Origin of the sequence: Pseudomonas sp. 6D_7.1_Bac1, from assembly GCF_025465945.1 — a bacterium.
Taxonomy (GTDB): domain Bacteria; phylum Pseudomonadota; class Gammaproteobacteria; order Pseudomonadales; family Pseudomonadaceae; genus Aquipseudomonas.
In genome coordinates this window covers 1-114,782 of record NZ_JANLNW010000050.1, presented here as the reverse complement: position 1 = coordinate 114,782, position 114,782 = coordinate 1, and the positions used below count along the sequence as shown (strand labels likewise).

At 58.7% G+C, this 114,782-nt stretch carries 105 protein-coding genes, 4 tRNA genes, 1 pseudogene and 1 riboswitch (1 of these 111 running past the window's edge); of the genes and pseudogenes, 70 read left to right on the top strand and 40 right to left on the bottom strand.

All coding sequences use genetic code 11. The annotated features are described in order from the left end of the window. Window positions 1-243, top strand: the 3' portion of a protein-coding gene (locus tag NTD87_RS11415; protein ID WP_262114023.1) for a hypothetical protein. It extends 255 nt beyond the left edge of the window; 243 of the gene's 498 nt are visible here — the last part of the coding sequence; its start codon lies off the left edge, out of view; it ends in the stop codon at window positions 241-243. Here the strand turns inward: NTD87_RS11415 and NTD87_RS11410 are convergent. Further along, on the bottom strand, window positions 240-1,451 hold the full coding sequence (locus NTD87_RS11410) for a site-specific integrase (RefSeq protein WP_262114070.1): 1,212 nt from the start codon (window positions 1,449-1,451) through the stop codon (window positions 240-242). The two genes, NTD87_RS11415 and NTD87_RS11410, sit on opposite strands and share 4 nt — an antisense overlap. A 545-nt stretch (window positions 1,452-1,996) precedes the next feature. On the opposite strand from NTD87_RS11410, the gene NTD87_RS11405 reads away from it, so the two are divergent. Continuing rightward, entirely contained in the window at window positions 1,997-2,233 is a 237-nt protein-coding gene (locus NTD87_RS11405; RefSeq protein WP_123426791.1) for a hypothetical protein, read from the top strand. A gap of 37 nt (window positions 2,234-2,270) precedes the next feature. Here the strand turns inward: NTD87_RS11405 and NTD87_RS11400 are convergent, their stop codons facing one another. Beyond that, window positions 2,271-3,062 carry a hypothetical protein gene (locus NTD87_RS11400; RefSeq protein ID WP_262114020.1) on the bottom strand — a complete coding sequence of 264 codons (792 nt, stop codon included), beginning with the start codon at window positions 3,060-3,062 and terminating at the stop codon, window positions 2,271-2,273. Between the two features lie 334 nt (window positions 3,063-3,396). On the opposite strand from NTD87_RS11400, the gene NTD87_RS11395 reads away from it, so the two are divergent. From NTD87_RS11395 to NTD87_RS11380, 4 genes are all read left to right on the top strand, one after another. After that, a complete protein-coding gene (locus NTD87_RS11395) occupies window positions 3,397-5,001 on the top strand; it encodes a tetratricopeptide repeat-containing response regulator (RefSeq protein WP_262114018.1) in 1,605 nt (534 codons plus the stop codon). Continuing rightward, window positions 4,998-5,690, top strand: coding sequence for a sensor histidine kinase (locus tag NTD87_RS11390; protein WP_262114016.1), 693 nt, complete (start codon window positions 4,998-5,000; stop codon window positions 5,688-5,690). The genes NTD87_RS11395 and NTD87_RS11390 overlap by 4 nt, the downstream gene beginning before the upstream one ends. A 228-nt stretch (window positions 5,691-5,918) precedes the next feature. Continuing rightward, window positions 5,919-7,160, top strand: a complete 1,242-nt coding sequence (locus NTD87_RS11385) for a glutamine synthetase family protein (RefSeq protein WP_262114069.1) — start codon at window positions 5,919-5,921, stop codon at window positions 7,158-7,160. A 71-nt stretch (window positions 7,161-7,231) separates the two neighbouring features. Continuing rightward, window positions 7,232-8,608, top strand: a complete 1,377-nt coding sequence (locus NTD87_RS11380; RefSeq protein WP_262114014.1) for an MFS transporter — start codon at window positions 7,232-7,234, stop codon at window positions 8,606-8,608. A 57-nt stretch (window positions 8,609-8,665) separates the two neighbouring features. Here the strand turns inward: NTD87_RS11380 and NTD87_RS11375 are convergent, their stop codons facing one another. The 4 genes from NTD87_RS11375 to flgA form a co-directional block, all read right to left on the bottom strand. Next, complete coding sequence (locus tag NTD87_RS11375; protein ID WP_262114013.1) at window positions 8,666-9,412, bottom strand: flagellar brake protein; 747 nt, start codon at window positions 9,410-9,412, stop codon at window positions 8,666-8,668. Between the two features lie 95 nt (window positions 9,413-9,507). Beyond that, window positions 9,508-9,975, bottom strand: coding sequence for a flagella synthesis protein FlgN (locus NTD87_RS11370; RefSeq protein ID WP_262114012.1), 468 nt, complete (start codon window positions 9,973-9,975; stop codon window positions 9,508-9,510). A gap of 48 nt (window positions 9,976-10,023) precedes the next feature. Then, window positions 10,024-10,350, bottom strand: a complete 327-nt coding sequence (flgM, locus tag NTD87_RS11365; RefSeq protein ID WP_262114011.1) for a flagellar biosynthesis anti-sigma factor FlgM — start codon at window positions 10,348-10,350, stop codon at window positions 10,024-10,026. Between the two features lie 150 nt (window positions 10,351-10,500). After that, entirely contained in the window at window positions 10,501-11,262 is a 762-nt protein-coding gene (flgA, locus tag NTD87_RS11360) for a flagellar basal body P-ring formation chaperone FlgA (RefSeq protein ID WP_262114068.1), read from the bottom strand. 80 nt (window positions 11,263-11,342) lie between these two features. Between flgA and NTD87_RS11355 the strand changes: the two genes are divergently transcribed. From NTD87_RS11355 to flgE, 6 genes are all read left to right on the top strand, one after another. Next, a complete protein-coding gene (locus NTD87_RS11355) occupies window positions 11,343-12,275 on the top strand; it encodes a chemotaxis protein CheV (protein ID WP_262114009.1) in 933 nt (310 codons plus the stop codon). Window positions 12,276-12,320: 45 nt separating this feature from the next. After that, a complete protein-coding gene (cheR, locus tag NTD87_RS11350) occupies window positions 12,321-13,148 on the top strand; it encodes a protein-glutamate O-methyltransferase CheR (protein WP_262114008.1) in 828 nt (275 codons plus the stop codon). Window positions 13,149-13,524: 376 nt separating this feature from the next. Next, on the top strand, window positions 13,525-13,932 hold the full coding sequence (gene flgB / locus NTD87_RS11345) for a flagellar basal body rod protein FlgB (RefSeq protein WP_262114007.1): 408 nt from the start codon (window positions 13,525-13,527) through the stop codon (window positions 13,930-13,932). Window positions 13,933-13,935: 3 nt separating this feature from the next. Further along, on the top strand, window positions 13,936-14,379 hold the full coding sequence (gene flgC, locus NTD87_RS11340) for a flagellar basal body rod protein FlgC (protein WP_262114005.1): 444 nt from the start codon (window positions 13,936-13,938) through the stop codon (window positions 14,377-14,379). Window positions 14,380-14,394: 15 nt separating this feature from the next. Beyond that, window positions 14,395-15,123: a flagellar hook assembly protein FlgD gene (gene flgD / locus NTD87_RS11335; protein WP_262114003.1), complete on the top strand. Its 729-nt coding sequence runs from the start codon at window positions 14,395-14,397 to the stop codon at window positions 15,121-15,123. 31 nt (window positions 15,124-15,154) lie between these two features. Then, window positions 15,155-16,486: a flagellar hook protein FlgE gene (flgE, locus tag NTD87_RS11330; protein ID WP_262114001.1), complete on the top strand. Its 1,332-nt coding sequence runs from the start codon at window positions 15,155-15,157 to the stop codon at window positions 16,484-16,486. A 280-nt stretch (window positions 16,487-16,766) separates the two neighbouring features. Here the strand turns inward: flgE and NTD87_RS11325 are convergent, their stop codons facing one another. Then, entirely contained in the window at window positions 16,767-19,661 is a 2,895-nt protein-coding gene (locus NTD87_RS11325; protein WP_262113999.1) for a ribonucleoside-diphosphate reductase subunit alpha, read from the bottom strand. A gap of 732 nt (window positions 19,662-20,393) precedes the next feature. On the opposite strand from NTD87_RS11325, the gene NTD87_RS11320 reads away from it, so the two are divergent. Both NTD87_RS11320 and NTD87_RS11315 read left to right on the top strand, forming a co-directional pair. Further along, a complete protein-coding gene (locus tag NTD87_RS11320; protein ID WP_262113997.1) occupies window positions 20,394-21,119 on the top strand; it encodes a response regulator in 726 nt (241 codons plus the stop codon). After that, on the top strand, window positions 21,116-22,726 hold the full coding sequence (locus NTD87_RS11315) for an ATP-binding protein (protein ID WP_262113996.1): 1,611 nt from the start codon (window positions 21,116-21,118) through the stop codon (window positions 22,724-22,726). The genes NTD87_RS11320 and NTD87_RS11315 overlap by 4 nt, the downstream gene beginning before the upstream one ends. Window positions 22,727-22,870: 144 nt before the next feature. Here NTD87_RS11315 and NTD87_RS11310 read toward each other — a convergent pair whose 3' ends face one another. Continuing rightward, a complete protein-coding gene (locus NTD87_RS11310; RefSeq protein WP_262113995.1) occupies window positions 22,871-23,596 on the bottom strand; it encodes a 4'-phosphopantetheinyl transferase in 726 nt (241 codons plus the stop codon). Between the two features lie 210 nt (window positions 23,597-23,806). Beyond that, window positions 23,807-24,598, bottom strand: coding sequence for a dienelactone hydrolase family protein (locus NTD87_RS11305; RefSeq protein ID WP_262113994.1), 792 nt, complete (start codon window positions 24,596-24,598; stop codon window positions 23,807-23,809). 259 nt (window positions 24,599-24,857) lie between these two features. On the opposite strand from NTD87_RS11305, the gene NTD87_RS11300 reads away from it, so the two are divergent. Further along, window positions 24,858-25,535, top strand: a complete 678-nt coding sequence (locus tag NTD87_RS11300) for a response regulator (RefSeq protein WP_262113993.1) — start codon at window positions 24,858-24,860, stop codon at window positions 25,533-25,535. Further along, window positions 25,532-26,878 carry an ATP-binding protein gene (locus NTD87_RS11295; RefSeq protein ID WP_262113992.1) on the top strand — a complete coding sequence of 449 codons (1,347 nt, stop codon included), beginning with the start codon at window positions 25,532-25,534 and terminating at the stop codon, window positions 26,876-26,878. Before NTD87_RS11300 ends, NTD87_RS11295 begins: the two co-directional genes overlap by 4 nt. A 156-nt stretch (window positions 26,879-27,034) precedes the next feature. On the opposite strand, the gene NTD87_RS11290 is transcribed toward NTD87_RS11295, so the two are convergent. Then, on the bottom strand, window positions 27,035-28,033 hold the full coding sequence (locus NTD87_RS11290) for an AraC family transcriptional regulator (protein ID WP_262113990.1): 999 nt from the start codon (window positions 28,031-28,033) through the stop codon (window positions 27,035-27,037). Window positions 28,034-28,351: 318 nt separating this feature from the next. Between NTD87_RS11290 and NTD87_RS11285 the strand changes: the two genes are divergently transcribed. Together NTD87_RS11285 and NTD87_RS11280 are read left to right on the top strand one after the other, a co-directional pair. Further along, window positions 28,352-29,686 (top strand): dicarboxylate/amino acid:cation symporter, encoded by a 1,335-nt coding sequence (locus NTD87_RS11285; RefSeq protein WP_262113988.1) that lies wholly within the window; start codon window positions 28,352-28,354, stop codon window positions 29,684-29,686. Between the two features lie 144 nt (window positions 29,687-29,830). Then, on the top strand, window positions 29,831-31,012 hold the full coding sequence (locus NTD87_RS11280; protein WP_262113986.1) for a CaiB/BaiF CoA transferase family protein: 1,182 nt from the start codon (window positions 29,831-29,833) through the stop codon (window positions 31,010-31,012). A 119-nt stretch (window positions 31,013-31,131) separates the two neighbouring features. Here NTD87_RS11280 and NTD87_RS11275 read toward each other — a convergent pair whose 3' ends face one another. Together NTD87_RS11275 and NTD87_RS11270 are read right to left on the bottom strand one after the other, a co-directional pair. Further along, a complete protein-coding gene (locus NTD87_RS11275; protein ID WP_262113984.1) occupies window positions 31,132-31,626 on the bottom strand; it encodes a SprT family zinc-dependent metalloprotease in 495 nt (164 codons plus the stop codon). Window positions 31,627-31,817: 191 nt separating this feature from the next. Next, entirely contained in the window at window positions 31,818-32,420 is a 603-nt protein-coding gene (locus NTD87_RS11270; RefSeq protein WP_054593582.1) for a Yip1 family protein, read from the bottom strand. A 267-nt stretch (window positions 32,421-32,687) separates the two neighbouring features. Here NTD87_RS11270 and ttcA point away from each other — a divergent pair, with 267 nt between their 5' ends. Both ttcA and NTD87_RS11260 read left to right on the top strand, forming a co-directional pair. Beyond that, window positions 32,688-33,512, top strand: a complete 825-nt coding sequence (gene ttcA, locus NTD87_RS11265) for a tRNA 2-thiocytidine(32) synthetase TtcA (protein WP_262113983.1) — start codon at window positions 32,688-32,690, stop codon at window positions 33,510-33,512. 68 nt (window positions 33,513-33,580) lie between these two features. Continuing rightward, a complete protein-coding gene (locus NTD87_RS11260) occupies window positions 33,581-34,252 on the top strand; it encodes a DNA-3-methyladenine glycosylase I (protein ID WP_262113981.1) in 672 nt (223 codons plus the stop codon). Window positions 34,253-34,351: 99 nt separating this feature from the next. On the opposite strand, the gene NTD87_RS11255 is transcribed toward NTD87_RS11260, so the two are convergent. Genes NTD87_RS11255 through arsC form a run of 3 tightly spaced genes read right to left on the bottom strand, consistent with a single transcriptional unit; the run spans window position 34,352 to window position 35,743 of the window. Beyond that, window positions 34,352-34,777 (bottom strand): DUF2069 domain-containing protein, encoded by a 426-nt coding sequence (locus NTD87_RS11255; protein ID WP_262113979.1) that lies wholly within the window; start codon window positions 34,775-34,777, stop codon window positions 34,352-34,354. Further along, window positions 34,770-35,393 (bottom strand): NAD(P)H:quinone oxidoreductase, encoded by a 624-nt coding sequence (gene wrbA / locus NTD87_RS11250; RefSeq protein WP_262113977.1) that lies wholly within the window; start codon window positions 35,391-35,393, stop codon window positions 34,770-34,772. Before wrbA ends, NTD87_RS11255 begins: the two co-directional genes overlap by 8 nt. Further along, window positions 35,390-35,743: an arsenate reductase (glutaredoxin) gene (arsC, locus tag NTD87_RS11245; protein ID WP_262113975.1), complete on the bottom strand. Its 354-nt coding sequence runs from the start codon at window positions 35,741-35,743 to the stop codon at window positions 35,390-35,392. Before arsC ends, wrbA begins: the two co-directional genes overlap by 4 nt. 117 nt (window positions 35,744-35,860) lie before the next feature. On the opposite strand from arsC, the gene NTD87_RS11240 reads away from it, so the two are divergent. Beyond that, window positions 35,861-36,328: a TlpA family protein disulfide reductase gene (locus tag NTD87_RS11240; protein ID WP_262113973.1), complete on the top strand. Its 468-nt coding sequence runs from the start codon at window positions 35,861-35,863 to the stop codon at window positions 36,326-36,328. 199 nt (window positions 36,329-36,527) lie between these two features. Here the strand turns inward: NTD87_RS11240 and NTD87_RS11235 are convergent, their stop codons facing one another. The 4 genes from NTD87_RS11235 to NTD87_RS11220 form a co-directional block, all read right to left on the bottom strand. Further along, window positions 36,528-36,932: an META domain-containing protein gene (locus tag NTD87_RS11235; RefSeq protein WP_262113971.1), complete on the bottom strand. Its 405-nt coding sequence runs from the start codon at window positions 36,930-36,932 to the stop codon at window positions 36,528-36,530. Further along, window positions 36,932-37,366, bottom strand: coding sequence for a hypothetical protein (locus NTD87_RS11230; protein ID WP_262113969.1), 435 nt, complete (start codon window positions 37,364-37,366; stop codon window positions 36,932-36,934). The genes NTD87_RS11235 and NTD87_RS11230 overlap by 1 nt, the downstream gene beginning before the upstream one ends. Before the next feature lie 81 nt (window positions 37,367-37,447). After that, entirely contained in the window at window positions 37,448-38,437 is a 990-nt protein-coding gene (locus NTD87_RS11225) for a 2-hydroxyacid dehydrogenase (protein WP_262113968.1), read from the bottom strand. 203 nt (window positions 38,438-38,640) lie between these two features. Next, on the bottom strand, window positions 38,641-41,391 hold the full coding sequence (locus NTD87_RS11220; protein ID WP_262113967.1) for a response regulator: 2,751 nt from the start codon (window positions 41,389-41,391) through the stop codon (window positions 38,641-38,643). Window positions 41,392-41,609: 218 nt separating this feature from the next. Here NTD87_RS11220 and NTD87_RS11215 point away from each other — a divergent pair, with 218 nt between their 5' ends. The 7 genes and pseudogenes from NTD87_RS11215 to NTD87_RS11185 all read left to right on the top strand — a co-directional run bounded on the left by NTD87_RS11215 (window position 41,610) and on the right by NTD87_RS11185 (window position 49,498). Next, window positions 41,610-42,332, top strand: a complete 723-nt coding sequence (locus NTD87_RS11215; protein ID WP_262113965.1) for a response regulator transcription factor — start codon at window positions 41,610-41,612, stop codon at window positions 42,330-42,332. 1 nt (window position 42,333) lies between these two features. After that, window positions 42,334-43,134: pseudogene (locus NTD87_RS11210) on the top strand (sensor histidine kinase); the annotation flags it as partial. 166 nt (window positions 43,135-43,300) lie between these two features. After that, window positions 43,301-44,203, top strand: coding sequence for a cysteine synthase CysM (gene cysM, locus NTD87_RS11205; protein WP_262113963.1), 903 nt, complete (start codon window positions 43,301-43,303; stop codon window positions 44,201-44,203). Then, window positions 44,203-45,555 (top strand): 23S rRNA (uracil(1939)-C(5))-methyltransferase RlmD, encoded by a 1,353-nt coding sequence (gene rlmD / locus NTD87_RS11200; RefSeq protein ID WP_262113961.1) that lies wholly within the window; start codon window positions 44,203-44,205, stop codon window positions 45,553-45,555. Before cysM ends, rlmD begins: the two co-directional genes overlap by 1 nt. 123 nt (window positions 45,556-45,678) lie before the next feature. Then, entirely contained in the window at window positions 45,679-47,922 is a 2,244-nt protein-coding gene (gene relA / locus NTD87_RS11195; RefSeq protein WP_262113960.1) for a GTP diphosphokinase, read from the top strand. Between the two features lie 177 nt (window positions 47,923-48,099). After that, window positions 48,100-48,933 (top strand): nucleoside triphosphate pyrophosphohydrolase, encoded by an 834-nt coding sequence (gene mazG, locus NTD87_RS11190; RefSeq protein WP_262113957.1) that lies wholly within the window; start codon window positions 48,100-48,102, stop codon window positions 48,931-48,933. A 25-nt stretch (window positions 48,934-48,958) separates the two neighbouring features. Next, complete coding sequence (locus tag NTD87_RS11185) at window positions 48,959-49,498, top strand: DUF2058 domain-containing protein (RefSeq protein WP_262113956.1); 540 nt, start codon at window positions 48,959-48,961, stop codon at window positions 49,496-49,498. Window positions 49,499-49,575: 77 nt separating this feature from the next. On the opposite strand, the gene NTD87_RS11180 is transcribed toward NTD87_RS11185, so the two are convergent. The 4 genes from NTD87_RS11180 to purM all read right to left on the bottom strand — a co-directional run bounded on the left by NTD87_RS11180 (window position 49,576) and on the right by purM (window position 52,448). Then, the gene (locus tag NTD87_RS11180; RefSeq protein WP_262113955.1) at window positions 49,576-49,755 is read right to left on the bottom strand and encodes a hypothetical protein; all 180 of its coding nucleotides are present in this window, start codon (window positions 49,753-49,755) and stop codon (window positions 49,576-49,578) included. Window positions 49,756-50,017: 262 nt separating this feature from the next. After that, window positions 50,018-50,731 carry a DUF3108 domain-containing protein gene (locus NTD87_RS11175; RefSeq protein WP_262113953.1) on the bottom strand — a complete coding sequence of 238 codons (714 nt, stop codon included), beginning with the start codon at window positions 50,729-50,731 and terminating at the stop codon, window positions 50,018-50,020. Between the two features lie 8 nt (window positions 50,732-50,739). Then, on the bottom strand, window positions 50,740-51,390 hold the full coding sequence (gene purN / locus NTD87_RS11170) for a phosphoribosylglycinamide formyltransferase (RefSeq protein ID WP_262113952.1): 651 nt from the start codon (window positions 51,388-51,390) through the stop codon (window positions 50,740-50,742). Next, on the bottom strand, window positions 51,390-52,448 hold the full coding sequence (gene purM / locus NTD87_RS11165) for a phosphoribosylformylglycinamidine cyclo-ligase (protein WP_262113951.1): 1,059 nt from the start codon (window positions 52,446-52,448) through the stop codon (window positions 51,390-51,392). Before purM ends, purN begins: the two co-directional genes overlap by 1 nt. 385 nt (window positions 52,449-52,833) lie before the next feature. On the opposite strand from purM, the gene NTD87_RS11160 reads away from it, so the two are divergent. The 14 genes from NTD87_RS11160 (at window position 52,834) to NTD87_RS11095 (ending at window position 67,117) form a co-directional block, all read left to right on the top strand. Then, window positions 52,834-53,886: a DUF2066 domain-containing protein gene (locus tag NTD87_RS11160; RefSeq protein WP_262113949.1), complete on the top strand. Its 1,053-nt coding sequence runs from the start codon at window positions 52,834-52,836 to the stop codon at window positions 53,884-53,886. 35 nt (window positions 53,887-53,921) lie between these two features. Further along, window positions 53,922-54,992 (top strand): AI-2E family transporter, encoded by a 1,071-nt coding sequence (locus NTD87_RS11155; protein WP_262113946.1) that lies wholly within the window; start codon window positions 53,922-53,924, stop codon window positions 54,990-54,992. 233 nt (window positions 54,993-55,225) lie between these two features. Next, window positions 55,226-55,930 (top strand): DnaA regulatory inactivator Hda, encoded by a 705-nt coding sequence (hda, locus tag NTD87_RS11150; RefSeq protein WP_054049492.1) that lies wholly within the window; start codon window positions 55,226-55,228, stop codon window positions 55,928-55,930. A gap of 213 nt (window positions 55,931-56,143) precedes the next feature. Next, window positions 56,144-56,764: a C40 family peptidase gene (locus NTD87_RS11145; protein WP_262113943.1), complete on the top strand. Its 621-nt coding sequence runs from the start codon at window positions 56,144-56,146 to the stop codon at window positions 56,762-56,764. Window positions 56,765-57,007: 243 nt separating this feature from the next. After that, window positions 57,008-57,541 (top strand): C40 family peptidase, encoded by a 534-nt coding sequence (locus tag NTD87_RS11140; RefSeq protein WP_262113941.1) that lies wholly within the window; start codon window positions 57,008-57,010, stop codon window positions 57,539-57,541. 17 nt (window positions 57,542-57,558) lie between these two features. Beyond that, window positions 57,559-58,221 (top strand): class I SAM-dependent methyltransferase, encoded by a 663-nt coding sequence (locus NTD87_RS11135; RefSeq protein WP_262113939.1) that lies wholly within the window; start codon window positions 57,559-57,561, stop codon window positions 58,219-58,221. Between the two features lie 447 nt (window positions 58,222-58,668). After that, window positions 58,669-59,154 carry an Lrp/AsnC family transcriptional regulator gene (locus tag NTD87_RS11130; RefSeq protein ID WP_262113937.1) on the top strand — a complete coding sequence of 162 codons (486 nt, stop codon included), beginning with the start codon at window positions 58,669-58,671 and terminating at the stop codon, window positions 59,152-59,154. 512 nt (window positions 59,155-59,666) lie between these two features. Then, the gene (locus tag NTD87_RS11125) at window positions 59,667-60,680 is read left to right on the top strand and encodes an iron-containing redox enzyme family protein (protein ID WP_262113936.1); all 1,014 of its coding nucleotides are present in this window, start codon (window positions 59,667-59,669) and stop codon (window positions 60,678-60,680) included. Next, window positions 60,664-61,653 (top strand): iron-containing redox enzyme family protein, encoded by a 990-nt coding sequence (locus NTD87_RS11120; protein WP_262113934.1) that lies wholly within the window; start codon window positions 60,664-60,666, stop codon window positions 61,651-61,653. The genes NTD87_RS11125 and NTD87_RS11120 overlap by 17 nt, the downstream gene beginning before the upstream one ends. A gap of 14 nt (window positions 61,654-61,667) precedes the next feature. Then, complete coding sequence (locus tag NTD87_RS11115; RefSeq protein WP_262113933.1) at window positions 61,668-63,074, top strand: hypothetical protein; 1,407 nt, start codon at window positions 61,668-61,670, stop codon at window positions 63,072-63,074. Next, complete coding sequence (locus tag NTD87_RS11110; RefSeq protein WP_262113931.1) at window positions 63,071-64,306, top strand: aminotransferase class III-fold pyridoxal phosphate-dependent enzyme; 1,236 nt, start codon at window positions 63,071-63,073, stop codon at window positions 64,304-64,306. Before NTD87_RS11115 ends, NTD87_RS11110 begins: the two co-directional genes overlap by 4 nt. Further along, the gene (locus NTD87_RS11105) at window positions 64,307-65,464 is read left to right on the top strand and encodes an ATP-grasp domain-containing protein (RefSeq protein ID WP_262113929.1); all 1,158 of its coding nucleotides are present in this window, start codon (window positions 64,307-64,309) and stop codon (window positions 65,462-65,464) included. Continuing rightward, window positions 65,461-66,681, top strand: a complete 1,221-nt coding sequence (locus NTD87_RS11100) for an MFS transporter (RefSeq protein ID WP_262113927.1) — start codon at window positions 65,461-65,463, stop codon at window positions 66,679-66,681. Before NTD87_RS11105 ends, NTD87_RS11100 begins: the two co-directional genes overlap by 4 nt. After that, entirely contained in the window at window positions 66,668-67,117 is a 450-nt protein-coding gene (locus NTD87_RS11095) for a GNAT family N-acetyltransferase (RefSeq protein WP_262113925.1), read from the top strand. The genes NTD87_RS11100 and NTD87_RS11095 overlap by 14 nt, the downstream gene beginning before the upstream one ends. Window positions 67,118-67,250: 133 nt before the next feature. On the opposite strand, the gene NTD87_RS11090 is transcribed toward NTD87_RS11095, so the two are convergent. Continuing rightward, window positions 67,251-67,835: a hypothetical protein gene (locus NTD87_RS11090; protein ID WP_262114066.1), complete on the bottom strand. Its 585-nt coding sequence runs from the start codon at window positions 67,833-67,835 to the stop codon at window positions 67,251-67,253. Window positions 67,836-67,991: 156 nt separating this feature from the next. Next, window positions 67,992-68,227: riboswitch (cobalamin riboswitch) on the top strand. A gap of 80 nt (window positions 68,228-68,307) precedes the next feature. Here NTD87_RS11090 and cobO point away from each other — a divergent pair. The 12 genes from cobO (at window position 68,308) to NTD87_RS11030 (ending at window position 79,031) form a co-directional block, all read left to right on the top strand. After that, window positions 68,308-68,919, top strand: coding sequence for a cob(I)yrinic acid a,c-diamide adenosyltransferase (cobO, locus tag NTD87_RS11085; RefSeq protein WP_262113924.1), 612 nt, complete (start codon window positions 68,308-68,310; stop codon window positions 68,917-68,919). Then, window positions 68,916-70,253, top strand: coding sequence for a cobyrinate a,c-diamide synthase (locus NTD87_RS11080; protein WP_262113922.1), 1,338 nt, complete (start codon window positions 68,916-68,918; stop codon window positions 70,251-70,253). Before cobO ends, NTD87_RS11080 begins: the two co-directional genes overlap by 4 nt. Continuing rightward, window positions 70,250-70,900, top strand: a complete 651-nt coding sequence (gene bluB / locus NTD87_RS11075) for a 5,6-dimethylbenzimidazole synthase (RefSeq protein WP_262113921.1) — start codon at window positions 70,250-70,252, stop codon at window positions 70,898-70,900. The genes NTD87_RS11080 and bluB overlap by 4 nt, the downstream gene beginning before the upstream one ends. Beyond that, on the top strand, window positions 70,897-71,805 hold the full coding sequence (gene cbiB, locus NTD87_RS11070) for an adenosylcobinamide-phosphate synthase CbiB (protein ID WP_262113919.1): 909 nt from the start codon (window positions 70,897-70,899) through the stop codon (window positions 71,803-71,805). The genes bluB and cbiB overlap by 4 nt, the downstream gene beginning before the upstream one ends. Then, window positions 71,798-72,790 (top strand): threonine-phosphate decarboxylase CobD, encoded by a 993-nt coding sequence (cobD, locus tag NTD87_RS11065; RefSeq protein ID WP_262113918.1) that lies wholly within the window; start codon window positions 71,798-71,800, stop codon window positions 72,788-72,790. The genes cbiB and cobD overlap by 8 nt, the downstream gene beginning before the upstream one ends. Beyond that, the gene (locus tag NTD87_RS11060; RefSeq protein ID WP_262113916.1) at window positions 72,787-74,238 is read left to right on the top strand and encodes a cobyric acid synthase; all 1,452 of its coding nucleotides are present in this window, start codon (window positions 72,787-72,789) and stop codon (window positions 74,236-74,238) included. The genes cobD and NTD87_RS11060 overlap by 4 nt, the downstream gene beginning before the upstream one ends. Window positions 74,239-74,376: 138 nt before the next feature. Then, a complete protein-coding gene (gene cobU / locus NTD87_RS11055; RefSeq protein ID WP_262113915.1) occupies window positions 74,377-74,898 on the top strand; it encodes a bifunctional adenosylcobinamide kinase/adenosylcobinamide-phosphate guanylyltransferase in 522 nt (173 codons plus the stop codon). Beyond that, window positions 74,895-75,950 carry a nicotinate-nucleotide--dimethylbenzimidazole phosphoribosyltransferase gene (gene cobT, locus NTD87_RS11050; RefSeq protein ID WP_262113913.1) on the top strand — a complete coding sequence of 352 codons (1,056 nt, stop codon included), beginning with the start codon at window positions 74,895-74,897 and terminating at the stop codon, window positions 75,948-75,950. Before cobU ends, cobT begins: the two co-directional genes overlap by 4 nt. Continuing rightward, window positions 75,947-76,522, top strand: a complete 576-nt coding sequence (gene cobC / locus NTD87_RS11045; protein WP_262113911.1) for an alpha-ribazole phosphatase family protein — start codon at window positions 75,947-75,949, stop codon at window positions 76,520-76,522. The genes cobT and cobC overlap by 4 nt, the downstream gene beginning before the upstream one ends. A 2-nt stretch (window positions 76,523-76,524) precedes the next feature. Further along, window positions 76,525-77,256: an adenosylcobinamide-GDP ribazoletransferase gene (locus tag NTD87_RS11040; protein ID WP_262113910.1), complete on the top strand. Its 732-nt coding sequence runs from the start codon at window positions 76,525-76,527 to the stop codon at window positions 77,254-77,256. Between the two features lie 82 nt (window positions 77,257-77,338). Further along, window positions 77,339-77,743: a MarR family winged helix-turn-helix transcriptional regulator gene (locus NTD87_RS11035; RefSeq protein WP_262113909.1), complete on the top strand. Its 405-nt coding sequence runs from the start codon at window positions 77,339-77,341 to the stop codon at window positions 77,741-77,743. Between the two features lie 79 nt (window positions 77,744-77,822). Next, a complete protein-coding gene (locus NTD87_RS11030) occupies window positions 77,823-79,031 on the top strand; it encodes an MFS transporter (protein ID WP_410017483.1) in 1,209 nt (402 codons plus the stop codon). Between the two features lie 206 nt (window positions 79,032-79,237). On the opposite strand, the gene NTD87_RS11025 is transcribed toward NTD87_RS11030, so the two are convergent. The 3 genes from NTD87_RS11025 to NTD87_RS11015 form a co-directional block, all read right to left on the bottom strand. After that, a complete protein-coding gene (locus NTD87_RS11025) occupies window positions 79,238-80,509 on the bottom strand; it encodes an OmpP1/FadL family transporter (RefSeq protein WP_262113906.1) in 1,272 nt (423 codons plus the stop codon). Window positions 80,510-80,654: 145 nt separating this feature from the next. After that, window positions 80,655-81,137, bottom strand: a complete 483-nt coding sequence (locus NTD87_RS11020; RefSeq protein WP_262113905.1) for a hypothetical protein — start codon at window positions 81,135-81,137, stop codon at window positions 80,655-80,657. Window positions 81,138-81,413: 276 nt separating this feature from the next. Continuing rightward, on the bottom strand, window positions 81,414-81,638 hold the full coding sequence (locus NTD87_RS11015) for a hypothetical protein (RefSeq protein ID WP_007898912.1): 225 nt from the start codon (window positions 81,636-81,638) through the stop codon (window positions 81,414-81,416). 1,020 nt (window positions 81,639-82,658) lie between these two features. On the opposite strand from NTD87_RS11015, the gene NTD87_RS11010 reads away from it, so the two are divergent. After that, complete coding sequence (locus NTD87_RS11010) at window positions 82,659-82,982, top strand: sel1 repeat family protein (RefSeq protein WP_262113904.1); 324 nt, start codon at window positions 82,659-82,661, stop codon at window positions 82,980-82,982. A 175-nt stretch (window positions 82,983-83,157) separates the two neighbouring features. Beyond that, the gene (rmuC, locus tag NTD87_RS11005; RefSeq protein WP_262114064.1) at window positions 83,158-84,522 is read left to right on the top strand and encodes a DNA recombination protein RmuC; all 1,365 of its coding nucleotides are present in this window, start codon (window positions 83,158-83,160) and stop codon (window positions 84,520-84,522) included. A gap of 85 nt (window positions 84,523-84,607) precedes the next feature. Here rmuC and NTD87_RS11000 read toward each other — a convergent pair whose 3' ends face one another. Both NTD87_RS11000 and NTD87_RS10995 read right to left on the bottom strand, forming a co-directional pair. Continuing rightward, entirely contained in the window at window positions 84,608-88,078 is a 3,471-nt protein-coding gene (locus NTD87_RS11000) for a hybrid sensor histidine kinase/response regulator (protein ID WP_262113903.1), read from the bottom strand. Between the two features lie 263 nt (window positions 88,079-88,341). Beyond that, a complete protein-coding gene (locus NTD87_RS10995) occupies window positions 88,342-88,881 on the bottom strand; it encodes a TetR/AcrR family transcriptional regulator (protein ID WP_262113902.1) in 540 nt (179 codons plus the stop codon). Window positions 88,882-88,972: 91 nt separating this feature from the next. Here NTD87_RS10995 and NTD87_RS10990 point away from each other — a divergent pair, with 91 nt between their 5' ends. From NTD87_RS10990 to NTD87_RS10975, 4 genes are all read left to right on the top strand, one after another. Continuing rightward, window positions 88,973-90,157, top strand: coding sequence for an MFS transporter (locus NTD87_RS10990; RefSeq protein ID WP_262113899.1), 1,185 nt, complete (start codon window positions 88,973-88,975; stop codon window positions 90,155-90,157). 84 nt (window positions 90,158-90,241) lie between these two features. Continuing rightward, window positions 90,242-90,553, top strand: a complete 312-nt coding sequence (locus NTD87_RS10985; RefSeq protein WP_262113897.1) for a cupin — start codon at window positions 90,242-90,244, stop codon at window positions 90,551-90,553. 106 nt (window positions 90,554-90,659) lie between these two features. Further along, window positions 90,660-91,811 (top strand): TDT family transporter, encoded by a 1,152-nt coding sequence (locus NTD87_RS10980; protein ID WP_262113896.1) that lies wholly within the window; start codon window positions 90,660-90,662, stop codon window positions 91,809-91,811. An 84-nt stretch (window positions 91,812-91,895) separates the two neighbouring features. Further along, window positions 91,896-93,770, top strand: coding sequence for an MFS transporter (locus NTD87_RS10975; RefSeq protein ID WP_262113895.1), 1,875 nt, complete (start codon window positions 91,896-91,898; stop codon window positions 93,768-93,770). Window positions 93,771-93,877: 107 nt separating this feature from the next. Here the strand turns inward: NTD87_RS10975 and sugE are convergent, their stop codons facing one another. The 3 genes from sugE to rdgC form a co-directional block, all read right to left on the bottom strand. Beyond that, window positions 93,878-94,192, bottom strand: a complete 315-nt coding sequence (gene sugE, locus NTD87_RS10970; protein ID WP_123426861.1) for a quaternary ammonium compound efflux SMR transporter SugE — start codon at window positions 94,190-94,192, stop codon at window positions 93,878-93,880. 118 nt (window positions 94,193-94,310) lie between these two features. Then, window positions 94,311-95,276: a bile acid:sodium symporter family protein gene (locus NTD87_RS10965; protein WP_262113892.1), complete on the bottom strand. Its 966-nt coding sequence runs from the start codon at window positions 95,274-95,276 to the stop codon at window positions 94,311-94,313. 146 nt (window positions 95,277-95,422) lie between these two features. Then, window positions 95,423-96,343, bottom strand: coding sequence for a recombination-associated protein RdgC (rdgC, locus tag NTD87_RS10960; RefSeq protein ID WP_262113890.1), 921 nt, complete (start codon window positions 96,341-96,343; stop codon window positions 95,423-95,425). Between the two features lie 160 nt (window positions 96,344-96,503). Between rdgC and NTD87_RS10955 the strand changes: the two genes are divergently transcribed. From NTD87_RS10955 to NTD87_RS10940, 4 genes are all read left to right on the top strand, one after another. Then, window positions 96,504-96,579 (top strand) — tRNA-Val (locus tag NTD87_RS10955). A gap of 19 nt (window positions 96,580-96,598) precedes the next feature. Continuing rightward, window positions 96,599-96,675 (top strand) — tRNA-Asp (locus tag NTD87_RS10950). Between the two features lie 187 nt (window positions 96,676-96,862). Beyond that, window positions 96,863-96,938 (top strand) — tRNA-Val (locus NTD87_RS10945). An 18-nt stretch (window positions 96,939-96,956) separates the two neighbouring features. Further along, window positions 96,957-97,033: transfer RNA gene (locus tag NTD87_RS10940), tRNA-Asp, on the top strand. Window positions 97,034-97,151: 118 nt separating this feature from the next. On the opposite strand, the gene NTD87_RS10935 is transcribed toward NTD87_RS10940, so the two are convergent. The 8 genes from NTD87_RS10935 to NTD87_RS10900 all read right to left on the bottom strand — a co-directional run bounded on the left by NTD87_RS10935 (window position 97,152) and on the right by NTD87_RS10900 (window position 108,761). Continuing rightward, window positions 97,152-97,844, bottom strand: a complete 693-nt coding sequence (locus tag NTD87_RS10935; RefSeq protein WP_262113889.1) for a response regulator — start codon at window positions 97,842-97,844, stop codon at window positions 97,152-97,154. Then, window positions 97,841-100,534, bottom strand: coding sequence for a sensor histidine kinase (locus NTD87_RS10930; RefSeq protein ID WP_262113887.1), 2,694 nt, complete (start codon window positions 100,532-100,534; stop codon window positions 97,841-97,843). The genes NTD87_RS10935 and NTD87_RS10930 overlap by 4 nt, the downstream gene beginning before the upstream one ends. Before the next feature lie 115 nt (window positions 100,535-100,649). Further along, window positions 100,650-102,722 carry a potassium-transporting ATPase subunit KdpB gene (gene kdpB, locus NTD87_RS10925; RefSeq protein WP_262113886.1) on the bottom strand — a complete coding sequence of 691 codons (2,073 nt, stop codon included), beginning with the start codon at window positions 102,720-102,722 and terminating at the stop codon, window positions 100,650-100,652. A gap of 12 nt (window positions 102,723-102,734) precedes the next feature. Then, window positions 102,735-103,394 carry a potassium-transporting ATPase subunit KdpC gene (kdpC, locus tag NTD87_RS10920; protein WP_262113884.1) on the bottom strand — a complete coding sequence of 220 codons (660 nt, stop codon included), beginning with the start codon at window positions 103,392-103,394 and terminating at the stop codon, window positions 102,735-102,737. Window positions 103,395-103,404: 10 nt separating this feature from the next. Continuing rightward, window positions 103,405-105,111, bottom strand: a complete 1,707-nt coding sequence (gene kdpA / locus NTD87_RS10915; protein ID WP_262113882.1) for a potassium-transporting ATPase subunit KdpA — start codon at window positions 105,109-105,111, stop codon at window positions 103,405-103,407. A 107-nt stretch (window positions 105,112-105,218) separates the two neighbouring features. Next, a complete protein-coding gene (gene kdpF, locus NTD87_RS10910; protein ID WP_262113881.1) occupies window positions 105,219-105,317 on the bottom strand; it encodes a K(+)-transporting ATPase subunit F in 99 nt (32 codons plus the stop codon). Between the two features lie 470 nt (window positions 105,318-105,787). Next, window positions 105,788-106,924 (bottom strand): catalase family protein, encoded by a 1,137-nt coding sequence (locus NTD87_RS10905; RefSeq protein WP_262113879.1) that lies wholly within the window; start codon window positions 106,922-106,924, stop codon window positions 105,788-105,790. Between the two features lie 28 nt (window positions 106,925-106,952). Continuing rightward, entirely contained in the window at window positions 106,953-108,761 is a 1,809-nt protein-coding gene (locus tag NTD87_RS10900; protein ID WP_262113878.1) for a cytochrome c, read from the bottom strand. Window positions 108,762-109,031: 270 nt separating this feature from the next. Here NTD87_RS10900 and NTD87_RS10895 point away from each other — a divergent pair, with 270 nt between their 5' ends. From NTD87_RS10895 to NTD87_RS10870, 6 genes are all read left to right on the top strand, one after another. After that, on the top strand, window positions 109,032-109,745 hold the full coding sequence (locus tag NTD87_RS10895; RefSeq protein ID WP_262113875.1) for an FKBP-type peptidyl-prolyl cis-trans isomerase: 714 nt from the start codon (window positions 109,032-109,034) through the stop codon (window positions 109,743-109,745). 293 nt (window positions 109,746-110,038) lie between these two features. Further along, window positions 110,039-110,494: a YkvA family protein gene (locus NTD87_RS10890; protein ID WP_262113874.1), complete on the top strand. Its 456-nt coding sequence runs from the start codon at window positions 110,039-110,041 to the stop codon at window positions 110,492-110,494. 115 nt (window positions 110,495-110,609) lie between these two features. After that, complete coding sequence (locus NTD87_RS10885; RefSeq protein ID WP_262113872.1) at window positions 110,610-110,951, top strand: helix-turn-helix domain-containing protein; 342 nt, start codon at window positions 110,610-110,612, stop codon at window positions 110,949-110,951. Continuing rightward, on the top strand, window positions 110,948-111,319 hold the full coding sequence (locus tag NTD87_RS10880) for a hypothetical protein (RefSeq protein WP_019693066.1): 372 nt from the start codon (window positions 110,948-110,950) through the stop codon (window positions 111,317-111,319). The genes NTD87_RS10885 and NTD87_RS10880 overlap by 4 nt, the downstream gene beginning before the upstream one ends. Then, entirely contained in the window at window positions 111,320-111,721 is a 402-nt protein-coding gene (locus NTD87_RS10875; RefSeq protein ID WP_262113869.1) for a sel1 repeat family protein, read from the top strand. A gap of 295 nt (window positions 111,722-112,016) precedes the next feature. After that, the coding region (locus tag NTD87_RS10870; protein WP_262113868.1) for a DUF6531 domain-containing protein at window positions 112,017-114,782 on the top strand (2,766 nt) is incomplete at its 3' end.

The following is a 114,782-nucleotide window of genomic DNA, read 5'->3' as shown; positions in this document are numbered from 1 at the left end:
ATAAATATGTGCTTTCACCTGCCGAGCTTGCTGACTTATGAAGAGCAGCGAATCTGGGAGACTATTAAGGCTTCGCCGTTCTTTTTTGCGACGGAAGAGTCGACAGTTGCAACTTTATTCACGGTAGAAGGCAAGGGCCGTCTAGATCGAGTCACTATCCGTCGCTGGTGGAGCGATCTACTTGGGCATGTAGATGAGTTTCGGGATAGTCGTACGATCGTTCCTTTTGAGCCCAAAGGCTAGATCAGTTCTACTGCCGCAGCCTTCGTACCTGGCGCCAAGTGGGCATAGCGCAGAGTCATCTTGATATCCGCGTGCCCCAGCAGATCCCGTACCGTGTTGAGCGGTACGCCAGCCATCACAAGGCGTGAGGCGAAGTCGTGGCGCATATCGTGCCAGCGAAAGCCCTCAATCTTGGCTCGCTCCAGTAGCTTGAGCCAGGCGCTTTTTACGTCCTCAAGGCGGTCGCCTTCTTGGCTCGGGAAAACGTACCGAGATTTACCGGCCTGCTTTTTCCAGTTCTCCAAAACGCTCACGGCCTCCTTATTCATCGGGATGTGTCGCGTGTCGCTCGTCTTGGTTGTGTCGCCGGCGGCGGTAATCGTCTTCGTGTCGAAATTCACCGCTGACCATTTCAGATCGAACAGCTCCCCGCGCCTCATGCCGGTATTCAGTGACACGAGAACCATCGGCTTCAGGTGATCGGTGAATGACAGATCCCGAAGGCTTGGGAGCTGCTTTTTGTTTCGGTCAAATCGCCATTTGTTCGCGCTCTCGCGTTCGGCCCGCATCTCGTCCTGCCTGGCATCCAGCGCTTCGCGCAGACGCTTTGTCTCGTCTGCGTCCAAGTAGCGGACCAGCCCCATTGAGTCGACCTTGAGCTGTTTCAGCTTGGCCAGCGGGTGTGTACCGATGTACTCCCATTCAACAGCTCGACTGAAAACGCCGCTGATCGAGCCCATCTTTCGGTTGACCGTCGACGCCTTGTTGCCGGCCTGCATCCAGGTGGTGCGGATCTGCTCCAGGTCGCGGCCGGTGATCGCATCGAGGCGCAGAGCCATGATCGCGTCGAAGTTGTTGCTCAGGGTGTGTTGCGTCTTCTCGTGGCCTTTGTGGTGCGTCTTGAACCACGGCATATAGGTGTCGTCGATGAACTCGCGCAAGGAGGGCAGGGTGGCGCCTCTCCGGCCTTGGGTAACAGCCAGCGGCTCGCCAAGCGTTCGCGCCTCTGCGAGATATTGGGTTGCCTCGGCTCGGGCCTGGTCCAGCGTGAGGATGCCAACACGCCCTAATGTCTTCTTGCGGCCGCGAGCCCAGGACACGACATATGACTTTGCGCCGGCGGGTGTCACTCGCACGAATAGACCGCCGACGGTGGTATCGTGGACTTCGTATCCGTTGCCAGTGACCTGCAGTGATGCCAGCAGTTTGGCCGTAAGCTTCTCTTTCAATTTGTCCACGTGGGTGCATGGTGGGTGCAAAAAGAACTATACGGGGTCGTTTTTACGGACGCAACCGGACTTAAAGCCCAATGAACACGGGGTTTGGTCAATGGCTGCTGGAGTTGAGATGACCATCCTAAGGGGAAGGTTGGCAGTTCGAACCTGCCCTGGGACACCAATATAAATCGGGCCTCTTCAACCACTTTCCTGGCAGATCATTTTCTCCGTGGCAGCAGGGTGGCAGCAGAAGGTCAAAAAAGCCCCGCCGGGCGATAACCGGGCGGGGCTTTTTTATTCTATTGAAGGGGCTGACAGATACAGCTCGCCATCATCATCCTGGGCGTTCGCGCCAAGTCGACTCGCGATTGGCTGATACGTATCAGTTACGTCGCCCGATACTGGCCGTATCCGGGCTGTTACCTTCCCGGGCGTGTTGTCACTTCTGCAACGTTCTACAGGCCAATAAAGTAGTGCCATCAGTGTGTTTTGCAGGGACGCGAGTGCTTGTGGGCCCTGTTGTCCACTGATCCCCCAATCACGGAAGAGGTGACACCATGAGTTTCGTAACCGTTGAAAAAAACCAGAGCAGTGCCCCGTCGGAAGCCGACCTGAAAAAAGCCATGGTCGAGTCCGGCGGCACACCGGGCGTGGTGACTGGAAACAACGCCAGCCGAACCCTGACCTATACCGGCACGGTCAATCACACGGTGTATGAGAACAAGTTGATCCAGATCGCCAAAGGCAAGCGAACCAGCTGGAACTTCGTCTGGGCTGATGTCCTGGTGAGTTGAGGTCACGGCGGGGCAATCTTGCGGTTGCCCCTTCTGCTCAGGAATCGTCACTGCCACCTTGGGCGAAGTAGCCTGTCAGCGACCGACAGATGGATTCGGCCAGATCTTCCTGGGTGGCGATGCCATAGGGTCTATTGCGATCGAACTGCGCCGACCAGCGGATACGGCCATGAGCGGCATCGATCAGGCGTACCGAGGCCCGAACACGAGCCGCTTCCACCCGCACGCTGCCCTCCAGGGAATAACTGCCTCGCTGGGGTGGGGCTGTTACGCTACTTCGTGGCACCTTCATCAACACATGGTTCGCACGTGGCCGCATCTGTTCAAACGACTCGAACAGCCTGCAGCTCAGCTCTTCGTACAAGCCCCGGGTAAAGTCGTCGCCATGGCGGGTGATGCAGGTAAACGGCAGGATCTGCAGGACAGGATGGCGTGTGACGGTCCTCCTGGGCCTGAGTCGCTCGTACGCCAACCGGTAACAACCGGGCGGCACGCTCAGGCGTACCGGGTCCTGCTGGCCAAGGGTGGCGTAATGACTGGTGAGCTTGCGCCGCAATCGGCCTACTTGCACCCGCACCACCGGATCGTCGCTGGTGCAGTAGACCGCCGGGTCGCGGCGAAACACCGCGATGCCTATGGCGTGCTCGGTGAGAGGGATGTCCGAGCATTGGAGGTCGTGCTCGACCAGGAACCGCAGCAGGCTGCCCATTCGGCTCGACTTGGCAAACAACGGACTGGTCAGTAGACGCGTCAGCACCTGCTCCACCTCTTCCCGGCCGAGTGGCTCGGGAACAGTCTCCAAACTCGAATTGCCAATGCGCTTGATCACATTCGGCCTGCCTCCCTGCAGGTTGCAGTCTGTCGCTCGCCATGCTCAACGGCCGCCCGTGGATCGGCTTGAGCGCTGCCAATTCGTAGCTTAGCAGTTGCAACAGGGTGGGGAAGAGATTGAAGCGGGTGAGCCATACCCAGAGCTTTTTGAGGTTTTTTTGAAGGACACCCACGTAAACCCACAATTGTTTGCTGGCACCTATAAGGGAACGCCACAACTGGCCGATAACCCGTTGGGCCGTTGTCCTGCGCGACGCCATACTGGGCAGCGGAGTTGAGCGGGTCCCTGCATTTGTCTTTGGGTTCATCTTCTTAATTGCCTGGAATCTTCGATGCTGGCGTACCACCAAAAGAGCTTTTTGATCGTCGATGATTTCTCGGATTTCCGGAGTTCAGTCAGGTCGATGTTGCGTGAGCTGGGTGTCAAGGATGTCGACACGGCCGACACGGGCGAGGTGGCGCTGCGCATGTGTGCGCAGAAGCGCTACGACTTCATCCTGCAGGACTACCATCTCGGCGATGGCAAGAAGAACGGTCAGCAGGTGCTCGAAGACCTGATGGTCGAGAAGCTGATCAGCCATGAAAGTGTGTTTCTGATGGTCACTGCCGAGAGCAGTCAGGCGATGGTGCTCAGTGCGCTAGAGCATGAGCCGGATGCTTACTTGACCAAGCCTTTCAACCGCGCCGGTCTGGCTCAGCGGCTGGAGCGGCTGGAGCAGCGCAAGACGTTGCTCAAGCCGATCCTGCAGGCGCTGGATCGGGGCAAGCCGGTTGAAGTCCTCAATGCCTGTATTGCGCTGTGCAAGCAGGACCCCCGGTATTCGCCGCTCTGCCTACGCTACCGTGCCGATGCGCTGCGCGATATGAATCAGAATGAGGCGCTGGAGCGCTTGTACAACAGCATTCTGGCGGATCGGCCGTTGCCGTGGGCTTACGTCGGTCTGGGGCGATTGCTGTTCAAGCGTGGACAGGCCGGTCAGGCAAAAGCGGTGTACGAGAAGGCGCTGAAGGCCTTCCCGCTGATGCCGGCGCTGTATGACGGCCTGGCCGATGTGCTGGTCGCTGAAGGCGACACCAAAAACGCACAAAATGTGCTGGAAGAGGCCGTTCGCCTGTCGCCATTGGCGGTGCGCAGGCAGTCGTTGTTGGGCAAGTTGGCGATGACCAACGAAGACTTCGAAGGCGCCGCGAAAGCCTATCGCCAGGCGGTTTCGCAAGGGGCGCAGTCACGCTTCAAGGACCCGGAAAGCAATCTGGGCCTGGCTCATGCGCTCATCAGCAAAGGCAGTGAAAAGGGGCTCGATACCCGCACTCGGCTGGAGATCAACCAGACCCTGAGCGCCGTTGCCAAGGAAAACGCCAACGATCCGGGGCTGCAGATTCGGGCGCGTTTGATGAAAGCCACCAGCCTGCTGCTCAACGATGCCGAAACTGCCGAGAAACTGACGGAGCAGGCACTGACCCGTCTGGATGGCATGGAGCAGTTCATGAGTGCCGAAGCGGCGCTGCTGGTCGCCAAGCAATTGAAGATGCTGGGGCAGGCAGACGCTGGCAATTCGATGTTGAAAAACTGCGCGGAGATTTACGGTGATGACCCGGTGGTGATGCAGGGGATCGCCAAGCAGACCGACGATCCGGCGATTCTCAATTCCGGCAATGCCGCGGCCGATCTCAACCGCCAGGGCGTACGCAGTTACAAAGCGGGGGCACTGCCCGAGGCGCGGGAGCTTTTCCGTGGCGCACTGTTGTTGCAGCCGAAGAACATCAGTATTGCGCTCAATATGGCGCAGTCGCTGTTGCATGGGGCCGATGCCAATCTCGACGCAGCGCTGCTGGAAGAGTGCCGCACGTGCCTGAAAATGGTGGGCATGATGCCCGAGAGCGATGCGCGTTATCCGCGTTATCAGAAGCTGCGAAGCAAGGCGTTTGGCGAATGAATGATACAGACGAGGGGCTCGACTTTTCCACGGTGATTGCCTCCACCGTTCACGACATGAAGAACTCTCTGGCCATGCTGATGCAGGCTCATGGGCAGTGGCTGGCACGCTTGCCTGAGACTCAGCAGCAAACGGCCGAGCAAGGCGTGATCGACTACGAGTTCGCGCATCTCAACGGCATGCTGGTGCAGTTGCTGGGGCTCTACAAACTCGGTGTCAACCAGTTGCCGTTGCGCCCGGACTATCACGAGCTGGACGATTTCATCGAAGCGCAGTTGGCGGCTCATCAGGACGTGTTCAAGAGTCGCGGTATTCTGGTGACTTACGAGGTTGATCCCTTGAGCCCTCTCGGGTTCTTCGACCGGGAGTTGATTGGAACGGTGCTGGCCAACGCGATTAACAACGCCATTCGTCACGCCCGGCATTCGCTGTTGATCACCGTAGGCGAAGAAACCGGGCAGTTGCTGATGTCGATCAATGATGACGGCGAGGGTTTCCCGGCCCAGATGATCGAACGTCAGGCGGATTACGTGCAGGGCATTAATCCGGCCAGTGGCAGTACCGGTCTTGGTCTGTACTTCGCCGCGCGCATTGCGCAACTGCACCAGCGCAACGGCGAGCACGGGCGCACCGAAATTCGCAATGGTGGTCCCTTGGGTGGCGGGGTGTTCAACCTTTACCTGCCCTGATATCTGCCTCGTCGCGCACAGCTTTTTGTAGGACATTTTTGCGCGTCAGTGCTTGATATTCCGAACGGCTGATGCCTATTTTGTACACGTCGCCGTTCGCGGCTTGCGCACTACAAGGATAGAGTCATGACGACCGATGGCCACCGTTCTCTCGCGCAGCGATTGACGGGCATTGATGAGATTGAATGTGTCACTCCGGATCTCAATGGCGTGCCACGCGGCAAGGTAATGACTGCTGAGGGATTCCTCGAAGGGCGGCGTTTGCAGATGGCCCGTGGCGTACTGCTGCAATGCATCATGGGCGGTTATCCGCCTGCGCGTTTTTACGGCAGTGACGACGGCGACCTGGCGCTCAATGCCGATCCGAAACACATTCACCGTCTGCCCTGGAGCAAGCAGCCTCGCGCGTTGGCCATTTGTGATGCCGATGAGTTGACCGGGGAAAGCTCGCGTCTCTCGACTCGTGGCCAGTTGAAAGCAGTCATCGCCCGTTATGCGGCGCGCGGTTTGGCGCCGGTCGTGGCGACCGAGATGGAGTTCTTCGTTTTTGCGCCGAACACCGACCCGACCCAGCCATTTCAGCCGCCGGTAGGGCTGGATGGACGTCGCGAGGAAGGTCATTCGGCATTCAGCGTCAGTTCCAACAACGGCTTGCGCCCGTTCTTCAGTGAAGTCTACGAATGCATGGCGGCCCTGGGTTTGCCGCGCGATACCTTCATGCACGAGATGGGCATCAGCCAGTTCGAGATCAACCTGCTGCACGGTGATCCGTTGTTGCTGGCTGACCAGACATTCCTGTTCAAGCACTTGCTCAAGGAAGTCGCACTCAAGCACGGTCTGTCCGTGGTGTGCATGGCCAAGCCGCTGGCGCATACGCCGGGCAGCTCGATGCACATTCACCAGAGCATCGTCGAGATCGGCACGGGTCGGAATGTGTTCAGCGATGAGGCTGGACAGCCGACCGCACTCTTTCGTCATTTCATCGGTGGTCAGCAGGCCGGTATGGCGGATTTCACGGCGTTGTTTGCGCCGAACGTGAACTCTTATCAGCGTCTGTGCCATCCTTATGCGTCGCCGAACAACGCCTGCTGGTCTCACGACAATCGGGCGGCGGGATTGCGAATTCCAGCCAGTTCAGCGGCGGCGCGGCGGGTCGAGAACCGTCTGCCCGGTGCCGACGCCAACCCGTATCTGGCGATTGCCGCCAGTCTGGCGGCCGGGCTGCATGGCATCGAAAACGAACTGGAGCCGACGCCGGCCATTCAGGGGGAGTTTGAAGTGCCGGAAAGTTTGTCGTTGCCGTGTACCTTGCATGCTGCTCTTGAGCGTCTGAAACGTAGCCAATTGGCGAAGGAACTGTTCGGCAAGGAGTTCATCGAAGGCTACATCGCTTCGAAGACCATGGAGTTGAGCAGTTTCCATGATGAAATCACTCCCTGGGAGCGGCGAGTTTTAGCCGCCCAGGCCTAACCGATTCGTCGCTGTCGGGCTATCGTTGACGGTAGCCCGGTACTCACTGCAAGGAGCCGCTCGGAACGCCGATGCGCCAAATCTGGAAATCCTTTCGAGCGCTTTATTTCGCCTCGCTGATGATGTTGATCGGTTCGGGCCTCCTCAGTACTTACCTGGGCTTGCGCCTGGCAGCGGACCATGTCGACAGTCTGTGGGTCGGTGCGCTGATGGCGGCCAACTATTTCGGCCTGGTGCTGGGCGGGAAAATCGGCCACCGGTTGATCGCCCGGGTCGGTCATATCCGGGCCTACTCGGCCTGTGCCGGAATCGTTGGCGCGGCGGTGCTGGGGCATGGATTGATCGACTGGCTGCCGGCCTGGCTGGTGCTGCGGATGATCGTCGGCCTGGGCATGATGTGCCAGTACATGGTCATCGAGAGCTGGCTGAACGAGCAGGCCGATGCCAACCAGCGTGGGCTGGTGTTCAGCGGCTACATGATCGCTTCATACCTTGGGCTGGTGCTGGGTCAGTTGATTCTGGTCATGCACCCGTCTCTGGGGCTGGAACTGCTGATGTTGGTGGCGCTGTGTTTTGCGCTGTGCCTGGTGCCGGTCGCGCTGACGCGGCGCATTCACCCGGCCCCTTTGCACCCGGCGCCGATGGAGCCGCGCTTCTTCATGAAGCGGGTCCCGCAGTCCCTCAGTACGGTGCTCGGCTCTGGACTGATCGTCGGTTCGTTTTATGGTCTGGCGCCGTTGTACGCATCCCAGCAAGGGCTTTCCACTGAGCAGGTCGGTCTGTTCATGGGGTGCTGCATCTTTGCGGGGTTGCTGGTGCAGTGGCCGTTGGGCTGGTTGTCGGATCGTTATGATCGGGCGCTGCTGATTCGCAGTTTTGCTTTTTGCCTGGCGTTGGCGGCGTTGCCGTTGGCGATCATGCCGCAGGTGCCGCTTGAGGTGCTGTTTATCGCCGGTTTCGCGTGCTCATTGGTGCAGTTCTGTCTGTACCCGTTGGCGGTGGCGTTTTCCAATGACCACGTCGAGGGGGATCGGCGGGTATCGCTGACCGCCATGCTGCTGGTGACTTACGGTGTGGGCGCGAGCATCGGGCCGTTGGTGGCCGGCGTACTGATGAAGTTGTTCGGCAGTCAGATGCTGTATGCGTTCTTCAGCTTCTTCGCATTGGTGCTGGTATGGCGCATCCGGCCGAAAGCGGTGACCAACCTGCATCAGGTTGATGACGCGCCGCTGCATCACGTGGCCATGCCAGACAGCATGTCGAGCTCGCCACTGGTGGCGGCTCTCGATCCGCGGGTTGATGAGCAGGTTGTGCATGACCAGATGCAAAATGGCGCGAGCGCTCATCCTGATCCCGATCGGAATGCAAAGGCCGAGGACGCCAGCAAATCTGACGAAGAGCCTCCTGGGCCGGAGCACCCGCAAAGTTTTACCGGGGCCAGACCGTAGAGGCAAAAAAAACGGGCAGTCACCGAAAGGGACTGCCCGTTTTTTCACGCGTGTGGATCAGAAATCGTCTTTGTCGAAGCGGCGTGCTTCGCGTTGCAACTGATAGACGAACCGCTCGACCTGACGCTGCACCAGTCCGCTCATGTTGTGAAAGCGTACGCCGGCAAAGGTGGTGTCGATTCTCTCTTCGTGGTGCAGGTAACGCAGCTCGACCGGTGCCGTCATGCTGCCGAAGGGCAGGGCGGCGATGAAGCGTTCATAGACCTGACCCAGCTGAAGCCCGCTGGTGATGTCGCCCGCAAAGCGCAGCTTGCAACCTGTCGCCGAGATGTCCAGCAGTTTGCCACTGATGGGCGTCTTGAGCTTTTCGCCACCGAGTTCGATGTTTACCAGTTGTGCCAGTTTCAAGGCTGCGCGAAACGCGTTGCGACGCTGGTGATAAACCACTTCATCCGGCAGCGTGCCACGGTAGCAGCGGCCGCCATTGGATTCGTCGATGGTCAGCGTGCCGTTGCTGTCCCAGGCAATGCGTACGCCATCATGAAAGCCTTCAACCCGAAAAGCTTCGCCGGCAAGCAGGTAGCGTTCGCCATCGCGAGGGATCATTTCGTCCAGAGCGATCATGTTGCTGTCGCGATCAAGATCGACCAGATAGCTCTGAAAGCGCTGGCTGCGTTCATGGAACGTGATGATCAGGGGATCATGGCTCTCTTGCAGCATTCGCAGATTGCCGGTGATTTCCAACGGGGTGCTGAGCACCTTGGGTGGCTGCGGAGCATCTTCCGCGCTTAAGGCGTTGAACACGGTTTATCAATCTCCAGACAGAATACGGTCACACGCAAGAGCCAGCATTCTGCCAGCATGTTTCGCGCCTTGATAGAGCGCGCTTATTTATGAGTTCAAGCCTGACTGAGCGGGCGGGGCTTCACAAGCATGGCGGTTGATCCGCGAGCGTCATAAAGGGTTGGAGACTCGCCACCGTTGAGGATTTTCAGCTGATTGGCGGTGGTGGCTTGTTGCACCTGGATCGAACGGCCATTGAGCTCGTTGGCGGCTTGGCAATCTGCGAGCAGTTGGGTCAGCGCGTCGCTTTGACTCAGTAACTGATCGCCAATGCTTGACTGAGCGGCGAATTGTTCCAGGCCTGCGCGGTTGGCAGGAAGGTTCAGGTTCGCGAGAAGTTCGCTGCGTTTGCGGCCATGCTGTTCCAGCAGAATGATCAGCCCCTGTTTCTGGGCCAGAATGTCTTCGAGCAGCGGCATGTCGCGGCCGTGCAGGGCGAGGGATTCGGTCTTCAGCAGCTCCAGCAGCTGTTGAGCTGGAGCAAAGTCATCGGTGATCAGTTGCAGTAAATTAGTGTCGTGCATGGCTGGCCTTGGGTTTTAAGCGTCCAAAAGCCTGGCGCAGGCCTTTGGCTAGCGCTGGGCTTCGAAGTTGAGCAGTTTGCTGGCTACACGGTTGCTGTCGACTTTATAGCTGCCATCGGCAATCGCTGCTTTCAACTCGGCCACGCGGGCGTTGTCGACGGCAGGCTGATCGCGCAGCTTGTCAGTGATCTTCTGCAACTGTTGAGCCTCATTGCTGAGGTGTACCGATTCCCCGCTTGTGCTGGCACTGACCTGTTCGGTCGAGGTACCCAGCGGCGCGGATTTACCGGTATCGCCGGTTTCCTTGTTGGCGCTGGTACGCGTGCTGCTGGTGAGCGTGGGGGAGCTGTTTAAACGGCTGAAATCGATGACCATGATAAAAAACCTCTGGGAATTTGGACGCTTGCCATGTTTTCGGCCATACCCGGAAAAACTTTAGGCTCAATAATCGATGAGCTCGGGCGCGTCGGTATTTGCCCTGCGTGAGGCACAGTTTAGGGAACAGGGCGGTTGCGCGCCAGTTATCTACATGGAGACTTCAACCTGGCCAGGGGCCATTACTTGCGCCTTGATGACCCGCTGGGAGTTGAGGTTTTTGACCCGGATCTGCTCGTTCAGGCCGCCATTGGACAGCGCTTCACCCGGCATCCGCACGCTGAGCGTGCCGCTGCGGGCGGTGATGACTACCTGATCGCCCTTGCGCACCACTTCTGCCTGCTCCAGATGAACGAGGGTAATCACCTGGTCGGCGACCATTGGTCGGACAAGTTTTTGTCCGATGGCTTCATCCACGGTTGTCAGATATCCCTGATTGATCAGGCTGATATCGCGCTCGCGCAGCATCACGTCTGAAGGCTCGATGATCCCGGCTCGCTTGAGGGGGCGAGTGGTGGTGACGACCTCGCGAAACAGGCGGACTTGAGCGGGTACGAAGACCGTCCAGGGGGAGGCGCCGTCGCAACGGACTTTCACCGTGACCCGGCCTATGGGCTTGGCCGGGCTCTCCAGTGTTGCTGTCAATTCCTTGTCGCACGCCGGCATATACATGCGCGGGTCGAGTTTGTTGACCTCGATTTCGTAGCGCCCTTCGGTTTGACTGGTGGCCAAATAGTCTTCTACGGTGAATTCAAGAAAGCCCTGAGTGACGCCGATAAGTAGATCAGGCAAGGTAACCGGATCAGCAAGGGCAGGGCTGCCAACGTTGAGCAGGCATACGGCTGACATAGCGCCCAAAAATTTGCGGCACATTGATGTCAGGCGTCGGGAAAATGTCGTTTTTGCGTTCATAAGAGTTAAAAAGCAAGCGCCGTGCCGTTTAGTGATGAATGTGCGTCGCAACACATTAGCGTTGGTGTAGGAGTCTGGGCATGGCTGGTGTAATGGATTCGGTAAACCAGCGCACGCAACTGGTAGGGCAGAATCGCCTGGAGCTGTTGTTGTTCCGTCTCGACGGTCAGCAGCTTTACGGGATCAACGTGTTCAAGGTTCGGGAGGTGCTGCAATGCCCCAAACTGACCCTGATGCCAAAATCCAGTCCTGTCGTGTGCGGTGTGGCGAATATTCGGGGGGCAACCATTCCGATTCTGGATCTGGCGATGGCGACCGGCTCTGGCGGGTTGCAGGATCAAAGCAATCCCTTCGTCATCATCACGGAGTACAACACCAAGACCCAGGGGTTTCTGGTGAGGTCGGTCGAGCGGATCGTCAACATGAACTGGGAGGAGATCCATCCACCGCCCAAGGGCACGGGGCGCGATCATTACCTGACCGCTGTGACTCGAGTCGACAATCAGTTAGTCGAAATCATCGACGTGGAAAAGGTCCTGGCGGAAGTTGCGCCAACCTCGGAAACCATTTCGGTTGGCGTGGTGGATATCGAAACCCAGCACAAGGCGATTTCCTTGCGAGTGCTGACGGTCGATGACTCGTCGGTGGCGCGCAAGCAGGTCACGCGTTGCTTGCAGACGGTGGGGGTTGAAGTCGTTGCGTTGAACGACGGTCGGCAAGCGCTGGATTACCTGCGCAAACTGGTCGATGAGGGCAAGAAGCCGGAAGAAGAATTCTTGATGATGATTTCCGACATCGAAATGCCCGAAATGGACGGTTACACCCTTACGAGCGAGATCCGCAGCGACCCTCGCATGCAAAAGCTCCATATCATCCTGCATACTTCGTTGTCAGGTGTGTTCAATCAGGCGATGGTGAAGAAGGTCGGTGCCGATGACTTCCTTGCCAAATTCCGTCCTGATGATCTGGCATCCCGGGTAGTAGACCGGATCAAAGCAGCAGACAACAGCTAGTGGCCTTCGCTCCTGGCGGTCAATACGATTTAAGAGGCGGCATCATTGTCTACGGGTAATTTGGATTTCGAACAGTTCCGGGTCTTCCTGGAAAAAGCCTGTGGCATTTTGCTCGGTGAAAACAAGCAGTATCTGGTGTCGAGCCGTCTCAACAAACTGATGGAACAGCAAGGCATCAAGTCCTTGGGAGAGTTGGTTCAGCGCATTCAGACCCAGCCGCGCAGCGGTTTGCGCGAGATGGTGGTGGACGCGATGACGACGAACGAAACCCTCTGGTTTCGCGACACCTATCCGTTTGAAGTCCTGAAGAACAAAGTGCTGCCTGAGTCCATCAAGGCCAGTCCCGGGCAGCGTCTGCGGATATGGTCGGCGGCTTGCTCGTCCGGACAGGAACCGTATTCGCTGTCGATGTCGATCGATGAGTTCGAGCGGGTCAATATGGGTCAGTTGAAGATGGGGGTGCAGATCGTTGCCACCGACCTGTCCGGGACCATGCTGACCAACTGCAAGACCGGCGAGTACGACAGCCTGGCGATCGGTCGCGGTCTTTCGCCGGAACGCTTGCAACGTTACTTCGATCCGAAAGGGCCGGGACGTTGGGCGATCAAGGCGCCGATCAAGAGTCGGGTAGAGTTCCGCTCGTTCAACCTGCTGGACAGCTATGCCAGTCTCGGCAAGTTCGACATCGTGTTTTGCCGCAATGTGTTGATCTACTTCTCTGCTGAAGTGAAGAAAGACATCCTGCTGCGCATTCACAGCACGCTGAAGCCGGGCGGTTATCTGTTCCTGGGGGCTTCCGAAGCACTGAACGGTTTGCCGGATCACTACCAGATGGTCCAGTGCAGCCCGGGGATCATCTACCAGGCGAAGTGATTGGCCGGTAGTGGGTACTGCATGAAAAACGGGAGTCCTCAGGGGCTCCCGTTTTTTTTGCCTGCCAATTGCACCATCCCCTGTGGGAGCGAGCCTGCTCGCGATGGCGTGGTGTCAGTCGACATCAATGCAACCTGCCACACCGTTATCGTCGGAACGCCGCCCGGAGCAGGCTCGCTCCCACAGGGTTCGGTGTTGTTCTCCCAAGTCGTTACAAGCGGCAGAAAAGCGGCAGGCGCCGGAAATCCGTTGCCGCTTTTCTGGCATTGCCGCGTTGCCGCTGCCCGCAAAGCCCCGGTTTATGGGGGTTGAGAAGCTGGCACGGGGCTTGCTATATCCCTGTTACGAAAAATCAGGTCACCCAAAGGTTTCCGACATGAGCATCAGCTTCGATAAAGCGCTCGGTATCCACGAACAAGCCCTGGGCTTCCGCGCTCAGCGTGCCGAAGTCCTGGCCAACAACATTGCCAACGCCGATACCCCGAACTACAAGGCTCGGGATCTGGACTTCTCGTCGGTTCTGGCTGCCCAGAGCGACAAGAACAAAAACGGCACTTTCGCTTTGAACATGACCAATAGCCGTCATATCGAAGCCCAAGGTCTGAGCAGTGCTGACGAGTCGTTGCTGTATCGCACGCCGATGCAACCGTCGATTGACCAAAACACCGTGGACGCCCAACTGGAACAGTCGAACTACGCGGAAAACGCGGTCAACTTCCAGGCCAGCTTCACGCTGCTCAACAGCAAATTCAAAGGGCTGGTATCAGCCCTGCGCGGGGAGTAATTCATGTCTCTGTCCAGTGTTTTCAACATTGCCGGTAGCGGCATGAGTGCTCAAACCACTCGCTTGAACACCGTCGCCAGTAACATCGCCAACGCCGAGACCGTCTCTTCGAGCATCGATCAGACCTACCGTGCCCGTCACCCGGTGTTCGCCACCATGTTTCAGGGCGGTCAGTCCGGTGGCAGCGATTCGCTGTTCCAGAACCAGGATGCCGCGGGCAAGGGCGTGCAGGTACTCGGCGTGGTCGAAGATCAAAGCAACCTCGAGGCACGCTACGAGCCGAACCATCCGGCGGCTGACGCCAAGGGTTACGTCTATTACCCCAACGTCAATGTGGTTGAGGAAATGGCCGACATGATTTCCGCCAGTCGTTCGTTCCAGACCAACGCGGAAATGATGAACACCGCCAAAACCATGATGCAGAAGGTCCTGACCCTCGGTCAGTGATAAGGGGCTACTACGATGAGTGTTACCGATACCACCAGCACCCTGAGCATGACCGACCTCCTGGCGAACTCTTCAGTCAAGAGCACCAGTTCGACCGCTTCCGGCCTTGCCGCAGCCACGAAAAGTGCGACCGGCAGCCAGACGTTGGGCAAGGATGCATTCCTGCAATTGCTGGTGACCCAGCTGAAAAACCAGAACCCGCTTTCGCCGCAGGACAACGGCGCATTCGTCGCTCAACTGGCGCAGTTCAGCAGCCTTGAAGGGATCACCTCCCTCAACACGACCGTGAGTTCCCTCGCCAGTAATTTCAGCTCTTCCCAGGCCTTGCAGGCTTCTTCGCTGGTGGGGCGTTCGGTGATTGCGCAATCCAGCACCGCTCAGATCAGCGACTCGAGCAAGGGGCTGACTGGTACGGTAAACCTGACATCGTCGATCTCCGACGGTACGGTGAAGATCAGCGACTCAAGCGGAAATGTCGTGAGAACCCTCAATCTGGGCAGCCAGCCTGCGGGCAGTGCCAGCTTCAGTTGGGACGGCAAGGACAGCAGCGGCGCCTTGGTCCCGGCGGGCACCTACACCTTCAAGGCCAATGCTCCGGTCAACGGCACCGCGACCGATCTGGCCACCTACCTGCCAGCAACGGTCAACAGCGTGACGCTGAGTCAAACCGGCGGCGAGTTGATGCTCAATCTTGCAGGCCTGGGCCCCATCGCCCTGTCCAAAGTTCAAACCATTGGTATATAGAGCCGGCTAACGCGGCACAAAGGAGTGGAATATGTCTTTCAATATCGGCCTTAGCGGTCTCTATGCAGCCAACAAGCAACTGGACGTGACCGGCAACAACATCGCCAACGTCGCGACCGCTGGTTTCAAGTCTTCGCGCGCAGAATTCTCGGATGTCTACTCGGCAACCAAGCTGGGTAACGGCTCTAAAGTCGTCGGCAGCGGCGTACGCCTGGCCAACGTTTCCCAGCAGTTTACCCAGGGTGACATCAGCAACACCGGTAACGTGCTGGACATGGGCATCAATGGCTCGGGCTTCTTTACCCTGAGCAATAACGGTTCGACGTCTTACACCCGTGCCGGTACGTTCAAGGTCGACAAGAGTGGTTTCGTTACCAACACCGACTACACCTCTCGCTTGCAGGGTTACGCTGCGGACTCCAATGGCAAGATCATCAATGGTGTGTTGACCGACCTGAAAATCGACACTTCGAACCTGGCACCAAAGCCGACTTCGACCGTGTCCTCGACGATCAACCTGAACTCGACCGCTCCGGTGATCGACGACACGGCGGCCACCGGTATTCCATTCGATCCGACCAATACCGCGTCTTACACCAAGTCGTTCAGTACGCCGATCTATGACAGCCAGGGCAACTCGCACGTCCTGGATCAATACATGGTGAAGACCGGCGCCAACACCTGGAAGGCCTACACCCTGGTGGAGGGCCGCAACCCTGATGCTACCGGCAGCGACCCTAAAGTCACCGCCCCGATCGCTTCGACCATAACGTTCGATACGAGCGGCAAACTGGTCTCGGTGGCGACACCACCTGCAACACCGGCAGCGCCTAACGTCGGTAACAACCTGACATTGGCTGGCTGGGTACCCGGCACAGTGACCAATGGTGTGTGGAAGGCTAACGGTGCAACTGCCAGCGCGACGGGCATGTCCATTTCGATGACCAACACCACACAGTTCAATGCCGACTCCGCGCGTTCGATTCCGGCTCAGGATGGTTATGCCACTGGCGAGATCACTAACCTGACCATCGACGGCACCGGCACCCTGTTCGCCAACTTCAGCAATAACCAGAACAAGGCGATCGGCCAGGTTGCCTTGGCCAGCTTCACCAACGAGCAGGGTCTGCAAGCGGTCGGCGGCACCAGCTGGAAAGAAACCTACGCTTCGGGTATCCCGGGTTATGACGCACCGACCACCGGTACGCTGGGGTCCATCTCGTCCAACTCCCTGGAAGGGTCCAACGTCAACCTGACCAACGAACTGGTCAACCTGATTCAGGCGCAAGGCAACTACCAGGCGAACGCCAAGACCATCTCGACCCAAAGCACCATCATGCAGACCATCATTCAGATGACCTGATGCCGGTTGGCAGATAGCGCTTGGCAAAGAGCCCCTCGTAAGAGGGGCTTTTTTGCGGCCGGGATTTTTATCAGGAGCAGGGGTTCTGGTTGTCAGTGGTGGCCTCATCGCGAGCAGGCTCGCTCCCACAGGGGGAATGTATTCAAATGTGGGAGCGAGCCTGCTCGCGATGGCGTCAGTACGGCCATAGTTTTCCTTCAGGCAAAAGAAAACCCCCGATCAATCCAGAGGATTCATCGGGGGTTTCAGGTCAGCGCCTTGCAGCGCTCACCGGCTCAGCTTATTGGCAAGCTTCGCAATCCGGCTCGTCGATGGCGCATGCCTTCGGCACTGGAGCAGGACCGGCTGGAGCGGCCAGGACCGAGTCGTCACCGTGGTTGCCGCCGCTGGAAACAGCGTTCAGCTTACCGGTGTTGATGGTCGACTTCTCGGTGCTGGTCGCGGCCAGGGCACGGAGGTAGTAAGTGGTTTTCAGGCCACGGTACCAGGCCATGCGGTAGGTCACGTCCAGCTTCTTGCCCGATGCGCCAGCGATGTACAGGTTCAGCGATTGAGCCTGGTCGATCCACTTCTGACGACGACTGGCCGCGTCAACGATCCACTTGGTGTCCACTTCGAACGCGGTCGCGTAGAGCTCTTTGAGTTCTTGCGGGATGCGTTCGATCTGCTGCACGGAACCGTCGTAGTACTTCAGGTCGTTGATCATGACCGAGTCCCACAGACCGCGAGCCTTCAGGTCGCGAACCAGGTACGGGTTGATCACGGTGAATTCGCCCGACAGGTTCGATTTCACATAGAGGTTCTGGTAGGTCGGTTCGATCGATTGCGAGACGCCGGTGATGTTGGCGATGGTCGCGGTCGGTGCGATGGCCATGATGTTGGAGTTACGAATGCCTTTCTGCACACGGGCACGCACCGGTGCCCAGTCCAGGGATTCGTTCAGGTCGACATCGATGTACTTCTGGCCGCGCTGTTCGATCAGGATCTGTTGCGAATCCAGCGGCAGGATGCCTTTGGACCACAGCGAACCCTGGAACGTCTCGTAAGCGCCACGCTCGTCAGCCAGGTCGCAGGAAGCCTGGATCGCGTAGTAGCTGACCGCTTCCATCGACTTGTCGGCGAACTCGACGGCTGCAATGGAACCGTAAGGGATGTGCTGCAGGTACAACGCGTCCTGGAAGCCCATGATGCCCAGGCCGACCGGACGGTGCTTGAAGTTGGAGTTCTTCGCTTGTGGCACCGAGTAGTAGTTGATGTCGATAACGTTATCGAGCATGCGAACGGCGGTGTTCACGGTGCGTGCAAGCTTCACGGTGTCCAGCTTGCCGTTGACGATGTGGTTCGGCAGGTTGATCGAGCCCAGGTTGCAAACGGCGATCTCGTCCTTGTTGGTGTTCAAGGTGATCTCGGTGCACAGGTTCGAGCTGTGAACCACGCCAACGTGCTGCTGTGGGCTACGCAGGTTGCATGGGTCTTTGAACGTCAGCCATGGGTGGCCGGTTTCAAACAGCATGGAGAGCATTTTGCGCCACAGGTCTTTGGCCTGGATGGTCTTGAACAGCTTGACCTTGCCTGGGTACTCGGTCAGGGCTTCGTAGTACTCGTAACGCTCTTCGAAGGCCTTGCCGGTCAGGTCGTGCAGGTCTGGAACTTCGGACGGCGAGAACAGGGTCCACTTGCCGTCATCGAAGACGCGCTTCATGAACAGGTCGGGGATCCAGTTGGCGGTGTTCATGTCGTGGGTACGACGACGGTCATCACCGGTGTTCTTGCGCAGCTCGATGAACTCCTCGATGTCCATGTGCCAGGTTTCCAGGTAGGCGCAGACAGCGCCTTTGCGCTTGCCACCCTGGTTAACGGCGACAGCGGTGTCGTTCACCACTTTCAGGAACGGTACGACGCCCTGGGATTTGCCGTTGGTGCCCTTGATGTACGAGCCCAATGCGCGAACCGGCGTCCAGTCGTTGCCCAGGCCACCCGCGAATTTCGACAACATGGCGTTGTCGTGGATCGCGTGGTAAATGCCCGACAGGTCATCCGGCACGGTGGTCAGGTAGCAGCTCGACAGCTGTGGACGCAGGGTGCCGGCGTTGAACAGGGTTGGGGTCGAGGACATGTAGTCGAAGGACGACAACAGGTTGTAGAACTCGATCGCACGGTCTTCTTTGTTCTTCTCTTCGATGGCCAGGCCCATGGCCACGCGCATGAAGAAGATCTGTGGCAGTTCGAAACGCACGCCATCCTTGTGGATGAAGTAACGGTCGTACAGGGTTTGCAGACCCAGGTAGGTGAACTGCTGGTCGCGCTCGTGGTTGATCGCCTTGCCAAGTTTTTCCAGGTCGAAGGATGCCAGAACCGGGTTCAGCAATTCGAATTCGATACCCTTGGCGATGTAGGCAGGCAGGGCCTTGGCGTACAGGTCGACCATTTCGTGGTGGGTCGCGCTTTCAGCGACTTCCAGGAAGCTCAGGCCTTCGGCACGCAGGGTGTCCATCAGCAGGCGCGCGGTCACGAACGAGTAGTTCGGCTCACGCTCAACCAGCGTACGGGCGGTCATCACCAGCGCGGTGTTGACGTCGGTCAGGGCCACGCCGTCGTAGAGGTTCTTCAGGGTTTCGCGCTGGATCAGGTCGCCGTCGACTTCTTCCAGGCCTTCGCAGGCCTCGGTGACGATGGTGTTCAGGCGGCCCATGTCCAGTGGAGCAAAGGTGCCGTCGGCGCGGGTGATGCGAATCGACGGGTGAGCCTGTACCGCTTCCTCGGCAGGCGCGCGGGTGGCGCGTTCCTTGGAGCGGCCGTCACGGTAGATCACGTAGTCGCGAGCCACTTTCTGCTCGCCGGCACGCATCAGGGCCAGTTCGACCTGGTCCTGGATTTCTTCGATGTGGATGGTGCCGCCCGATGGCATGCGACGCTTGAAGGTCGCGGTGACTTGTTCGGTCAGGCGGGCAACGGTGTCGTGGATTCGCGACGAGGCAGCAGCAGTGCCGCCCTCAACTGCGAGAAACGCTTTGGTGATGGCGACGGTGATTTTGTCATCGGTGTAAGGAACGACAGTGCCGTTACGCTTGATCACGCGCAGTTGGCCTGGCGCGGTGGCGGACAGATCCGAATTCGAATCAGCGGCCAGCGGCGCGGTGCCCTGCGGGTTCTCGCGAGTTGTGTCGGTTTGCATGGGTGTCTCCACGTTCTCTATGTTTGTTTGGGCACCATGAAGGTGCCCACCGTTCCGTCCTGAAGCACTACAACCGGCGATTGCCGGGCATAACAACTTCGGGACAGTAGGAAGGGGCTGTTGGGCGCCGCTTCCATGCCGAAGTCTTTGGTCTCAAGCCAGGGGCTGAAAACCGAATTCCGTTTGGGTGACCGTTAATATTGACTGCAACACCCGTACCGTTTTCGCCGTTGGAGGCTGAAAAACAGTCGCCATCCGCAGGTGCGGTTTGGGCTTCTGAAAATGCGTTTGGTTCAACCAAAAACATGCAAGAAAAGCACTTGAGTTTCTTGTCTGATTTGTGTTTGGTTTTCCGTGTAAAACCCTACATGTAGGGTTTTTTTGAGCGCGAGCTACAAGATAATGCGTTTTGGGGGGTGATTGCAACGTACTACCTGTGGATAAAGCTGTGCGTAAAATGTGGATGAAACTGCCAATCATCGTGTAGGCCGCGACCCTGCTGGGGTGGACCGTTTGTCATAGAATTTCGCCCTGAAAAATAGCCTGGGGCGGATTTTTGCGGGCGCGAACCCTATCACAAAAAAACACAGTTACCGAGCGCATTTGCCAGCTTGTGTTCTCAAGGGGAGGCATTGCTACAATCGGCTGCTGTGTACGCAGTCTTATCCACTCAAATCATTACAAAAAGACGAGTGGACCCTTCCTTGATAGTGTTCGGTAAAGAGGTCACCCGTGGAGCAAGAAGCGTGGCAGGTATTGATAGTCGAGGATGACCAGCGCTTGGCTGAGTTGACCCGTGAGTACCTGGAAAGCAACGGCCTGCGGGTGACTATCGAAGGCAACGGTGCACTGGCGGCGGCGCGGATTATCGCCGAGCAACCGGACCTGGTGATCCTTGACCTGATGCTCCCCGGTGAAGACGGCCTGACGATTTGCCGCAAGGTCCGCGATCGCTACGACGGGCCGATCCTGATGCTCACTGCGCGCACTGACGACATGGACCAGATCCAGGGCCTGGACATGGGCGCCGACGATTATGTGTGCAAGCCGGTACGTCCGCGTTTGCTGCTGGCGCGGGTCCAGGCCTTGCTGCGACGTAGCGAAGCCCCTGAGCCTGCGGCCCCGGAAAAACTCCGTCGTTTGCAGTTCGGTCCGCTGGTCGTCGACAACGCCTTGCGTGAGGCGTGGCTGCATGACAATGGGATCGAGTTGACCAGTGCCGAGTTTGATTTGCTCTGGCTGCTGGTGGCCAACGCCGGGCGGATCCTGTCCCGCGAGGAGATTTTCACGGCGCTGCGCGGCATTGGCTACGACGGCCAGGATCGCTCGATTGATGTGCGCATTTCGCGAATCCGGCCGAAGATCGGTGATGACCCGATCCACCCGCGACTGATCAAGACCATTCGCAGCAAGGGGTATTTGTTCGTTCCTGAAGCCTGCGTAGACCAGCCCCTGTGAACTCGATCTTCCTGCGCATTTATGGCGGCATGTGCGCCGCGCTGATTCTGGTGGCGGTACTTGGGGTATTGGCCTTGCACCTGCTCAATCAGGTGCGCGGGGAGCAATACCGCGAGCGCCTGGCTCACGGCACGTTTTCCTTGATGGCCGACAACCTGCAACCGATGAACGAGACCGAACGTCATCGTGCGGTGCTGGTGTGGGAGCGTTTGCTGGGCATCCCCTTGAGCTTGCAGACGTTCGCCCAGACCGACCTCGACCTGAGCCAGCGCACGCGGGTACTGCGGGGTCAGGCCTTGGTGGAACAGACCGGGCCGCACGCGGCGAAGGTCTACCGGTTGGTCAGCGATAAAGAACAGCTTGTGCTGACGGGGGAAGTACAGCAGATCAGCGAGCAACTGGCGCGGGCGACGATTTATCTGTTGGCTGATGAGTTGGTGCGCTATCCGGTGGCCGAGCAGCCCCAGCGTCTTGAGGCACTGAAGAAGGACAAGGGCTTTGGCTTCGACCTGCAACTGATCACGGTCGACCAGGCAGACATGGACGAGGACCAGAGCCGTCGGGTCTCTGAAGGCGACACGGTAATGGCGTTGGGCAAGGGCGGCGATTCGATCCGGGTGTTTGCCGGGATGGTCGGTACGCCTTGGGTACTGGAAATCGGCCCGCTGTATCAGATGAGTCCGTACCCGTCGGAGTGGCTGGTGTTGATTGCGGCACTGGGTCTGAGCCTGATCGGGTTGATCGTCTATTTGCTGGTGCGCCAGTTGGAACGTCGCTTGAGGGGGCTGGAGTCGGCCGCCACGCGGATCGCCAAAGGCAGCCTGGAAACCCGTGTGTCGGCACGTGGTGCGGACTCGGTGGGACGGTTGGCCGCGGCGTTCAATGGGATGGCCGAGCACTTGCAGCAACTGCTGGCGATACAGCGTGAACTGGTGCGTGCGGTGTCCCATGAGCTGCGTACGCCTGTCGCGCGGTTGCGCTTTGGTCTGGAAATGATCAGCACGGCGAACACACCGCAAGCACGGGATAAATACCTGGAGGGCATGGACCACGATATTCAGGACCTCGACGGCCTGGTGGACGAGATGCTCACGTATGCGCGGCTGGAGCAGGGTTCGCCAGCGCTGAACTTCCAGCGGGTCGATCTGGACGCCTTGGTCAATCAGGTGATCAGCGAACTGGCGCCATTACGCGCCAACGTGACGGTTCAGCGCGGCCTGTGTCTGTCGGCTGCCGATTGCGATGACGCCTGGGTCGACGCTGAACCGCGCTACCTGCATCGGGCGTTACAGAATCTGGTGAGCAACGCCATGCGTCATGCCCAGTCCCAGGTGTCGATCAGTTATCAGGTGGGGCAGCAGCGTTGTCGCATCGATGTTGAAGACGATGGGCCGGGTGTGCCGGAAAATGCCTGGGAAAAAATCTTCACACCGTTTTTGCGTCTGGATGACAGCCGCACCCGGGCGTCCGGTGGGCACGGTCTGGGGCTGTCTATCGTGCGCCGGATCGTTCACTGGCATGGCGGCCGGGCGTTGATCGGCAAGAGTAAAAACCTTGGCGGAGCGTGTTTCAGTCTGAGCTGGCCACGCAATCAGGAAAAGCCCTGAGATCTTTGTTTACTGTAAGGGCCTCATCGCGAGCAGGCTCGCTCCCACATTTGATCTGTGTTGTTCACAAATATTGTGTTCACCGAGAATCCAGTGTGGGAGCGAGCCTGCTCGCGATGACGGTCGAACAGGCACTGAAACTCTTCAGGCCTTGATGCTGACCAGGCTCAACAACTGCCCATCGTGCAACCCAAACTGCGCGTCCAGTTCCGTGCCGTAGTGCCATTCGCTGGAGAGGTCGGTCAACAAGCGCAGGCGAACATGGCCGCTGTTGGTCCACTCCAGCATCTCGGCATGCTCGAAATAAAAGCGTTTCTGCACGATGGGGTAGAGCGCCTTGAACAGGCTTTCCTTGACCGAGAAGGTCAGGGTCACCCACAGCGCCAACTGATCACGAGGGCCAGCGGCCATGCGCTTGAGCTCGGGCGGGGTCAGGATCTCGCCGGCCAGACGCTCGGCGCGTTCGGTGTCGAGCAGGTTTTCCTGGTCCATGCCCAAGCCGCGCCAATGCGTCTTGCGTGCAACGATGGCCGCGGCCCGGCCGGTGCTGTGGGTGATCGAGCCACAGATATGCGCTGGCCACACGGGCGCACGGTCCTCGCCAATCGCCGGAATGCAGTCCAGACCTTCCAGTTGATGCAAGGCGGCCCGGGCGCACACCCGCCCTGCGAGGAACTCGGCCTGACGTTTGGCGACCGAGCGTTGAATGCTGGGGGGCGGCTCGATCGTGCTGCGCTGGAAGTCGTTGAATGCCAGCAATGACGGATCGAAACGGGTGCTCAGCAGCACCGTGTCGGACAGCATGTCAGGCAACGGCCAGTGGGCGTCGAGCGGCGTGCAGCAGGCGGGAAGAACGAGGGGTGGGTTCATTCCGGCATTTTGCCGGGTTGCCTGGGTGCTGGGTAGTGTTGGTGGCGCAATCATGTGGCGCGCAGTGCTGTTGTGGCGAGGGAGCTTGCTCCCGCTCGACGGCGTAGCCGTCGCAATGTCAGCAACACTGTCTGATCACGAGGACATTGGGGGCGCTTCGCGACCCAGCGGGAGCAAGCTCCCTCGCCACAAGGATGGTGTCGGTACCCATCAGCCAAAGATTTTTTTGAAGAACGCCTTCATATCCGCCCACGAGCGTTCATCGGCGGCTTTGTTGTAGCCGATGTCCGGGCCGCCGTGATCGCCGTGGCTCAGGCGATCAGCGTCCGGGTTGCTGAAGCCATGCTTGGCACCTGCCAGGCTGACGAACTTATAGTCGGCACCGGCCTTGTCCATCTCGGTTTTGAACGCCGCCACCTGGTCCGCGGTGACCATGCTGTCCAAGGCACCGTGCTCCACCAGTAGTTTGGCCTTGACGCTGCCGGGTGTCGCCGGGGTGCTGGTTGCCAATGCGCCATGGAAACTCACCACGCCGGCCAACGGTGTTCCCTGGCGTGCCGCATCAAGGACGATCTTGCCGCCGAAGCAGTAGCCGATGGCCGCCAGTTTGTTCGGGTCGGTCTGAGGTTGTTGCTTGAGCAGATCAAGCCCGGCATTGAAGCGAGCGCTGGCTGTCGCGCTGTTTTTAAGCGCCGCTTCCATGAACGCCATGGCGTCTTTCGGGTGCTCGGTGTTTTTGCCTTCGCCATACATATCGATCGCCAGTGCGCTGTAGCCCAGCCCGGCGAGGTCACGAGCCCGGCGCTTGGCGTAGTCGTTGAGCCCCCAGAACTCATGCACCACCACCACGCCCGGGCGCTTGCCTTGAATGCTGTCGTCGTAGGCGTAGTAACCGATCATTTCGGTGCCGTCGGCACTCTTGTAAGGGATCTCTTGTGTCTTGATCGCCGCTTGGTTGAGGCCGCTCAAGGCCAGTAATACGAGTGCGATAAATACGCGCATGGTGGGGCTCCTTTAAAAGACGTTCAGACAGCCTAGTCGATCCTTCTCGGGCCGAGATCGGAATGTGTTCAGGGGGAGTTCAGCGGTTTGTGGTTAACCTACAGATACCGCTGTGGTATCGATTGCTCCGGCGAGGGCTCGCGGATGTTCTGCCACAGGTTTAGCAAACGCTTGGGTTGAACTGAGTTACCGTTACTGTCGTATAAGTCGTCGAGGTGCGAGGCACCCGTGGAGACGTTGATTTGCCTGGGAGAGCGTTATGAAACTGCTGGTCGTCGAAGACGAAGCGCTGCTGCGTCATCACCTGCAAACCCGTCTGAGCGACAATGGTCACGTCGTCGAGTCCGTGGCCAACGCCGAAGAAGCCTTGTACCAGACCGAGCAATTCAACCATGACCTGGCGGTGATCGACCTCGGTCTGCCGGGCATGGGCGGGCTGGACCTGATTCGCCAACTGCGTGCGCAAGGCAAGACTTTTCCGATCCTGATCCTGACCGCGCGTGGCAACTGGCAGGACAAGGTCGAAGGCCTGGCTGCCGGTGCCGACGACTACGTGGTCAAGCCGTTTCAGTTCGAAGAACTGGACGCGCGCCTGAATGCGTTGCTGCGCCGCTCCAGCGGTTTTACCCAGTCGACCATCACTGCCGGGCCTTTGCTGCTGGACCTCAACCGCAAGCAAGCGACCCTTGACGAGCAGCCGCTGTCGTTGACCGCCTACGAATACCGGATCCTCGAATACTTGATGCGCCATCACCAGCAAGTAGTCGCCAAGGACCGTTTGATGGAGCAGCTCTACCCGGATGACGACGAGCGCGATCCAAATGTGATCGAAGTGCTGGTCGGCCGTCTGCGGCGCAAGCTTGAAGGCAAGGCCGGTTTCAAACCGATCGATACCGTGCGTGGTCTGGGCTACCTGTTCAATGAGCGCTGCCGGTGATTCGTTCGCTGCGCTTGCGCTTGATGCTCGCCGCCACGACGCTGGCGGTGCTGTTCATGCTGGCCTTGTTGCCGGCTATGCAGGGCGCGTTCAGCCTGGCGCTGCAAGACTCGATCGAGCAGCGCCTGGCGTCGGATGTCACCACGCTGATTTCTGCAGCGCGGGTTGAAAACAACCGTTTGGTGATGCCCACGCAGATGCCGGATGAGCGCTTCAACCTCACCGACAGTCGCTTGCTGGGCTACATCTATGATCGCGACGGTCATCTGGTCTGGCGCTCGCGGGCGACTCAGGAAGAGGACATCAACTACAAGCCGCGTTACGACGGGCACGGCAATCAGTTCGCACGGATTCGTGAGGCCAACGGTCAGGAATTTTTCGTCTATGACGTCGAGGTCAAACTGCTCGGCGGTAAAAGTGCAGCGTTCAGTATCGTTGCACTGCAGCCGGTGCGTGAGTACCAACTGACACTCGAAGGCCTGCGCGAAAAGCTCTATCTGGGGTTTGGCGCCGCATTGGTGGTGTTGCTGTCGCTGCTGTGGATCGGCTTGACCTGGGGCTTGCAGGCACTCAAGCGCTTGAGTCAGGAACTGGACCAGATCGAGAGCGGCGCCCTTGAAAGCCTCAGCGAAGAACACCCCCGCGAACTGTTGCGCCTGACCGGCTCCCTGAACCGTTTGCTGCGTAGCGAGCGTGAACAGCGCAGTCGCTACCGCGACTCTCTGGATGACCTGGCCCACAGTCTGAAAACCCCGTTGGCGGTTCTGCAAGGGGTCAGTGAAGACATGGCCAAGCGCCCGGAAAGTCGGGAGCAGGCGTGGGTACTGCAATCGCAGATCGAGCGCATGAGTCAGCAGATCAGCTATCAGTTGCAGCGCGCGAGCTTGCGTAAAAGCGGTCTGGTACGCCACCAGGTGCGATTGCGGCCGGTGCTGCAAAGCCTTTGCGATACGCTGGACAAGGTCTACCGCGACAAGCAGGTACGAACCTCCTTCGATCTGCCGGACCCATGCTACGTGCCGATCGAGCAGGGCGCCTTACTGGAAATGCTCGGCAACTTGCTGGAAAACGCCTATCGCCTGTGCCTGGGTGAAGTGCGCATCAGCCTGCGGCAGACCATGAGTGGCGTTGAGCTGTGTGTCGAAGATGACGGCCCGGGCGTGCCACCGGATCAGCGTGCGCGGATTCTCCAGCGCGGCGAGCGACTGGACCGCCAGCACCCGGGGCAGGGCATTGGCCTGGCGGTGGTCAAGGACATCATCGAGAGCTACGGCGCACAGTTGACCCTGGGGGATTCAGCCTTGGGTGGTGCGGCGTTCCGGATTCATTTTCCGGCTGTGTGAGGTGATGGGGGCTCTTTTGGGCCTCATCGCGAGCAAGCTCGCTCCCACATTTGATCTCAAGTGCTCACAAAAAATGTGCTCACAGCAGATCCCCTGTGGGAGCGAGCCTGCTCGCGAAGGGGCCAGTGGCTTCATCAAAAAAATCAGCCTTGAAACTCATTTTTCCTGGGCGCGATAAGCACCAGGCGTCAGTCCAGTCCACTTTTTGAACGCCCGGTGAAACGCCGAGGGTTCGGAAAACCCCAGCTGTTCAGCGATCTGTTGCAATGATAGATCGGCGCGGCTCAGGTGATAAATCGCAATGTCGCGGCGCAGTTGATCTTTCAACGCCTGAAAACTCGAACCCTCTTCACGCAAGTGCCGACGCAATGTCTGCGGGCTGATGTGCAGGTGCGCGGCGACCGCTTCCAGGTCTGGCCAGCGCGCACTGTCGCGGCTGAGCAGACGCCGTAGCTGGCTGCTGAGGCTGTCGCCGTCGTCCGGACGCGACAGCAGGTCGGCGGGTGAGCGTTCGAGAAAATGCTTGAGGGTTCGTTCGTCCTGCAGCAGCGGCATGTGCAGGTAACGGCTGTGAAACAGCAGGCTGCTATGCTCGGCCGAGAACACCATAGGGCAGGGGAACAACAGGTCGTATTCGGCGCCGTGCTCGGGTTTCGGGTAGCTGAAGCTGGTCTGTTCCAAACGAATGCGCTGACCGATTAGCCAACTGCCCAGTCGATGCCAGATCACTAACTGGCATTCGCTGAAAAAGTGATCCGGGTCCCACAGCTGCGAATCGTCCAGGCTCAAACGGACCATTTCGCCCTCGCGGGTCAGGGTCAGGCGCGGAGCATCGGGGAATAGGCTATAAAACAATAAGCCGCGACTGAGTGCTTTCTCAAGCGTACGGCAGTGGATCAAGGCATGGCACATCATGGCGAAGGTGCCGCGTTTGCTTGGGCCGCGGGCAAAGCCCAGGTATTCGTCGTCCAGCGCCTGCCAGAGCCCTTGCAACAGACCGGTGAACTGTTCCGGCGCGATCCTTGCGCGGGGCTCGTCGAGCAATTCGGCGCTGATCCCCAACTGTTGCAGCAGGCCCGAATAGTCATAGCCACGTCGGCGCGCGCCACTGAGGGCCGCACGGGCAAAATGACTGGCGATGGTACGTTCGCGCATGGGGTCTGGTCCGTCCATTGAGTGGCGGATCTTAGCCACGGCCTCAGGGCTGGACAAGGCGGATATCCGCCAAATTGCAGGACGAGTACCGGTCGATGGGCGGGAATCCGCCACTTCGATCAGGTAATCGAGGCAAGAAGGAATCCTGCAGCCCTGATGGCAAAAGGCTTTTGGGTGATTTGGGCAAGGTGGCACGGGCTTTGCGATAAGGGCGATAGCTCGACAAAACAAATCCCTCCAGCGCAGGAGGGTTCGCACTTTAGGTGTCGTCTGCGTCAGATGGATGATTGCAGCGCGGTGCTCTTGAGGAACTTTGCAATGACGACTCGTCAGCCACTGTACAAATCCCTGTATCTCCAGGTGATCGTTGCCATCGCTATCGGCATTCTGCTCGGTCACTTCTACCCGCAGACCGCCGTGGCACTCAAGCCACTGGGTGACGGGTTCATCAAACTGATCAAAATGGTCATCGCGCCCATCATCTTCTGCACCGTCGTCAGCGGTATCGCAGGCATGCAGAACATGAAATCGGTCGGCAAGACCGGCGGTTATGCGCTGCTGTACTTCGAAATCGTTTCGACCATCGCGTTGCTGGTGGGTCTGGTGGTGGTCAACATCGTGCAGCCAGGTAGCGGCATGCACATTGATGCCAGTACCCTGGATGCCTCCAAGGTTGCGGCCTATGTAGCCGCCGGTGCTGACCAAAGCGTCGTTGGCTTCATCCTGAACATTATCCCGGCCACCATCGTCGGTGCGTTCGCCAACGGCGATATCCTGCAAGTGCTGATGTTCTCGGTGATCTTCGGTTTCGCCCTGCATCGCCTGGGTGCCTATGGCAAGCCGATCCTGGACTTCATCGATCGCTTCGCCCACGTGATGTTCAACATCATCAACATGATCATGAAGCTCGCGCCAATCGGTGCCTTGGGCGCCATGGCCTTCACCATCGGTGCCTACGGCGTCGGCTCGCTGGTGCAACTGGGTCAGTTGATGGCCTGCTTCTACATCACTTGCCTGTTGTTCATTCTGGTCGTGCTGGGCAGCATCGCTCGCGCTCACGGTTTCAGCGTGCTGAAAGTGATCCGCTACATCCGTGAAGAGTTGCTGATCGTACTGGGTACTTCTTCTTCGGAGTCGGTACTGCCACGCATGTTGATCAAGATGGAGCGTCTGGGCGCGAAGAAATCCGTAGTGGGTCTGGTGATCCCGACCGGTTACTCGTTCAACCTGGACGGTACCGCCATCTACCTGACCATGGCTGCGGTGTTCATCGCTCAGGCGACCGACACCCATATGGACATCACGCACCAGATCACCTTGCTGGTCGTGTTGCTGCTGTCCTCCAAAGGCGCCGCCGGTGTGACCGGTAGCGGCTTCATCGTGTTGGCCGCCACGCTGTCGGCGGTCGGTCATCTGCCGGTTGCCGGCCTGGCGCTGATCCTGGGGATCGACCGCTTCATGTCTGAAGCCCGCGCCTTGACCAACCTGGTGGGTAACGCGGTGGCCACTCTGGTCGTGGCCAAGTGGGTCAAGGAACTGGATGTCGACCAGATGCACACGGAACTGGCTTCCGGTGGTCGCGCAATCACCAACACCCATGGCGAAGACGATCAGCATGTGGCTGAAGGCCAAACCCCGACGTCGGTGAAGTAATTCATCGAGTTGATGAAAAACCCGCTTCGGCGGGTTTTTTTTGCCGCAGGTTTGAGCGCAAAGGTCAGTCCGGCTGATGCTTAAGGTGATTGCTGCAAGGTCTTCGGCTGCCTAGGCTTGAGTCATCGCTGAAGGAGAACGCTTATGCACGGGCCACTGGCATCACTCAAGGTTCTGGATTTTTCGACGTTGTTGCCGGGGCCGTTCGCCTCGCTGTTGCTGGCGGACATGGGCGCTGAGGTGTTGCGCATCGAATCGCCGACCCGCATGGACCTGCTGCGGGTCCTGCCGCCGCATGATCAGGGCACCTCGGCCAGCCATGCCTACCTCAATCGCAACAAGCGCAGTCTGGCTCTGGACCTCAAGCAGCCCGCGGCACTGGAAGTGGTCAAACAACTGCTACAGGACCATGACATCCTCCTGGAGCAGTTTCGTCCGGGAGTGATGGAACGTCTGGGGTTGGGCTATGAAGCCCTGAAGGCGATCAATCCGCGGCTGATTTACGTGTCGATCACCGGTTACGGCCAGTCCGGCCCCTACAAGGACCGCGCCGGTCACGACATCAATTACCTGGCGCTGACCGGTCTGGCCAGTTACACCGGGCGCCAGGACAGCGGGCCGTTGCCATTGGGGATTCAGGCGGCAGACATTGCCGGTGGTTCGCTGCATGGGGTGATCGGCCTGTTGGCGGCGGTGATTGCCCGTCAGCACAGCGGCCAGGGCCAACACCTGGACGTGAGCATGACCGACTGCGCATTCAGCCTGAACGCCATGGCCGGAGCGGGTTATCTGGCCTGCGGTGTGACGCCGGGGCGCGAAGATCAAATGCTCAATGGCGGCAGCTTCTACGACTATTACCGCACCCGCGATGGCCGCTGGATGTCAGTGGGCAGTCTGGAGCCCGATTTCATGCAGCAGCTGTGCACGGCGCTGGGTCGACCCGAGTTGGCAGCGCAGGGTTTATCACCCAGACCCGAACAGCAAAAGGCGCTCAAGCTGGCGTTGCAGATCGAGTTCGAAAAACATGATTTTGCCGAGCTTTGCCAGCTGTTTGCCGGGCTCGATGCTTGCGTTGAACCGGTGCTGAGTCTGGCCGAGGCGGTCGATCACCCGCAGCTCAAGGCACGGGAACTGGTGACCCAGGTGCCGCGCAACGACGGCACCACGCAGGCGCAAATGGCCTGTCCGTTGAAGTTTTCGGAGGGGTTGCCCGAGCCAAGATATATCGGTGCGGCGTTGGGTGAACATACCGATCAGGTGTTGGGTGGGCTGGGGTACAGTGCTCAGCGCATCGAGGAATTGCGGCGTAACAAGGTGGTTTTGTAGGGTTTTCGAGGGCCTCATCGCGAGCAGGCTCGCTCCCACACGGGATTTGTGAACGACGCAGATCCAATGTGGGAGCGAGCCTGCTCGCGATGGCGTCGGTATGGACACCACAAATCCTGCTACTCGACCCGCGACTCACCGGTAAACACCAGCGTCTGCCGGCAACGCCGACACAAATACCGCCGTCCCTGTCGCACCAGGCTATGGCGCTGGGCCGAGAACGGGAAATTGCTGTTCGCGCAGGGGCAGCGGTAGATGTAGCGGGTCACGCTGCGGCGTTTGATTGCGTAGGTGTGGCAACGGTTGGGCGGCAGCTCATAAACCCCGCGCATGATCAATTGCCATTCTTCGCCGTGCGGCGCAATGCGGTCGCCGAAGAGTTGATGGGCGATCAGGTGCGCGACTTCGTGGGCCACGGTCTGCTTGAGGAAGTCTTCGGTATTTTCCCGGTACAGCTGCGGATTGAAGCGCAGCAGGTTTTCATGCAGGTGCGCAACGCCGGCCTTCTGGCCGCGCAACTTGAGGCTGACTACCGGACGTTTGAAGGATCGTTTAAAAAAGGATTCGGCTTGTTGGAAACAGTCTTCGACACGGGTGTTGAGTTGCTCGGGCATGCTTAACGGATCTCCAGAGGCGTCGAGTATGCTGCAAACCATGCTCATTGCGAATCGCTCAGGCGCCGAATGGTCGTCGCACTATTTAGAAGTTAGAAGGCCGCCTTGCGGCGGCCTGTGTTGGCAGATCCTTGTTTGTTTTGTTGGCGGCGTCCTTTGCTCGCTTCAATGACTCGCTTCAATTGCCCGTTTTAGTTGGTATAGACCGGACCGACGCCCAGGCCCCAGACAATAACGGTGAATGCCATGATCGCAACCAGCACCACCAGCCCTACGGCGAGCACTGAACTTGAGAACAGAAAACCCTCGTCAGACGGAATGTTCATGAACGTCGGCAGCCCCACATACAGCAGGTACACGGTGTAGCAGATGGCTGCCGTGCCGACGACCATGCCCAGCCACATGTGTGGATACAGCGCCGCCAGACCGCCGATAAACAGAGGCGTGGCGGTGTAGGTGGCAAACGCGACACAGCGTGCCAGGCTCGGGCTGGCGTCATAGGTGCGGGCCATCCAGTGGATGAACGCCCCCATCACTGCGACCCCGCCGAGCATCGCCAGGTACGACATGATGGTCATCCAGAGCGCGCTTTCCTGGGTCAGCATGACCGGCGCACGACTACCGATGACCCAACCGACCTTGGTGGTGCCGATAAACGCCGAAATAGCCGGTATCGCCGCCAGAATCAGCGTATGGGTGAGGTACATGTGGCTGATGCTTTCCTCTTGGTCGCCACGGATTTCTTTCCATTCTTGATCAGGGTGGGTGAACAGCCCCACGACGTGATGGATCATAGTCAGTCACTCCTGCGTGATTGCTATCGCCCCCCAGCGGAGCGCCTACGGGCCAGCGGCCAAGTAAGTAGAGGTCTGAAATGTGTGCGACCTTATGTCGCAGTATAGAAAGGACTTGCTGTTGCAGGTGGGGGGCTTTAGAGCAAATCGCGCTGTAAACCCGGGTCTTAATTGCGGTTGTGTCTTGCGATCTTTTCAGCTCTTCGCCCGGTCAGCGTTTTTGCGTAAAATGCCGCCTTTCGTCACACCTCGCGGATTTCAAGCGCCATGGGCACTCTTACGGTCAACCAGAACAAACTGCAGAAACGTCTACGTCGGCTGGCCGGTGAAGCCGTCGCCGATTACAACATGATCGAAGAGGGCGACAAGGTCATGGTCTGCCTGTCCGGCGGCAAGGACAGCTACACCATGCTTGATGTACTGATGCACTTGCAGAAGGTGGCGCCGATCAAGTTCGAGATCGTCGCGGTGAACATGGATCAAAAGCAACCGGGTTTCCCTGAGCATGTGCTGCCGGCCTACTTGAAAGAGCTGGGTGTGGAATACCACATCGTCGAAAAAGACACCTATTCGGTGGTCAAGGAGCTGATTCCAGAGGGCAAGACCACCTGCTCGCTGTGTTCACGTCTTCGTCGCGGCACGCTTTACACCTTCGCCGACGAAATCGGCGCGACCAAAATGGCCCTCGGTCATCACCGCGACGACATCGTCGAGACGTTCTTCCTGAACATGTTCTACAACGGCTCGCTCAAGGCCATGCCGCCGAAATTGCGCGCCGACGACGGACGCAACGTGGTGATTCGCCCGCTGGCCTACTGCAACGAGAAAGACATTCAGGCTTACTCGGACCTCAAGCAATTCCCGATCATTCCTTGCAACCTCTGTGGCTCCCAGGAAAACCTGCAACGCCAGGTGGTCAAGGAAATGCTTCAGGAATGGGAGCGTAAGACGCCGGGCCGCACCGAAAGCATTTTCCGTGGCTTGCAGAACGTCATACCGTCGCAGCTGGCGGACCGTAACCTGTTCGACTTCACCAACCTGCGCATCGACGAAACCGCTGCGTCGCGTTTCGTGAATGTGGTGAACCTCTGATTGCTTGAACCGTTCTGACTTAACGGCGCTCGCGGGCGCCGTTTTTATTTCTTTGCTCAGGAGAGGGCATGCGCGATTACAAGTGGCTGCACGAATACTGCCTGAACCGTTTTGGTTCGGCAGCCGAACTGGAAGCCCATCTGCCCGTGCCCAAGACCCCGGCACAACTGCGCAAGATCAGCGATGATCGTTACCTGTCGACCCTGGCGTTGCGGGTGTTTCGCGCAGGCCTCAAGCACAGCCTGGTGGACGCCAAATGGCCGGCGTTCGAGGAAGTGTTCTTCAGGTTCGATCCGGAAAAGGTCGTGCTGATGGGGGCCGAGCACCTTGAGCGGCTGATGCAGGACGCGCGGATCATCCGCCACCTGGGCAAGCTCAAGAGCGTGCCGCGCAATGCGCAGTTCATTCTGGACGTGGCGAAAGAGAAGGGCAGCTTTGGTGAGTTGATTGCCGAGTGGCCGGTGACCGACATCGTTGGCCTGTGGAAGTACCTGGCCAAGCACGGGCATCAACTGGGCGGGTTATCGGCGCCACGGTTTCTGCGGATGGTCGGCAAGGACACCTTCGTGCCGACCTATGACGTGGTGGCGGCGTTGAATGCGCAGCAGATCATCGACAAGGTGCCGACCAGCCTGCGGGATCTGGCGACGGTGCAGAACGCCTTCAACCAGTGGCACGCCGAGAGCGGCCGGCCGATGTGCCAGATATCGATGATGCTGGCGTATACTGTCAATCATTGAGACCGAGGCGCCTTCATCGCGAGCAGGCTCGCTCCCACAGGGAATTTGTGAACGACGCAGATCCAATGTGGGAGCGAGCCTGCTCGCGATGGCGGTCGGTCAGGCGACAGAGATCTCGCCTTCACCCGCCAGTTTGCGATTGAGCTGAAACCGCCAGCGCACATACAGCAGCGCCGAACAGAACACTGCCAGGCTCGCGGCCATCTCCAGCAGACCAAACACCTGTCGATTCGGGTCGAACGCGGCAATCGCGCCCTTGATGAAATACAGGTTCACCACAAAACACATCCATGAATGCCCGCGTGCGCTGCCGCTGATCATGCCCGGCGCCAGCAACAACAAGGGCACCAGTTCAATCAGCAGAATCACCCATGGCCGTGCACCATGCAGGTCGGCGATCACCAGGTAGTAGGCGCAGAGCAACCCCACCAGAGCGAAAAAACACAGCAGGCTGACGGCCCGGCTGATCCGCACACGCGGCTCCAGCCACGCGATGGCGGGCAGGATCTTTGGCTTTTTAGCCACGGTTGCTCTCCATTGGCTGAGCACTTTCCAGTTTCAGGGCAGTTTTCGCCAGGCGCTGGCCCAATGCTCGGCACAGCGCGACTTCATGTTCGTTCAAACCGCTTTTGCCGTCAGCGCCGGCGTGATGGCTGGCGCCGTAAGGCGTGCCGCCGCCGCGGGTTTCCAGCAATGCCGATTCGCTGTAGGGCAGGCCGGTGATCAGCATGCCGTGGTGCAGCAATGGCAGCATCATCGACAGCAAGGTGGTTTCCTGGCCGCCGTGCAGGCTGGCTGTCGAGGTGAAGACCCCGGCCGGTTTGCCCACCAGCGCGCCGGTCAGCCACAGGTTGCTGGTGCCGTCGAGGAAGTACTTCAGCGGCGCCGCCATGTTGCCGAAACGGGTCGGGCTGCCGAGGGCCAGGCCCGCGCAGTTTTTCAGGTCATCAAGGCTGGCGTACAGCGCGCCTTCGTCGGGAATGTCCGGCGACACCGCCTCGCACTCGGTGGAGATCGCCGGCACCGTGCGCAGGCGCGCTTCCATCCCGGCCTGCTCAACACCGCGGGCAATCTGCCGGGCCATTTCATTGGTCGAGCCGCTGCGGCTGTAATACAGAACCAGAACGTACGGCGCGCTCACGGCAGAATCTCCAGCACGTTCTCTGGCGGACGGCCGACGATGGCTTTGTCGCCGACTTCAAGAATCGGTCGTTCCATGAGCTTCGGATGTTCAGCGATGGCCGCGATCAATTGCGCCTCGCTCAGGCTGCTGTCGGCCAGGTTCAGGATTTTGTATTCGTCTTCGCCAGTACGCAGCAGTTGGCGGGCGCTGATGCCGAGTTTGCCCAGCAGGCTTTGCAACTGCGCGGCGTTCAGCGGGGTTTCCAGGTAGCGGACCACGGTTGGCGTCAGGCCACGGGCCTCCAGCAGTTCCAGCGCACCGCGGGATTTCGAGCAGCGCGGGTTGTGATAAAGCGTCAGATCGGTCATGTGCGGGTCGCATCTTGCGTAAGGTGGCGGCTATTCTACCTGTGCGGCGGGCAGTCCTGAACCTTGGAAGGCGATGGGTTGCAGCAGAACCTATTTTTTGAGTAAGGATCATTACCCATGACAAGGCGACTGACAGCAGCATTGGCCCTCTTCGCAACCTTGCTGCTTGGCGGCTGTGGCTATGACTACGGCACTGATCAACTGGGACAGAAAGTGGCGTCCGGGCGCCTGGACGGTCAATGGTTTGTGCTCAATTACTGGGCCGAGTGGTGTAGCCCGTGTCGTACCGAGATTCCTGAGCTCAATACCTTGGCCGACCAACTCAAGGGGCAGAAAATCAACGTGTTCGGGGTGAACTTCGACAACGTGCAGGGCGATGACCTCAAGAGTGCCAGTGAAAAACTCGGGATCAAGTTCACTGTGCTGGCCCAGGATCCGGCCGACCACTTCGACTTGCCGCGCAGCGAGGCGTTGCCGGTGACCTACATCATCGATGACAAAGGCAAGGTGCGTGAGCAGTTGATGGGAGAGCAGACGGCGGGTGGGGTGATGGCGAAGCTTAAGGCGTTGCAGACTAACAATTGACGGCGGGCTGAGCGCCCACCTGTGGCGAGGGGGCAAGCCCCAATGCCAGTCAGTTAAGGGCAATCCCTGTGGGAGCGAGCCTGCTCGCGATAGCGGTGGGTCAGTCAACATTGATGTTGAATGTAATGCCGTCATCGTCGGAACGCCGCCCGGAGCCGGCTCGCTCCCACAGGTACGGTGTTCGCCTCAAATCAGGGGTTTAACCCTCTTCAAGCCACCAGCGCAGCGGCTTGCCTTCGGCAGGCCAGAAGCGCATTTGCTCGATCGGCGAGATGTCCCAGCGCTGCACGGTTTCCAGTGCTTGCAGGAAGCGTTTTTCCTGTTCCATCAAGGCCGGGGCGCATATTTTGCGAGTGCTGCCGACTTTGCCGAAACTCAGCTTGTCGCCGTCCAGGGTGTAGGGCGCGAACCAGTGGTTGCAGCCACCATTGCCATAGGCGCGACCGTCTTCACCCAGGGTGATGGTCAGGTGACTGCTGTCGATCAGCGGACGCTCGCCGATCCACTCCAGAATGTAGCTGCGGTCCTGTTGCAACTGCACCGGCTCAGCGGCGCAACCCAACAGGCCAGTACTGGCCATCCCGGCCAGAACGAGGTGTTTCATTACGCCGGCTCCTGGCATTTCGGGCACAGGTGCTTTTCGCCGGCCGTGGTCCAGCCCAGTTCGCTGATCCGCGTAGTGGCGGCCGGTTTTTCTGCCTTGTTGCCCAGCTTGGCATCGACCGCGAACTCGAACTTCAACTCCTTGGCGCAGCTGTCGCAGTTCACTTGCCAGTTGTGGATCGCCAACTCACCAAACACCGGACCACTGGCCACTGCCACCCATTGGCCCATGGGCTTGAGCAGGTGGCGAACGTTTTCAACGGTCAGGCGCATGGACAAGTCCTTGCTGCCTTTGAGGGTGACCAGTAGCACGTCATCGGCGCGGATCGAGCCGCCGTTGCCGGTGACTTGATAACGCCCCGGCGTCAGAGCGCGGCATTCGGTCAGGGTGTGTTGCGGGTTCATCAGGCTGTAGCGGAAATCGTGTTCGACCATGGGTCCTCCAAATATGCGCGATATGCTAGCACGCGAATGAATCAGGCATGGCCCATGGTTGCGACCTTCGATCAGACCAAATCAGCCTTCGACCTGATTGTGTGGGGTGCCGGCAGCCCAATCGGTGATGTTCTGCAATGTGGTGGTGGCGATCGCGGCCAATGCTTCGCGGGTCAGGAAGGCCTGGTGCGCGGTGACGATCACGTTGGGGAAGGTCAACAACCGCGCCAACACATCATCCTGCAACGGCAGGTCGGAGCGATCCTCGAAGAACAGCTGCGCTTCTTCTTCATAAACGTCCAGCCCCAGATAGCCCAGTTGACCGTTTTTCAGTGCTTCGATCAGCGCCGGCGTGTCCACCAGAGCGCCACGCCCAGTGTTGATCAGCATGGCGCCGGGTTGCAGATGCGCCAGTGACTGGCTATTGATCAGGTGTTTGCTTTCGGCGGTCAGCGGGCAATGCAGGCTGATGATCTGCGCTTCGGCCAACAGTTCCGGCAACGGCAGGTAACGGGCGCCAAGGGCCTGGACGGCAGGATTGGGGAAGGGGTCGCAGGCCAGCAACTGGCAGCCAAACCCGGCCATTATTTTCGCGAACGTGGCGCCGATCTGCCCGGTGCCGACCACGCCGACGGTCTTGCCGAACAGATCGAAACCGGTCAAACCGTGCAGGCTGAAGTCGCCTTCGCGGGTGCGGTTATAGGCGCGGTGCAGGCGTCGGTTGAGCGCCAGGATCAAGGCCACCGCATGTTCGGCCACGGCGTGGGGCGAGTAGGCCGGTACGCGCACGATGCTCAAGCCCAAGCGTTTGGCCGCAGCCAGGTCAACGTGGTTATAACCGGCCGAGCGCAGGGCGATCAGTCGCGTGCCACCGGCGGCCAGTTGTTCAAGCACCGGCGCGCTGAGGTCGTCATTGATAAAGGCGCAGACCACCTCATGTCGCTCGGCCAGCGCCGCTGTGTCCAGGCTCAGTCGCGTGGACTGGAAGTGCAATTCGATACCGGCGGGCAGCCTGGCTGCGAGGAAGCTGTCGCGGTCGTAGGTCTGGCTGCTGAAGAGAATCGTGCGCATCGTGTCCTCCTGGAAATATCACGTCTTCACGCCTTTGTAGCAGCTGGCGAAGCCTGCGTTCGGCGGCGTAGCCGTCGTAAACCCGGCATACGCGGTTTACCTGAAAGACCGAAGTAGCTGATTTCACGACGGCTGCGCCGCCGAACGCAGCCTTCGGCAGCTGCTACATTAGCCTTTGTGGCGCCCAGCGCTATTGATCTGGGTCAGGCGCCGATACGCGCTTGCGAGGCCAGACGGTTGATCGCCCGCTCAAGTTCTTCCAGCGCCACCAGGGCTTTGGGGTCTTGTTGCTTGAGCAGGGTTTCACTGCGTTGACAAGCGGCGCGCAGTTGCGGAACACCGCAGTAGCGCGTTGCGCCGTGCAGGCGGTGGACGCGTTCGATCAGGGCATTCTGGTCATTGCTTTCACGGGCGACGCGAATCGCCTCGCGGTCGGCTTCCAGCGAGGCCAGCAACATCGCCAGCATGTCGGCCGCCAGATCGGCTTTACCGGCCGCCAGGCGCAGGCCTTCATCCGGGTCGAGCACCAGCAGGTCGCTGGTGTTGCCATAGGCGTCGGCCCGCTCCGGACCGTGATTACGCAGGGCCAGCCCGGTCCACTTCAACACCACCTGCGCCAATTGGCGTTCGCTGATGGGCTTGGTCAGGTAATCGTCCATGCCGCTTTGCAACAAGGCGCGTTTTTCGTTGGCCATGGCGTGCGCGGTGAGGGCGACGATCGGCAGCGGTGTGCAATGCCGTTCGCTTTCCCATTGGCGAATCGCTTCGGTGCTCTGACGTCCGTCCATGCCAGGCATCTGCACGTCCATCAGCACCAGGTCGAAGGCTTCGGTTTGCACGGACTTGATCGCCGCATAACCGCTTTCGACCGCCAGCACCTTGGCGCCCATGTCTTCGAGCAGCGTTTGCACCAGCAGCAGGTTGGCCGGGTTGTCGTCGACGCAGAGTACTTTGGGCGCGCGACTGGAAACCGGCTCACCCGGATCGTTACGCAACTGACGCGGGTTGACCAGATCCGACAGCGCGCGGCGCAACTTGCGGGTGCAGGCCGGTTTGGCCTGCAATTGGCTGTGGGGGTTGGGCACCGAGAGATGGAACAGCGTCTGTTCAGTGGTCGGGCACAGCACCAGCACTTTGCAGCCCAGGTGTTCGAGGTCCCAGATATGCTGATTGAGCCGCTCCGGCGGCATGTCGTTGGAGGTGATGCCTAGCACTGCAAGGTCGATCGCCTGGTCGGTCTGATGCGCGCCGGTGACGCCATTGGTCAGGCTTTCCAGGGTGTTGAACGGTGTCACTTCCAGGCCGCAGTCTTCCAGCTGATGCTGCAAGGCCTGGCGTGCCAGTTCGTGGTTCTCCAGCACTGCAACGCGCCGTCCGAGCAACGGTGGTGCCGGCAGGTCTTCGGCATCGTCGCGGGTTTTCGGCAGGCTCAGGCTGATCCAGAATTCCGAGCCTTCACCCGGCGTGCTGTCGACGCCAATCTCGCCGCCCATCTGCTCGATCAAACGTTTGGAAATCACCAGCCCCAGACCTGTGCCGCCCGGTTGCCGGGACAACGAATTGTCGGCCTGGCTGAAGGCCTGAAACAACGCACGCACGTCCTGATTTGACAGGCCGATGCCGGTGTCCTGAATGCTGATGCGCAACTGCACGCTGTCTTCGTGTTCTTCTTCAAGCATGGCGCGGGCGACGATGGTGCCTTCGCGGGTGAACTTGATCGCGTTACTCACAAGGTTAGTGAGGATCTGCTTGAGCCGCAGCGGGTCGCCGACCAGAGAAAGCGGGGTGTCGCGGTAAACCAGACTGACCAGCTCAAGCTGTTTGGCGTGGGCGGCGGGGGCGAGGATGGTCAGTGTGTCCTGAAGCAGATCGCGCAGGTTGAACGGAATGCTGTCGAGCACCAGTTTGCCGGCTTCGATTTTCGAGAAGTCGAGAATCTCGTTGATGATCCCCAGCAGGCTGTCGGCGGACTTTTCGATGGTGCCCAGATAGTCGAGCTGACGCGGCGTCAGTTCACTTTTTTGCAGCAAGTGGGTAAAACCGAGGATGCCGTTGAGCGGTGTGCGGATCTCGTGGCTCATGTTGGCGAGGAACTCGGACTTGATCCGGCTTGCCTCCAGGGCTTCCTTGCGCGCCAGATCCAACTCGATGTTCTGGATCTCGATGGTTTCCAGGTTCTGCCGGACGTCTTCTGTGGCCTGGTCGATGCTGTGCTGCAATTCTTCCTGGGCATTTTGCAGGGTGCTGGCCATGCGGTTGATACCCGAAGCCAACTCGTCCAGCTCTTGACTGCCGAGCGGTGGCAGGCGGGTTTCGAGTTGGCCGTCCTTGAGTTGCGCCACGGCCTGTTTGATCAGGTTCAGCGGTGTATTGATGGTGCGGCCCATACGCAACGCCAACAGCGCGGTGCCGACCAGACCTGCGGTGATCAACAGCACGCTGGCGAACAGGCTGCGGTAACCGCGCAGCAACATGCCGTTGTGGGAGAGTTCCAGTTCGACCCAACCCAGCAAGCGATCGGACTCATCAGGGATCAGTTCGCCGGCCAGGTTGCGATGCTTGCCAAACACCGGCAACAGGTAACGAGTGGCGTCGCTGCCAGTGCGTTGCAGCATGTGCTTGCTGTCGCCGGTGGGCGCCTGATTGAGCATCAGCGGGCCGGCGTGTGCCAGTTGCGTGCGGTCCGGTGCAAGGAACGACACCGCGCGCACATCCGGTTGCTCCAGCGACTGGGTAGCGATGCGTTCCAGCAGGTCGTCGTTCTTGTGGCCCATGGCCGGGGCGACCAGAGGTGCCAGTTGTTCGGCGATCATTTCGCCGCGTTGCAGAAGTTGGGTTTGCAGGTCGGACTGCTGCATCCAGGTGAAGTAGCCGCCCAGAACCAGAGCCATCAGGCTGGTCGGCAACAAGGTCAGTAACAAAACGCGACCTTTGATCCCCAGTTTCTTCAGCACGTCACTCTCCTGCTATCACGCTGTTTATAGATGACCTATGCGTGCATCCGGCACGCGCTACCCGCGCAGTGTAGCGATTTGCTTGCGGGCAATCTCGGCAAATTATCCAGCGCTTTGTGACGGTTTAAGCGTCATGGGGGCTTGCTGCGAAAGTCGCGGGTTGCTCACGGCCGGGCAATCTTGAATAATCAGTGATTGAGAATGACTTGCAGAAGCTAATGACTCCCGTATCAGTTGGGCCCCCGCGTATCCTGGCCATTGAAGACGACCTCGTACTCGGCGCCTATGTTCATGAGCATCTGGGGCGCTGTGGTTTTCAGGTGACCTGGTGCCAGAACGGCAAGGACGGGTTGGCGATGGCTCGCAAGCGAGCCTTCGATGTCGTACTGATGGATATTTTGCTGCCGGGAATGGATGGGTTGGCGGTATTGACCAATTTGCGGGCCAGCGACTCCACCCCGGTGCTACTGATGTCGGCGTTGGGTGCTGAAGCGGATCGCATCAGCGGCTTTCGTCTGGGCGCCGACGACTACCTGCCCAAGCCTTTCAGCATGGCCGAATTGCGGGTGCGCATCGAAGCCATCCTGCGGCGGGTGGCCCTGGACCGTCGGCATATGCCGCCATTGGTCAGCGGTGACACTCACAGCCTGCGTTTCGACGATGAGCTGTGTGATGTTCACTATGGTGCGCAGTGGGCCGGGCTGACCCGCAGCGAATACCGGCTGCTGGAAACCCTGAACCGCAATGGTGATGAAGTGCTCAGCAAGGCCTTCCTTTACCAGCAGGTGTTGCAACGCGGCTACGCTCCCCACGACCGCAGCCTGGACATGCACATCAGCCAGATCCGCCGCAAACTCAAGGCCATCGGCTACAGCGAGCGCGAAGTGCGCACGGTCTGGGGCAAGGGCTATGTGTTGAGTGCGCTTGATGAAGTGGCCTGACCTGGTGGTGCCTTTGAACAACGTGAGTGAACAGACCCGCACCTTCGATCAAATATCCGAATGCCTGCAAAGCACCGTGGCCTTGCAGCAACAATTGCTGCGCGACTTGTCCCACGAGCTGCGCACACCGTTGAGCCGTCTGCGGGTGGCCAGCGAAAGCGAGCAGGACCTGCTGCAACTGCGCGAGCGGATCGGCCGGGAAGTCGATGGCATGCAACGGCTGGTAGAGGACACTCTGCAACTGGCCTGGCTCGACACCGAACGCGCACCCTTACCGGATGAGGCAATCCAGATTCAGGCCCTTTGGGAAATGCTCACGGAAAATGCCTGCTACGAAAGCGGTTGGCCCGCCGAGCAACTGCACTGCGCGGTGGATGCTTCGTGCTGGGTTCGTGGCCACTTGAATACCTTGGCCCAGGCGCTGGAAAACATCCTGCGCAACGCCATCCGCCATTCTCCGGCCGGTGGCATCGTGCGCCTCGATGGCCTGCGCGATGGCGATGACTGGCATCTGTGGCTTGAAGACCAGGGCGGCGGCGTCGCCGAACACGACCTGCAACGGATCTTCGACCCGTTCACCCGACTCGACGGCTCACGCCCCGGCAATGGCGGGTTTGGCTTGGGCCTGAGCATCGCGCGCAACGCGGTGCAGCGCCAGGGCGGACGTTTGTGGGCGGAGAATGCGGGGCAGGGGTTGCGGCTCAATATGCGCTTGTTGGCTGATCTTGATGGCGTCAGTGACGACGCCTTCGCGAGCAAGCTCGCTCCCACATTGGAACGGTTACACACAAAGAAAGTGTGAACAGCGCGGACCCTGTGGGAGCGGGCTTGCCCGCGAAGAGGCCCTCCCATCCAGCACAAGGCGTGGCTTATTCCCATAAACCATAAGCCCCATACTTTGCGTGATATGGCCTGCGCGCGTTTGCCGGTATGATGGGCGCCCCCGCAGTCTGGATTGCGAATACGCCATGACCTTGCAGTACCCAACCATCGCCGATTGCGTCGGCAACACTCCGCTGGTTCGTTTGCAGCGCCTGCCTGGCGCCACCAGCAACACCCTGCTGCTCAAGCTCGAGGGTAATAACCCGGCGGGTTCGGTCAAGGACCGTCCGGCGCTGTCGATGATTACCCGTGCCGAGCTGCGTGGGCAGATCCACGCCGGCGATACGCTGATCGAGGCGACCTCCGGTAATACCGGGATTGCCTTGGCCATGGCCGCGGCGATCAAGGGTTACAAGATGATCCTGATCATGCCCGACAACTCCAGTGCCGAGCGCAAGGCTGCGATGACTGCCTATGGCGCCGAGCTGATTCTGGTGACTCAGGAAGAGGGCATGGAAGGTGCTCGCGACCTCGCCGAACGGATGCAGGCTGAGGGCCGTGGCAAGGTGCTCGATCAGTTCGCCAACGGCGACAATCCTGAAGCGCACTACACCGGCACTGGCCCGGAAATCTGGCGCCAGACCCAGGGCACCATCACCCATTTCATCAGCTCCATGGGGACCACGGGCACCATCATGGGTGTTTCGCGTTACCTCAAGGAGCAGAGCTCCACGGTGCAGATCGTCGGTCTGCAACCCATGGAAGGTTCGGCGATTCCGGGTATCCGTCGCTGGCCGCAGGAATACCTGCCGAAGATCTATCAAGCCGAACGGGTTGACCGGATTGTCGACATGGCCCAAAGCGAAGCCGAAGACGTGACCCGTCGTCTGGCGCGTGAAGAAGGCATTTTCTGTGGTGTGTCCTCGGGCGGTGCGGTGGCAGCGATGTTGCGCCTGTCCAAAGAAGTCGAAAACGCGGTGATGGTCGCGATCATTTGTGACCGAGGCGACCGTTACTTGTCGACCGGCATTTTCGACGCGCCCAACTGATGGCCAAGCAAGAGAGAGGCCTGCGCTTCCAGCCCACTGGCGGCAGCAAGGCCCCGCAAGTCCCGACCGGCAAAAAGCAGCGCTTGACCATTGAGCGCCTGGCCAACGACGGTCGCGGTATCGCGTTTTTCGAAGGTCGTACCTGGTTCGTCATCGGTGCTTTGGCCGGTGAAGACGTCGAGGCGCGAGTGCTGGGCGCTCACGGCAAAGTCGTCGAGGCGCGCACCGAGCGCGTCTTCGTGGCCAATGAATTGCGTCGCCCGGCACCGTGCGCCCATGCCGGGCGCTGCGGTGGTTGCAGCGTGCAGCATCTGCCCCACAACGAACAACTCGCCCTGAAACAGCGCATGCTCGCCGAGCAGTTGTCGCGGGTGGCCGGTGTCGAGCCCGAGCAGTGGGCCGCACCGTTAAGCGGTCCTGAGTTCGCCTACCGACGTCGCGCCCGAGTGGCGGTGCGCTGGGACGTGAAGGCGAAAAAACTCGAAGTCGGATTTCGCGCCGCAGGAAGTCAGGACATCGTCGGCATCAACGATTGCCCGGTGCTGGTACAGCCCTTGCAACCGATCATGAGCCGCTTGCCGGAAATGCTTCGGCGTTTGAGCAAGCCTCAGGCGTTGGGTCATGTGGAATTGTTCGCCGGTTCATCCCTGGCAGTGTTGCTGCGGCACATGGCGCCATTGTCTGAAAGTGACCTGAGCATCCTCAAGGAATTCTGCGCATTCCATAACGCCCAATTGTGGCTGCATGGCGAAGGCGAGCCGCAACCGGTCGACGCCGATCAGGCGTTGGGTTACCGACTCGAGCCGTGGAATCTTGAACTGGCGTATCGTCCGGGTGACTTCATTCAGGTGAACGCCGGGGTCAACGAAGCGATGGTCGCCCAGGCGCTGGAATGGCTGAAACCTGCAGCTGACGAGCGCGTGCTCGATCTGTTCTGCGGCTTGGGTAACTTTGCCTTGCCGCTGGCGCAGAAAGTCCGTGAAGTGGTGGCGGTGGAGGGCGTGCAGACCATGGTCGAGCGCGCCGCTGCGAATGCCGCTAGCAACAATCTGCATAACGCGAAGTTTTTTCAGGCCGATTTATCCCAGCCATTGGCTGATGCCGAATGGGCCAGCGAGGGCTTTTCTGCGGTACTCTTGGACCCACCGCGTGACGGTGCTTTCGAGGTGGTGCGCACGCTCGCATCCCTGGGCGCCAAGCGGTTGGTTTATGTGTCGTGCAACCCGGCAACTTTGGCGCGCGACACAGTCGAATTGATCAAGCAGGGCTACCGGTTAAAACGTGCCGGGATCCTCGATATGTTTCCTCAGACGGCACATGTCGAGGCCATGGCGTTATTTGAAGCGAGCTAGGATGGCTCGTCTGATCCGACTAGACCGCCCATGCATCAACCGCGTCAGCCCAGCGGGGGCGCATGGGTAACGAAGGTCAGCGATTTGACGCATTGAATCTGCGTCGTAGGGAAGGTAAGCAAGATGGTACAGGTGAGAGCACACCAGCCGATCAATACCGACGGCAGTATCAATCTCGAGGCTTGGCTCGATCATGCGGTCAGTGTCGATCCGGCACTGGATCGCGAAGCCTTGAAAGAAGCCTGCGAGTTCGCTCGCCAGGCCGAACAGCAAGACAATGCGGCGAAGAATCTCTGGTCCGAAGGTACGTCGTGTTTTCGTACGGGCCTTGAGATCGCGGAAATTCTCGCCGACCTCAAGCTCGATCAGGATTCGCTGGTCGCGGCGATTCTTTACCGTGGCGTACGCGAAGGTCATATCCAGCTGCCGGCCGTCAGCCAGCGCTTCGGTCCGGTGGTCGCCAAACTGATCGATGGCGTGCAGCGCATGGCCGCGATCAGCGCCAGTCTGAGCCCGCGCCAGTCGTTGGTGCTCGGTACCCAGGGCCAGGTGGAAAACCTGCGCAAGATGCTGGTGGCCATGGTCGACGACGTGCGCGTCGCGCTGATCAAACTGGCCGAGCGCACCTGTGCGATTCGTGCGGTCAAAACCGCCGATGACGAGAAGCGCAACCGGGTCGCCCGGGAAGTCTTCGACATCTACGCACCGCTGGCTCACCGCTTGGGCATCGGCCACATCAAGTGGGAACTGGAAGACTTGTCTTTCCGTTACCTGGAGCCGGATCAGTACAAGCAAATCGCCAAGTTGCTGCACGAGCGGCGTCTTGATCGCGAGCGGTTCATCAGCGATGTGATGAACCAGTTGCAGAACGAATTGCAGGCCACCGGCGTCGACGCCGACATCAGCGGCCGGGCCAAACACATCTATTCGATCTGGCGCAAAATGCAGCGCAAGGGTCTGGAGTTCAGCCAGATCTACGACGTGCGCGCGGTGCGCGTGCTGGTGCCGGAAATGCGCGATTGCTACACCGCGCTGGGCATCGTCCACACCTTGTGGCGGCACATCCCGAAAGAGTTCGACGACTACATCGCCAACCCGAAAGAGAACGGCTACCGCTCGTTGCACACCGCGGTGATCGGCCCTGAAGGCAAGGTACTGGAAGTGCAGATCCGCACCCACGCCATGCACGAAGAGGCTGAACTGGGCGTTTGCGCGCACTGGCGCTACAAGGGCACCGACGTCAAATCCGGGTCCAATCACTACGAAGAGAAAATCTCCTGGCTGCGTCAGGTGCTCGAGTGGCACGAAGAGCTGGGCGATATCGGTGGTCTGGCGGAACAGCTGCGGGTCGATATCGAGCCGGATCGGGTGTACATCTTCACCCCCGACGGTCACGCCATCGACTTGCCCAAGGGTGCAACGCCGCTGGACTTCGCCTACCGCGTGCACACCGAAATCGGTCACAACTGCCGGGGTGCGAAGATCAATGGGCGGATCGTTCCGCTCAACTACAGCCTGCAAACCGGTGAGCAGGTCGAGATCATTACCAGCAAGCACGGCACCCCGAGCCGCGACTGGTTGAACCCGAACCTGGGGTACATCACTACCTCGCGGGCGCGGGCGAAGATCGTTCACTGGTTCAAGTTGCAGGCGCGCGACCAGAACGTTGCCGCCGGTAAAACCCTGCTCGAGCGCGAACTCAATCGCCTCGGTCTGCCGCAGGTGGATTTCGAAAAGCTGGCCGACAAGGCCAACATGAAAACCGCCGAGGACATGTTTGCAGCGTTAGGTGCCGGCGATTTGCGCCTGGCGCAACTGGTCAACCTGGCACAGCAACTGGTCGAGCCGGAACGCGGCAACGAACAGCTGGAGCTGATTCCGCGCAAAGCCACCGGCTACAAGCCCGGCAAGCGCGGCGACATACAGATCCAGGGCGTCGGCAACCTGATGACCCAAATGGCCGGCTGCTGCCAGCCGTTGCCAGGGGATGCGATCGTCGGTTACATCACCCAGGGCCGTGGCGTCAGCATTCACCGTCAGGACTGCGCGTCGGTGCTGCAACTGGCCGGGCGCGAGCCTGAGCGGATCATCCAGGTCAGTTGGGGCCCGGTGCCGGTGCTCACCTATCCGGTGGACATCATCATTCGTGCCTACGACCGTTCCGGTCTGCTGCGTGACGTTTCGCAAGTGCTGCTCAACGAGCGGATCAACGTGCTGGCGGTCAACACCCGCTCGAACAAAGAGGACAACACCGCGTTGATGTCCCTGACCATCGAGATCCCGGGTCTGGACGCATTGGGGCGGTTGTTGGGGCGTATTTCCCAGTTGCCGAACATCATTGAAACCCGGCGTAACCGCACGCCGTGATCCACCTTATCCCTGTAGCAGCTGCCGAGCTCGCGAGGCTGCGTTCGAGGCCGAAGGACTCGCCCATCAGGCGACGCGATCTGGCGGATGCACCGCGTTGTCAGGTTTTACGACCGCTGCGCGGCCGAACGCAGGCTTCGCCAGCTGCTACAGAGTTTTCGAACACGAGTGGTGTTGATGTATAACCTTCAAGACTTGCTGCATTTGATGAACCGCCTGCGCGATCCGCAGTTCGGCTGCCCGTGGGATATCAAGCAAACCTACCAGACCATCGTCCCGCACACCCTGGAAGAAGCGTACGAGGTGGCCGACGCTATCGAGCGCGGTGACTTCGATCATTTGCAGGGTGAGTTGGGCGATCTGCTGTTCCAGGTGGTGTATTACAGCCAGCTGGCGCGGGAGGAGGGGCGTTTCGAGTTCATGGGGGTGGTCGACAGCATCACCCGTAAACTGATTCGTCGTCATCCCCACGTATTCCCGACTGGTGATCTGTACGCGCCGCTGGATATCCCGCGGCTCAACGAAGAGCAGGTCAAGCAGCGCTGGGAAGAGATCAAGGCCGAGGAGCGGGCCGAGAAGTCCCTGGCACCGGAACAGTTGTCCTTGCTCGACGATGTGCCGGCGACTCTGCCGGCGCTCTCCCGTTCAGCCAAGTTGCAAAAACGTGCGGGGCAAGTGGGTTTTGACTGGCCGGACGCGTTGCCGGTGCTCGATAAAGTCCGCGAAGAGCTCGATGAAGTGCTCGAAGCCATGGCGGATAACGACGCGGCGGCCATCAGTGACGAGGTCGGCGATCTGTTGTTTTCCGTGGTCAACCTGGCGCGTCACCTCAAGGTCGATCCGGAAACCGCATTGCGCGGTGCCAACAGCAAATTTGAAAGACGTTTCCGATTTATCGAACAGGCATTGCGCGACACCCGTCGTCCCATAGAAGATTGCACCCTCGAAGAGTTGGACGCCTTGTGGGGCGAAGCCAAACGTCAGGAAAAGAATTTGCCCAGCTGCGGCTGAGCTGTTGCCTAAGTGAGTAAGCACCATGAGCCTTTCCCTTCGCGACCAGTTGCTCAAAGCAGGACTGGTCAACCAAAAGCAGGCCAAACAGGTCGGCAAAGACAAACAGAAGCAGCAACGTCTGGTCCATAAAGGTCAGATCGAACTCGATGACTCCCAGCAGCGCGCGGCCCAGGAGGCCATGGCCGAGAAGGTCAAGCGCGATCAGGAGCTCAATCGCCAGCAGCAGGAGAAGGCCGAGCAAAAGGCCCGTGCCGCGCAGGTCAAGCAATTGATCGAAGTCTCGCGCCTGCCGAAGCTGACCACCGAGGACTACTACAACTTCGTTGACGACAAGAAGGTCAAGCGTATCTGCGTCAACACCCTGATGCGCAACAAACTCAGCAGTGGCTCCCTGGCGATCGTGCATCACGCTGGCGGCTACGAAGTGATCCCTCGTGAAGCGGCCCTGAAGATTCAGGAGCGCGATCCACAGCGCATCGTGCAGATGAACACCCAGACCGAAGAAGTCGATGCGGACGATCCGTACGCGGCCTATCAGATCCCTGATGATCTGATGTGGTAAGCCTTTAGGCGCTGGAACAACGACAAACCCCGCTGATTGGCGGGGTTTGTCGTTTTCCAAGTCTGTAATTGCGGTGTTCAGGCTTCGCGTTTCTGCTCTAGATTTTCCAGTTCGGCCTTATAGCTGTGGGCGTCACTCTCGGAGTGAAACATCCCCACCAGCATGTCTTGTTGATGTACGTCCCAGATCCGGATACCGGTGGCTACGCCTTCATGGGACATATGTGAATCGTCGCGTTCAGTTACTTTTACAGTCATCTGCTGGCTCCAATCTCAATTGATCTGCAGCAAGGCGTGTGCAGGCCTTTGTTATATATTTTGTTAGCTTGCTAAGTAAATCCTTTAAACCGGTAACGATCTTTTGCAGAAATTGAGAAAGTCCCGCAGCCCTTGCAGGCCGTGACATTCGGTCGCAGGGCTTAGGGTTTCATGACAGAAGTTTCATGTTTCCAAGGGCTTGGACGCAAATCAACAGACGAAAAAAAGCCCCGCGATTGCGAGGCTTTTCATTTCTAGCGGATCAGCTGCCTTTGACAGCCTTGCCGTCGACCGTACCGTCCAGGAGCATGATGTTGTACTCCTTGCCGTCGGTCTCGACCTGGCGCAGGGCTACCAGAATGTAGCCCCAGTCCTTGGCGAACCACATTTCGGTGATGCGCTTGTTCTGTGTCGGGTCGCGGACGCGTTCGACCTTGATTGCATCGACCGAGCCGGCCTTGGTCTGGACTTTCTCAGAGCCGATCACGCGGAAATCGTAGGTGTCCATGTCTTCACCTTCGACCACCTGATAGCTCATGCTTTTCTTGCCGGCTGCCACATCACGCTGCAGGGCCAATTGATAGGTGGACTTGTCCAGCATGCCGCTGTTGAGTGGCACTTTGACCGGATCACCGCGATCAGTACCGGTGACCATCTTGGTGGACCAATCGAAATCCAGGTCAATTTTCTTGGCTTTGCCCAGACCGCCCCGTTCGAAGTGGTAGGTCTGTGGCAGCAGCGTGTCCTTGTCGAGGCGTAGGGTGCTTTCCTCGGTCAGGCTGGCGACCAGCATGGAGGCCTTGAAATTCAAGGTCCAGGAGCCGTTGGCATTTTTCGACAGGCTGCGTTCGGCCGAACCGCTCATCGGGAGCTGCTTCCAGTCGGCGGTGTAGCTGGCGGAGAACGGTTGAAGGTCTGCCGCCTGCGCAAGGGGCAGGGCGAACAAAGCACAAGCGAAGAGCAGGGCGCGACGCATAAAATCTCCTAGTTTCGAATCAAGTGACCGCTGGCAGCGAGTAACTGACCATCCAGTAAAGCACCCTGTTCGCCAAGGCTCAGTCGGCCCTCGGCAAACCAGCGTACGGCCATCGGGTAAATCTGGTGCTCCCGGGTGTGAACCCGTTGCGCCAGACTCTGCGGCGAATCGTGCAACTCTACCGGTATTACTGCCTGTACGACCAGTGGTCCGCCATCGAGTTCCTCGGTGACGAAGTGCACGCTGCAGCCGTGTTCGGTGTCGCCGGCCTCCAGCGCTCGCTGATGAGTGTGTAACCCTTTGTATTTGGGTAGCAGCGAAGGATGGATATTGAGCAGGCGGCCCTGATAGTGACGGACGAAATCAGCGCTGAGAATACGCATGAATCCGGCCAGTACAACGAGCTTGGGTTGGAAGGCGTCGATCAGTTCGATCAAGGCGGCATCGAAGGCCTCGCGACCTTCGAAAGCCTTGTGATCCAGAGAGCGGGTGTCGATACCCGCGTCCCTGGCGCGCTGAAGGCCGTAGGCATCAGCGCGGTTCGAGATCACGGCGCGAATGCGCACAGGGTTGTCCGCGTTCTGCGCGTCGTCGATCAAGGCCTGCAAGTTACTGCCGGTGCCGGACAACAGCACCACAACATCACAGGTGGCGGACATCAGTGCGCCTTGAGGTTCTTCAGTTCAACCTGGGCAGCACCTTCGGCAGCGGTAGCGATCTGACCGATGACCCAAGGCTGCTCGCCGGCTTCACGCAGTACGTTCAGCGCGGTTTCAACGTGCTCCTGGCCAACACAGATAACCATGCCGACGCCGCAGTTCAGTACGCGGTGCATTTCGGTTTCGTCAACGTTGCCTTTTTCCTGCAACCAGTCGAAGACGGCGGGGCGCTGCCAGCTGGCAACGTCAACCACGGCCTGGGCACCTTTTGGCAGGACGCGCGGGATGTTGTCGAGCAGGCCGCCACCGGTGATGTGGGCCATGGCTTTGACGGCGCCGGTGTCTTTGATCAGCTTGAGCAGCGGCTTGACGTAGATACGGGTTGGCGCCATCAGCAGGTCAGTCAGCGGTTTGCCGTCGAGCTGGATGTTTTCGATGTCTGCACCGGACACTTCGATGATCTTGCGGATCAGCGAGTAGCCGTTGGAGTGCGGGCCGGAAGACGGCAGGGCTAGCAGGGCATCGCCAGCTGCGACTTTCGAGCCGTCGATGATTTCCGATTTCTCGACCACGCCTACGCAGAAGCCGGCCAGGTCGTAGTCTTCGCCTTCGTACATGCCGGGCATTTCAGCGGTTTCGCCGCCAACCAGCGAGCAGCCGGACAGTTCGCAGCCAGCACCGATGCCGGTGACGACTTGAGCGGCGGTGTCGACGTTCAGTTTGCCGGTGGCGTAGTAGTCGAGGAAGAACAGCGGCTCGGCGCCGCAAACCACCAGATCGTTGACGCACATGGCAACCAGGTCAATGCCGATGGTGTCGTGCTTGTTCAGGTTCAGAGCCAGACGCAGCTTGGTGCCGACGCCGTCGGTGCCGGAAACCAGCACGGGCTGCTTGTAGCCAGCCGGGATTTCGCAGAGGGCGCCGAAACCGCCCAGGCCGCCCATGACTTCCGGGCGCGCAGTGCGCTTGGCGACGCTCTTGATGCGTTCGACCAATGCTTCACCGGCGTCGATGTCTACACCGGCGTCCTTGTAGCTCAGGGAGGGTTGCTTGCTCATGATCCAGGCCTTTAGGGGGGATTCAGGGGTAACGACCGAGCCCGGTGAGCGCGCTGAAATAATTGTGGCGCGTTTGCCGCGCAAGCATTTCAGAGTACCCAGCCGTTGCCGGTCTACGAAGGCGCGCGATTTTATCAGGCTTGAGGGGCAGCGGCCATCCTCGGGCCGACGGGCAGGGGCATATCGCGTTAAAAAAACCGAAAATGCCCGTGCTGGTGAGCTCGCTCGTGGCTGTATAAGGTATAGCCGTTAACCGGCTATCGTTATGACAGAGTGAAAACTTCCATCGATCACGTGAATGTTTTGCGCAAGCCAGTGGTCACAGCCTTGCTCAAGTCTGTTCACTCGGTCTGTTCCAGCCGCTTTTTGTCGTCGGGAATCCTCTATGCGTCTGTGTAAATTTCTTTTTGCGGGTTGTTTGTCATTGGTCAGCCTGGCGAGTCACGCCCAAACCGTTAACGGTCTTTATCAAGTTCGCGAGCCGGTCAGCAGTCAGGCCCCGGAAGAGCGCGATCAGGCTACCCAGCGTGCGCTGGAAACCCTGGTACTGCGCCTGACCGGTGACGACAAGGCTGCTCAGAACCCGGGCCTGGCGGCGATTCGCAAGGACCCGCAGCAGATCATCAGCCGATATGGCTACGACGCCGGACCGCCGGAAAGTCTGCAAGTTGACTTCGATCCGGTGAGTACCGAACGAGCGCTGCGTCAGGCCGGGCTGGCCTTGTGGGGCGCCAATCGGCCGTCGATCCTCGGTTGGTGGCTGAACGATTCGACCGAAGGTTCAAGCCTGGTGGGCGACGGTCAGGCCAGTGCCGCGCCGTTGCGGCGTGCGGCCCAGCATCGCGGTCTGCCGTTGCGTCTGCCACTGGGTGACCTGAATGAGCAGATCGTCGCCACCGCGCCGAATCTTGAAGGCAATGACCCGGCGCCGCTGCATGGGATCTCTGAGCGCTATGGCGCGGATGCTTTGCTGGCAGTGCATGCGCATCAAGAGGGCGGGCAGTGGCAGGCCAAGTGGCATTTGTGGCTGGGCAACCAGCGTGAGCAGGGCAGTGCTCAGGGCGCCGACAGTGCTGCCGTCGCCGATGCGGTATTGCTGGCAGTGAGTCAGCGTCTGGCGCCGCGTTTTGTTGCCAGGCCAGGAGCGTCCACTGAGCAGTTGCTTGAGGTACAGGGTATGAATCTGGAGCGCTACGCGGTGCTGGGGCGCTTGCTTGAGCCATTTGGTGCGCGCCTGCAAAGCGTCGACGGTGACCGGATTGTCTATCGAGTCAACGGCAGTGCTGACCAATTGCGTGCACAATTGAGTCTGGCGAAGTTGCAAGAGGTGCCGGCGAGCGCTACACCAGCACCGGTTCAGCCAGTGGTCGGCGGTTCGGCACCTGCTGCGGCCGCCCCGGCACCTGCGCCAAAAGCGCAGCTGAGTTTCCGCTGGTAGGTTTTTCTTTCCTTATATAGAAGCTGGAGTGGTTCATGGCCGATACGCGGCGTTGGATTTGGCTTGGTGGGGTGGTCCTGCTGTGCGCATTTGTGTACCTGTTGCATCCGATCCTCACGCCGTTCCTGGTGGCGCTGTTGCTGGCCTATCTGTTCGACCCGCTGGTGGATCGCCTGGAGAAGCTCGGTCTGTCGCGGACCTGGGGCGTGGTCACGGTGTTTACGCTGTTCACCTTGATTGTCATGACACTGTTGCTGGTGTTGGTGCCAATGCTGGCCAAGCAACTGTTTCGCCTGTACGAACTGACACCGCAGATGCTCGACTGGTTGCAGCACACCGCGATGCCCTGGGCGCAGTCGAAACTCGGGTTGGCGAATGGTTTCTGGAAGTTCGACAAGGTCAAGGCCGCGATCAGCGAACACATGGGGCAGACCACTGACATCCTGGGTGTTGTGTTGAGTCAGGCCACGGCATCGGGTCTGGCGTTGATCGGCTGGCTGGCCAATCTGGTGTTGATCCCGGTGGTGAGTTTTTACTTGCTGCGCGATTGGAACCTGATGACGGCGAAGATCCGCAGCCTGCTGCCGCGTAATCGTGAAGAGCGTGTGGTTGCACTGGCGGGCGAGTGTCACGAGGTGCTCGGCGCATTTGTTCGCGGGCAGTTGCTGGTAATGCTGGCGCTGGGCGTGATCTACGCGGCAGGCCTGATGCTGGTCGGGCTGGAGCTGGGGCTGTTGATCGGTCTGATTGCCGGTCTGGCAGCGATCGTGCCGTACATGGGCTTTGTGATCGGGATCGGCGCGGCATTGATCGCCGGATTGTTTCAGTTCGGTGGGGAGCTGTATCCGATGATCGGGATCGTCGCGGTGTTCATGGTCGGTCAGGCGTTGGAAGGCATGGTGCTGACACCGTTGTTGGTGGGGGACCGGATTGGTCTGCATCCGGTGGCAGTGATCTTTGCGATCCTGGCGGGCGGTGAACTGTTCGGCTTCACCGGGATTCTGCTGGCGTTGCCGGTGGCGGCGGTGATCATGGTGCTGGTGCGCCATGTGCATGATTTGTATAAAGATTCGGGTATGTACAGCGGTGTGGAAGATTCGGAATGATCAGCACTGTCGATTAAGCGCAAAAGGTTGCCCGGCGCATTGCCGGGCAGGCCTGTAGAGCACTCCTGGCTGTCACATACGCCGTCAAACAAACCCCGCCGATACCCGCAAGTTCACGCAAACCTTTGATTTTGCTTATGGTCTGCTGCATTGTGCGGCCGGCGTCACGGGTATAAACTTTGCAAACTTTACACAGAGGCCACTAACGGTTCGTTTGGAACTGTTCAGTCAGCATGAAACCGATTCAGCTGCCCCTAGGTGTGCGTCTGCGTGATGACGCTACCTTTATCAACTACTACCCCGGCGCCAATGCCGCTGCACTCGGCTATGTCGAGCGGCTGTGCGAAGCCGACGCCGGTTGGACCGAAAGCCTGATCTATCTCTGGGGCAAGGATGGCGTAGGGCGTACGCACTTGTTGCAAGCGGCTTGCTTGCGCTTCGAGCAGATGGGGGAGCCGGCGGTGTACCTGCCGTTGGCTGAGTTGCTGGATCGCGGCATCGAAATTCTCGACAACCTTGAGCAGTATGAACTGGTCTGCCTGGATGACTTGCAGGCGGTAGCGGGACGGGCTGATTGGGAAGAGGCGTTGTTCCATCTGTTCAATCGCCTGCGTGACAGTGGTCGGCGTCTGCTGATCGCCGCTTCAACTTCGCCACGCGAGTTGCCGGTAAAACTGGCTGACCTCAAATCCCGCTTGACCCTGGCGCTGATTTTTCAGATGCGGCCCCTGTCCGATGAGGACAAATTGCGCGCGCTGCAATTGCGCGCTTCGCGTCGCGGGCTGCACCTGACCGACGAAGTCGGGCATTTTATTTTGACTCGCGGTACTCGCAGCATGAGTGCCTTGTTCGAGCTCCTTGAGCGCCTCGATCAGGCCTCTCTGCAGGCTCAGCGCAAGCTGACGATCCCCTTCCTCAAAGAAACCCTGGGCTGGTAAAACTGCGGCCTGTAGCGCGTTTCGGCATATTCCAGGCGTCAGAAAACCCGCTTGTGGAAAGACTTTCGCTGCGCGTGCAGATTTAAAATGGGCTTAAGCGCTTAGATGTTAACGAGAAACCGATAAGTCACATTTGAATCGATTGAATTTGCAAATGAGGGCGATAGAAGGCATAGTCTCGCCTTCTTTACAACTTCAGCCACGGTCGTGCCCATGCTAAATCGCTTCGCACCCCTCGTGCCTCTCGCACTTGTCACCCTGCTTTTTGGTTGCGCGGTTCATTCCCCGGTCTCGCAACAAAACGATCAGCAGGTTAAAAATTCAGCGACTGCCCAGTCTTCCGTTATTTATCAGGAAGAACTGGCTACCGAAAAAGAACTGGCTGATTTCGCTGGGCGCAAGCCTTACCAGCTTCCAGTTCTGGCCGACAGCATCCTCGAACGTGGTCTGTCCCTGGTCGGTACCCGTTACCGTATGGGTGGTACCTCTGAAGCCGGATTCGATTGCAGCGGTTTCATCGGTTATCTGTTTCGTGAAGAGGCTGGCATGAACTTGCCGCGCTCCACTCGCGAAATGATCAACGTGGATGCCCCGCTGGTCTCTCGCAATAACCTTAAGCCTGGCGACTTGCTGTTTTTCGCCACTAATGGTCGTCGCGGTCGCGTCAGTCACGCCGGGATCTACCTGGGCGATGACCAGTTCATCCACTCCAGCAGCCGCCGCAGCGGTGGTGTCCGGGTCGATAGCCTGGGCGACAGCTACTGGAGCAAGACCTTCATTGAAGCCAAGCGAGCACTCGCCATGGCGCCAACGACGGTCACGGCGCGCAAATAAGCGGAAGCCGCAGCAACGGCGCCCAGGGTGCAATACCCGGGCGTCGGTTACCGAAAAAATCGCTGACACCTGCAATAACCCTCCAATTTGTAATCCCAACTTAAAGTCTTACTTGAAGTTTGGCGCGTAGCCGCTAGAATCCTGATCTATTGTTGACTAACTAACCGCGTAAGCCCTGCTTACGCGGTTTTGTTTTCAGTCTCTCGGCAGAGAAAGCCGCAGCCAGATCAGGATGCTCTGTATATGACGATGTCGGCCCGCCTCGCACTTATCTTCTTCGCAGCGCTGCTCAGCGCCTGCGCCAGCCGTACTCCGCCGCCTGTTCAAGTCGTGCGTGCTCCGGTTTTTGCTCCCGCTCAATCTTTCTCGCCTGCCGCTGAAGACGTGTTGATTCGCGCACTGGGTCTGGTCGGTACGCCTTATCGTTGGGGCGGCAATACACCGGACTCGGGTTTTGATTGCAGCGGCCTGATCGGCTACGTCTACCGCGATGCAGCGGGTATTTCCCTGCCGCGTTCGACTCGCGAGATGATCGGCATGCAAGCGCCGGAAATCGGCCAAGAGGCGCTGCAGACCGGTGACCTGATCTTCTTCGCCACCAATGGCGGCTCGCACGTCAGCCACGCCGGAATCTACGTCGGTGAAGGTCGCTTCGTGCATGCACCGGCCACGGGTGGTACGGTGAAGCTGGACAGCTTGTCCAAGGCCTATTGGCAGAGAGCCTACCTGAGCGCCAAGCGTGTCATTCAGCCTGAACATCTGGCGCACAATCCCTAGGGGCTGTTGAGGTTGTCATGACCGCTCGCACACTCAATCTCGACGATTCCCTCTACAACTACCTGCTCGACGTATCCTTGCGTGAAACGCCGCTATTGCACCGTTTGCGTGACGAAACCCAGGCGCTGCCGATGGCGCGTTGGCAGGTAGCCCCCGAGCAAGGGCAGTTCCTCGCTTTGCTGGTCAAGCTTACGGGGGCCAGACGCTTGCTTGAAGTGGGCACTTTCACCGGCTACAGCGCCTTGTGCATGGCCGCAGCCTTGCCGGATGACGGTACGCTGATCTGCTGCGACATTCCCGGAGAGTACAACGCCACGGCACGCCGTTACTGGCAGGAGGCTGGCCTTGCCGAGCGCATCGATTTGCGTTTGGCGCCCGCGTTGCAAACATTGGCTGAACTTGAGCGGCAAGGGCAAAGTGGTTGCTTCGATCTGATCTTCATCGATGCCGACAAGGCTAACTACCCGGCTTATCTGGAAAGCGCTTTGCGTTTGCTGCGAAGCGGCGGGCTGGCAGTTTTCGATAACACGCTGTGGAGCGGGCGGGTGCTCGAGGTGAATCCCGAGAGTGAAGACACCCGCGCCATTCAGGCGTTGAACCGCGCCTTGAAGGATGACTCGCGTGTCGATTTGTCGCTGTTGCCGTTAGGCGATGGATTGACGTTATGCCGCAAGGTGTAGCAGCAAGCTTTATGGCTTGCACGTCTATCAGGTCATTGCCGACCAGGGTCATGCCGAACGGCGAGTTGGTCTCGGCCACCAACACGTCACCGTTGGGCGGTAGGTAAAGCCGGCGCGGATGATCAAGCTTTTCGGAAAACGCCATCACTTGAGTGTCAGGTGATGCGCTCTCTTCTCGTGCAGTGAATCCCGCCAAGGTGCACGGCACCCTGTCTGATCGGTGCGTGATGCGGCTGTCTTTGGCGGGGTATCAGTGCCTCTGTTACATCTTGATAAGATTAATAATGCGCGTATCGTAAGCAGTGATTAGCCGCAAAAACGTGTGCACTTTCGATGCAGGGAAACTGTCCGGCGGCAGATAGTCGGTGATTTAAGAGCGGTACGTTCTATGCATAACGGAAAAGGGATTTCCCCGTATAAAATAAAACTAACGCTGAGGGAACGGTGTTGAAAAAAGCTACGCTTGCGCTCGATTCTGTTGATATGAAAATTCTGAATGTGATTCAAGCGGATTGTCGGATTACAATCTCGAAGCTTGCCGAAATCATGTCCATGAGCGAAACGCCGTGTTGGCGGAGAATCAAGCGCCTTGAGGAGGAGGGCTTTATAACGGCGTATCAGGCGGTCCTGAATAAAGAGGCGCTAGGCTTTCAGGTCACCGCTTTCGTTCATGTATCAGTCGACTCCCATACCGAAGAGGTGACGCGGAGTTTAGAACAAAAAATTATTTCATGTTCGGAAGTTGTCGGTTTGTATAACGTGACCGGCGACTATGATTTTCTGATACAGCTAGTATGCAAAAATATCCAGGAATATACTGTTTTTATTGAAAAGACGTTGCGTGCGATTGTCTGCGTAAAACAAATAAAAACCTCTATTACATTAAGGGAGGTCTACAAGACTAATCTACTGCCCTTGGCTGCTTGTAGCTGAAGCTGTGGCTTTTGGTGAGCTGCGATCAGCGGTTCATTGGTGCGCTTGCATGCTCTTTTGCCTTGGCACTGCCCCTGTGCGATCACAAGTCCTTGTTTCAATGGGGAAAGAGTATCAAGCGAGAGAAATATTTCAGATGCCGGGGTGCTGCGGAATGTTTTTGCAAATGCGTTGGATTTGGCGTTGAAATTAGCAATTTTATTTTGCCCGGCTTATGAAAATATTTGTGTGAGCCGGGAATCTGCTATTGCGGGTTGAAATGAGAGTTTCAGTTCTGCAGATGGTTTTCCGTTGAAGGTGGCTCGCCCATAATCTATCTGATGAGGAATACCCAATGTCCAAAACTACAGAAGTTCAGCGCACTCAAGAACAAGCAGCAAGCACGCCGAAGAAGATTGTGATCAAGGCAAAAAGCAATCGTCCGATTTTGATGGCTGCCCACCTGTAAGTATGAATCGTGCCGGGCAACTTCATGTTGCCCGGTTTATTTATGATGGATAGGGTGAGCAGCCATGGGCGATATGTATGTGACCTACGGACGGTTTTCAAAGAGTGATGATGCTGCTGTAAAATTATATGTTGTTTCAGGCGCTGAGCATGAAATACAAAATCTGGAAGGCGACTATCTGGAATGGAATAAGGTACTTTCCATGCTCAATGGTCGGCATACTATTTCAGCTGTGTGCGAAAAAAACAAGCAGCTGAGTGCCAATGATATCCATGAGCTGATAACGGCATTGGAAGATTCCAATCTGGCCTTTAAAGTCAACTCAGGTGCTGATTTTGTAAGTGGTGATGAGGCCATCCTGGAGATTGAAGATCTACAGGCGCAGTTGCTTCATGACTATTTGTATAAAAACAAATTCTGGTTGGCCATGCAGCAGCCTGAAACAGTCCCGGAAAATGTCTATTACGGGATGGCCATAGAAAACTATCATTTTCTTTTTCGTGAAAGTTGGTTCGATTCACCAGTGCTTAATTTTGTAGCCTCTACAAAAGCCCGGCTGATAATGAACGAATTCTATTCCGAGGAATATGGTCATGATGAGTTGATATTTCGAGCATTGCAAACCCTGGGCATTACTCGCGAAAATATCAAGGAAACAATACCTCTTCCTGAAACCCTGGCGCTCTGTAATGCTTTGGCCTATTGGGCCGCAAACGATCCGCTATTTTTCTTTACCACCATGGGTATTTTGGAAGGGAAGGATATAGAAGTCGACAGCTTTATACTTGCCATGCAGAACAGCAAGAAAATAAGCACTTCTTTCATCAAGCCTATTCTGGATCATGCCAACATAAATATTGGTGCCGAACATGGTGTTCTGACCAGGGAGTTGTTTAGAGAAATACCGGTGGTGACCCACGAACAACTTAAGCAAATGCGCGCCAATACCCATATATTCGTTGAACTGTATGACAATTTCCATTCGGCCGTGTGGGAGCATTATTCCACTTCGAGCGACCTATTGAGAACACTGTCAGGGATCACGTTGGAGGGGGCGGAAAATGCAAACCAGTACTAAGCGCTTTAATTACCCAAAGCTGCGTCAAGGTGTCGTATACCGCCGGATCTCCAATGAGCATCATCTGGACTACCGCAGTCAGAGTCTGATTCTGGAAGATGATGGAAATGATGCACTCATTGCGGTCATTCAGGATCTGCAACAGGGCTCGCTGAGCACCGAAGATTTTTATATAAAGCACGCTGCGCGCTATCCAGATGACCAATTGGAAGTCTTGATTGCGGATCTCGATAAAAACTATCTGCTGACAGAAGGTCGGTTTCCGGTGGTATCGGGCGTACTTTCAGGGCTCGAGTTTTCGAAAAAGCTCAAGCTGTTGACGTCGGCGCTTCATGTGAGGATTGGTAACTCTGCATTGTACGAGAAGATGCTCGATGGTTCAGTGAGTCGCTCCCAGTTGATAGGGTTTGCGGTGGAGTATTACCATATTGTCAAAAGCGCTCCAAAGGTTATTTCACCAGCATTGGCGCACAATAGTTCACCTGAGGTCTATCAGGGTATCAAACGGTTATTTCTTGAAGAACATGACCACGAGTCGTTGTTGGCCAATGCCCTGAGTCATGTCGGCGTCGATCGGTCGCAGTTGGCGCTGGCTTCGCCCCTGGACACGACTTTTTCAATTTATTCGACATTGGGTGTTTATGCCCGTCAGCACATCATCAGTTTTATCAGCGCGTTATTCCTGTTTGAAGAGCCCTATCCGGAATTCAATAAGCTGTTTGTTGAGTCCTGTGTAAGGTTAGGATTGCCGGATGCTTTCTGGAAGCCGATTATCGGGCACTCTGATGTAAATAGTACTGGCGATCATGGCGCTATCACTGATTCTTTACTGGTTCATTATTCGGCTATTTCCGAGGAAGAGTCCAGGGTTACCCTGATACATACCTGTGCTCTGTTAGAGCTGATGTCGGCTTGGGATAAGCAGATTTGCAAGTATTACAGTGATGAAGTGAAACTCAGAATATTCAACTAATGCGAGGATAGGCAATGGACTCCTGGTCTCTGGAAGCATTCAAAAAACCTTACTTGAAAGTTGGCTATATAGAAAAAATTGAAGCCGGTGTATTCGAAGTGGGGGAGTCCATTTCTGAACTTGTCATAGAAAGCCAGGCGTGTGATGCTCTTATCGAAACCGTCCAGCATCTGAGAGATCCGGACAGTGAAAAGTGGCGTTCGTTGATCGAGAGTGATGTTGGCGGCGAAGTCAGTGATTTGGTCAATCACTTCAATGAAGTCGGGTTGGTGAGAGAGTCAAGCCCTGAGCATACTCTGGGCGGCAAGAACTCTATTACCTCGGACAGCATGGCTGAGGCGAAAGATGCCTTGCAAAAAACATCGTTCGACGACCGCAAGTTAAGTATCGCGCTGCTTGAATTTGTTAATAATTTACACACGGCTTCCGTGAGAACTGTTCTTGCTGAAAGCGGTAATGTCTATGTCCGGTACATCAAACTTGTATTTTTGTGTTGGGCCGTTACCTGCCAACCCGCCGTGACGGTCGGCAAAAAGCTGCTGCAGTATTTAAGTGGTTACGACGACAAGGTATCTGAAGTCGAATACTCCGCCTTTTGGGCTGGCGAATTGAGAAAGTGCCTCAGTGTCCTGGTATGGCTGTTGAACAAGAGCCAAAAGACAGACACTCGGCATGTTGACTTTCCAGCGCTGCACATCGATGAGGTGGACTCCGGGGTCAATCTGGCCGTGCGTCTGGAGCGGTGGGGGCTTGACTATATGGAATGCGTAGCGCCGAGTCAGTACCAGGTTGCACTGGCTGGGACCGGCCCCGGGCGTGAAGCATTGATTGCCGCCAGTTATGCGCAGGAATATTACATTACCGATCGGTTTGTGGATCTCATATCGCCGGCGATCTCTCAGCGGTTACCTCGCCCGCTGAAAAAACTGGCTCGACGTTATTACATGGAAGAGGCCGGTCACGAACTGTATGAGTTGAAGACCTGCAAAGCATTGGGTATGAGCGAGACAGAATTGCATTCGTCGTTGCCGACGCCTTTTGGCCAACTGGTATGTGACATCTATACCTATCTGGCCTCGAAGGAACTGGTGGCTTATTTTGCAGCGGCTACGATTACCGAAGGCTTGCCCGGTCAAGTCAACTTGTTGAATGAACTGTCAGCCAGTAACAACCGGACGCCCCTGTTCAATAAGACTTCCCGTAAACATGAGTCGCTGAATGAAAAGCTCGGCCATCAGTACATTTCCAGAATCATGTTGGCGGAAGTAGGGGAGTTAGGCGTCGAGGAACAGCAAGTGGCCGCGAATGCCTATGCCTTACTGCTCGATCTTAATATTCGGGCCTGGGAACAGCTTTATGAGTTCCATGTTGTATTGGAAATGCCCGCGATTAACTACCGTATGCGCGATTATATTTCATGAGTGAAGTGATCAAACTCTACGAAGCGTTCGTTAACCCTCATTGGAGCGAGGTACTGCATCAGTTAGGGGAGCAGCCGGTCTTCATCCGGGCCAAGGATGAGTATTTGTATGACGATTCGATGAACCCTTGGCTGGATCTGGTCGGCCATTATGGGGCGGCGATATTCGGCCACAACAGGCAAGAGCTCAAGGATGCATTGCTGGCGGCGCTGGCGGCGGATATTCCTTGTGTCACACCGCTGGGTCTCAATGACTTGTCGGCGCAGTTGGCTATTGCCTTGGTTGAACGGCTTGGGCTAAGCGGCCACTGGCGTTTATCGACGCTGACTACCGGAACTGAAGCGGTAGAAGGGGCTATCAAGGCTGCGCTGGTGCACACAGGCAGATCGCGTCTGTTGGTTCGCTGCGGCTGTTTTCATGGTGCCAGCTCCCTGGCGATGCATATCACCGATAACGAGCTCTGGCGAAGTGGGCTGCAGGCGCTGCCTTGTCCGCTGGACATCGTTTATTTCGAGCATATCGAAGAAGCGATACACGAACTGGCGAGTGGGGAGTTTGCCGCGTTGCTGATAGAGCCTCTTCAAGCAATTGGCGGGGGGCGCGTTTGCTCGGCGCAGGAAGCTGAAGATCTGCTCGGTGCCTGCCGTGCCTCGGGCACCATAAGTATTTGTGACGAAATTTTTTCCGGGCTCGGTCGCTGCGGTCATTACAGTGCAATGCAAGCGCTGAAATGGGTGGTAAGGCCCGACATTCTGTTGCTCTCAAAGTCGCTGACCGGAGCTTTTTTCCCAAGTGCAAACATGCTCATGAGGGCCCCCATTGCCGACTCGATCTTTGACCGTCCAGGTTGCCAGAAGATACTGGGTTCGACCTTTGCGAATAACGCTCTGGGCCTTAGCGTAGCCATTGCTTCGCTGGCGCTGCTCGACGAATGCCTGGACGACGATACCGCTCGAAAAAAACGAGATGATTTCGTCATAGCCTTGCACGACTCGGCAACACGGGTGGAAGACTTGGTCAGCGTCCACGCTTTAGGTGCCTGTATCACGCTGGAGTTTTCCGACGCGCAGACGTGTTTTTTTGTCTGGCATTCACTCTTTGCAAATAAAATACTGACCACCATCTGTAGCAACAAACCTTCATGTCTGAAACTCCTTCCGTCGCTGATGATGCAAGCGAAAAGTTATGCTCTATTTCTGGAGGTGTTCAATGCAGTGGTTGCGGAGTGTTGAATGATGAGCAGTAAACCAACCATTTTATTGCTCGGGCCAACGGACGATTATCTGAAGAAAGTATCTGCCAAAGCCGATGTCGTGGTCATCACCGAAGAGGCGCGAATCACACGCTATCAGAGAGCGTTGATCGAGCCAGAAAATATCGTGAACTTTGATGATCTGTATGCGTTGATCAGGCGCGCGGTGATTTTACACGCGCAGATCGTGTTCGACGGTGTCTATTCGTTTACCGAACTGGGTATGGAAGCTACGTCGGTACTCTCTAAAGTGTTGGGTATTCCCGGTCCGAGTTTAAGTTGCTCCTTCACCTGCAGAGACAAGTTACTGACACGACAGGCACTTGAGGAGAAGCAGCTGAATACTGTGCGCTTTGAGTTGATCCGTCCCGCTGTAACAATGAATGGACCGTTGATCGCGGCGGGCAGGAAAGTCATAAAGCCTATTGATGGTACAGGTAGCGTTGGCGTTCGAATTGTCGAGGACGGAGAAGGGATCCCTGTATCAAGCGAGGTTTGTATTCTCGAAGATTTTGTCGGGGGGCGCGAATTCAGCTGTGAAACGTTCAGTGTCAATGGCAAACACTTCAAATTGGCCGTTACGGAAAAAATCCTTTCAGGCGCCAGTGGTGTGGTGGAAGTAGGCCATATTGTTGATCCGTCAGAAGAAATAATAAGTCCAGCTCATTGGGTATATCTTCAACAGGTGCTGGATGCGATCGGTTTGCGTGATGGTCCTGGCCATATCGAGTTCAAGTTGCTCGATACTGAAATACATATTATTGAGTGTCATAATCGCCCCGGCGGAGACAGAATCTGGAGTCTGGTTGAAATTGCCACCGGTTTCGACATGGTGTCGGCATCGGTTGATCTGTTATTGGGGGGGGCTGTAAATGTACAACTGCATAATAGTAGCTGCGCCGCCATTCATTTTTTCGAATACTCACCAGGCGTCGTTCGTCATTGCAAGGAATGGCAAGGGTCCTTGGCACCAGACATTCACTGGCTGGACTGGAAATTGTTTTCAGGTATGGATATAGCCCCTATTACCAGTTCGTCTGACAGGTATGGTGGCTTCATCGTTTCGGCCAGTACAAGGTCGGGCCTGATAAGGCGAATCGCTGAGGTAGAGCGCCAATTCGAGGTTGAAGTGTCGTGAATGTCTTTTCCATGATAAAAGCGCTTCCGGTAACGGCATTGCGCGTGTTGTTGATTCAGTGGCTCACGGCGATTGGATATTTTTCGGTTATTCCTTTCTTTATGGTTTACCTGGTTCGGTATCTGCATTTTTCTCCTGCATTTGCTGCTACTCAGTTGACGCTTTTTTTAGTAGGCCAGTATGGTGCATCTTTTATCGGTGGTTATATTGGCCATGTCAAAGGTCCAGTATTGGCTATGCGCCTGGGGTTGGCCCTGCAGATTGTTTGTTATCTGGTGTTTTCCTGTGGGATTGACGACGCGTTTTATCTGAGTTGCTTCAGTCTTCTGTTAGGCGTCAGTAAAGCGTTCTTTACGCCTGCTTCCAAAGCTTTACTCTCTACGTTGACGCCGGGGCAAGATCAATTGTTGCTGTTTTCCTTGCGCAGCACGATTAATAATCTGGGTGTTGCAGTAGGAAGCGGTATTGGCGCTTTGATGCTTGATTTTAATGTCGTCGGTTTTTTTATCGCCGCCGCCACAGTGCAAATAGTTGCACTGGTTCTCTTGCTGACCCTGCGATTGCCGGCCATCGTCCTTCCGGATAATCTCAAAAATGCAAGTTTTGTCGCGGGGGTGAAGAGCTTGCTGCTGAAGCCATTTTTTCTATTGTTGTTAGTGTTGTACGCACTCTATAGCTTTTTGTATATCCAGCTCGAATACTCGTTTCCCCTGCGTGCGTCACACGCCTGGGGCAATGAAATGGTCGCTTATGTTTTCTGGGTAAACGCGCTGGTGGTGATGTGCCTGCAGCTTCCGCTCAATTTGTATTTGTCCCGGTTTGTTTCTAATTGGACCGCTATTTTTCTGGGGTTCCTGTTTATGGTCATGTCGTTTCTGGTCATTGGGATGACCGATGTGAGCACACTCTTTTTACTCGCAATTGTTTTTTTTACCTTCGGCGAGTTAATTATCGATCCCGCCATTGATACGGTGGCTGGAAGTCGCAGTGAAAAGCATTTTCTGGCGATCGCTTTTTCCCTGCTTGGTTTGGCAGGTCTCGTGGGGGGCGTGAGTGGAAACATGATCGCCGGCGCGCTGAGTACGGGTGACGGCGTCTTCCATAAAAGCCTATGGTTTTTGAATGTGCTGTTGGCTATGGTGGGTGCGGGACTTGCTGTACTCACCATTAAAGTAAAATTTTCGAGCAGGATGGAACCTTATAATGAAAAGAACTGATGAGTTTTTCACAGCTGAAGGTTTCAGGTTAAGCGCTGATAAGGATATGTTGAATATAGATTTTATTCATGGGTTTCTCGTTCAGTCGACATGGGCCAAAGGCATTACACGCGACCGCGTGCAACAGAGCATAGATAACAGTTTGTGCATGGGTGTCTACCACAATCAGACGCAAGTCGGTTTTGCACGTCTAGTCACCGACTTCGCGACGTTCGGATATTTATGCGACGTTTTTGTCGATGAACATTATCAGGGCAAAGGTCTGGGCCGTTGGGTGTCCGAAGGCATACTGGCGGGGCCAGAGGCTGCGCAACTTCGCAGGATCATATTGGCGACTACCACAGCGCCGTGGCTGTACGAAAAAATGGGGTTTGTGCCAGTCAATCAGCCCAACTATATCTGGCAAGTCTTCCGCCCCGACATCTATCAGCGCTGAGACGTTAACCTGTTGTCGTCACGCTTGACCCCCGCCCGTTGAACTACCAAAGGCCGGGTTCAGGCGTTCTGCAGGGTGTTCATTTGTAAGTACCACCAGGCAGGTGGAGCACGTTGGCCGGTGGTTCAACCTGTCAGCCGCGTGCCTCTTTGAGCAACACCGCAATGCCCGGATGGTAGTGACCGGCTTCGTTGTGCAATTTGCGGTAGGCATAGGGGAAGTACCAGGCCACGGCGCAGGTGTGTTCCTTTTGCAGGTCGTCGACCATGTCCTGCAGTTCTTCCGGGGTGGCGCTCTGTTGGGTCTTGTGTGGCGCCACGAACAGGCAGCCGAGTTTCAGGTCGCTGGCGTAGCTGATTTTCTTCGCATCGCTCACGGCATCAAGCAGGGCCTGGGTGAGGTTCAGGTTGTTGACCCGTGGCCAGCGTTGGGTGGCTTGCAGGTAAGCACGGTCTTCTTTGCTGGCGATAAACAGATCGACGCGGCCATTGCGCTCGCCTTCCTCGATCTGCTTTTTCGTTGGAGTCTGTTCAGTGGTGACCATTTCTGCCATCCACGCCGCTGCCGAAAGCAGGCTCAGGTTGGCGCGTTCGTCAAACCAGTAGGGGCTTTCGTTATCGCCGCGTACCGTGTTGTAGCGGTCGATACACTCGAACCAGCGCTCCAGCACCGGACGCAGGAATTCCAGCCTTGGGTTACTGATGATCATGCCTTGCATGTTGCTCACCCTTTGTTCTTGTAGTGTAAGGTTGTGGCTCTTTGATATCACTGCTTTCAGTGTGGCACAAGATTGGCGCCAGTTTATTGATTGAGGTCGGTTTCTATCCATCGATGAGCCCCGGCTTTAATTGACGCTCCACCCCCAACCCTCTAACCTTCGCGACTTGTTTCAGGTGCTCTGTGACCCTGTGGTCGACCGAGTGAAACAGGGAAGCCGGTGAGGGCGCGTTCTTCGACAGAACGGGCGACGATCCCGGCGCTGCCCCCGCAACGGTAAATGAGTAAAAACTGTGCTTTGAGCCACTGTGTCCAGTATCGACATGGGAAGGCGCGCAGTCAGGCGCAAGCCACTCATGAGCCCGGAGACCGGCCTGATCCATCCAGCGGCATCACGGTGGGCGATGCCAGGCTTCTTGCCGTCTATTTCTATGCCTGCCCGCCGTTATCCAGCCTCAACGGAGAGCTCCCCCATGACTGATTCCCCTGATCGTGACGAACGCCATCTGGCGCGCATGCTGCGCAAGAAAGCCGTGATCGATGAGCGCATTGCCAACTCGCCGAACGAATGCGGCCTGCTGTTGGTCCTGTCCGGCAACGGCAAGGGCAAAAGCAGTTCAGCGTTCGGCATGCTTGCCCGAGCGATGGGTCATGGCATGCAGTGCGGCGTGGTGCAGTTCATCAAGGGGCGCAACAGCACCGGGGAGGAGTTGTTCTTCCGCCGTTTCCCTGAACAAGTGCGCTTCCATGTGATGGGCGAAGGTTTCACTTGGGAAACCCAGGATCGTCAGCGCGATATCGCCGCCGCTGAAGCTGCGTGGGAAGTCTCCCGCGAACTGCTGCGTGACTCAGGCGTAGGCCTGGTGGTGCTCGATGAGCTGAACATCGCCCTCAAGCACGGTTATCTGGACCTCGACCAGGTGCTCAGCGACTTGCAGGCGCGTCCGCCGATGCAGCACGTGGTGGTCACCGGGCGTGGCGCCAAGCCGGAAATGATCGAACTGGCCGACACCGTCACCGAAATGGGCATGATCAAGCATGCATTCCAGGCCGGGATCAAAGCGCAGAAAGGCGTTGAACTGTGAATGAGCCCCGTCACTGTCCGGCAGTGCTGATTGCCGCGCCGGCTTCCGGTCAGGGCAAGACCACCGTCACTGCCGCACTGGCCCGCTTGCATCGCAATCAGGGGCGCAAGGTTCGGGTATTCAAATGCGGCCCGGACTTTCTCGACCCGATGATTCTCGAGCGCGCCAGCGGTGCGCCGGTGTATCAACTGGACATGTGGATGGTCGGCGAGCAGGAAAGTCGTCGGTTGTTGTGGGAAGCGGCCGCTGAGGCGGACCTGATTTTGATCGAAGGCGTGATGGGCTTGTTCGACGGCACCCCGTCCAGCGCCGATCTGGCGCGGCACTTCGGCGTGCCGGTGCTGGGCGTGATCGACGGCACCGCCATGGCTCAGACCTTCGGCGCGCTGGCGTTGGGGCTGGCGCGTTATCAGCCGGACTTGCCATTTGCCGGTGTATTGGCCAACCGCGTCGGCACCTTGCGTCACGCACAATTGCTCGAAGGTAGCCTGACCGAAGGTTTGCGCTGGTACGGCGCGTTGTCACGGGAAACCGGCATCGAATTGCCAAGTCGTCACCTGGGGTTGGTCCAGGCCAGTGAATTGAACGACCTCGATCTGCGCCTCGACGCAGCTGCCGAAGCCTTGGCCAGCAGCTGCGAAGTGGCGTTGCCGCCTGCTGTCGAGTTCGCCGCGCCTGACGTGATCGCTGCCGAGCCGTTGCTGGCAGGTGTGCGAATTGCCGTGGCTCGCGACGAAGCCTTCGCCTTCACCTATGGCGCGAGCCTCGACCTGCTGCGGGCGATGGGCGCCGAGTTGCGGTTTTTCTCGCCGATCCATGACCGCCAATTGCCTGAAGCTGACAGCCTGTATCTGCCCGGTGGTTATCCGGAATTGCACCATGTGGCGTTGGCTGAAAACACCACCATGCTCGATGCCATTCGCGCTCACCACGCTGCCGGCAAGCCGATGCTGGCCGAATGCGGCGGTATGCTTTATCTGCTCGACTCACTGACCGACGTCGACGGTTCGCGCGCTGAGTTGGTGGGGCTGCTGGCCGGTGATGCGGTGATGCAAAAGCGCCTGGCCGCGCTGGCCCTGCAAGCGGTTGAATTACCCGAGGGCGCGTTGCGTGGTCACACATATCACCATTCGTTGACCAGCACCGAGCTTGAACCGATCGCCCGTGGCCTGAGTCCGAACGGCGGGCGCGGCGCCGAAGCGGTTTACCGCGAGGGACGGATGACGGCCTCTTATGTGCACTTTTATTTCCCGTCCAATCCATCGGCGATCGCCGCGCTGTTTGCGCCAGACCTGAACCCTGTGGGAGCGGGCTTGCCCGCGAAGAGGCCATGACAGACAACGCATTTTCCGAGGCCGAGCGCGAAGCGGTTTATCGCGCGATTGCCGAACGTCGTGACATGCGTCACTTCAGCGGTGGCAGCGTCGAACCCGAGCTGCTCCGGCGTTTGCTCGAAGCGGCGCATCGGGCCCCGAGTGTCGGCTTGATGCAGCCCTGGCGGTTCATCCGCATCAGCGACCGGGCGTTACGCGGCAAGATCCAGCAATTGGTGGAAGAGGAGCGGGTACGCACCGCCGAGGCGCTGGGCGAACGCTCCGACGAGTTCATGAAGCTGAAAGTCGAAGGCATCAACGACTGCGCCGAAGTGCTGGTCGCCGCGCTGATGGATGATCGCGAGCGGCATATTTTTGGCCGTCGGACCTTGCCGGAAATGGACATGGCGTCGTTGTCCTGCGCAATCCAGAATCTTTGGCTGGCGTCCCGTGCCGAAGGTTTGGGCATGGGCTGGGTCTCGTTGTTCGAGCCGCAGGCATTGGCGGATCTGCTCGGCCTGCCGCCGGGGGCCAAACCGTTGGCGGTGTTGTGCCTGGGCCCGGTCAAGGCATTTTACCCAGCGCCGATGTTGGTCCTGGAAGGCTGGGCGCAGGCGCGTCCGCTGAGTGACCTGTTGTACGAAAATTATTGGGGAGTGAATCAATGAGTGTGGCGTTGCTGAGTGTCGCCGGGGTAGCGCTGGATGCGTTGCTGGGCGAACCCAAGCGCTGGCATCCGCTGGTGGCGTTCGGCCGTTTTGCCGATCGTATCGAGCAACGTTTCAACTCCGCCGGCCGTGGCTGGCGCAGTCATGGTGTCACCGCGTGGGTGATGGCGGTGCTGCCGCTGACCCTGTTGGTGACGGCGTTTTCCTGGCTGCCCTACATTGGCTGGGTCGTCGAGATCCTGGCGCTGTATTGCGCCCTTGGCCTGCGCAGCCTCGGCGAACATGTCGAGCCAGTGGCTCAGGCCCTGCGCAGCGACGATCTGGATGAAGCACGCACGCGTGTCGGTTATCTGGTCAGCCGTCAGACCAGTGAATTGGACTGCACCGAAGTGGCTCGTGCCGCCACCGAGTCAGTGTTGGAAAACGGCAGCGACGCGGTGTTCGCCGCTCTGTTCTGGTTTGCCGTCGCCGGTGCGCCAGGGGTGGTGCTCTATCGCCTGAGCAATACTCTCGACGCCATGTGGGGGTATCGCAACGAACGCTTTGAGCGCTTCGGCTGGGCGGCGGCGAAAATCGACGATGTGCTCAACTACGTTCCGGCGCGTCTGGTGGCTTTGACCTATGCGCTGTTGGGTAAAACCCGCTTGGCACTCAAATGTTGGCGCACCCAGGGGCCGACCTGGGACAGCCCGAACGCCGGGCCGGTGATGGCTGCTGGCGCGGGAGCGCTCGGGGTCGAGTTGGGCGGCGCGGCGATCTATCACGGTGAGCTGCATCAGCGTCCACAGTTGGGTGAAGGTGTGCCAGCAGACGCCAACTCCATCGATCGCGGCTGGCAGTTGGTTCAGCGCGGGGTATGGTTGTGGCTGCTGATTCTCTGTGTGGGGGCCGAGTTTTATGCTTGAGCACGGTGGCCGTTTGCGCAAGGCGGCGTTGCAGTACGGCATCGCCGAAGCCGATTGGCTCGATTTGTCCAGCGGGCTGGCGCCCTGGCCGTGGGCGATCCCGGAGATTCCGTTGCGGGCCTGGGCGCGCTTGCCGGAAACCGATGATGGGCTGGAGCAGGCCGCGCGCGAGTACTACGGCGCCACGCATGTGTTGCCGGTCGCCGGCTCCCAGGCGGCTATCCAATTGCTGCCACGCCTGCGTCGCGCCGGCAAAGTCGGCGTGCTCTCACCGTGTTACGCCGAGCATGCCGAGGCCTGGCGTCGCAATGGATATATCGTGCGTGAAGTGCTGGAGCAGGAAGTCGATTTCTTCCTCGACAGTCTCGACGTGCTGGTGGTGGTCAATCCGAACAACCCCACCGGCCTGAGCCTGACCCCTGAGCGCCTGCTCGACTGGCATGCGCGGTTGGCGCAACGCGGCGGTTGGTTGGTGGTTGACGAAGCGTTCATGGACAACACCCCTGCGCTGAGTTTGGCTGCGTATGCCGATAAGGTCGGGCTGATCGTTTTGCGTTCGTTTGGCAAGTTTTTCGGTCTGGCCGGGGTGCGATTGGGCTTCGTGTTGGCTGAGCGCAAGTTGCTCAAGCTGCTTGCCGAGCAGGTCGGGCCCTGGGCGGTCAGCGGGCCGACTCGGGTGTTGGGCCAGGTCTGTTTGCGCGACACTCAAGGGCATGCTCGCCAGCGCTTGCGCAGTGAAGAGGCGAGTCAGCGTCTGATTGAAGTCCTTGAGCGCCACGGCTTCAAGCCGCAAGGTGGCTGCGCCTTGTTTCAGTGGTTGATTACCGAGCGCGCTGAGCACCTGCACGAATTCATGGCCCGGCACGGCATCTTGCTGCGTCTGTTCACCCACAACAGCAGCCTGCGTTTTGGCTTGCCGGCCAATGAAGTCGATTGGTTGCGCCTCGAGCACGCTTTCGAAGCCTACGCCAAGGAAACCCCATGACCACGCTGATGGTGCAAGGCACCACCTCGGACGCCGGCAAAAGTACCCTGGTAACGGCGCTGTGCCGCTGGCTGACGCGCCAGGGGGTTCGCGTGGTGCCGTTCAAGCCGCAGAACATGGCGCTCAACAGCGCAGTGACCGCCGATGGCGGCGAAATCGGTCGGGCTCAAGCCGTGCAGGCCCAGGCGGCCAACCTTGAGCCGCACACCGACATGAACCCGGTGCTGCTCAAACCCAACAGCGATACCGGCGCGCAAGTGATCATTCACGGGCGCGCGGTTACCACCATGAACGCAGTCGCCTATCACGACTATAAAGCCATCGCGATGCAAGCGGTGCTGGCTTCCCATGAACGCTTGAGTGCAGCTTATCCGGTGGTGATGGTCGAAGGCGCGGGTTCGCCGGCCGAGATCAATCTGCGCGCTGGCGACATCGCCAACATGGGGTTCGCGGAGGCAGTAGATTGCCCGGTGGTGCTGATCGCCGATATCAATCGTGGCGGGGTATTCGCGCACTTGGTCGGTACGCTGGAGCTGCTGTCAGTCACTGAGCAGGCGCGGGTCAAAGGCTTCATCATCAACCGCTTTCGCGGCGACATCGCTTTGCTGCAACCGGGCCTCGACTGGCTGGAAGAGCGTACCGGCAAACCGGTGATCGGCGTGCTGCCATATGTGATGGATCTGCATCTGGAAGCCGAAGACGGCATCGATCAGCGTCAGACCGATAAAGCCGAGCAGGTGCTCAACGTGGTGGTGCCGGTGTTGCCACGAATCAGCAACCACACCGACTTCGATCCCCTGCGTTTGCATCCGCAGGTCAATCTGCAATTTGTCGGTCCCGGTCAGCCGATTCCACCCGCTGATCTGATCATCCTGCCGGGCTCGAAAAGCGTGCGCAGTGACCTGGTTTACTTGCGTGCCAACGGCTGGGACACCGCCATCGCTCGCCACTTGCGTTACGGCGGCAAGCTGCTCGGCATCTGCGGTGGTCTGCAGATGCTTGGCGAGCAATTGCATGACCCGTTGGGCCTGGAAGGCGCGGCGGGTTCCAGCGCCGGTCTCGGTTTGCTGGCATTCGAAACGGTGCTCGAAGAAGAGAAACAGCTGCGCAATGTGCATGGACGTCTGGCCCTGGAAAACGCCGAAGTCAGCGGTTATGAAATTCACGCCGGGGTCACCACCGGCGCTGCTTTGGAGCAGGCGGCGGTGCTGCTGGATGACGGTCGCTGCGACGGCGCTCAAAGTGCCGACGGGCAGGTGCTCGGTACGTACTTGCACGGCCTGTTCGAGTCCCCGGCTGCGTGCAGTGCGCTGTTGCGTTGGGCTGGTTTGCAGAACGTGCAGGAAGTCGATTACCACGCCTTGCGCGAGCGCGATATCGAGCGCCTGGCTGATTTGGTTGAGAAGCATCTGGACACCGGGCTGTTGCGTGAACTCTGCGGGTTTTGAGGTGGCTGTGCTGGCCCCATCGCGAGCAGGGGGAATTGTATTGAACACAAAATGGAGCAACACCTCACATCTAACGTGGGAGCGAGCCTGCTCGCGATGAGGCCTGTCGTTACACCGCAAAAATAAAAGGTTATGACCATGTTGCAACTGATCCTCGGCGGCGCCCGTTCCGGTAAAAGCCGTCTGGCTGAAAAGCTCGCCAGCGAAAGCGGCCTGGCGGTGACGTACATCGCCACCAGCCAGCCACTGGACGGCGAAATGAATGCCCGTGTGGCTCATCACCGAGAGCGTCGTCCGCCTGAATGGGCGCTCATTGAAGAACCACTGGAACTGGCTCGGGTGCTGCGCGAAACCGCTAGCATCGAGCGTTGCCTGCTGGTGGATTGCCTGACCTTGTGGTTGACCAATCTGCTGATGCTTGAAAACCCCGAGCGTCTGACGTATGAGCGTGAAGCTCTGTTGGAGTGCCTGGCGTCACTGCCGGGGGAAATTGTTTTTGTCAGCAACGAGACCGGTCTGGGTGTCGTGCCGCTGGGCGAGTTGACTCGCCGCTATGTCGATGAAGCCGGTTGGTTGCATCAAGCCTTGGCTGAGCGCTGTCAGCGTGTCGTGCTGACTGTCGCCGGCCTGCCCCTGACTTTGAAAGGAACTGCTTTATGACTCACTCCTGGTGGCTGAACCCATGCAAGCCGATCAACGCGCAAGCCCATGAACAGGCCGCGGCCCGACAGCAGCAACTGACCAAACCGGCGGGCTCTCTCGGGCAACTGGAGTCGGCGGCAGTGCAATTGGCGGGGTTGCAAGGTCGGGTCAAACCGAGCCTGAACCAGCTGTGGATTGCGATTTTTGCCGGTGACCACGGGGTGGTCGCCGAAGGAGTTTCCGCGTTCCCGCAGGAAGTCACCGGGCAGATGCTGCACAACTTTGTCAGCGGTGGCGCGGCGATCAGCGTATTGGCGCGGCAACTTGAAGCACGGCTGGAGGTGATTGACCTTGGTACCGTCACACCTTCGTTGAGTCTGCGGGGCGTACGTCATCTGCATCTCGGTCCGGGCACTGCAAACTTCGTTCACGGCCCTGCAATGACCCAAACCCAGGGCGAGCAGGCCTTGCAGGCCGGCCGTGACAGCGTATTGCGGGCAATCGCAGAAGGCTGCGAGCTGTTTATCGGCGGCGAGATGGGTATCGGCAACACCACCGCCGCCAGCGCTGTGGCCTGTGCATTGCTTGATTGCCCGGTGATGCATTTGACCGGGCCAGGCACCGGTTTGAACGCAGCGGGCGTGAGCCATAAGGCTCAGGTGATTGAACGCGCCCTGGCGTTGCATGCTGCTCAGCGCGGTGACGTGTTGCAGACGATGTTCAACCTTGGTGGTTTTGAAATCGCTGCGTTGGTCGGTGCTTATCTGGCCTGCGCCCAGGAAGGTTTGGCGGTGCTGGTCGACGGCTTTATTTGCAGCGTTGCAGCGTTGGTCGCGGTGCGCCTCAATCCGGCGTGCCGCGAGTGGCTGCTGTTTGGCCATCGCGGGGCGGAGCCGGGGCATCGCCATGTCCTGGAAACCTTGAATGCCGAGCCTTTGCTGGATCTTGGCCTGCGACTCGGTGAGGGCAGTGGTGCCGCGCTGGCGGTGCCGTTACTGCGTCTGGCCTGCGACCTGCACGGGCAGATGGCGACCTTCGCTGAAGCGGCCGTTGCCGATCGTCCGGCATGACATTGCACCTGGACCTGCTGCGCCACGGTGAAACCGAACTCGGTGGCGGTTTGCGTGGCAGCCTGGATGACGCGCTGACAGCCAAAGGTTGGGAACAGATGCGCGCAGCGGTGATTGACCAAGGGCCGTGGGATCGCTTGGTCAGTTCGCCACTGCAACGTTGTGCGCGTTTTGCCGAGGAGTTGGCCGAGCGGTTGGGCATACCGGTCGTGCTGGACAAAGACCTGCAAGAGTTGCACTTCGGCACATGGGAAGGGCAGAGCGCGGCGACGCTGATGGAAACCGACGCTGAGGCGCTAGGGCTGTTCTGGGCTGATCCCTATGGGTTCACACCGCCCGAGGGGGAGCCGGTGACCGCGTTTTCCACGCGGGTGCTGGCGGCCGTCGAGCGCTTGCATCAGGCCTGCGCCGGCGAGCGAGTGCTGCTGATCAGTCACGGTGGGGTCATGCGTTTGTTGCTGGCCCGCGCGCGCGGGTTGCCGCGCGAGCAATTGCTCAACGTTGAAGTCGGTCATGGCGCGCTGTTTTCGCTGTGCATCGAGGCTGATGCCGTGCTCAGGGAAGAGGGCTGAGCATGCTGCCGTTCTGGATCGCCCTGCAATTTCTCAGCAGCTTGCCGATTCGTCTGCCGGGCATGCCGGCGCCTCAAGAACTGGGGCGTTCGCTACTGTTTTATCCGCTGGTGGGGCTGCTGTTTGGTGGGTTGTTGTGGGCGCTGAACGGGCTGTTGCTCGGTACGCCAGCGTTGCTGCATGCGGCGTTGCTATTGAGTGCTTGGGTGGTGCTCAGCGGTGGTTTGCACCTCGACGGTCTGGCCGACAGCGCCGATGCGTGGCTCGGCGGTTTTGGTGATCGCGAACGCACTTTGACCATCATGAAGGACCCACGCAGTGGGCCGATCGCGGTGGTGACGCTGGTGCTGGTGCTGTTGCTCAAGTTCACGGCGTTACTGGCGTTGATTGATCAGCACTCCATCGTCGGCTTGATCCTCGCACCGTTGATTGGTCGCAGTGCCTTGCTCGGGTTGTTTCTGAATACGCGGTATGTGCGATCCGGCGGCCTGGGACAGGCGCTGGCCGATCATCTGCCGCGCAGGGCCGGTCTGCAGGTGATGTTGCTGAGCGCGCTGGCCTGCGTGCTGATCGGCGGCTGGAGCGGTGTGGTTGCGCTGCTGTTGGCGGCGCTGATGTTCTTCTGGCTGCGCCAGGTGATGCTGCGGCGTCTGGGCGGGACCACGGGCGATACGGCAGGGGCGTTGCTGGAATTGCTGGAAGTGACGGTGCTGGTGGGGTTGGCGCTGGTCTGAGGTGGGCTATTAAACACTCAAGGCTTCGGCCATTTGATATTCACATCTTGCTTTCAGTTAACCGCGGGTATATACACGCACCATGCTAGCCTCTCAATGTTTATGCATCAACCTGCGTCGCGCCGCTCGTGGCGTCAGCAGGCACTACGACGGCGCCCTCGACGGCTTCGGGATCAACGTTGCGCAGTATTCTTTGCTGTGCAATTTGCAGCGTCTCGATCAACCGAGTATTTCGACCCTGGCGGAAGCCATGGGCCTGGATCGCAGCACTCTGGGGCGCAATCTGCGGGTGCTGGAGGGGGAGGGGCTAGTGATGTTGGTTGAGGGTGAAGACCAGCGCAATCGCATTGTGCAACTGACTGAAACCGGGCGCGAACGCCTGGCAGCGGCCTTACCGGCCTGGGAAGCGGCGCAACAGCGGTTGATCGATCGTCTTGGCGCGCAGAAGCGCGCAACCTTGCTGGCCTTGCTGGATGAACTCGCCTGAGGCGGCGGGCCTTTCCAAACGTAAGCCCGAATTTAAGCCCGAACTTAAGCGGGTATATACCCGCTACTGGAGAATAAGAATGACATCGATGTGGCGAACCAGCGGTTGGGTTCTACTCGGGAGCGCGCTGATTCTGGCGCTGTCGCTCGGCATACGGCATGGCTTCGGGCTGTTTCTGCCGCCGATGAGTGCGCAGTTCGGTTGGGGGCGCGAGGTGTTCGCCTTCGCTATCGCCTTGCAAAACCTGATCTGGGGCCTGGCGCAGCCATTTACGGGGGCATTGGCAGATCGCTTCGGCGCGGCGAAAGTGGTGCTGATCGGCGGTGTGCTGTACGCCGTGGGGCTGGTGTTTATGGGCTTCTCCGATTCGGCATGGTCGCTGTCGTTGAGTGCCGGGTTGTTGATCGGTATCGGTCTATCCGGTACCTCGTTCTCGGTGATTCTTGGCGTGGTGGGGCGTGCCTTGCCACCGGAGAAGCGCAGCATGGGTATGGGGATCGCCAGCGCTGCCGGCTCCTTCGGTCAGTTCGCCATGTTGCCTGGCACGCTGGGACTGATCGGCTGGCTCGGTTGGTCGACGGCACTCCTGGTGCTGGGCATGCTGGTGGCGCTGATTGTGCCGCTGGTCAGCATGCTCAAGGACAAACCGCTGCCGGTGCTCGGCCATGAGCAAACCCTGTCCGAGGCGTTGCGCGAGGCGTGTTCGCACTCGGGTTTCTGGCTGCTGGCGTTCGGCTTTTTTGTCTGCGGTTTTCAAGTGGTGTTTATTGGTGTGCATTTGCCAGCGTACCTGGTCGATCAGCATCTGCCGGCCAGCGTCGGCACCACGGTGTTGGCGTTGATCGGCCTGTTTAATATCTTCGGTACATACACCGCTGGCTGGCTCGGCGGGCGCATGTCCAAACCGCGTCTGCTGACCGGCCTCTACTTGCTACGTGCGGTGGTGATTGGTCTGTTCATTTGGGCGCCGGTCACACAGGTCAGTGCTTATCTGTTCGGCATGGTCATGGGGTTTCTCTGGCTGTCGACGGTGCCGTTGACCAACGGCACCGTAGCGACACTGTTTGGTGTACGAAACCTCTCTATGCTGGGTGGTATCGTTTTCCTCTTCCACCAGTTGGGCGCGTTCCTCGGCGGCTGGTTGGGTGGGGTGGTTTATGACCGAACAGGAAACTATGACTTGATCTGGCAGGTAGCGATTCTCCTCAGTCTGCTGGCGGCAGCCTTGAACTGGCCCGTGCGCGAGCGCCCGGTGGCGCGGTTGCAGGCTCTGGCGAGTGCGGCGTGAGCAGGGGCGGAGTGTGGCTTGTCGCAGCCGGTGCTGGTGCACTGTTGCTGGCGCTGGTCTGGTGGGGCTGGCATCAGGGCGGTCTGGCGCTGATGCAACTCGGTATGGGTTCTTGTTGAGTCAGCACCCACTAAAAAGCCCCGCCTCTGTACAAGAGAGCGGGGCTTTTTCAATTCAGCCGATGAGCTGTTCAGGCTCGCCGTGAATCAGAAGCGGTAGGTCGCGCCGACACCAAAACCATTGGCGCTGTTTTCGTACTTGGCGCTGTAACTGTCTACCTGATTGGAGTTATTCACCGTGACAGCTTTTTCCTTGAGGTAGGAGTAGGCGACGTCGATAGTCAGATCATCGGTGACGTTGTAGCCAGCGCCAAGGCTGAAGACCGTGCGGTCACCCGTAGGAATACGTGGGGAACGGTCAGTATTGTTGGTAGGCGACTGGTCGAAGGTCAGACCAGTGCGCAATACCCACTGCTTGTTCAGCTGGTAGGAAGTACCGATGGCGTAGGCCCAGGTATTGCGCCAGTTCTGCTCTTCGGTGATCGTGCCGAACAGGGCAGGGGACAATGCACCGCCTTGTGCCGCCGTTACACCATCGTTGTTGACGGTGATGTTTTTCAGACGGCTCCAGCGTGTCCAGGTGGAACCTGCATACAGGGTCCACGCATCCGTCAGCTGTTGTGTCACGGAGAAATCGACCGATTCAGGCGTTTCGATTTTCAGCGAGGCATCGTATCGATTGCTTTGCAGGAAGGCGGAAGGAGCATTTGCGCCTGCGGTGATATCGGTATGACCTTCGAGCTTGTAATTCACTTTCGAGTGATAGGTCAGGCCGACGCGAGTGGTGTCGGTGGCTTGTACCAGGACCCCGAAGTTGTAGCCCAAAGCGGTATCGTCCCCTTTGATTTTGACGTGGGTATCGCCAAAAAGAGGTACGTCCGACTCGAGAGTGCCGCCCATGCGGTTAATGGTCGGGCCGAAACCGATCGATACTTTGTCGTTAAAGGCATAGCTGACGGTAGGTTGGAAGGTGACAACCTGGACTTCACTCTTGCTGCCGAAGCCGCCACCCTGGAAGCCACTTTCATAGTTGGTAATCAGACCAAAAGGTGCATAGACACCGAGGCCGAATGCCCAGTGATCATCAATCGGCTTGACGTAATAGCCCATCGGAACGGCTGTGAATGGCACCATGTCGCCCTTGTTGGTACCCGGGTGGGCGCCTTGGGCGTCTTTGATATCGCTCGAAGCATCGATAGCTGCCAGCCCGCCAGTGACTTCCTGGCGCTTGATACGCGACATGCCGGCAGGGTTGCCAAATACAGTACTTGCATCATCGGCAGATGAAGAGCGTCCCGCATAACCAGTGCCCATCCCACTGATGCTCTGTTCGTTGAGGGCAAAGCCACTTGCGAAGATCTGGGTGGATGCCACGGCAACGGCGAGGCTAAGGGTGGTTTTGAGCATTACTTTTTTCATTATTAGAACTCCTGGTGATCACCGGGGCGAAAATTACCAACATTTTCGTTCCGGCGCTATAGGCTGTATGGCTTGAGATAGAGCGCTTTTGTAGGACAATCAGACCAAATTCGCATCTATATGCGCGATCTTGCACATTGCCCGATTAACAGGCGATCTGATTCAGAGGTGATACACAGGTTTGCCAGGCGCAGGTGAAGTCACGCAGACGACCTTGCGGCTGGAAGATCTGGCGCCAGATTCGGGCCATGCCCAGCAGGTCATCTGCCTCGGGGAGCGGGGTGTTTTGTTCTTCTATTAATAGCCAGGCGATGGCAGTGGCGTAGCGCAGGTTGACCGTCAGTTCGAGGTGCGGGCCGCTGAGAAATGCATGCTGGCTGGCGAGGCCGCGAACCAGGCTGGCGCGCTCCGGGTCCAGCGCCAGATAGTGATCCCAAAGTGCCTGATGGCGAGGTTCGGCAATCCGGTACAGGCCATGCCCGCGGCGGTCATGCAGGGCGGAACCCAGGGCGGACTGACTGGCGGCAATGCCCAGCAGCAGGGATTCGGCTGTCGTGCTGTGACGCCCGAGGTAAATCAATGTCGGACGGATCACATAACGGCACAGTTCGCTGGCGGCGATACCCATAAAGCCCTCGAAACGTGAAGTGGGCGGCAATTCCTGAAGGGGAGCTTGGCAGCGCTGGATCGGTTCAGGATCGCCGGAAGCGGATCAAGCCGCTTGAGTTGAAGTGTAGTGTCATATTCTTGCCGTAAAGGACTGTTTTTAAAATATTTCTGGCTTCGAGTTATAACCGTTATACCGCTTAGTGCTTAAGCCGGTACAGCGAATGGAGAAACATCAGGCAATAAAAAGCCCTGCTTTTTGGGCAGGGCTTTTGAGGTTTTCAGCCTTTCTGGCGTTTCAGGCAACCAGTGCCTGACGGGTACGCTCGATCACGGCCTGCAGCGGCTCGGCGCTGGAGTATTGATCGGGGTACAGGCGTTCGCTGTGACGAGCGATGCCGTGTTCATTGACCAGGGTGAAGCTGAAGCAGCCTTTGCGAGCAGCCATGATCAGGCAGTTCATTGGTGCAAAAGCGTTGGTTAGGGTGCGAATGGCATCCTGAGTATGGATTTGAGTAGACATGGTTATTGGGTGTTCCTACAAATGACACGGATAAGAACCGTGCAACGTTAAAACGTTCCAGTAACATCGATCACCATTGATCGAACGAAGAACCCGACTGGAACAAAGCAGCCAGTTGAAGCGCTATGATTTTTGCGCGCTTGGGCCGGCAGGTAGGTACTTAGGAGGGCAGGCAACACATCAAGGGCAAAGGTTCTGGGCCCGGGGTGAAGATCCTGATCAATTTGCAGGTTGGTTCGGTCAGAGTAAGTGAGCTTCGCAACACCCTTTGCATTCGATTCAAAGGCAGTGTTGTCGCAAGCGTTACCTGGAAACCATCGAGGTGGTCGATCCCGTGATGTCGGTAAAGGCTTCTCTTTAGGGAAGGTATACCGCAGGAGTTGTTCGACCAGAATTGACTTTCAGCTTGGTACTAACGCCGCGGATACTAACGGATTGAATTCAAGAAAGGAAGTGTGTTAGGCAAAAAAACTTCTGTGCGTGCGTGGATCTCTCTGCTCGCAGGCCGGAATTTGCCGTGCCTGGAGCGATTTGCAATCGCTGGGGAAATATCGCGGCAAGAGTACAGCACACAATTGGGTCGCTGTGTGTCCGGCAGCGTCAGCCATTAACGTGCTTGAAACGCAGGTGCGTCGAGGCTTGTTGTGACTGATTGCCTACAGAGCGCACGAAAAGAGGGCGACGATATAACCGCCTCAAAGGTACTTGTGCACATTAGTCGCGCGGGCTGTCACGGGGCTGTCATTTCGCCTTCAAGCGCAGTGGGTGCCTGTAGTGAAAATTTAAGTCAATGAAAAACATCGCTTTTTTTTACTGGTGAAAAAATCGTCAGTTTGACTGCGGGCCCCATTCCACAGGGCTTGCGGCGAGTTCAGGGCGGGTTGTCCACTGAGTTATCCACAGCTTCTGTGGATTGTCCCAAGCGCTTGCTCTAGCACGGGCGTACCGGCTTTTTTCGACTTTACCCGTATGAAAAAAGGAGTAGAGTGGCGCGCCTTCCGATCTGCCCCACAGTGCTTTATGAAGTTTCGCTCAGTATCAACCTCCGCTACCGCCACACCCTCAGGTGTTACCCCACCCAAGCGTTTTTCGATACGCGTCGCCGAATGGTTGCTCGACAGCCCACGCCTGGGCGAAAACCCCAACGTCAAACATTTCGCCGGGCGTCTGCTCAAGGCTCCGGCCCGTGAAGGGGTGGTAGCAGCGCAAAGTCGTCTGGGGCAATTGATGTGTCGCGAATGCGGGAATGCCCGGGATCGGCGCATTGGCCAGGACCTGCTGCGTCAGGCCGCGCGTGCCGGTGACCGGCGTGCCCAGCGCGAACTCGGTCAGATCGAAGACTGAGCTGTCCAAGCTCCGACGGCTTGGTTAACCTTCGCGCTTTAATTCATCGGCAGGAGTCGTCATGGCTATGGACGTGACCAGTGTATTGCTCGGTCTGGCGGGGGCTGCGCTGCCGTTGTTGGTGCTGGCGTGGCAACTGCAGCGACGCCTGAGCACCGGGCAGTCCGAGCTGTCGCTGCTTGAAGAGCGCTTGAGCACTGCGCAATTGGCGCAGGACGGTCTTAATGCGCAACTCGATGCCTGCCGCGATGAAATCAGCGACTTGAGCCAGGCCAACGCCGCCAAGCAAGCTGATCTGGCCGCTGTGCGCCGTGAAGTCGAACTGTTGCAGGTCGAGCGCGACAATGCGCGTGACGCAGCCCATGCCTGGAACCTGGAACGCAGCGGCAAAGAAGCCGAGTTGCGGCGTCTGGACGCTCAGGCTGCGTCACTCAATGCCGAGCTGCGTGAGCAGCAAGAAAGCCATCAGCAACGCCTGAGCGACCTGCAAGGCTCGCGGGACGAGCTGCGGGCGCAGTTTGCCGAGCTGGCCGGGAAGATTTTCGATGAGCGCGAGCAGCGCTTTGCCGAAACCAGCCAGCAGCGCTTGGGTCAGTTACTCGATCCGTTGAAAGAGCGCATTCAATCCTTTGAGAAACGCGTCGAGGAAAGCTATCAGGCCGAAGCCCGTGAGCGCTTCTCGCTGGCCAAGGAGTTGGAGCGTCTGCAACAACTGAACCTGCGCTTGAGCGACGAGGCGACCAACCTCACACGAGCGCTCAAAGGACAGAAAACCCAAGGTAACTGGGGTGAGTTGATTCTCGAGCGAGTGCTGGAGCACGCGGGCCTGGAGAAGGGCCGCGAGTACCAGACTCAAGTCAGCCTCAAGGGGCCGGATGGCGAGCGCTTCCAGCCCGACGTGCTGATTTATCTGCCGGGCGACAAGCAAGTGGTGGTCGACTCCAAGGTGAGCCTGACGGCCTATCAGCAATACGTGTCGGCTGACGACGACGCGATTGGCCAGGCCGCGCTCAAGCAGCATGTGCTATCGCTGCGTAATCATGTCAAAGGCCTGTCCGATAAGGACTATAAGCGTCTGGACGGTTTGCACAGCCTGGATTTCGTCTTGCTCTTCGTGCCCATTGAGGCGGCTTTTGCCGCGGCATTGCAGGCCGAGCCGAATCTGTTTCAGGAAGCCTTTGATCGCCATATCGTCATCGTCAGCCCGACCACCTTGCTGGCCACGTTGCGCGTTATCGACAGCCTGTGGAAGCAGGAGCGCCAGAGCCAGAATGCCCGGGAAATTGCCGAGCGCGCGGGTTGGCTGTACGACAAGTTTGTGCTGTTTATTCAGGACCTGGACGAGGTCGGCAATCGCTTGCAGCAGTTGGACAAAGCCTACAGCGCTGCACGTAACAAACTGACGGAGGGCCGTGGCAATCTGGTCAGCCGCAGCGAGCAGCTAAAATTGCTCGGCGCACGGGCCAGCAAGAGCTTGCCGGCAGATCTGCTGGAGCGGGCGATGACCGGTGTCGATGGGTTGGCGGAGTTGCCGGAATAAATCAAAAGATCGCAGCCTGCGGCAGCTACACGACCTGATTCAGATTTGAGCTGCCGAAGGCTGCGATCTTTTCTCGTATCCTTCATTACAACGGCAAATGCCGGCTCAACAACGCCCGCAACGCTGCCGGTTTCACCGGTTTTGGCAGGTATTCCAGGCCCGCTGCATGCACTTGGGCAACCATCTCCGGTCGCCCGTCAGCACTGATCACCACACCGGGCACCGGCTCACCCAGTTGGGTACGTAGCCAGCCCATCAAATCGGTGCCGGTTTCGCCATGGTCGAGGTGGTAATCCACCAGCGCCAGTTGCGGGCGAACGCCGTCGCTGAGCAGCACCGCACATTCATCGCGGTTGCGTGCGGTGTACACCTGACACCCCCAGCGCGAAAGCAGGCTGTTCATGCCAATCAGAATGCTGTCTTCGTTATCGATACACAGCACCTGCGCGCCCGTCGGCAGTCGGCCATTGAGCTCGGCAGTTTTACCTGGCGCACTGGTTTGAGCCTGGGCCAGGGGCACGCTGACGCTGAACACACTGCCTTTGCCTGGCCAGGAACGCACTTGCAGTTGATGACCGAGCACCCGGCACAAGCCGTCGGCAATCGCCAGGCCCAGGCCCAAGCCTTTTTCGGCGCGGGTCTGGTGGCTGTCGAGGCGCTTGAATTCCTCGAAAATCACCTGACGTTTGTCTTCTGGAATCCCCGGGCCACGGTCCCAGACTTCCAGGCACAGGTGATCGCCCTTGCGCCGCACGCCCAGTAGTACAGGGCCTTTGGCGTAGCGAAAGGCATTGGTCAGGAAATTTTGCAGAATCCGCCGCAGCAGTTTCATATCGCTGTCGGCCCGCAAGCGGCTGCCGCGCAGGCGAAATCTCAGCCCTTGTTCCTGCGCCAGGGCCTTGAATTCGGCACCGAGGGTGTCAAATAAATCGTTGAGCACAAACGGCTTGCGATCCGGGTTGATCTTGCCGTTTTCCAGGCGCGAGATATCGAGCAGGTCGCTGATCAAGTCCTCGGCCGAACGCAGCGAACTGTCCAGATGCTGCACCAGTTGCCGGGTCTGTGTAGAGAGATCGTCGTCCTGGTGGGACAGGGCGGAGGAGAATAGACGCGCGGCGTTTAACGGCTGCATCAGGTCGTGGCTGACCGCTGCGAGGAAGCGGGTTTTCGACTGGTTGGCCGACTCGGCGGTGCTTTTGGCTTCGGTCAGGGCGACGTTCAACTGCGACAGTTCATGGGTGCGCTCGGTGACGCGCCGCTCCAGACCCTCGTTGGCCTCGGTCAGCGCCTGTTCGGCTTCGCGGAACGCGGTGATGTCGGTGAAACTCATGACAAACCCGCCACCCGGCATTGGATTGCCGATCAGCTCGATGACTCGACCGTTGGGGAACAACCGCTCTGAAGTGTGGGCGCGTCCCTGACGCATCCAGTGCAGACGTCGGGCAACGTGCACTTCCGCCTCGCCGGGGCCGCACAGGCCGCGTTCGGCGTTGTAGCGAATGATGTCGGCAATCGGCCGGCCGACACTGATCAGGCCATCCGGGTACTTGAACAGTTCAAGGTAACGACGGTTCCAGGCCACCAGTTTGAGCGACTGGTCGACCACGCTGATGCCTTGGGTGATGTTCTCGATCGCGCCTTGCAGCAAGGCGCGGTTGAATTGCAGCACTTCCGAGGCTTCGTCGGCGATTCGTACCACGTCCTCAAGCTGCATTTCCCGACCTTCAATGGCGGCTTTTACCACCGCACGGGTCGATGAAGCCCCCAGTACACCGGCGAGCAAGCGTTCGGTATGAGCGATCCATTCTCCGTCAGCGTTCTGATTGGGGTTGAAGCCTTTGCCCTGGCGGTAGGCGAAGCGGATGAAGCTCTGACGTGCCCGTTCTTCACCCACAAAACGCGCCGCGAGTTGTAGCAGATCGTCGATTTGTACCGACAGCAGCGAGCGGGCGCTCGGTCGTGCGCTGATCTCCTGGCCAATAAAACGCCCAGCCTGCCAGTGTTCCGACACCCGTGTCCGGGAGAACACTGACACCCAGGCGAACAACGTGAAATTGCCGGCCAGCGACAGCACCACACCTTGGGTCAGCGGGGTAATCGGCAGGTTCAGAGGATTGCCGTGCAACCAGCCCAGGCCCGGGAAGCTGTTCAGCGACCAGCCCAGGCTGAGGGCGGCGATCGGCAGGATCAAGGTGTAGAACCAGAGGAAGGTCCCGGCGGCGAGACCGGCGAACACCCCGCGGCGGTTGGCCTGTTTCCAGTACAACGCGCCGAGCATCGCCGGTGCCAGTTGGGTCACGGCGGCGAAAGCGATCTGCCCGATGGTGGCCAGACTGGCGGTTGAACCGAGCAGGCGGTAGGCGACATAGGCCAGCAGCAAAATCACCACGATGCTCACGCGACGCACCGAAAGCATCCAGTGGCGGAATACCTCGAATGGCCGCTCGGCGTTTTTTCGGCGCAATAGCCATGGCAGCAACATGTCGTTGGAGACCATGGTCGACAGTGCCACGCTGGCGACGATCACCATCCCGGTGGCGGCCGATGCGCCACCGATGAACGCCAGTAATGCCAGTGCCGGATGGGCCTGGGCCAGCGGCAGGCTGATCACGAAGGAGTCTGGCAGTACGGAGCTTGGCAGCAGCATTTGCCCGGCCAGTGCAATCGGCACCACGAACAACGCGGCCAGCGCCAGATAGGCCGGGAACACCCATTTTGCCAGGCGTAAATCCTGCGGCTCGATGTTCTCCACCACAGTGACATGGAACTGTCGGGGCAGGCAGATGATCGCCATCATCGCCACGCCGGTCTGTACCACCATCGATGGCCAGTTGATGGTTTCTTTCCAGTATTGCTCCAGGCGTGGTGCGAGCATGGCTTGATCGAACAGGTCGTCGAAACCGTCGTACAAACCATAAGTGACGAAGGCGCCGACCGCGAGAAAGGCGAGCAGCTTGACCAGCGCTTCGAACGCAATCGCCAGCACCATGCCACGGTGGTGCTCGGTAGCATCGAGGTTGCGGGTGCCGAAGACGATGGTGAACAACGCCAGAATCAGCGACACGATCAGTGCCGTGTCCTGGGCGCGAGTGCCCATGGCGTCGGCGCCGGCGCCGATCAAAAGATTCACACCCAGCACGATGCCTTTGAGCTGCAAGGCGATGTAGGGCAGCACGCCTACCAGGCAGATCAGTGCCACGACTACCGCCAGCGATTGCGACTTGCCATAGCGGGCGGCGATGAAGTCGGCAATCGAGGTGATGTTTTCCTGCTTGCTGATCATCACCATTTTTTGCAGGACCCAGGGCGCGCACACCAGTAGCAGGATCGGTCCCAGATAAATCGGTAAAAACGACCAGAGTTGTTCGGCGGCCTGACCGACAGCGCCAAAGAATGTCCAACTGGTGCAATAGACCGCCAGCGACAGGCTGTACACCCAGGCACGCATTCGCGGCGGCAGCGGCGCGCTGCGGCGGTCGCCGTAAAAGGCGATGGCGAACATGATGGCCATATAGGCCAGGGCGACGGCAGCAATCAGCCCGCTGGACAGCGACATGGGAACTCCAGGCAAAAGACACCCGGGACGCAAGCCCGGTCTGACAGTCTCGCACGACCCACACGGTTAGTCAGTGTCGACCAAGGTCTCAGCGCGGCGAGGTGTCGCAGGGTAACTTTCTTTGTCGATACCGACCTCATCGTCGGAACGCCGCCCGGAGCAAGCTCGCTCCCACAGTTGATCGGTGTCGCCACATTATTTGTGATCAGTACTGAGTCAATGTGGGAGCGAGCTTGCTCGCGATTACATCAGGCGCTGAGACTTCACTGACGCAACGAAATATCGATCAACCGATGCAACTCTTCAACCTCAAGCGCCGCCGCCGCGAACAGGATGCGGAACACAGTCGGCGCCACCACCATGTTGATCAGTCGGTCGACACTTGGCTTCGGCTCATCTGAATAACGGTCCAGAATCGTCTGCAACTGCCCGCTGAGAATGCTCACGCAATACCCCGGCGTGGCGGAGCATTGCACGTCGCGCATCATGTTGCGGCCCGGTTCTGAACTCATCTCGTCCAGATACTGCTCGGCCCAGGCGCGCAGGTCGCCCCGCAGGCTGCCGGTGTTGGCCGGTTCGCTGTCAGGGCGCATGCGTGCCAGCGCGACGTCGGCCAGCAGTGCCGACAAGTCGCCCCAGCGTCTGTAGATCGTCGACGGCGTCACGCCGGCGCGGGCGGCGATTTGCGGCACGGTCACGGTGGAACGCTCCTGCTCTTCGAGGAGTTCGCGCACTGCCGTGTGGATGGATTCCTGCACCCGGGCACTTCGGCCGCCAGGGCGTAACGCTTCTTTAATTGCCATGCAGCAGACCTTAACACAAAGAATTTGCTTTAAGCTGAGGCCAGTAGCACACTCCGCAAAAGCAAAAAATTAGCTTTTGCGGAGTGTGCCCATGTCCAGTGCTGTCTCAAACCGTTCCAGTCTGGTGTTCCTGGCGATCACCTTACTGAGTTTTCTCGCCGCTTCCAGCGCGCCAACACCGCTTTATCACCTGTATCAGGAGGCGCTGCAGTTTTCTCCGGCGACCCTGACGCTGATTTTCGGGGTGTATGCCCTGAGCTTGCTGGTTGCGTTGCTGACGGTCGGTTCGCTGTCGGATCATCTGGGACGCAAACCGGTGATCTTCGCCGCGTTACTGTTGGATATGCTGGCGATGCTGCTGTTTATCAACGCCGACAGCGTGGCCTGGCTGATTGCCGCGCGTGTGCTGCAAGGTTTCGCCACCGGCATGGCCACCAGCGTGCTCGGCGCGGCGTTGCTCGACACTGACCGGCAACAAGGTCCGCTGGTGAATAGCGTCGCACCGCTGCTGGGCATGGCGTGCGGGGCATTGGGTACCGGGTTGCTGGCGCAATACGCGCCACAACCTTTGCAGTTGGCTTACTGGATTCTGTTCGGGCTGTTCCTGCTGCAAGCCCTGTATGTCTGGCGTCTGCCCGAAAGCGTCAGTCGGCAACCCGGCGTCTGGGCGTCGCTGCGCCCCACCTTGCATGTGCCACTTCAGGCGCGGCGGGCGCTGTGGTTGGCGCTGCCGGTGGATGTGGCGGTCTGGGCGGTGGGTGGGTTCTTCCTGTCACTGGCGCCATCCCTGGTGCGTGCGGCGACCGGTTCGACCTCGAACCTGATTGGCGGAAGTCTGGTGGCGGTGTTAACGGTCAGCGGCGCGCTGATGATCTTCTCGTTGCGCAATCGTCCGGCAGACAAAGTCCTGCGCCTGGGCGCAAGTTTATTGGCGATCGGCATCACCCTGATTTTGACGGCGGTGCACAGCGCCAGCCTGTCGCTGTTTTTCTTCGCGACCCTGGTGGCCGGCAGTGGTTTTGGCGCCGGTTTTCTCGGTGCCTTGCGTAGCGTGGTTCCGCTGGCCTTGCCCCATGAGCGCGCGGGGTTGATGTCGGCGTTCTACGTGCTGAGTTACCTGGCGTTCTGCCTGCCGTCGCTTGCGGCAGGCAACCTGACCCGGACCTTCGGCCTGATCGCTACCACCGATGGTTATGGTGCGGTATTGATCGTGCTTTCGCTCGGCGCCTTGTTTGGGTTGATGCGCCAGCGTCAGGCCGAACTGTGCGAGGCCTAGCTGGGTCGAGACGTCTTCGCGCTCATGCGTTAGCCTTGGCTCCGATCGTAACCGCTCTGTTCCTATTCGAAGGATTGAACCCTCATGAAGATCATTCGCAGCAAGTCCTTCACCGGTGACCGCGCCTGGGCGGCGCTGGATATCGCTAACATGAACGGCATCACCACCCGTTTGCACTGGACCGATCAGCCCTATAAATGGCACGTCAACGATGGTCAGGAAGTGTTCGTCGTACTCGATGGGCAAGTACAGATGCGCTATCGGGAGAATGGCATCGAGCAGGCTACGCTGTTGGAGGTAGGTGACATCTTTTATGCAGCGGTTGGCACCGAGCATGTTGCCCATCCGCAAGGCGCGGCTCGGGTATTGGTGATTGAATCGGAAGGCAGCGTTTAACGTCTATATCAACAAAACAGATAACAGTTAGAGATATTACCCGTTATATAGATATTCGATTCGGTTCTACCATGAGTTCCACCTCACCCGAGGACAGGAGTTCACCATGCAATGCCCCAACAGCAACAAAACCGTTAATCGGCCTTTGAGCCATTTGCAGCATCCTCGCGAAGCGATTCGCCAGTTCACCCCGAACTGGTTCGCCGCGACCATGGGTACCGGGGTTCTGGCCCTGGCACTCGCCCAATTGCCGGTGTCGATCCCCGGCCTGCATGCCTTCGCCGAAGGCCTGTGGATGTTCAATATTTTCCTTTTCCTGCTGTTCAGCGGGTTGTACGCCGCGCGCTGGGCGTTTTTCTTCGATGAAGCGCGGCGGATATTCGGCCACTCCACGGTTTCGATGTTTTTCGGCACCATTCCCATGGGCCTGGCGACCATCATCAACGGTTTCTTGCTGTTCGGTTTGCCGCGCTGGGGCGAGGGCGTAGTGCACCTGGCTGAGGTGTTGTGGTGGCTGGATGTCGCTATGTCGCTGGCCTGCGGCGTCTTGATTCCGTACATGATGTTCACCCGCCAGGAGCACAGCATCGACCAAATGACCGCTGTCTGGTTGCTGCCGGTGGTGGCTGCGGAAGTCGCGGCGGCCAGCGGCGGCTTGCTTGCACCGCACCTGGCTGACGCCCACTCGCAACTGGTGGTGCTGGTGACCAGCTATGTGCTGTGGGCATTCTCGCTACCGGTGGCGTTCAGCATCTTGACCATCCTGTTGTTGCGCATGGCCTTGCACAAACTGCCTCACGAAAACATGGCTGCATCGAGCTGGCTGGCACTGGGGCCGATCGGCACCGGGGCGTTGGGCATGTTGCTGCTGGGTAGCGACGCACCTGCAATTTTCGCCGCCAATGGCTTGCCGGGTATCGGTGAAATTGCCGCCGGGCTGGGGCTGGTCGCCGGGATTACACTGTGGGGCTTTGGCTTGTGGTGGATGTTGATAGCGGTGCTGATCACCCTGCGTTACCTGCGTACCGGGATTCCTTTCAACCTCGGCTGGTGGGGGTTCACCTTCCCGCTGGGCGTCTATTCGCTGGCCACGCTGAAGCTGGCGAGCACCTTGAACCTGAGCTTCTTCAGTATCTTTGGCAGCGTGTTGGTCGTCGCGCTGGCGATCATGTGGTTGATCGTTTCCAAGCGTACCGTGCAGGGCGCCTGGCGCGGTGAGCTGTTTGTTTCGCCATGTATTGCCGGATTAGCGAAATAATTCGCAAAGTTTAGGTAAGGTTGTGGCCTGGATTGCGGTACGACATTCCAATAAGAGCATCCAAGCCACACAGGGACATGGAAGATGAGTCACCCTTCGCAGTTCACCTTGCTTCGCAAGCGGCGGTTTCTGCCGTTTTTTGTTACGCAGTCTCTCGGGGCATTCAACGACAACATCTTCAAGCAGTCGTTGATTCTCGCCATTTTGTACAAGCTGACGATTGAGGGCGACCGCTCGATCTGGGTCAACCTGTGTGCGCTGCTGTTCATCCTGCCGTTTTTTCTGTTCTCGGCGCTGGCCGGGCAGTTTGGCGAAAAGTTCGCCAAGGACGCGCTGATCCGTCTGATCAAGCTCGGTGAAATCGCGATCATGGCGGTTGGCGCCGTTGGTTTCCTGTTCGATCACCTGTCGCTGATGCTGGTGGCGCTGTTCGCCATGGGCACCCACTCGGCGCTGTTTGGCCCGGTGAAGTACTCAATCCTGCCCCAGGCTTTGCACGAAGAAGAACTGGTGGGCGGTAACGGTCTGGTGGAAATGGGCACCTTCCTGGCGATTCTGGCCGGGACCATCGGCGCCGGAATCATGATGTCGTCCAGTCACTACGCCCCGATCGTCTCCGCGGCGATCATCGGGGTCGCGGTGCTAGGTTATCTGGCGAGTCGCGGCATTCCGCGTGCGGCGGCGTCCACTCCCGAGTTGCGGCTGAACTGGAACATCTTCAGTCAGTCCTGGGCGACCTTGCGTCTGGGCCTGGGGCAAACGCCGGCAGTGTCGCGTTCGATTGTTGGCAACTCGTGGTTCTGGTTTGTCGGGGCGATTTACCTGACGCAGATCCCGGCCTACGCCAAAGAGTGGATGCACGGCGACGAGACCGTGGTGACGCTGATTCTGACGGTGTTCTCGGTCGGTATCGCGCTGGGTTCGATGCTCTGCGAGAAACTTTCCGGACGCAAAGTCGAGATCGGTCTGGTGCCGTTTGGCTCCTTCGGTCTGACGGCGTTTGGTTTGTTGCTCTGGTGGCACTCCGGCGGTATCCCGGAAAGTCTTGAGGGCCATGGCTGGATCGAAGTGCTCGGCTTTGGCCATACCTGGTGGGTGCTGTTCGATATTCTCGGGCTGGGGATCTTCGGCGGTTTCTACATTGTGCCGCTGTACGCGCTGATTCAGTCGCGCACCGCCGAAAACGAGCGAGCGCGGGTGATTGCAGCCAACAACATTCTCAACGCGTTGTTCATGGTGGTGTCGGCAGTTGTCTCGATTGTTCTGCTGAGCATCGTCAAGCTGTCGATTCCCGAGCTATTCTTGGTGGTGTCGCTGCTGAACATTGGTGTGAACGTCTACATCTTCAGCATCGTTCCCGAGTTCAGCATGCGCTTCATGATCTGGCTGCTCAGCCATTCCATGTACCGCGTTCAGCACCGCAACCTCGAATTGATTCCCGATGAAGGCGCGGCGTTGCTGGTCTGCAACCATGTGTCGTTCGTTGACGCCTTGCTGATTGGCGGTGCGGTGCGTCGGCCGATTCGCTTCGTGATGTATTACAAAATCTACAACCTGCCGGTGCTGAACTTCATCTTCCGTACCGCGGGAACCATTCCGATTGCCGGGCGCCAGGAAGACATCCAGATTTACGAAAGGGCCTTCAAGCGAATCGCCCAGTACCTGAAGGACGGTGAGCTGGTGTGCATCTTCCCGGAAGGCAAGCTGACCGCCGATGGCGAGATCAATGAGTTCAAGGGTGGGCTGACGCGGATTCTGGAAGAGACGCCGGTGCCGGTGATTCCATTGGCCTTGCAAGGGTTGTGGGGCAGCTTCTTCAGTCGCGATCCGAACAAGGGTTTTTTCCACCGCCTCTGGTCGCGGGTGACCGTGGTGGCCGGGCCGTCGGTGACGGTTGAGGTCGCGCAGCCGGCACAGTTGCAAGCGCTGGTCGGCGAATTGCGTGGCACTGTTAGATAGTTGGTGTTTTGGCGGGCCTCATCGCGAGCAGGCTCGCTCCCACACTTGATCTGTGAACAACACAGAACCAATGTGGGAGCGAGCCTGCTCGCGATGGCGGTAGAGGCCTAAGCGCTGACTTTGAGCCCAACCAACCCGGCAATGATCAGCGCGACGCTGGCCAGGCGGAACAGCGCCATGGATTCACCAAACAGGATGATCCCGGCGATAACCGTGCCGACTGCGCCGACGCCCGTCCAGATGGCGTAGGCCGTGCCCAGCGGCAGATCCTTCATGGCCAGACCCAGCAGACCCAGGCTGATCACCATGGCGCCGACCGTCAGGACGGTGGGAAGAGGGCGGCTGAAGCCGTCGGTGTATTTCAGGCCAACGGCCCAGCCGACTTCAAACAGGCCAGCGAAAAACAGAATGATCCAAGGCATAAAAACCTCCATCGATTGACGGGGTCGTCCCCAGATTAGTAACTCGATCGAGCCGCGAGGTCGTCCTCGCGATGCGCACTATAGTGCCCATCATTAACCTGAGGATCAAGTTCCAGGCTCAGTCGGTTGCTTGTTGAGCCGCCAGTTCGCGGTCCTGTTTCTCGCTTATCCGGCGAAAATACGTCGAAAGCAACGCCCCGGAAATGTTGTGCCAAACGCTGAACAACGCGCTGGGCACCGCCGCCAGCGGCGAGAAGTGCGCACTGGCCAGCGCCGCGCCCAGACCCGAGTTCTGCATGCCGACTTCCAGTGCCAGGGATTTACGTTGCGCCAGCGGCAGCTTGAACACGCGTCCGGTGAAGTAACCCAGCAGAAAACCGAAGCTGTTATGCAGCATCACCACGGCCATGATCAGCAGCCCCGATTCGGCAATCTTCGCCTGACTCGCGGCGACAACGGCGGCGACGATAATCACGATGCTCACCACCGACACCAGCGGCAGTACGTCCACCGCGTGGCGAACCCGATCACCCAGCAGACGCTGGGCAACCACGCCGAGCACGATCGGCAACAGCACGACTTGCAGGATCGACCAGAACAGCTCCATGAACGAGACCGGCAACCAGGCCGAAGCCAGCAGCCAGATCAGGGCCGGCGTCAGCAGCGGAGCGAGCAGGGTGGTGACGGCGGCAATGGCCACCGACAGTGCCAGGTCACCACGGGCCAGCCAGGTCATCACGTTCGATGAGGTACCGCTCGGGCAGCAACCGACCAGAATCACCCCGACGGCGATTTCTGGCGGCAGGTGAAACGCCTGGCAGAGCAACCACGCCACGCCGGGCATGATCACGAAATGCGCGACCACGCCGAGTGCCACACGCCACGGATGGCGGGCGACTTCAGCGAAGTCTTCGAGTTTGAGGGTCAGGCCCATGCCGAACATCACCAGTCCTAGCAGCGGCACGATCGCGCCTTTCAAACCGGTGAACCACGCGGGTTGCAGGAAGGCCACCACGGCGAAGATCAGTACCCAGTAAGCGAAGGTGTTGCCGACAAAGCGACTCAGTGCTGCCAGTGCACGCATGATCTGTTCCTTATTATTTAAATGAAGCCTCAAAATCAATGTGGGAGCGAGCCTGCTCGCGATGAGGGACTGACATTCAACAATGATGTTGACTGAAACTCCGCTATCGCGAGCAGGCTCGCTCCCACATTTGAGATCACCAGCTTTTAGATCCCTTGCGGAGTCTCTTCGCCGCCCAGGGCTTCAACCAGCGCCGGGAGGAACTCGCCGAAGGTCAGCATCATCAGGGTGAAGCTGGCATCCAGCTGGCCGAGGGCTTCATCGCCACCGTCCTGTTCCGCCTGATCCTGCAGCAGGTCTTCGAACTTCAGACGCTTGACCACCATCTTGTCGTCGAGGACGAAAGACAGTTTGTCTTGCCAGGCCAGGGACAGTTGGGTGACCACTTTGCCCGTGCTCAGGTGCAGCTGGATTTCTTCGCTGGTCAGGTCCTGACGCTTGCAGCGCACGATCCCGCCGTCTTCGTGGGTGTCGCGCAGTTCGCATTCGTCCAGCACAAAGAAGTCGTCCGCGGCTTTCTGGGTGGTGACCCATTCAGTCATGGTCGCGGTCGGGGACATTTTCACGGTCAGCGGACGTACCGGCAGCGAGCCAATCACTTCACGCAGGGTCGATAGCAGGTCTTCGGCGCGTTTCGGGCTGGCCGAGTTGACCAGAATCAGGCCCTGTTTCGGCGCGATGGCAGCGAAAGTGGACGAACGACGGATAAAGGCCCGCGGCAAGAACGCCTGGATGATTTCATCCTTGAGCTGATCACGCTCCTTCTTATAGACCTTGCGCATCTGCTCGGCTTCGATCTCTTCGACCTTTTCCTTGAGCGCGTCACGTACGACGCTGCCCGGCAGAATGCGTTCTTCCTTACGCGCGGCGATCAGCAGGAAGTCTCCGCTGACGTGCACCAGGGGTGCATCTTCGCCTTTGCCAAACGGCGCGACGAAACCGTAGGTGGTCAACTCCTGGCTTGCACATGGACGCGCCAGTTTGGTGGCCAGTGCAGTTTCCAACGCCTCAGCATCAAAAGGCAGATCTTGGGTCAGGCGATAGATAAGCAGGTTTTTGAACCACATGGGGTGAGTCTCTCCTTTATACAAAGGGGGGCATTATTCTCCGCGCAGAGCCATAGGCCAACCCTCAGCTAAGCCTTTGGAAGGCCTGAAAAAATTATTTTAAAAAGTGCTTGCCAGAGGTGGGGCTGCTCCGTAGAATGCGCGCCACACCGAACGTGAAGGGTGATTAGCTCAGCTGGGAGAGCGTCTGCCTTACAAGCAGAATGTCGGCGGTTCGATCCCGTCATCACCCACCATTCGCATTCAGTGTTACGCGCAGCGGTAGTTCAGTCGGTTAGAATACCGGCCTGTCACGCCGGGGGTCGCGGGTTCGAGTCCCGTCCGCTGCGCCATATTCGGTAACCTGGAACGCTGAACGCCAGGTCACCACAGAAAGCCCGCTAACGCGGGCTTTTTGCTGTAAAGGGTTCCATGCGAAGTGCACTGTTTCATTGAAATTCAGCTTTTTTAATAATTTTCTTAATTAAATCAGCACGTTACGGATTTTTGTGGCACAATGCGCCCCGCAACGAAGGTAAAGGGTGATTAGCTCAGCTGGGAGAGCGTCTGCCTTACAAGCAGAATGTCGGCGGTTCGATCCCGTCATCACCCACCATTACTTTCAATGTTACGCGCAGCGGTAGTTCAGTCGGTTAGAATACCGGCCTGTCACGCCGGGGGTCGCGGGTTCGAGTCCCGTCCGCTGCGCCATATTCGGTAACCTGGAACGCTGAACGCCAGGTCACAACAGAAAGCCCGCTTAATGCGGGCTTTTTGTTGTCCAGAATTTAGCCTGGCGCTTGCAGGCGCTGCCGCCGGGGTGTCGCATTTACACGCCCACCAGGCGATAGCCCACCTGCAGCTCGGTAATGAAATACTGCGGTTGTGCCGGGTCTGCTTCCAGCTTCTGCCGCAAATGCGCCATATGCACCCGCAAATAATGCGCGCGTTCCACAAAATCCAGGCCCCACACCTCCAGCAATAACTGACGATGGGTGATGACTCGGCTTTGCCCGCGAATCATCGCGCACAGCAGCCGATACTCGATCGGCGTCAAATGCACTGGATTGCCCTGGCGCCAGACTTCATGAGTGGCCAGGTCGACCTCGATCTCGCCGAAAGCCACCTTGCTGGTCGCCGCCATCGTGCCGCTTTGCACGTGTCGGCGCAGTTGCGCACGAATCCGTGCCAGCAACTCGGGCACGCCAAAGGGTTTGGTCAGGTAATCATCGGCTCCAGCGTCCAGGGCGGCGACTTTTTCCTCCTCCCGGTCACGGGCCGACAACACCAGAATCGGCACTGCCATCCAGCCCCGAAGTTCGCAGATCAACTGTTTACCGTCACCGTCGGGTAAACCGAGGTCGACGATCACCAGGTCTGGCTGGCGGCTGGCCGCATGAATCAACGCGCGTTTCACGCTATCGGCCTCGAACACCTCGAAGCCTTCATCGCGCAAGGCAATACCGACGAAACGGCGAATGTTGGCCTCGTCTTCAACGATTAGAATGCGTGCACTGGTCATAGGGTATCCATTGATGGCGGAGTGCCCGCCGGTAAAGTGATGGCAAAGGTAATGCCCTGATCGGCGTCGGGTAGCGCTTCGATACGTCCGCCATGGGCCTCGACGATTCGTTTGGCCAGTGCCAGACCCAGGCCGATGCCCGCGACGGCGGATTCCTGCTGGCCGCGTGTGAAGGGTTCAAACAGGTTGTAGGGATTGTTCCCGGCAGGGCAGCCAGGACCGTTGTCGCTGACCTCCAGCAGGATCTTGTCCTCGGTCTGGCAGGCCGCGACGGTGACCCGTGTCCCCACCGGGGTGTACTTCGCGGCGTTGTCCAGCAGGTTGACCAGCACTCGCTCAATCAGCAGTGCATCGATCTCGACCAGCGGCAACCGCGGCGAAATATCGGTCTGTAGCACATGCCCTGTCAGCGGCTCGCGTAATTGGCGCAAGGCACTGCCGACGATTTCTTCCAGGGAATGCCATTGCCGATTAAGCCGCACACCGCGCTCCTGCATGCGCGCCATATCCAGCAGGTTTTCGATCAGGCGCTGCATCGAGGTAGCTTGATCGTGAATGCCCAGCAGCAAGTCTGTCAGGGGGCCGGGAGGGGCGTGGGGCAGGGCGGTGTCGGCGGCGCCGATCAGCGTCGTCAAGGGGGTGCGCAAGTCGTGGGAAATCGCGGCGAGCAAGGTGTTGCGCATTTTCTCGCCTTCCATCTGCACCAGAGTGCTTTGCGCCACTTCGACGAAATGCACCCGCTCCAGGGCAATCGCCAACTGGCTCATGCAGGCTTCCAGCAGGCGGCGTTCTTCGGGTTCGTTCAGGCGTTCGTTCTGTGCCAACTCGAGCACCAGGACGCCGCGTACCCGCATGGGTGCCTTCAATGGTAAATAACAGCCCTTGGCGGCGCTTAGCGTGTCGGTGCCCTGGCCGGCCGGTTGGTTGTTGTCGTAAGTCCATTGGGCGATGCTTTCGTCGATGGGTAGTACGCCTGGGCCGACGCTATGGACGCCATCGGCAGCGTCTGGCAACGCCAGCCCGACACGTGCCTCAAACACCCCGCTAAAGGTGCGTAAGGTCACTTCGCTGATCTGCTCCACGGTCAATGCCGCCGACAGGTCCCGGGCCAGTCGGGCCAATGAGGTGGCGCGCCGTTCCCGTGCCGCCGCGGTGCGTGCTTCATGGCGCAGCCGGGCGGTGAGTTGCCCGGTGATCAGGGCGATGCCCAACATCAGGGCGAAGGTAAAGAAATATTGGGTGTCGTTGACGCTGAACGACAAGCGCGGCTGGACAAAAAAGAAGTCGAAACACAGCACCGCCAACATCGCTGCCCAGCCCCCGGGGCCACGCCCATAACGCAGGGCTATCAGCACGACAGTGAGCAGAAACAGCATGATCACGTTGGCCTGGTCAAACACCTGCAACAGCAACGCCGCGACGGCGGTGGTGGCGAAACAGGCGAGACTGGCCCAGACATACGCCAGGGTTCTGCCCGGAGGCGAAGGTGGCTTTTCGGCGGTTTTAATAGGCGCCGCGGCGGGTAGCAAGCCGTGGGCGATGACGATCTGATCAATCTGCGGATGATGCCGGCTGATCCGGTCGCTGATGGACTGATGCCAGAACTGCCAGACCTTGCGCGGATGGTGACCGAGCACCAGGCGATTGGCGTTGTTCTCGCGGGCACAGGCTGCCAGTGCCTCGGCGACGTCCATGCCCGGCAAGGTCGCGGTGTCGGCGCCAAATTCGGCGGCCAGCGCCAGGGACTTCATCGCGGTCAGATAGCGTGAAGCGCAGGCTCCCCGGCGTTGTGCCGAGGCCACATGCACCACGATCCAGTCAGCCTCAAGCTTTTGCGCCAGGCGCGCCGCTTCACGCACCAGGCGTTCATCCCCGGCGTCGCCCGCTATGCCCACCAGCAGCCGTTCACGGGCCGGCCATAAGGTTTTGATCGACTGTTGGCGGCGATAGACACGCATTTGTGCATCGACCCGGTCGGCGGTGCGCCTCAAGGCCAGCTCACGGAGGGCCAGCAGGTTGCCCTTGCGGAAAAAATGCCGCGAAGCGCGCTCGGCCTGAGGCTCCAGGTAGACCTTGCCTTCCTTCAAACGCCGCAACAGGTCATCAGGTGGCAGGTCCACGACCACTACTTCATGGGCATTATCGAACACATGGTCAGGCACCGTTTCCCTTACGCGAATACCGATGATGCCGCTGACGATATCGTTGAGACTTTCCAGATGCTGGACGTTGAGGGTGGTCCACACATCAATCCCGGACCGCAACAGTTCCTCAACATCTTGCCAACGCTTGGGATGGCGGGAGCCCGGGACGTTGCTATGGGCCAGTTCGTCCACCAACACTACCGATGGGCGTCTGAGCAGGGCGGCGTCGAGGTCGAATTCGCTGAGGGCGCGTTCGCGGTGCAGGATAGAGGAGCGGGGTAGCTGCTCGAGTCCGCTGAGTAACTCGGCGGTTTCATGGCGGCCGTGGGTTTCCACCACCCCGGCCAGCAGGTCGCGACCCAGTGCCACTTCCCGTTGCGCCGCCGCGAGCATGGCGCAGGTCTTGCCGACCCCGGCATTGGAGCCGAAGTAGATACGCAATTTGCCGCGCAAGGCGGCTTGTTCATCCTGCTGGAGTTTGGCCAGCAGGACGTCGGGGTCGGGACGGTTGTCAGGTGGAGCGTTCAATCGTTCTATTGCGGCCATACCCATCCTTGGTCAGTTGTTCAGCTTAGGGATTCGAAACGGCGAGGATCTGCTGCAGGAGCAGGCTTGCCGGCGATTGCATCGCGAGCAAACCCGCTACCACACGGGCTGCGTGTTACACCAAACCTAACCCCGCCAACATCATGTCAATCACCTTGATCCCGGCAAACGGTACCAATACCCCACCCAACCCATAAATCAGCAGATTGCGATTGAGCAGCGCCGCCGCGCCAATGGCCTTGTAGGTCACACCTCGCAACGCCAATGGGATCAGCGCCACGATGATCAACGCGTTAAAAATCACCGCGCTGAGAATCGCCGAGTTGGGGCTGCTCAGGTGCATCACGTTCAACGCGCCCAGTTGTGGATAGGTGGCGACAAACGCTGCCGGCACGATGGCGAAATACTTCGCCACGTCGTTGGCCACGCTGAAGGTGGTGAGGGCGCCACGGGTCATCAGCATCTGTTTGCCGACCTCGACCACTTCGATCAGTTTGGTCGGGTTGCTGTCCAGGTCGACCATGTTGCCGGCCTCTTTGGCCGCCTGGGTGCCGCTGTTCATCGCCACAGCCACGTCGGCCTGGGCCAGTGCGGGCGCATCGTTGGTTCCGTCGCCGGTCATGGCCACGAGCTTGCCCTGGGCCTGGTAGTCGCGGATCAGCTGCAGCTTGTCTTCCGGCCGGGCCTCGGCGAGGAAGTCATCGACGCCCGCTTCCACGGCAATCGCCGCAGCGGTGAGGCGGTTGTCGCCGGTGATCATCACAGTCTTGATGCCCATGCGCCGCAGTTCGGCGAAGCGCTCCTTGATGCCGCCCTTGACCACGTCCTTGAGTTCCACCACGCCCAATGGCCTGGCCCCGTCGCACACCACCAGCGGTGTGCTGCCACGCCGCGAGACCTCATCGATTTTGGCCTGCAACGCCGCCGGAAAGCTGCCGCCCAGCGCCTCGACATGACTGCGAATGGCATCGGCCGCGCCTTTGCGAATGGTCCTCCCCTCGGGCAGGTCGACACCGCTCATGCGGGTTTGCGCAGAAAAGTGCACGAAGCTGGCGCCTAATGCGTGGATGTCCCGCGCCCGCAGGTCAAACTTCTGTTTGGCCAGGACCACGATACTGCGCCCTTCGGGAGTTTCATCGGCCAGGGAAGCCAACTGCGCGGCGTCTGCCAGGTCTGCTTCCTTGATCCCCGGTGCTGGCAGGAAACTGCTGGCCTGGCGGTTGCCCAAGGTGATGGTGCCGGTCTTGTCCAGCAGCAACACATCGACATCACCGGCCGCCTCGACGGCGCGACCGGAGGTGGCGATGACGTTGGCCGACATCATCCGGCTCACGCCCGCCACCCCAATCGCCGAGAGCAAACCGCCAATGGTGGTCGGGATCAGGCACACCAGCAACGCCACCAGCACAGTGGCGCTGACCACGTTGCCGCTGCCGCTCATGGCCACGGCGAAGATCGAGTAGGGGCTCAGGGTCACGATGACCAGCAGAAACAGCAGGGTCAAACCCACCAACAGAATCGTCAGGGCGACTTCATTCGGGGTCTTCTGGCGCTTGGCGGACTCGACCATGGAAATCATCCGGTCTAGAAACGATTCACCCGGATTGACACTGATCCGTACCACTAGCCAGTCCGACAAAACCCGCGTGCCACCGGTGACCGAGGAAAAGTCGCCACCAGCCTCGCGAATCACCGGAGCCGATTCGCCGGTGATCGCGCTTTCATCCACCGAGGCCACGCCTTCGATGACGATGCCGTCCAGCGGCACCAGGTCGCCAGCCTCGATCAGCACCACGCTGCCCTTGCTCAGCAGGCTGGCTTCGGTCGGCTGCCAGGCGGCGCCATACCGGGGCTTTTGCAACAGCTTGGCCAGGGTCTGGCGTTTCATGCTGCGCAGACTCGCAGCCTGGGCGCGGCTGCGGCCTTCGGCCAGGGCTTCGGCGAAGTTGGCGAACAGCACGGTAAACCACAGCCACAAGGTAATGCTGAGGATAAAGCCGCTGGGCGCCTCACCTTGACTGCTCAAGGATTGAAACCACAGCAGGGTGGTGAGGAGGCTGCCCAGGTAAACCACGAACATCACCGGGTTTTTCCACTGCGCCTGAGGCAACAGTTTCTTGAAGGCATCGACGCAGGCGGTGAGCACGATTTTGCGATCGAACAGGGGTAAACGAGCGTTCTTGATCATGATGGATGTCTCTTACTCACTGGCCGCAATAGGTGGCTGACGCACGGGCAACTGTGCATCCAGCGCGAGGTTCAGTTGCAGCACATTGACTCGGGGTTCGCCGAGCAGGCCGAAGGTACGTTCGGCGGTATGGCTATTAACCAGTTGCAGCAGATCGGCTTCGGGCAGTTGGCGCAGGCGGGCGACCCGTGTGACCTGAATCAGTGCATTGGCGACCGAGATATGCGGGTCCAGCCCCGACGCGGAGGCCGTCACCGCATCGACCGGCACCTGGGTGTCAGCGGCCAGGCCATTTTGTTGGTGATAGTCCAGAACCCGCGCGGCCACTTGATCGATCAGTTTCTGGCTGGTCGCCCCCAGGTTGCTGGCGCCGCTGGAACCGGCGTTATACGGCTGCGGTACGCTCTTGCTCGGGTCCTGTGGATCAATGCCGAGTGTCATGCTCGGACGGCCATGGAAATACTCCGGACGGGTGAAGTCCTGACCGATCACGGTCGAGCCCACCACCAGGCCGTCGCGCTCGACCAAACTGCCCTGGGCCTGGAAAGGGAACAGCAGGTTCGCCACCAGGGTGGTGAACATCGGATAAGCCAAGCCGGTCAGCAGCATGAAAAACACCGCCGAGACCAGCACCGGGCGCAACAGGCCCTTGAATACGGATTGAGTCGTCATCAGCGTTTCCTTAGTTGTACGTCTGGCCGGACAGCAACTGCAGTTGCTCCACCAGCGGGCCGAGCGCGAGCGCGGGCAGGAAGGTCAGACCGCCGACCACCAGCGCCACGAATACCACCAGGAACATGAACAGAGGGGTCGCGGTGGGGATGGTGCCGGCACCGGCAGGCACGGTCTTCTTCATCGCCAGGGAGCCGGCCACCGCCAGCATTGGCAACATGGTGAAGAAGCGCCCGATCAACATCGCCAGACCAATGGTGGTGTTGAAAAACGGCGTGTTGGCGTTCAATCCGGCGAAGGCCGAACCGTTGTTGGCGGTGCCGGAGGTGTAGGCGTACAGCACCTCGCTGAACCCGTGAGGACCGAGGTTGTTGAGGCTGGCGATGGTGTCCGGCCACAGGGCGGCGAGAGCGGTAAAGCCGAGGATGCTGACGGGATGCGCGAGCACCGAGAGCATCACCAGTTTCATCTCCCGTGCCTCGATTTTCTTGCCGAGGAATTCGGGGCTGCGGCCGATCATCATGCCCACCAGAAACACCGTCAGCAGCGCGTACTGGATCAGGTTGATAAAGCCCACGCCGTCGCCGCCGAACACGCAGTTGAGCATCATCTGCGCCAAGGGCACGAAACCGCCCATGGGGGTCAGCGAGTCGTGCATCGCGTTGACCGAACCGGTGGTCGCCCCGGTCGTGGTGGCGATGAACAGGCTGCTGTCCGCGATGCCAAAGCGCAGTTCCTTGCCTTCCATGTTGCCGCCGCTCTGGCTCGCCGACAGCAATTGGTTCGCGCCGACCTGGGTGAGCAGTGGGTTGCCGCTTTGTTCGGCGCTGTAGACCAGGGTCAGGAAGCCGACAAACATCACCAGGAACGTGCCGAAAAATACCCAGCCCTGACGGCGCTGCAGCAACATGCTGCCGAAGGTGTAGGTCAGTGCCGACGGAATCAGCAACATACTGAGGATGTGCAGGGCGTTGGTCAGCGGTGTCGGGTTCTCGAACGGGTGCGCGGCGTTCATGCTGAAAAAACCGCCGCCGTTGGTGCCGATGTGCTTGATTGATTCAAAGCTCGCCACCGCGCCGACAATCAACTGTTGCTGCGCGCCCTCCAGGGTGGTGGCCAATGCCTGGGACGCGAAGGTCTGCGGCATGCCTTGCCAGACATAGACCAGCGCCATGCCCACGCACAGCGGCAACATCACCCGGTACAAGATGCGGGTGAAGTCGACCCAGAAGTTGCCGATATCGCCTGAGTTGGCGCGGCTCAACCCGCGAATGAAACCTGCCGCGGCCACCACACCGGCGGTAGCACCGACAAACATCAGGAAGGTGATCACCGCCATCTGGCTGAAGTTGGACAGGCTGGTTTCACCTGAGTACGCCTGCCAGTTGGTGTTGGTGATAAAGGACGCAGCGGTGTTGAACGCCAGGTCCGGCGTTTGTGCCGCCAGCCCCAGCGGGTTGATCGGCATAAAGCCTTGCAGGCGCAACACCGCATAGCCCAGCAGCATCATCGCCGCGTTCGACAACAACAGCGCCGAACCATAACGGGCCCAGCCCATGGTTTCGCCTGGATCAATGCCCAGCAAGCGATAGGTACAACGTTCCGGCAGGGCGTGCGTGCTCCCGGTAAATACCCGGGTCAACCACTTGCCCATCAACACGGCGAGCCCGGTCATCAACCCCAGGATCAGCGCAAATTCCAGCAGAGTGCTCAACATGTCGAAGCTCCGTTCAAATCTTGCCCATGGCGACAATGGCCATGGCTGTCGCAACAAAAAACACCAGGGAAACGCCTACAAAGATCAAGTCGTACATGGCGGATTCCTCAGAACTTCTCTGCACGAATGAGGGCATAACCCAGATAAGCGAACAGCCCAACGGCACATAAGTCGCTGGCGATGTAAATGAACTTGAGTGTCAGCACGATGTAACTCCCCTTATTAACGAAAGACCCACGCGTCCAATAGCGGACCCGGGGGAGATTAAGGGAGGCGGCATCAAGGTCGGGCACTGATTGGAGGGGGTGACGTTAAGATGGCATATAGGTGGGGCTGCACAAGGCGAACACAAACAAGGGATAACCCGAGTTCGGGTTATCCCTTTAAAGTTTGATGTTGTGCGGCTTTTGATAATCAGCCTATTTGGCTTTCTTCTTTTCTGATTGGCGCGTGCCAAGATGTTCAAAACAAAAAGCCGCGGCACCGAACAGTGCAATCATTGACAGGATGATCATGCCTAACGTTGAGCTTTCCACAATGACTCCCTTCTTGTTGAGTGGGTAGGCGGTCACGGTAGTGGGTGGCGAGTAGTGGCTCAATAGACTCGACGTAATCGTTATGGCGAATCGCCAATCTATACGAGTTCTTTACAGCCCCACTCTCCGATCCTGGGGGGTCATTGCTGAGTGTTGCGACTGTGGCGGTAGTCGCTGACCGCTTCGTAAACCGCTTTGCGCAGTCGATTGATGCCGCCGATAGGACGGTGGGCTTCCAGTCCAAACCAGGGGTTGAAGGACTGGTTATCGCATTGCAGGTTCAGAGCCGGCGTGTCGAAGTCCTGGGCGGGGATCTTGATCCGTGCCACGGTTTCGAACGGTGCATCGCTTTCACGCCATTCGATGCTGGTGTCTTCGATCGGCATGTACTTGGTCGGGTCCTGGCGCTGGATCTGCAAGACAAAACACGCCGGTACCCGATCCGTCGACAGTTGTTGATTCAATGCACTGCGCAAGAAGTTTGGCAACTCTTGATTCTGGGCCGGCAAGTCGTAGGTTGGGCAGCTGTCCGGATCGGGTGCGACACGGAACTTGGCGTTGGCCGTACCGAATTTATACGGCGAGACGGAAAAGTAGGTGGACTGGGTCGGGCTGGCCGGTGCTGGCGCCAGAGTCGCCAAGGCAATGAACAGGTGACGAACCTGCCAGCTACGCGGATCCCAACTCGGGAAGAATGCCATGACCTGCTTGCCGTCGGCTTGGGCGGCGATATTCTGACGGTACTCGGCGACATTGCTGACGAAGAAGTTCGGATGGCTGAACATCACGAAATCCTGCTCGCTACGGCTCTGCTGATCCTTGAGCAACTGCGTACCCGGCACATCAAGCAACTTGATCGCCATGCCTCGGGCATCGCGGACGCTGTCGAATTGCGGATAGGCATTGCCGTTGGACAGCCGCAGGGTGGCTTGCCAGGTCTTGCCGGCTTCAGCGAAAACGCCTTGGCGCAATTCGGGCGTCAAATCGGCCAGCACCTGAACCTCGGCTTTCACACAGCCATGAGCCTTGGCATGTGCATCACGCAGGTAGCGAATGTTTTCGCGGTGCTGGTCAACGATGCGCACGGCGGTCTGGATGATGTCCTGTGTCATTGCTGCTTCACCGACCGGGATGTGCTCTTTGGCAGAGACCGGGCCGCTGTAATGCCAGGCGAACCAGGCCGTCGCCACAGCCCAACCCAGCAAGCCAAGGCCCAACAGAAGCAGCAGGGTCTTGCCGAGCAATGCGCCGATACGTAGCCAAAGAGTGATCAACATGCACGAGTCCTTTTTGCAGAGGCGACGGTCATGGCAGTTGCGATTCCAGCGGGCCGCCGAGCACCTTCAGGTATTCCAGCAGGGCCCAGCGCTCTTCTGGCTGGAGCAAGCGGCCGATGACCCCATTGCCACGTTCGCCGGCACGAAATTCGTGACCACTGTTGTGGTTGCCAGTGATGCTCGTATCGAACACAAAACCGTTGGTGAAGGCTTCAGTGCGATAACCCAGGTGCTGCGGGTCGTATTCGAACGAGCCTCTATAGAAGGTAGTTGCACGCTCATCCTGCGGCGAGAGCAGTTGGTAGATATTCGGTACTGAACCGTTGTGCAAAAAGGGTGGCGTCGCCCAGACGCCTGCCAGTGGTCGCGCCTTGTAGGCGCGTAGTTCACGAACGCCAATCGGCAGGCCAAATCCATCCATGTTCGGGCGTTCTTCAGGTGTGACATTGGCGTCGCGGTATGCGCGGTTTTCAACGAAAGCGGTCACATAGGCCAGCCCTTTGGCGACCGAAAGCTTGCTCAGGTCCAGTGGCGCCTTGGGTGTGGGGTGCAGTTTGACGTCCAGTTTCGCCAGCTCGCCCAAGTCCCACTTGAGCGCGCTCAGGTTGAAACGGTGGTCGGTAATGTTGTTGGCGGCGCCGGGGTCGGTGCCAATGACGTCCACCGGCAACATCTTCAATTTCTGTTCAGGCCGACCATTGACCGCCGTCACGTTCGGTACATGGCACCCGGCGCAGTTTTCGGCGAACAGCGTGCGGCCCTTGGCGGCCAGTGGTTTGTCGATGCTGCCGAGCAACTCTTCGGGCCAGGCCGGTGGCTTGAGTCGCTGCAGGGTTTCTTCAATCAGTTGCAGGTCACGTACGCGCACGCTGGAGGGGTAACGATCATCGCCCTTGAGTGGCTGGCCAGCGGCGTCGAAGAAGTTCAGCGTCGCGCCGACACCCAGGGCTTCACCGATGTTGCGCGCCATGGGTTGCTGGGCTGAGCCGTTCCACTGCACCCAGTCGAAGGTCCAGATATCCCACAGCTGCGGGTAGTCCACCGGGGCATTGGCCACTCGGTAGTTTTCTGGCGAGATAGCATCGCCGAAGCTGGCGTTGGCGATACGTCCGAAAGCATCGGTACGGCCTGGACCTTCTTCCGTGGGATAAAGGCCGCGGTGGGTGTCGTTCCAGGCAGCGCGCAGGAAGGTATCCAGTGAGGTTTTGAAGTCCTGGCGCAGTTGTGAGTGTTGGGCGTCGTAGTCCTGACCGAGCACGTTGCGTGCGAAGCGTTCGAATTTCCAGGGGTTGTAGTAGGTCGAGGCGAGGCTTGCGACCAATGCCTGACCGAAACTGCCGCCGCGTAGAGTCGGCACGCTGGACGGCAATACGTGCTGTGCCGAGCCGCCGTCAATGCGTACAGCCTGGCCTTTGAAGCGCAGCTCGCCGGTGTGGCAGGCGGCGCATGTAACATCCAGAAACTCTTCTTTGCTGCCTGGGTTTTGATGACGAGCGAAGCCTACCGGCAGGTTGCCTGGGTTGTTCGGCGTGGCTTTCTGGGCGGGATCCACCAGAAAGCCAAATCGAGCCAGGTATTCGGGCGCTGCAAAACGTTGTTCCGAGAATGGCAGTTCGAGTGATGTGAACCAGTCGTAGCGCAGGCCTTTGACCTGCGTACCCTGCGGCGTAAAGTAGTAGGTCTGGCGGTCGGCGGCGTTCCACTGTTCGAGGTAATGCACCTGCTCGACGGGCGTATAGACGGGCAGTTTCGGGTTGGCGACGTAATACAGGATCACCGCCAGAGCGATTGCCAGCAGGGCGAGTACCAGAAACAGAACACGGAGTAAGAGGCGCAAGATAAACATCCTTGTCGATTTGTAGCCTTGTTATGCCTCAGCCCTGATTTCACGGCAAGTGGCCATTACGCCAGACGTTGTAGGAACTGGTATTTTCTGTACTGAGAAGAAGCTGACAGAAGCTTCACGACCACCACGCGCAAAATGCGTTAAAAGACCTGAACTTATCAGATGTTTCCTGCTCTCATGCCGGTAGCCATTGGTCGTGGCGGCCTGATAAGCTCGCGGCTTTACTCGATTGCCCTTTAGGCGCATGAACAAGGAAATAGCATGAAACAGCATCGGTTGGCGGCGGCGGTGGCCCTGGTTAGCCTGGTACTCGCGGGTTGTGACTCGCAGACCAGCGTTGAGCTGAAGACCCCGGCGCAAAAAGCTTCCTACGGTATCGGCCTGAACATGGGCAAGAGCCTGGCTCAGGAAGGCATGGATGACCTGGATTCCAAAGCCGTAGCCCAAGGCATCGAAGATGCCGTCGGCAAGAAAGAACAGAAACTGAAGGATGACGAACTGGTCGAAGCTTTCGCTGCGCTGCAAAAGCGCGCTGAAGAGCGTCTGGCCAAAATGAGCGAAGAGTCGGCAGCTGCCGGCAAGAAATTCCTCGAAGACAATGCCAAGAAAGCCGGTGTGACTACCACCGCTTCCGGCCTGCAGTACGAAGTGATCAAGAAGGCCGACGGCCCTCAGCCTAAGCCGACCGACGTAGTGACTGTTCACTACACCGGTACCCTGACCAACGGCACCGTTTTCGACAGCTCCGTCGAGCGCGGCAGCCCGATCGATCTGCCGGTTAGCGGCGTGATCCCGGGTTGGGTCGAAGGTCTGCAACTGATGCACGTAGGCGAGAAGTACAAACTGTACATCCCTAGCGATCTGGCCTACGGCGCACAAAGCCCTAGCCCGGCAATCCCGGCCAACTCGGTGCTGGTATTCGACCTGGAACTGCTGGCGATCAAAGATCCGGCAAAACAAGACGCCGCCAAGTAATCAGCGTCTGTTACAAAAACAACGCCCCGTTCATACGGGGCGTTGTTGCATCTGGCGTTCAGTGGCCGACAATTCAAGCGAACGGACGCCGCAGAGTGGAGTCATAGGATCGATGGTGCCGCTGTTAGACACAGTACGTCGCCAAGTCAATGAAATGTTGGGTTTTTTTATGTGAGTAAAAAACGCCCGATCTGAGTTGAGCCCTTGTAAAACGGGGCTTTCAGGCGTGAAAAGAGGCTCTGTTCACAAGGTTATCCACAATTTGTGTGGATAACATTTCAGCGGGAGAGATGATGAAGGCACCTTGGGATTTTGCTCGTTTCCTGCCGTTGGCGGGAAGGCTGATCAGTCGTGGGCGTTTGCCGGCCCTGTTGTTCGCCGTAGCCAGAAAAGGTGCGAGCCAGGGTAACCGTTTGGGCAAGCTCAAAGACGACCTGCGATTGCTGCAGGCATTGTGCCTGGCGTACTGGCGTGGCGAGTATCGGGACATCAGTCGCAAGTCGATGCTGACGGTGGTGGCGGGTCTGATGTACTTCCTGAGTCCGATAGGCGTCATTCCGAATTTCATCCCGGTATTTGGCATGCTCGATGACATCGCGGTGCTGGCCTGGGTGATGAAAACCCTCGATGACGAACTGAGCGCTTTCCGTGCCTGGCGCGACCGTCAATCTCCGGAAAAACTCGCAATTGTTGAGCGTCTCCCCGATACGCTGGAGCAATTGCAACTGCAAGGCCCGAAAAAAACCTGAGTCAATTCAGGTTCCTCCACAGATTGATCCCCCCTCGGGACCTTGGCGGCTGTTAGGATTACACTTCTAAGGAAAAGTGCCGACTCGCTAAGTGTTGTTGTCCTACGGGGTAGTCATGGATATTCAGATAATTGCACGCGATGGCGAACCCGAATACGCGGTTCTGCCGTGGGCTCAGTATCAAGCGTTATTGAAAGCAGCAGGCGTCACTGAACAACCACCGCGTGAAGCCACAGCTCGCCACGCGGCCGCAGCAGACCAGGTGCTACCGGGTCTGGATCAACTACGCAGTTTGCGTGAAGGGAAGGGCATCGCCATCGAGGCGCTGGCCCGCACGGTAGGCATCAGCCCGTCTTATCTGGCCTTGATTGAAAGTGGCGAGCGTCAACCTGACGCTGCGATTCGCCGCAGCCTGGCCTGGGAGTTGACGGTGCCGGGATGGAGGGATGAATCGTGAGCGTACGCATCAGTCGTCAACATTGGGACGGTTTAATCGGCGAGCTGGATCAGGCCCGCCGCCAGCGTCATCTTCTGACTTATCGCGCTTTGCTTGAGCGTTTGCAGTTACCAAGCCCTGCCATGCAAACCCTGACTGCTGCTCTTGAGCACCTGGCAGCTCTGGATGCGCGGGCCGAGCAGCCGTTGCGCAGTTCGCTGGTGATTAGCCAGGGGGCAAGTCGTTTGCCGCGCACCGGGTTCTTCGAATGTGTCGAGCGACTGGGGCGATTCTCAGGTCCATCCGACGGTGTAGCCGCCGCGTCGTGGCATGCATCGGAAGTGGTGCGGGTGTTTGAGTACGAATACCCCGAATCAGCGGAGGCCTGAATGTTCTGGCGACTTAAAGCCCGTGCCAGTTACTGGCTGGCACGCCGGCTGTTTCATTGGTCATGGTTTGTCCGCCAACCGCGCGGCTGGAGCTGGCTTGAAGGCCAGTTCGCGCGCATGGCGAACCTCGGTGATGTCGGAGCACAAAGTTTTTATGGTCACATCCTGACGTTCCGTGGCCAAGGCCTCGGTGCCCGCGAAGAGGGCGTACGCTTGTTGCGTCTTGCGGCGTTGGCGGGGGATGGTAAAGCAGCCTATCAGGTCGGTGTGATCAGCCTCGCCGGCACACCGAGCAAGGCCCCTGACGCTGCCGAGGCGGCGCGCTGGTGGCAGATGGCTGCCAAGGCTGGGCATCCGTTGGCCGAGATCAAACTCAAGGAACTGGAGTCGCGTCAGGCTTAAAGGCCACTCTCATACTGACTGATCCGGTTTGCCCATGATCGCACTTCATCAGGAAAGCCGGGTTTTCAGGTTCACTACGGCTACGCAGTCGATCGCGGGCAACAGCTAGGTGCCTCCCACTTCTTACAGGCATTTGTAGTGTATTCGCCCGTGAAGTAGTGCTCATTCCGATTGATTGAGCCATTCCTTCAGCTTTAACGAAACGCCCTACATCATCCTCATACTGTCCTGACTTCTTTCCCCACGTAATCCCCGCAAAGTCTCGCGTCCCACAATGACCGCGTGAAGATTGCGAATGCTCGATCCAGAAAAACTCCAGGCCCTGAACACCGCCATCGGCCATCTGGTCATTGCTGCGCTGAACCCGAAAAGCCCGGACGTTGACGCTGTTTTAAGCGACTTCCGACATTGCCTTAATGACTACGAGTCATGGGCCGAGAGTTTCTGGACCGGCGCGGCGCTGGACGTCGAGCAAGTGTTCAAGGTCGGCAACGAAGTCAGCCTCAGCGCCCCGAAAGACTCGACCACGCCCGTCAGTGCGACCGTTGCGGCGTGCCCGGCCGGCGGGCCGCTGACCCTGGTGCACATGTTCCAGGCCGCCCGCTTTGTGCCGATCGGCAACACCCCGGTGCTGCTCGAAGCGCTGACCCTTGGCCCTGAAGGTGAAACGGTGGACGGGGAGCCGATCCGTGCCAACATTGGCCCCAGCGGCATCCTTGAGATCCCCGAGTGCTGGCGTGGCAGGCGCTATCGAATCACCTTTTACCCCAATGTGTCCCAGGACCATGTCAAAGCGCTTTACGCCTCCTACCAAACGACAATCAATGACCTTGAAGGCTGGTTGCGCAGCGAATGGACGAACGAGTTCCAGCCGTTGTGGGCGAGCTTTTCGCAAAGCGGATTTATCGAACGCTACGACGCGTTGCAGCAGGCTGACCGACGTGGCGTTGAAAACGCCTTGCTCGACCTCTGGGATGATGTGCAACAGCTCTACCAGTTGCTGGCAGACCTGCAAGCCAACAGTGAAAAGCTGCTTGAGTACCTGACCCAGGCTGAGCTCGACACCCTGCTCAATGCGTCCGCAGAGACCATCGCCAACGGTTTGCTGGTGCTCAGTGATGAACCGCTGCTGTTCATTTATCTGGCGGCCGTCACCAGTTGGCTGCGAATGCTGCCGCCGCAGTATGCCGCCGAGGTGATTGCCGAGATCCGCACGGGCGTGTTGATCGGCCTGTTGTTGAGCTGCGTGAGCGGGCCGATGGGCCTCGGCGTGCGTGCGGGCGCCAAAGTGCTGGGAAAGGTCAAATCGGAGCGTGCACGCAAGTGGCTGGGGGCCTTGAGTATCAGCCTGGCGCAAGCCTCCAGTACGCAGCGTTCCAGCCGTCACGCCGATGCGCTCAAGCCGTTGCTGCTCAGCGCCCACCAGGCACCGCTCGCTCCCACGCCTCGTGGGCCGTTGAAAATTACCCCCGGTGACGCGCCGATCCTTTCTGTGCAAAACCCCGCGGCCATCAGGCGAGACAAGCCCCGGCGGATGACCAGCTTGAGCAAGCAGGAGCATCACGACAACGCTCCGGCTCAAGCGAAAAATCCCAACGGCGCCAGCGCCGACACCGCCAACAAAACCGCGACCCATGGCTGCCCGGTGTCGATGGTCACCGGCGAAGAACTGCTGACCCTCACCGACGGCGAACTGGACGGCGTGCTGCCGTTCGCCTTCACCCGCTTGTACCGCACCAGCGCCGTGGAACTCGACAGTGGATTGGGGTTCGGCTGGAGCCATTCGCTGGCGCATCGCCTGGAAGTCGACGGCGATGACGTCGTCTGGATCGACCACGAAAACCGCCGCACACGCTTCCCCAGGCCCAGCGCCGAACGCCCGGCGATCCACAACAGCCTGTCCCGTGCAGCGATTTATCTGGGCGACGATGCCGATGAACTGATCCTCGCTCAGGCGGGTGAGGCGACGCGGTTTTACCATTTTCGCGACGGTCACCTCACGGCCATCAGCGACCCTTACAACAACCGCCTGCGTATCACCCGCGATCGCCAGGCGCGGATCAAACGCCTCGATAACGGCGCCGGTCGTGCCTTGCTGTTGCAGTACGACCGGCGACATTTGATCGCTGTCGACTATCAGGTCTATCGCGCGGCTGCGAATCTCAATGAAGCCGCCTGGCAGACCGAGCAAATCCTGGTCGCTTATCGCTATGACGAACGCAATCGACTGATCGAAGCCATCAACGCCGCCGGTGAAAGCGAGCGCTACGACTACGACGATCAGGCGGTGATTCTCCAGCGGCAACTGGCCGGTGGCGCGAGCTTCTTTTGGGAGTGGGAGCGCGACGGCAAGGCCGCTCGCTGTGTGCGCCACTGGGCCAGTTTCTCGCAGATGGATTCGCGCTACGTCTGGGATGACAGTGGCAGCGTCACGGTGCACAACGCCGATGGCAGCGAAGAGGTTTACGTCCACGACCAGCAGGCACGACTGGTGCGCAAGGTCGAGGCCAATGGTGCTGAACACCTGAAGGCTTACGACGATAACGGTCAGTTGGTGGCCGAGAAAAATCCCCTCGGCGGCGTCACGCAATACACCTATAACGAAGCCGGGCGGCTGCTTGCGGTCATCCCGCCAGAAGATGAACCGACCCACTACGAGTATCACAACGGCTTCGTTCGGGTGATGCATCGGGGCAGGGCGCGTTGGAAGTACCAGCGAAACAGCCAGGGTGATATCACCGAGCACATCGATCCTGATGGCCACATCACCCATTACCACTACGATGATCGGGGACGACTGCTGTCGATCCGCTATCCGGATAACGGTTGTCATGTCTTCACCTGGGACAGCCTCGGGCAACTGACTGAGGAGCAATTGCCGGGCGGTGGTCGGCGGTGCTTCGCCTATGACGCGTTGAGCCGGCAAATCCGTCGTCAGGACGAACACGGTGCGCTCACCCAGTATCAATGGGACGTCGTCGGTCGGCTGATTCAAATCACCTTGCCCAGCGGCGCCACCCGCGCTTTCAGTTACAACGCTTACGGCAAAGTCACGGCCGAA

Bases quoted from the DNA above. Each gene is read 5' to 3' on its own strand.
- kdpC (WP_262113884.1), bottom strand. From the start codon at position 103,394: ATGACGACTCAATCCGTATTCAAGGGCCTGTTGCGCCCGGTGCTGGTC.
- NTD87_RS10975 (WP_262113895.1), top strand. From the start codon at position 91,896: ATGAGTCACCCTTCGCAGTTCACCTTGCTTCGCAAGCGGCGGTTTCTG.
- NTD87_RS11215 (WP_262113965.1), top strand. From the start codon at position 41,610: ATGACTCCCGTATCAGTTGGGCCCCCGCGTATCCTGGCCATTGAAGAC.
- NTD87_RS11030 (WP_410017483.1), top strand. From the start codon at position 77,823: ATGACATCGATGTGGCGAACCAGCGGTTGGGTTCTACTCGGGAGCGCG.
- NTD87_RS10875 (WP_262113869.1), top strand. From the start codon at position 111,320: ATGTTCTGGCGACTTAAAGCCCGTGCCAGTTACTGGCTGGCACGCCGG.
- NTD87_RS11040 (WP_262113910.1), top strand. From the start codon at position 76,525: ATGCTGCCGTTCTGGATCGCCCTGCAATTTCTCAGCAGCTTGCCGATT.
- NTD87_RS11155 (WP_262113946.1), top strand. From the start codon at position 53,922: ATGGCCGATACGCGGCGTTGGATTTGGCTTGGTGGGGTGGTCCTGCTG.
- NTD87_RS11060 (WP_262113916.1), top strand. From the start codon at position 72,787: ATGACCACGCTGATGGTGCAAGGCACCACCTCGGACGCCGGCAAAAGT.
- cbiB (WP_262113919.1), top strand. From the start codon at position 70,897: ATGAGTGTGGCGTTGCTGAGTGTCGCCGGGGTAGCGCTGGATGCGTTG.
- NTD87_RS11260 (WP_262113981.1), top strand. From the start codon at position 33,581: ATGCGCGATTACAAGTGGCTGCACGAATACTGCCTGAACCGTTTTGGT.
- NTD87_RS10995 (WP_262113902.1), bottom strand. From the start codon at position 88,881: ATGGCAATTAAAGAAGCGTTACGCCCTGGCGGCCGAAGTGCCCGGGTG.
- NTD87_RS11090 (WP_262114066.1), bottom strand. From the start codon at position 67,835: ATGCAAGGCATGATCATCAGTAACCCAAGGCTGGAATTCCTGCGTCCG.
- NTD87_RS11285 (WP_262113988.1), top strand. From the start codon at position 28,352: ATGACGACTCGTCAGCCACTGTACAAATCCCTGTATCTCCAGGTGATC.
- NTD87_RS11145 (WP_262113943.1), top strand. From the start codon at position 56,144: ATGCTAAATCGCTTCGCACCCCTCGTGCCTCTCGCACTTGTCACCCTG.
- kdpB (WP_262113886.1), bottom strand. From the start codon at position 102,722: ATGATCAAGAACGCTCGTTTACCCCTGTTCGATCGCAAAATCGTGCTC.
- flgE (WP_262114001.1), top strand. From the start codon at position 15,155: ATGTCTTTCAATATCGGCCTTAGCGGTCTCTATGCAGCCAACAAGCAA.
- NTD87_RS10985 (WP_262113897.1), top strand. From the start codon at position 90,242: ATGAAGATCATTCGCAGCAAGTCCTTCACCGGTGACCGCGCCTGGGCG.
- kdpA (WP_262113882.1), bottom strand. From the start codon at position 105,111: ATGTTGAGCACTCTGCTGGAATTTGCGCTGATCCTGGGGTTGATGACC.
- relA (WP_262113960.1), top strand. From the start codon at position 45,679: ATGGTACAGGTGAGAGCACACCAGCCGATCAATACCGACGGCAGTATC.
- flgA (WP_262114068.1), bottom strand. From the start codon at position 11,262: ATGAACGCAAAAACGACATTTTCCCGACGCCTGACATCAATGTGCCGC.
- NTD87_RS11135 (WP_262113939.1), top strand. From the start codon at position 57,559: ATGACCGCTCGCACACTCAATCTCGACGATTCCCTCTACAACTACCTG.
- NTD87_RS11185 (WP_262113956.1), top strand. From the start codon at position 48,959: ATGAGCCTTTCCCTTCGCGACCAGTTGCTCAAAGCAGGACTGGTCAAC.
- NTD87_RS10980 (WP_262113896.1), top strand. From the start codon at position 90,660: ATGCAATGCCCCAACAGCAACAAAACCGTTAATCGGCCTTTGAGCCAT.
- flgD (WP_262114003.1), top strand. From the start codon at position 14,395: ATGAGTGTTACCGATACCACCAGCACCCTGAGCATGACCGACCTCCTG.
- NTD87_RS11000 (WP_262113903.1), bottom strand. From the start codon at position 88,078: ATGTCGCTGTCCAGCGGGCTGATTGCTGCCGTCGCCCTGGCCTATATG.
- cysM (WP_262113963.1), top strand. From the start codon at position 43,301: ATGACCTTGCAGTACCCAACCATCGCCGATTGCGTCGGCAACACTCCG.
- NTD87_RS11020 (WP_262113905.1), bottom strand. From the start codon at position 81,137: ATGGGTATCGCCGCCAGCGAACTGTGCCGTTATGTGATCCGTCCGACA.
- NTD87_RS11355 (WP_262114009.1), top strand. From the start codon at position 11,343: ATGGCTGGTGTAATGGATTCGGTAAACCAGCGCACGCAACTGGTAGGG.
- NTD87_RS11380 (WP_262114014.1), top strand. From the start codon at position 7,232: ATGCGCCAAATCTGGAAATCCTTTCGAGCGCTTTATTTCGCCTCGCTG.
- bluB (WP_262113921.1), top strand. From the start codon at position 70,250: ATGACAGACAACGCATTTTCCGAGGCCGAGCGCGAAGCGGTTTATCGC.
- flgC (WP_262114005.1), top strand. From the start codon at position 13,936: ATGTCTCTGTCCAGTGTTTTCAACATTGCCGGTAGCGGCATGAGTGCT.
- NTD87_RS11305 (WP_262113994.1), bottom strand. From the start codon at position 24,598: ATGCGCGTATTTATCGCACTCGTATTACTGGCCTTGAGCGGCCTCAAC.
- NTD87_RS10990 (WP_262113899.1), top strand. From the start codon at position 88,973: ATGTCCAGTGCTGTCTCAAACCGTTCCAGTCTGGTGTTCCTGGCGATC.
- NTD87_RS11105 (WP_262113929.1), top strand. From the start codon at position 64,307: ATGATGAGCAGTAAACCAACCATTTTATTGCTCGGGCCAACGGACGAT.
- flgB (WP_262114007.1), top strand. From the start codon at position 13,525: ATGAGCATCAGCTTCGATAAAGCGCTCGGTATCCACGAACAAGCCCTG.
- NTD87_RS10895 (WP_262113875.1), top strand. From the start codon at position 109,032: ATGAAACAGCATCGGTTGGCGGCGGCGGTGGCCCTGGTTAGCCTGGTA.
- NTD87_RS11125 (WP_262113936.1), top strand. From the start codon at position 59,667: ATGGGCGATATGTATGTGACCTACGGACGGTTTTCAAAGAGTGATGAT.
- NTD87_RS11300 (WP_262113993.1), top strand. From the start codon at position 24,858: ATGAAACTGCTGGTCGTCGAAGACGAAGCGCTGCTGCGTCATCACCTG.
- NTD87_RS11110 (WP_262113931.1), top strand. From the start codon at position 63,071: ATGAGTGAAGTGATCAAACTCTACGAAGCGTTCGTTAACCCTCATTGG.
- arsC (WP_262113975.1), bottom strand. From the start codon at position 35,743: ATGACCGATCTGACGCTTTATCACAACCCGCGCTGCTCGAAATCCCGC.
- NTD87_RS11310 (WP_262113995.1), bottom strand. From the start codon at position 23,596: ATGAACCCACCCCTCGTTCTTCCCGCCTGCTGCACGCCGCTCGACGCC.
- NTD87_RS11120 (WP_262113934.1), top strand. From the start codon at position 60,664: ATGCAAACCAGTACTAAGCGCTTTAATTACCCAAAGCTGCGTCAAGGT.
- NTD87_RS11175 (WP_262113953.1), bottom strand. From the start codon at position 50,731: ATGCGTCGCGCCCTGCTCTTCGCTTGTGCTTTGTTCGCCCTGCCCCTT.
- sugE (WP_123426861.1), bottom strand. From the start codon at position 94,192: ATGCCTTGGATCATTCTGTTTTTCGCTGGCCTGTTTGAAGTCGGCTGG.
- NTD87_RS10890 (WP_262113874.1), top strand. From the start codon at position 110,039: ATGAAGGCACCTTGGGATTTTGCTCGTTTCCTGCCGTTGGCGGGAAGG.
- NTD87_RS11240 (WP_262113973.1), top strand. From the start codon at position 35,861: ATGACAAGGCGACTGACAGCAGCATTGGCCCTCTTCGCAACCTTGCTG.
- NTD87_RS11405 (WP_123426791.1), top strand. From the start codon at position 1,997: ATGAGTTTCGTAACCGTTGAAAAAAACCAGAGCAGTGCCCCGTCGGAA.
- NTD87_RS11095 (WP_262113925.1), top strand. From the start codon at position 66,668: ATGAAAAGAACTGATGAGTTTTTCACAGCTGAAGGTTTCAGGTTAAGC.
- NTD87_RS11235 (WP_262113971.1), bottom strand. From the start codon at position 36,932: ATGAAACACCTCGTTCTGGCCGGGATGGCCAGTACTGGCCTGTTGGGT.
- NTD87_RS11395 (WP_262114018.1), top strand. From the start codon at position 3,397: ATGCTGGCGTACCACCAAAAGAGCTTTTTGATCGTCGATGATTTCTCG.
- NTD87_RS11290 (WP_262113990.1), bottom strand. From the start codon at position 28,033: ATGCGCGAACGTACCATCGCCAGTCATTTTGCCCGTGCGGCCCTCAGT.
- NTD87_RS10930 (WP_262113887.1), bottom strand. From the start codon at position 100,534: ATGGCCGCAATAGAACGATTGAACGCTCCACCTGACAACCGTCCCGAC.
- NTD87_RS11325 (WP_262113999.1), bottom strand. From the start codon at position 19,661: ATGCAAACCGACACAACTCGCGAGAACCCGCAGGGCACCGCGCCGCTG.
- ttcA (WP_262113983.1), top strand. From the start codon at position 32,688: ATGGGCACTCTTACGGTCAACCAGAACAAACTGCAGAAACGTCTACGT.
- cobO (WP_262113924.1), top strand. From the start codon at position 68,308: ATGACTGATTCCCCTGATCGTGACGAACGCCATCTGGCGCGCATGCTG.
- cobC (WP_262113911.1), top strand. From the start codon at position 75,947: ATGACATTGCACCTGGACCTGCTGCGCCACGGTGAAACCGAACTCGGT.
- purM (WP_262113951.1), bottom strand. From the start codon at position 52,448: ATGAGCAAGCAACCCTCCCTGAGCTACAAGGACGCCGGTGTAGACATC.
- NTD87_RS11225 (WP_262113968.1), bottom strand. From the start codon at position 38,437: ATGCGCACGATTCTCTTCAGCAGCCAGACCTACGACCGCGACAGCTTC.
- NTD87_RS11035 (WP_262113909.1), top strand. From the start codon at position 77,339: ATGCTAGCCTCTCAATGTTTATGCATCAACCTGCGTCGCGCCGCTCGT.
- NTD87_RS11010 (WP_262113904.1), top strand. From the start codon at position 82,659: ATGAAGTTTCGCTCAGTATCAACCTCCGCTACCGCCACACCCTCAGGT.
- NTD87_RS11370 (WP_262114012.1), bottom strand. From the start codon at position 9,975: ATGCACGACACTAATTTACTGCAACTGATCACCGATGACTTTGCTCCA.
- NTD87_RS10935 (WP_262113889.1), bottom strand. From the start codon at position 97,844: ATGACCAGTGCACGCATTCTAATCGTTGAAGACGAGGCCAACATTCGC.
- cobU (WP_262113915.1), top strand. From the start codon at position 74,377: ATGTTGCAACTGATCCTCGGCGGCGCCCGTTCCGGTAAAAGCCGTCTG.
- purN (WP_262113952.1), bottom strand. From the start codon at position 51,390: ATGTCCGCCACCTGTGATGTTGTGGTGCTGTTGTCCGGCACCGGCAGT.
- NTD87_RS10905 (WP_262113879.1), bottom strand. From the start codon at position 106,924: ATGTTGATCACTCTTTGGCTACGTATCGGCGCATTGCTCGGCAAGACC.
- NTD87_RS11015 (WP_007898912.1), bottom strand. From the start codon at position 81,638: ATGTCTACTCAAATCCATACTCAGGATGCCATTCGCACCCTAACCAAC.
- NTD87_RS11385 (WP_262114069.1), top strand. From the start codon at position 5,919: ATGACTGCTGAGGGATTCCTCGAAGGGCGGCGTTTGCAGATGGCCCGT.
- cobD (WP_262113918.1), top strand. From the start codon at position 71,798: ATGCTTGAGCACGGTGGCCGTTTGCGCAAGGCGGCGTTGCAGTACGGC.
- NTD87_RS11025 (WP_262113906.1), bottom strand. From the start codon at position 80,509: ATGAAAAAAGTAATGCTCAAAACCACCCTTAGCCTCGCCGTTGCCGTG.
- NTD87_RS11140 (WP_262113941.1), top strand. From the start codon at position 57,008: ATGACGATGTCGGCCCGCCTCGCACTTATCTTCTTCGCAGCGCTGCTC.
- rdgC (WP_262113890.1), bottom strand. From the start codon at position 96,343: ATGTGGTTCAAAAACCTGCTTATCTATCGCCTGACCCAAGATCTGCCT.
- NTD87_RS10965 (WP_262113892.1), bottom strand. From the start codon at position 95,276: ATGCGTGCACTGGCAGCACTGAGTCGCTTTGTCGGCAACACCTTCGCT.
- NTD87_RS11180 (WP_262113955.1), bottom strand. From the start codon at position 49,755: ATGACTGTAAAAGTAACTGAACGCGACGATTCACATATGTCCCATGAA.
- NTD87_RS11230 (WP_262113969.1), bottom strand. From the start codon at position 37,366: ATGGTCGAACACGATTTCCGCTACAGCCTGATGAACCCGCAACACACC.
- NTD87_RS11270 (WP_054593582.1), bottom strand. From the start codon at position 32,420: ATGATCCATCACGTCGTGGGGCTGTTCACCCACCCTGATCAAGAATGG.
- NTD87_RS10885 (WP_262113872.1), top strand. From the start codon at position 110,610: ATGGATATTCAGATAATTGCACGCGATGGCGAACCCGAATACGCGGTT.
- rlmD (WP_262113961.1), top strand. From the start codon at position 44,203: ATGGCCAAGCAAGAGAGAGGCCTGCGCTTCCAGCCCACTGGCGGCAGC.
- NTD87_RS11160 (WP_262113949.1), top strand. From the start codon at position 52,834: ATGCGTCTGTGTAAATTTCTTTTTGCGGGTTGTTTGTCATTGGTCAGC.
- flgM (WP_262114011.1), bottom strand. From the start codon at position 10,350: ATGGTCATCGATTTCAGCCGTTTAAACAGCTCCCCCACGCTCACCAGC.
- NTD87_RS11275 (WP_262113984.1), bottom strand. From the start codon at position 31,626: ATGCCCGAGCAACTCAACACCCGTGTCGAAGACTGTTTCCAACAAGCC.
- NTD87_RS11390 (WP_262114016.1), top strand. From the start codon at position 4,998: ATGAATGATACAGACGAGGGGCTCGACTTTTCCACGGTGATTGCCTCC.
- NTD87_RS11280 (WP_262113986.1), top strand. From the start codon at position 29,831: ATGCACGGGCCACTGGCATCACTCAAGGTTCTGGATTTTTCGACGTTG.
- cobT (WP_262113913.1), top strand. From the start codon at position 74,895: ATGACTCACTCCTGGTGGCTGAACCCATGCAAGCCGATCAACGCGCAA.
- NTD87_RS11115 (WP_262113933.1), top strand. From the start codon at position 61,668: ATGGACTCCTGGTCTCTGGAAGCATTCAAAAAACCTTACTTGAAAGTT.
- mazG (WP_262113957.1), top strand. From the start codon at position 48,100: ATGTATAACCTTCAAGACTTGCTGCATTTGATGAACCGCCTGCGCGAT.
- hda (WP_054049492.1), top strand. From the start codon at position 55,226: ATGAAACCGATTCAGCTGCCCCTAGGTGTGCGTCTGCGTGATGACGCT.